The 107,862-nt window shown below is 45.0% G+C and carries 88 protein-coding genes, 1 tRNA gene and 1 pseudogene; 34 read left to right on the plus strand and 56 right to left on the minus strand.

The genetic code is table 11. The annotated features are described in order from the left end of the window. From L5M28_RS12700 to L5M28_RS12715, 4 genes are all read right to left on the minus strand, one after another. The coding region (locus L5M28_RS12700) for a transposase (protein WP_263203492.1) at positions 1-238 on the minus strand (238 nt) is incomplete at its 3' end. Positions 239-296: 58 nt separating this feature from the next. Next, the gene (locus L5M28_RS12705; RefSeq protein WP_263203494.1) at positions 297-866 is read right to left on the minus strand and encodes a DMT family transporter; all 570 of its coding nucleotides are present in this window, start codon (positions 864-866) and stop codon (positions 297-299) included. A gap of 672 nt (positions 867-1,538) precedes the next feature. Next, the gene (locus tag L5M28_RS12710) at positions 1,539-2,039 is read right to left on the minus strand and encodes a peptidylprolyl isomerase (RefSeq protein WP_263138382.1); all 501 of its coding nucleotides are present in this window, start codon (positions 2,037-2,039) and stop codon (positions 1,539-1,541) included. Between the two features lie 61 nt (positions 2,040-2,100). Next, the gene (locus tag L5M28_RS12715; RefSeq protein WP_263166337.1) at positions 2,101-3,504 is read right to left on the minus strand and encodes a DEAD/DEAH box helicase; all 1,404 of its coding nucleotides are present in this window, start codon (positions 3,502-3,504) and stop codon (positions 2,101-2,103) included. 310 nt (positions 3,505-3,814) lie between these two features. Here L5M28_RS12715 and L5M28_RS12720 point away from each other — a divergent pair, with 310 nt between their 5' ends. Further along, on the plus strand, positions 3,815-5,587 hold the full coding sequence (locus L5M28_RS12720; protein ID WP_263195733.1) for a DUF885 domain-containing protein: 1,773 nt from the start codon (positions 3,815-3,817) through the stop codon (positions 5,585-5,587). A 250-nt stretch (positions 5,588-5,837) separates the two neighbouring features. On the opposite strand, the gene L5M28_RS12725 is transcribed toward L5M28_RS12720, so the two are convergent. Then, complete coding sequence (locus L5M28_RS12725) at positions 5,838-6,158, minus strand: hypothetical protein (protein WP_028760093.1); 321 nt, start codon at positions 6,156-6,158, stop codon at positions 5,838-5,840. A gap of 220 nt (positions 6,159-6,378) precedes the next feature. On the opposite strand from L5M28_RS12725, the gene L5M28_RS12730 reads away from it, so the two are divergent. The 3 genes from L5M28_RS12730 to L5M28_RS12740 are packed head-to-tail and all read left to right on the plus strand — an operon-like array spanning position 6,379 to position 9,383. Continuing rightward, positions 6,379-6,873, plus strand: coding sequence for a putative 4-hydroxy-4-methyl-2-oxoglutarate aldolase (locus tag L5M28_RS12730; protein WP_028760092.1), 495 nt, complete (start codon positions 6,379-6,381; stop codon positions 6,871-6,873). A 57-nt stretch (positions 6,874-6,930) separates the two neighbouring features. Then, positions 6,931-8,763 carry an AsmA family protein gene (locus L5M28_RS12735; RefSeq protein ID WP_263203495.1) on the plus strand — a complete coding sequence of 611 codons (1,833 nt, stop codon included), beginning with the start codon at positions 6,931-6,933 and terminating at the stop codon, positions 8,761-8,763. Next, a complete protein-coding gene (locus L5M28_RS12740; protein WP_263195735.1) occupies positions 8,763-9,383 on the plus strand; it encodes a BsuPI-related putative proteinase inhibitor in 621 nt (206 codons plus the stop codon). The genes L5M28_RS12735 and L5M28_RS12740 overlap by 1 nt, the downstream gene beginning before the upstream one ends. Positions 9,384-9,523: 140 nt before the next feature. Here the strand turns inward: L5M28_RS12740 and L5M28_RS12745 are convergent, their stop codons facing one another. Beyond that, complete coding sequence (locus L5M28_RS12745; RefSeq protein WP_263195736.1) at positions 9,524-11,080, minus strand: LysM peptidoglycan-binding domain-containing protein; 1,557 nt, start codon at positions 11,078-11,080, stop codon at positions 9,524-9,526. 232 nt (positions 11,081-11,312) lie between these two features. Next, positions 11,313-12,104, minus strand: a complete 792-nt coding sequence (gene gloB / locus L5M28_RS12750; RefSeq protein WP_263195737.1) for a hydroxyacylglutathione hydrolase — start codon at positions 12,102-12,104, stop codon at positions 11,313-11,315. Between the two features lie 154 nt (positions 12,105-12,258). Between gloB and L5M28_RS12755 the strand changes: the two genes are divergently transcribed. Beyond that, a complete protein-coding gene (locus L5M28_RS12755; RefSeq protein WP_263195738.1) occupies positions 12,259-12,996 on the plus strand; it encodes a class I SAM-dependent methyltransferase in 738 nt (245 codons plus the stop codon). Positions 12,997-13,029: 33 nt separating this feature from the next. Further along, positions 13,030-13,938, plus strand: a complete 909-nt coding sequence (locus L5M28_RS12760) for a LysR substrate-binding domain-containing protein (protein WP_198573303.1) — start codon at positions 13,030-13,032, stop codon at positions 13,936-13,938. Positions 13,939-14,128: 190 nt separating this feature from the next. On the opposite strand, the gene rnhA is transcribed toward L5M28_RS12760, so the two are convergent. Continuing rightward, complete coding sequence (gene rnhA / locus L5M28_RS12765; protein WP_006081489.1) at positions 14,129-14,599, minus strand: ribonuclease HI; 471 nt, start codon at positions 14,597-14,599, stop codon at positions 14,129-14,131. Positions 14,600-14,669: 70 nt separating this feature from the next. On the opposite strand from rnhA, the gene dnaQ reads away from it, so the two are divergent. The 3 genes from dnaQ to L5M28_RS12780 all read left to right on the plus strand — a co-directional run bounded on the left by dnaQ (position 14,670) and on the right by L5M28_RS12780 (position 17,250). Then, the gene (dnaQ, locus tag L5M28_RS12770) at positions 14,670-15,398 is read left to right on the plus strand and encodes a DNA polymerase III subunit epsilon (protein WP_263203496.1); all 729 of its coding nucleotides are present in this window, start codon (positions 14,670-14,672) and stop codon (positions 15,396-15,398) included. 10 nt (positions 15,399-15,408) lie between these two features. Further along, positions 15,409-16,782: a TIGR03503 family protein gene (locus tag L5M28_RS12775; RefSeq protein ID WP_263203497.1), complete on the plus strand. Its 1,374-nt coding sequence runs from the start codon at positions 15,409-15,411 to the stop codon at positions 16,780-16,782. A 391-nt stretch (positions 16,783-17,173) separates the two neighbouring features. Then, a tRNA-Asp gene (locus L5M28_RS12780) sits at positions 17,174-17,250 on the plus strand. A gap of 144 nt (positions 17,251-17,394) precedes the next feature. On the opposite strand, the gene L5M28_RS12785 is transcribed toward L5M28_RS12780, so the two are convergent. The 7 genes and pseudogenes from L5M28_RS12785 to L5M28_RS12815 all read right to left on the minus strand — a co-directional run bounded on the left by L5M28_RS12785 (position 17,395) and on the right by L5M28_RS12815 (position 21,790). Beyond that, on the minus strand, positions 17,395-18,261 hold the full coding sequence (locus tag L5M28_RS12785; protein WP_263195768.1) for an OmpA family protein: 867 nt from the start codon (positions 18,259-18,261) through the stop codon (positions 17,395-17,397). Next, complete coding sequence (locus L5M28_RS12790) at positions 18,261-18,683, minus strand: DUF4398 domain-containing protein (protein WP_028760080.1); 423 nt, start codon at positions 18,681-18,683, stop codon at positions 18,261-18,263. Before L5M28_RS12790 ends, L5M28_RS12785 begins: the two co-directional genes overlap by 1 nt. A gap of 346 nt (positions 18,684-19,029) precedes the next feature. Further along, positions 19,030-19,206 (minus strand): hypothetical protein, encoded by a 177-nt coding sequence (locus tag L5M28_RS12795; protein WP_263203498.1) that lies wholly within the window; start codon positions 19,204-19,206, stop codon positions 19,030-19,032. Positions 19,207-19,564: 358 nt separating this feature from the next. Beyond that, a pseudogene (locus tag L5M28_RS12800) lies at positions 19,565-20,321 on the minus strand (Crp/Fnr family transcriptional regulator). A gap of 122 nt (positions 20,322-20,443) precedes the next feature. Next, positions 20,444-21,142 carry a Crp/Fnr family transcriptional regulator gene (locus L5M28_RS12805; protein WP_263195769.1) on the minus strand — a complete coding sequence of 233 codons (699 nt, stop codon included), beginning with the start codon at positions 21,140-21,142 and terminating at the stop codon, positions 20,444-20,446. Positions 21,143-21,247: 105 nt separating this feature from the next. Further along, the gene (locus L5M28_RS12810; protein WP_263195770.1) at positions 21,248-21,589 is read right to left on the minus strand and encodes a BON domain-containing protein; all 342 of its coding nucleotides are present in this window, start codon (positions 21,587-21,589) and stop codon (positions 21,248-21,250) included. A 39-nt stretch (positions 21,590-21,628) separates the two neighbouring features. Next, entirely contained in the window at positions 21,629-21,790 is a 162-nt protein-coding gene (locus L5M28_RS12815; protein ID WP_081729035.1) for a DUF3309 family protein, read from the minus strand. 284 nt (positions 21,791-22,074) lie between these two features. Between L5M28_RS12815 and L5M28_RS12820 the strand changes: the two genes are divergently transcribed. Both L5M28_RS12820 and L5M28_RS12825 read left to right on the plus strand, forming a co-directional pair. Further along, a complete protein-coding gene (locus tag L5M28_RS12820) occupies positions 22,075-22,494 on the plus strand; it encodes a PRC-barrel domain-containing protein (RefSeq protein ID WP_028760076.1) in 420 nt (139 codons plus the stop codon). A 504-nt stretch (positions 22,495-22,998) separates the two neighbouring features. Next, positions 22,999-24,906 carry a cation:proton antiporter gene (locus L5M28_RS12825; protein WP_263203500.1) on the plus strand — a complete coding sequence of 636 codons (1,908 nt, stop codon included), beginning with the start codon at positions 22,999-23,001 and terminating at the stop codon, positions 24,904-24,906. A 207-nt stretch (positions 24,907-25,113) separates the two neighbouring features. On the opposite strand, the gene L5M28_RS12830 is transcribed toward L5M28_RS12825, so the two are convergent. Further along, entirely contained in the window at positions 25,114-26,472 is a 1,359-nt protein-coding gene (locus tag L5M28_RS12830; RefSeq protein ID WP_263195772.1) for a PLP-dependent aminotransferase family protein, read from the minus strand. Between the two features lie 92 nt (positions 26,473-26,564). Between L5M28_RS12830 and L5M28_RS12835 the strand changes: the two genes are divergently transcribed. Together L5M28_RS12835 and L5M28_RS12840 are read left to right on the plus strand one after the other, a co-directional pair. Next, a complete protein-coding gene (locus L5M28_RS12835; RefSeq protein ID WP_219233654.1) occupies positions 26,565-27,191 on the plus strand; it encodes a LysE family translocator in 627 nt (208 codons plus the stop codon). Positions 27,192-27,374: 183 nt separating this feature from the next. Beyond that, the gene (locus tag L5M28_RS12840) at positions 27,375-29,132 is read left to right on the plus strand and encodes a SulP family inorganic anion transporter (protein WP_105252613.1); all 1,758 of its coding nucleotides are present in this window, start codon (positions 27,375-27,377) and stop codon (positions 29,130-29,132) included. A 132-nt stretch (positions 29,133-29,264) separates the two neighbouring features. Here L5M28_RS12840 and L5M28_RS12845 read toward each other — a convergent pair whose 3' ends face one another. Then, positions 29,265-29,462: a hypothetical protein gene (locus L5M28_RS12845; RefSeq protein ID WP_028760072.1), complete on the minus strand. Its 198-nt coding sequence runs from the start codon at positions 29,460-29,462 to the stop codon at positions 29,265-29,267. Positions 29,463-29,659: 197 nt separating this feature from the next. Then, entirely contained in the window at positions 29,660-30,316 is a 657-nt protein-coding gene (locus tag L5M28_RS12850) for a glutathione S-transferase (protein ID WP_263178398.1), read from the minus strand. Positions 30,317-30,460: 144 nt separating this feature from the next. Between L5M28_RS12850 and L5M28_RS12855 the strand changes: the two genes are divergently transcribed. The 3 genes from L5M28_RS12855 to L5M28_RS12865 all read left to right on the plus strand — a co-directional run bounded on the left by L5M28_RS12855 (position 30,461) and on the right by L5M28_RS12865 (position 32,509). Then, the gene (locus L5M28_RS12855) at positions 30,461-30,634 is read left to right on the plus strand and encodes a hypothetical protein (protein WP_198573292.1); all 174 of its coding nucleotides are present in this window, start codon (positions 30,461-30,463) and stop codon (positions 30,632-30,634) included. Between the two features lie 47 nt (positions 30,635-30,681). Further along, a complete protein-coding gene (locus L5M28_RS12860; RefSeq protein ID WP_263185438.1) occupies positions 30,682-31,686 on the plus strand; it encodes a rhodanese-related sulfurtransferase in 1,005 nt (334 codons plus the stop codon). Positions 31,687-32,041: 355 nt separating this feature from the next. Further along, positions 32,042-32,509: a hypothetical protein gene (locus tag L5M28_RS12865; RefSeq protein WP_263203503.1), complete on the plus strand. Its 468-nt coding sequence runs from the start codon at positions 32,042-32,044 to the stop codon at positions 32,507-32,509. A gap of 165 nt (positions 32,510-32,674) precedes the next feature. Here the strand turns inward: L5M28_RS12865 and L5M28_RS12870 are convergent, their stop codons facing one another. From L5M28_RS12870 to L5M28_RS12920, 11 genes are all read right to left on the minus strand, one after another. Continuing rightward, the gene (locus L5M28_RS12870; protein WP_198573290.1) at positions 32,675-32,932 is read right to left on the minus strand and encodes a DUF2897 family protein; all 258 of its coding nucleotides are present in this window, start codon (positions 32,930-32,932) and stop codon (positions 32,675-32,677) included. Positions 32,933-32,977: 45 nt separating this feature from the next. Beyond that, complete coding sequence (gene kdsB / locus L5M28_RS12875) at positions 32,978-33,715, minus strand: 8-amino-3,8-dideoxy-manno-octulosonate cytidylyltransferase KdsB (protein ID WP_028760067.1); 738 nt, start codon at positions 33,713-33,715, stop codon at positions 32,978-32,980. Positions 33,716-33,812: 97 nt separating this feature from the next. After that, entirely contained in the window at positions 33,813-34,883 is a 1,071-nt protein-coding gene (kdnB, locus tag L5M28_RS12880; RefSeq protein WP_028760066.1) for a 3-deoxy-alpha-D-manno-octulosonate 8-oxidase KdnB, read from the minus strand. A 20-nt stretch (positions 34,884-34,903) separates the two neighbouring features. Next, positions 34,904-36,091: an 8-amino-3,8-dideoxy-alpha-D-manno-octulosonate transaminase KdnA gene (kdnA, locus tag L5M28_RS12885; RefSeq protein ID WP_028760065.1), complete on the minus strand. Its 1,188-nt coding sequence runs from the start codon at positions 36,089-36,091 to the stop codon at positions 34,904-34,906. A gap of 193 nt (positions 36,092-36,284) precedes the next feature. Beyond that, entirely contained in the window at positions 36,285-36,902 is a 618-nt protein-coding gene (gene can / locus L5M28_RS12890; RefSeq protein WP_263203505.1) for a carbonate dehydratase, read from the minus strand. Positions 36,903-37,200: 298 nt separating this feature from the next. Beyond that, positions 37,201-37,638 carry a phosphate ABC transporter substrate-binding protein gene (locus L5M28_RS12895; protein ID WP_028760063.1) on the minus strand — a complete coding sequence of 146 codons (438 nt, stop codon included), beginning with the start codon at positions 37,636-37,638 and terminating at the stop codon, positions 37,201-37,203. 10 nt (positions 37,639-37,648) lie between these two features. Then, entirely contained in the window at positions 37,649-38,827 is a 1,179-nt protein-coding gene (locus L5M28_RS12900; protein WP_263203506.1) for a porin, read from the minus strand. Between the two features lie 325 nt (positions 38,828-39,152). Then, positions 39,153-39,983, minus strand: coding sequence for an alpha/beta fold hydrolase (locus tag L5M28_RS12905; RefSeq protein WP_263167276.1), 831 nt, complete (start codon positions 39,981-39,983; stop codon positions 39,153-39,155). A 111-nt stretch (positions 39,984-40,094) separates the two neighbouring features. Continuing rightward, the gene (locus tag L5M28_RS12910; protein ID WP_263167278.1) at positions 40,095-40,808 is read right to left on the minus strand and encodes a M15 family metallopeptidase; all 714 of its coding nucleotides are present in this window, start codon (positions 40,806-40,808) and stop codon (positions 40,095-40,097) included. Next, a complete protein-coding gene (dapE, locus tag L5M28_RS12915; protein ID WP_263167408.1) occupies positions 40,802-41,941 on the minus strand; it encodes a succinyl-diaminopimelate desuccinylase in 1,140 nt (379 codons plus the stop codon). Before dapE ends, L5M28_RS12910 begins: the two co-directional genes overlap by 7 nt. Further along, the gene (locus L5M28_RS12920) at positions 41,941-42,285 is read right to left on the minus strand and encodes an ArsC family reductase (RefSeq protein WP_263203508.1); all 345 of its coding nucleotides are present in this window, start codon (positions 42,283-42,285) and stop codon (positions 41,941-41,943) included. Before L5M28_RS12920 ends, dapE begins: the two co-directional genes overlap by 1 nt. 269 nt (positions 42,286-42,554) lie before the next feature. On the opposite strand from L5M28_RS12920, the gene L5M28_RS12925 reads away from it, so the two are divergent. Further along, positions 42,555-43,925, plus strand: a complete 1,371-nt coding sequence (locus L5M28_RS12925) for an MFS transporter (protein WP_263203509.1) — start codon at positions 42,555-42,557, stop codon at positions 43,923-43,925. A gap of 221 nt (positions 43,926-44,146) precedes the next feature. Here the strand turns inward: L5M28_RS12925 and crr are convergent, their stop codons facing one another. From crr to L5M28_RS12950, 5 genes are all read right to left on the minus strand, one after another. Further along, positions 44,147-44,656, minus strand: coding sequence for a PTS glucose transporter subunit IIA (gene crr, locus L5M28_RS12930; RefSeq protein WP_006081821.1), 510 nt, complete (start codon positions 44,654-44,656; stop codon positions 44,147-44,149). Positions 44,657-44,727: 71 nt separating this feature from the next. Continuing rightward, a complete protein-coding gene (ptsP, locus tag L5M28_RS12935) occupies positions 44,728-46,431 on the minus strand; it encodes a phosphoenolpyruvate--protein phosphotransferase (protein WP_198573285.1) in 1,704 nt (567 codons plus the stop codon). A gap of 177 nt (positions 46,432-46,608) precedes the next feature. Next, positions 46,609-46,866 (minus strand): HPr family phosphocarrier protein, encoded by a 258-nt coding sequence (locus tag L5M28_RS12940; protein ID WP_006081819.1) that lies wholly within the window; start codon positions 46,864-46,866, stop codon positions 46,609-46,611. A gap of 28 nt (positions 46,867-46,894) precedes the next feature. Next, positions 46,895-47,290, minus strand: a complete 396-nt coding sequence (locus L5M28_RS12945; protein WP_198573284.1) for an ACT domain-containing protein — start codon at positions 47,288-47,290, stop codon at positions 46,895-46,897. A 208-nt stretch (positions 47,291-47,498) separates the two neighbouring features. Continuing rightward, positions 47,499-49,136 (minus strand): methyl-accepting chemotaxis protein, encoded by a 1,638-nt coding sequence (locus L5M28_RS12950; RefSeq protein WP_263201088.1) that lies wholly within the window; start codon positions 49,134-49,136, stop codon positions 47,499-47,501. 357 nt (positions 49,137-49,493) lie between these two features. On the opposite strand from L5M28_RS12950, the gene L5M28_RS12955 reads away from it, so the two are divergent. Together L5M28_RS12955 and L5M28_RS12960 are read left to right on the plus strand one after the other, a co-directional pair. After that, positions 49,494-50,222 (plus strand): DUF3334 family protein, encoded by a 729-nt coding sequence (locus L5M28_RS12955; RefSeq protein ID WP_028760052.1) that lies wholly within the window; start codon positions 49,494-49,496, stop codon positions 50,220-50,222. Positions 50,223-50,326: 104 nt separating this feature from the next. Beyond that, on the plus strand, positions 50,327-51,373 hold the full coding sequence (locus tag L5M28_RS12960) for a LacI family DNA-binding transcriptional regulator (protein ID WP_263203511.1): 1,047 nt from the start codon (positions 50,327-50,329) through the stop codon (positions 51,371-51,373). Between the two features lie 117 nt (positions 51,374-51,490). On the opposite strand, the gene L5M28_RS12965 is transcribed toward L5M28_RS12960, so the two are convergent. Next, positions 51,491-52,117 carry a PolC-type DNA polymerase III gene (locus L5M28_RS12965; RefSeq protein ID WP_263203512.1) on the minus strand — a complete coding sequence of 209 codons (627 nt, stop codon included), beginning with the start codon at positions 52,115-52,117 and terminating at the stop codon, positions 51,491-51,493. Positions 52,118-52,336: 219 nt separating this feature from the next. Between L5M28_RS12965 and L5M28_RS12970 the strand changes: the two genes are divergently transcribed. After that, a complete protein-coding gene (locus tag L5M28_RS12970) occupies positions 52,337-53,494 on the plus strand; it encodes a cupin domain-containing protein (RefSeq protein WP_263195780.1) in 1,158 nt (385 codons plus the stop codon). Between the two features lie 272 nt (positions 53,495-53,766). Here the strand turns inward: L5M28_RS12970 and fadE are convergent, their stop codons facing one another. Further along, the gene (fadE, locus tag L5M28_RS12975) at positions 53,767-56,214 is read right to left on the minus strand and encodes an acyl-CoA dehydrogenase FadE (protein WP_263203513.1); all 2,448 of its coding nucleotides are present in this window, start codon (positions 56,212-56,214) and stop codon (positions 53,767-53,769) included. A gap of 244 nt (positions 56,215-56,458) precedes the next feature. Here fadE and L5M28_RS12980 point away from each other — a divergent pair, with 244 nt between their 5' ends. Then, positions 56,459-57,238, plus strand: a complete 780-nt coding sequence (locus tag L5M28_RS12980; protein WP_263195782.1) for a class II glutamine amidotransferase — start codon at positions 56,459-56,461, stop codon at positions 57,236-57,238. Between the two features lie 308 nt (positions 57,239-57,546). On the opposite strand, the gene L5M28_RS12985 is transcribed toward L5M28_RS12980, so the two are convergent. Together L5M28_RS12985 and L5M28_RS12990 are read right to left on the minus strand one after the other, a co-directional pair. Beyond that, positions 57,547-58,338, minus strand: a complete 792-nt coding sequence (locus L5M28_RS12985) for a DUF3108 domain-containing protein (RefSeq protein ID WP_198573280.1) — start codon at positions 58,336-58,338, stop codon at positions 57,547-57,549. A 216-nt stretch (positions 58,339-58,554) separates the two neighbouring features. Then, positions 58,555-58,983, minus strand: coding sequence for an MGMT family protein (locus tag L5M28_RS12990; protein ID WP_263195783.1), 429 nt, complete (start codon positions 58,981-58,983; stop codon positions 58,555-58,557). Between the two features lie 279 nt (positions 58,984-59,262). On the opposite strand from L5M28_RS12990, the gene def reads away from it, so the two are divergent. From def to L5M28_RS13005, 3 genes are all read left to right on the plus strand, one after another. Continuing rightward, a complete protein-coding gene (gene def / locus L5M28_RS12995) occupies positions 59,263-59,754 on the plus strand; it encodes a peptide deformylase (protein WP_263195784.1) in 492 nt (163 codons plus the stop codon). A gap of 264 nt (positions 59,755-60,018) precedes the next feature. After that, positions 60,019-60,864: a rhombotarget lipoprotein gene (rhlP, locus tag L5M28_RS13000; RefSeq protein WP_263195785.1), complete on the plus strand. Its 846-nt coding sequence runs from the start codon at positions 60,019-60,021 to the stop codon at positions 60,862-60,864. A gap of 229 nt (positions 60,865-61,093) precedes the next feature. After that, positions 61,094-61,720 (plus strand): LysE family translocator, encoded by a 627-nt coding sequence (locus tag L5M28_RS13005; protein ID WP_263195786.1) that lies wholly within the window; start codon positions 61,094-61,096, stop codon positions 61,718-61,720. A 139-nt stretch (positions 61,721-61,859) separates the two neighbouring features. On the opposite strand, the gene L5M28_RS13010 is transcribed toward L5M28_RS13005, so the two are convergent. The 5 genes from L5M28_RS13010 to L5M28_RS13030 form a co-directional block, all read right to left on the minus strand. Continuing rightward, positions 61,860-62,069 (minus strand): hypothetical protein, encoded by a 210-nt coding sequence (locus L5M28_RS13010; protein WP_263195787.1) that lies wholly within the window; start codon positions 62,067-62,069, stop codon positions 61,860-61,862. 185 nt (positions 62,070-62,254) lie between these two features. Next, the gene (locus L5M28_RS13015; protein ID WP_263195788.1) at positions 62,255-62,638 is read right to left on the minus strand and encodes a VOC family protein; all 384 of its coding nucleotides are present in this window, start codon (positions 62,636-62,638) and stop codon (positions 62,255-62,257) included. Between the two features lie 143 nt (positions 62,639-62,781). After that, positions 62,782-64,953, minus strand: a complete 2,172-nt coding sequence (locus L5M28_RS13020) for an alpha-amylase family protein (RefSeq protein WP_263203515.1) — start codon at positions 64,951-64,953, stop codon at positions 62,782-62,784. Beyond that, entirely contained in the window at positions 64,950-67,199 is a 2,250-nt protein-coding gene (locus tag L5M28_RS13025; protein ID WP_263203516.1) for a glycoside hydrolase family 13 protein, read from the minus strand. The genes L5M28_RS13020 and L5M28_RS13025 overlap by 4 nt, the downstream gene beginning before the upstream one ends. Positions 67,200-67,319: 120 nt before the next feature. After that, a complete protein-coding gene (locus L5M28_RS13030; RefSeq protein ID WP_263203518.1) occupies positions 67,320-70,142 on the minus strand; it encodes a TonB-dependent receptor in 2,823 nt (940 codons plus the stop codon). Between the two features lie 497 nt (positions 70,143-70,639). On the opposite strand from L5M28_RS13030, the gene L5M28_RS13035 reads away from it, so the two are divergent. The 4 genes from L5M28_RS13035 (at position 70,640) to L5M28_RS13050 (ending at position 77,430) form a co-directional block, all read left to right on the plus strand. Further along, the gene (locus L5M28_RS13035) at positions 70,640-72,262 is read left to right on the plus strand and encodes an alpha-glucosidase family protein (protein ID WP_263203519.1); all 1,623 of its coding nucleotides are present in this window, start codon (positions 70,640-70,642) and stop codon (positions 72,260-72,262) included. 141 nt (positions 72,263-72,403) lie between these two features. Next, positions 72,404-73,675, plus strand: a complete 1,272-nt coding sequence (locus L5M28_RS13040) for a sugar MFS transporter (RefSeq protein WP_105252429.1) — start codon at positions 72,404-72,406, stop codon at positions 73,673-73,675. A gap of 142 nt (positions 73,676-73,817) precedes the next feature. Next, on the plus strand, positions 73,818-75,032 hold the full coding sequence (locus tag L5M28_RS13045) for an RsmB/NOP family class I SAM-dependent RNA methyltransferase (RefSeq protein WP_263203520.1): 1,215 nt from the start codon (positions 73,818-73,820) through the stop codon (positions 75,030-75,032). 148 nt (positions 75,033-75,180) lie between these two features. Further along, on the plus strand, positions 75,181-77,430 hold the full coding sequence (locus L5M28_RS13050) for an EAL domain-containing protein (RefSeq protein ID WP_263203521.1): 2,250 nt from the start codon (positions 75,181-75,183) through the stop codon (positions 77,428-77,430). Between the two features lie 204 nt (positions 77,431-77,634). On the opposite strand, the gene L5M28_RS13055 is transcribed toward L5M28_RS13050, so the two are convergent. Further along, positions 77,635-78,648, minus strand: coding sequence for a D-alanine--D-alanine ligase (locus tag L5M28_RS13055; RefSeq protein WP_168825124.1), 1,014 nt, complete (start codon positions 78,646-78,648; stop codon positions 77,635-77,637). A 321-nt stretch (positions 78,649-78,969) separates the two neighbouring features. On the opposite strand from L5M28_RS13055, the gene L5M28_RS13060 reads away from it, so the two are divergent. Next, positions 78,970-79,440, plus strand: a complete 471-nt coding sequence (locus L5M28_RS13060) for a GNAT family N-acetyltransferase (RefSeq protein WP_263195794.1) — start codon at positions 78,970-78,972, stop codon at positions 79,438-79,440. Positions 79,441-79,604: 164 nt separating this feature from the next. Here the strand turns inward: L5M28_RS13060 and L5M28_RS13065 are convergent, their stop codons facing one another. From L5M28_RS13065 to rmuC, 10 genes are all read right to left on the minus strand, one after another. After that, positions 79,605-80,000 (minus strand): hypothetical protein, encoded by a 396-nt coding sequence (locus L5M28_RS13065; RefSeq protein ID WP_263195795.1) that lies wholly within the window; start codon positions 79,998-80,000, stop codon positions 79,605-79,607. Positions 80,001-80,095: 95 nt separating this feature from the next. Further along, positions 80,096-82,294, minus strand: coding sequence for an exodeoxyribonuclease V subunit alpha (gene recD, locus L5M28_RS13070; protein WP_263203523.1), 2,199 nt, complete (start codon positions 82,292-82,294; stop codon positions 80,096-80,098). Then, positions 82,291-86,097: an exodeoxyribonuclease V subunit beta gene (recB, locus tag L5M28_RS13075; RefSeq protein ID WP_263195797.1), complete on the minus strand. Its 3,807-nt coding sequence runs from the start codon at positions 86,095-86,097 to the stop codon at positions 82,291-82,293. The genes recD and recB overlap by 4 nt, the downstream gene beginning before the upstream one ends. Further along, positions 86,094-89,912 (minus strand): exodeoxyribonuclease V subunit gamma, encoded by a 3,819-nt coding sequence (gene recC / locus L5M28_RS13080; protein ID WP_263203524.1) that lies wholly within the window; start codon positions 89,910-89,912, stop codon positions 86,094-86,096. Before recC ends, recB begins: the two co-directional genes overlap by 4 nt. A 155-nt stretch (positions 89,913-90,067) precedes the next feature. Further along, positions 90,068-92,239: a DUF3488 and DUF4129 domain-containing transglutaminase family protein gene (locus L5M28_RS13085; protein ID WP_263203526.1), complete on the minus strand. Its 2,172-nt coding sequence runs from the start codon at positions 92,237-92,239 to the stop codon at positions 90,068-90,070. Beyond that, the gene (locus tag L5M28_RS13090; RefSeq protein ID WP_263203528.1) at positions 92,236-93,342 is read right to left on the minus strand and encodes a DUF58 domain-containing protein; all 1,107 of its coding nucleotides are present in this window, start codon (positions 93,340-93,342) and stop codon (positions 92,236-92,238) included. The genes L5M28_RS13085 and L5M28_RS13090 overlap by 4 nt, the downstream gene beginning before the upstream one ends. Before the next feature lie 71 nt (positions 93,343-93,413). Further along, the gene (locus tag L5M28_RS13095; RefSeq protein ID WP_263203529.1) at positions 93,414-94,325 is read right to left on the minus strand and encodes an AAA family ATPase; all 912 of its coding nucleotides are present in this window, start codon (positions 94,323-94,325) and stop codon (positions 93,414-93,416) included. Positions 94,326-94,510: 185 nt separating this feature from the next. Beyond that, positions 94,511-95,215, minus strand: coding sequence for an EAL domain-containing protein (locus tag L5M28_RS13100; RefSeq protein ID WP_113939636.1), 705 nt, complete (start codon positions 95,213-95,215; stop codon positions 94,511-94,513). A 239-nt stretch (positions 95,216-95,454) separates the two neighbouring features. Further along, positions 95,455-97,380, minus strand: a complete 1,926-nt coding sequence (locus L5M28_RS13105; protein WP_028760024.1) for a transglycosylase SLT domain-containing protein — start codon at positions 97,378-97,380, stop codon at positions 95,455-95,457. Positions 97,381-97,461: 81 nt separating this feature from the next. Continuing rightward, a complete protein-coding gene (rmuC, locus tag L5M28_RS13110) occupies positions 97,462-99,036 on the minus strand; it encodes a DNA recombination protein RmuC (RefSeq protein ID WP_263203531.1) in 1,575 nt (524 codons plus the stop codon). Between the two features lie 253 nt (positions 99,037-99,289). On the opposite strand from rmuC, the gene msrP reads away from it, so the two are divergent. Both msrP and msrQ read left to right on the plus strand, forming a co-directional pair. Further along, the gene (gene msrP, locus L5M28_RS13115; protein ID WP_263203532.1) at positions 99,290-100,324 is read left to right on the plus strand and encodes a protein-methionine-sulfoxide reductase catalytic subunit MsrP; all 1,035 of its coding nucleotides are present in this window, start codon (positions 99,290-99,292) and stop codon (positions 100,322-100,324) included. 46 nt (positions 100,325-100,370) lie between these two features. Beyond that, positions 100,371-101,033, plus strand: a complete 663-nt coding sequence (gene msrQ, locus L5M28_RS13120) for a protein-methionine-sulfoxide reductase heme-binding subunit MsrQ (protein ID WP_105252441.1) — start codon at positions 100,371-100,373, stop codon at positions 101,031-101,033. A gap of 159 nt (positions 101,034-101,192) precedes the next feature. On the opposite strand, the gene gloA is transcribed toward msrQ, so the two are convergent. Next, positions 101,193-101,603: a lactoylglutathione lyase gene (gene gloA / locus L5M28_RS13125; protein ID WP_006087315.1), complete on the minus strand. Its 411-nt coding sequence runs from the start codon at positions 101,601-101,603 to the stop codon at positions 101,193-101,195. 462 nt (positions 101,604-102,065) lie between these two features. Between gloA and L5M28_RS13130 the strand changes: the two genes are divergently transcribed. From L5M28_RS13130 to L5M28_RS13140, 3 genes are all read left to right on the plus strand, one after another. Next, positions 102,066-102,323, plus strand: a complete 258-nt coding sequence (locus tag L5M28_RS13130) for a hypothetical protein (protein WP_263203534.1) — start codon at positions 102,066-102,068, stop codon at positions 102,321-102,323. 671 nt (positions 102,324-102,994) lie between these two features. Continuing rightward, the gene (locus L5M28_RS13135) at positions 102,995-106,942 is read left to right on the plus strand and encodes an NACHT domain-containing protein (RefSeq protein WP_263203536.1); all 3,948 of its coding nucleotides are present in this window, start codon (positions 102,995-102,997) and stop codon (positions 106,940-106,942) included. A 580-nt stretch (positions 106,943-107,522) separates the two neighbouring features. Next, the gene (locus L5M28_RS13140; protein ID WP_411569177.1) at positions 107,523-107,633 is read left to right on the plus strand and encodes a hypothetical protein; all 111 of its coding nucleotides are present in this window, start codon (positions 107,523-107,525) and stop codon (positions 107,631-107,633) included. A 3-nt stretch (positions 107,634-107,636) separates the two neighbouring features. Here the strand turns inward: L5M28_RS13140 and L5M28_RS13145 are convergent. Then, the coding region (locus L5M28_RS13145) for an integrase core domain-containing protein (RefSeq protein WP_263203538.1) at positions 107,637-107,862 on the minus strand (226 nt) is incomplete at its 5' end.

Raw genomic sequence — 107,862 nt, forward strand, 5'->3', positions numbered from 1 at the left:
TCTTCAGCTCACGGATCTTCAGCTCACGGATTTCAATTTGTTCAGGGGTAATCGGAGATGCTTTTGGTGTGCCACCCTGGCGTTCTAGTTTTAACTGTCTCACCCATTTATCCATAGTGGATTTACCTACGTTCATCGCCTTTGCAGCTTCGATGATGCTATGGTTTTTATCGAGGACTAATTGGGCAGCTTCAAGTTTGAATTCAGCAATAAATGTTTTTCTGGTTGTCGATCTCATGTGTTCACCTAAAGTCATCTACGAGGYAATAATATCACCTCTATTTAGGTGGCCAAAATTAGTGTGCCACTACAAACACAAAAAAACCATACACTCCAAGCTGCATATTAGATAACACGGGAGAAGCTGCGCGTGTTGCTAAATCGCGTCCTGCAAAACCTAAGGTAGCGATAACGGCGAATAAAGATGTGGCCTCAAAACCATCAAGTCCTGGACGAATGATCATCAGCACGCCCATAAAACCAATCAATACTGCAAGCCATCTCTTATGACCCACTTGTTCACCGAACAACAATGCCGCGCCAAGCATGGCGATTAAAGGTGTGGCTTGCAAAATAGCGGATGCACTTGAGAGTGGTGTTAACGTGATGGCTAAAGCAAAACAGAATCTGCCGACGATTTCACATAGTGCACGTACTAATATGGGGGTAGACAAGACTGCAGGATGAAGCATAGTTTCACCCTTTCGCCAGGTTAACAGTATAAAAATCAACATTCCACCTAGGCCAAATAACGCTAAAATGAGGCCGATAGAGGTGGTTTCTGCTGCGGATTTGATCAGCATGTCTTCAATAGAAAATGCTGCCATCGCAGCAACCATAAACAGACTACCTTTTCTATTATTCAAAATAAATTCCCTAAATGCTTAGACGTTATCTCTAGTCAAAAAGTTTTGTCATGAGAGTTCTGGTTTCATCAATAAAGGCACAGAAGTTACGATATAGTTTATTAGAATCCAATAGAAACATCATTTTCTGATTGCTATAGCAAGCTTTCTCTGCTTATCTGAATAGGGTTCGTTGCTTAAGTTAGTAATGATTCTGGCTTAAAAATAAATTGAGATAATAAGCATTAGCAAGAAACGATAATAGATACAGAAATGGTTTTTTTATCTATATCAGATGGCAAGTTAAGCCTCTTTTTACCATGAGGATTATGGTTGGTGTATCATTTTAATATTATCAACTTGTGCGGCTAGTCTAAGATATTGATGTCAGGAATGTGCTGCTGTTTTTCAGCTTTTATGATGAATAACATTGTTTGAAAGAGGTCTATATTGTGAGGTTAATTTTATATGTAGTAGTCTTAAGTCAATAATCGGAACGATTAAATAATCCATCAGTTTATTTTACACTAAGTGATTTTGTATTGGGGATTTAGTGTTTTTAGGTTTATATAAAATGAATTTGCGTTGAATAGTACGGGAAAGTTAACTAAATAACTTTGGGGAAATGATTAATCGCTCAACTAAAACTGAGCGATTAATCATATTAACGAAAAAATATTATTGTTTTAAAAATTAACTTTGGATATTAATCGTTACTTTCTCGATGACGATAGGTTCACGGGGCACGTCTTCGTGGCCAGCGACCGTGGAGGTTTTGACTTTCTCAATTTGCTGGATAATGTCCATTCCCGCCGTAACCTTACCAAATACCGCGTAGCCCCAACCGTTATTGGTGGTGGCAGTATGGTCTAAAAAGTCATTATTGGCTGTGTTGATGAAGAATTGCGCGGTGGCCGAGTGAGGCGCATCGGTGCGAGCCATAGCGATTGTGCCTATGGTGTTACTTAGGCCTTTGTTGGCTTCGTTAACGATAGGCTCGTGGGTTGGTTTTTCCTTCATTTTTGCGGTAAACCCGCCGCCTTGGATCATAAAGCCTTTGATCACTCGGTGAAAAATCGTGTGTTCAAAGAAGCCTTCTTCACAATAGCGGACAAAGTTTTTTGAACTGACAGGCGCATGTTCAAAATCGAGTTCTATAGTGATGTCGCCTAGATTGGTGCTAAATGTAATCATGCTAATATCTTCTATCTTAATGAGTTTTTATATCTAATAAGTCACGACTTGTACTGAGTTATTACTTAGTTTTAGGGCCGCTATTCCACGGATTAAAGGGCGCGCTGCGACCTGTTGTCTCGTTACCATTGTCAGTCTGAATAGATTGCGGCCGTGTTACATTGGCTTTAACCTCTGGCTTTGATTTCGCGCTGCGATGCTTTTTCGCATGGGCGGTTTCAAAGGAGCCTTCTTTCGCGGGGCGCGAGGATCTGGCCTCAGGTGCCCGGGCTTTAAAGGTTTTTGGCGTAGTATTTTTGGGCACAAAATCGAGAATAGACACAGGCACTTCTTTGTTCGGCACAAAGCCTTCAATTTCTTTACGCACTATGAGGTGACCTAGACGCCGCTCGATAGCACATAGATTCCTAAAATCATCTTTAGAAACAAAGGAGATGGCTTCGCCGCAGGCGCCTGCACGACCGGTTCGGCCAATACGGTGAATATAATCATCGGCTTCATCAGGCAAATCATAATTGACCACACGGGTGAGGGCGTCGATATCGATACCGCGGGAAGCAACGCCAGTCGCGACTAAAAAGCGTAGTTTGCCAGATTTGAAATCCACTAATAATTGCTCGCGTACCGCTTGGCTGCGACCGCTGTGAATGGCTTCGGCGGCAATGCCACGTTTTTCGAGTTGGCTAACCAGTTTGGCGGCGCCTTGTTTCGTCTGGATAAAGATCAGTGCCTGTTCCCACGCTTGTTCAGTGATGAGTTTGCTTAACAGGGCCGACTTTTTATCTTTATCGACAGTGATCAACCATTGGTCGATTTGCGGTGCATTTGCGCTGTCGCGGGCAATTTCAATTTCGACAGGGTTTTCAACCGCTGTTTTCGCTAAAAAGCGCACTTGCTTAGATAAGGTTGCCGAAAACAACAGATTTTGGCGTTCTGTTGGCAGACGTTCGATGATCTTATTGATGTCTTCGATAAATCCCATATCGAGCATTCTATCGGCTTCATCTAGGACTAATACCGAGATTTCATCGAAATGAATCGCTCTTTGGGTGTACATATCGAGCAATCTACCGGGTGTTGCCACCAGAATATCGACGCCTTCAATAAGACGCTGTTTCTGCGGTGTGGCATCCACGCCACCATACATGGCCATAGACGTCAGCGGCAGGTATTTTGCGTACTTGGCAATATTGTCTTCTACCTGAACGGCCAATTCGCGGGTTGGCGTTAAGATTAATGCACGAACGCGTTTAGCACGGATTTTCGGCATGTCGGCGAACATTTGCAGTATTGGCAACACAAAACTGGCGGTTTTACCTGTACCTGTTTGCGCGCCAGCAAGCAGGTTTTTGCCTTTCAAGATCACCGGAATGGCTTTTTCTTGGATCGGAGTAGGTTGTGAATAGCCGAGCTCAGTGATGGCTCTTAAAATCGGATCGCTTAATCCAAGTTTGGAAAATGGCATTGAATGTCTCAGGTAAAGGGTCAGGTCAATAATGTATAAGCAAACTGTTACGCTAAAGCATGAACAGTGAAGCAGGGCGATATTATAGCAGGAGGTGAAACAGAATAGGCGATTATCATTATTTGTGTGTGTTTGGTAAAGAGGGGCTTATACGTCGAATAGGCGAATGATAGGCGGTAAAATATTGAGAACTTACAATTTTGTAACCGGGCATGTATTCATGGCTAACATAGCTGCAATTATTGGGGCAATATGATTAACTGAGGTAATTTTTGTATGCCTGATAAATCTTAACAAAGGACCCATAATAATGAAAAAAAACGCTATTTCCCTTGCGATAGTGCTATCGCTGGCCAGCCTTGCTGGTTGTCAATCCCATACGAGTCAAACTGCGCCCGTAGTCGCACCTGAAGTTAAAGCCCACTCATTTGAGCAATTTTCAGCATCCTTTATTGATTCATTGTGGGAATTATCACCGACTTGGGCCTTATACAGTGGCAAGCATGTTAACGATGGTTACCTTGAAATCCCCGATGCAGCAGGTCGAGCAAAGACCTTAGCGTTTGTGAAAGCGCAGCAAGCGCAATTGACTCAGTTCGAGCAAAAGTCGCTAACGCCGAATGAGCTGATTGATTACCATCTGATCGACAATTTACTCGGTAGCATGGCATGGGAAATTGACAGTTTTAAATCCTGGCAGTGGGATCCTTCAAGCTACAACGTATCGGGCGGTTTTGCCCAAATCATCAATGAAAATTTCGCTCCATTAGATGACAGATTACGTTCGGTATTAGCGCGTTTAGAAAATGTGCCAGCTTATTATGCTGCCGCGCAGGCGAACATTAGCAAACCAACATTGGAGCACACTGAGTTAGCAGTGCTGCAGAATCAAGGTGCATTTTCGGTTTTTTCCGATGACTTATTAAAACAGGTCGCGGACTCTGGTTTGACTGATGCGGAAAAAGCGTTATTTAAAACGCGTTTCGATACGGCAACTGCCGCGATTAACGGCCATATCGCTTGGTTAGACAAATTAGTGGTTCAACTTAAAAAAGATGGGGCACGTAGTTTTAGAATTGGCGAGGCGTTATATGAGCAAAAATTTGCCTTTGATATCCAAGCGGGGATGACGGCGAAACAGCTATATCAAAAAGCCGTAGCCGATAAAGATCGTGTTCAAGGAGAAATGGCTAAAATTACCGATAAGTTATGGCCTAAATATTTTACTACGCCAAAGCCTTCTGACAGTAAGCTCGCCATTCGCCAATTAATCGATAAATTATCGACTCAGCATGTTCAGCGCGATGAATTCGTGAATGAAGTGCGTAAGCAAATTCCAGAGCTGATTGAATTTGTAAATAAGAAAAAACTAGTCACATTGGATCCTAAAAAGCCACTCGTTGTCCGTGAAACGCCCGAATATATGCGTGGTTATGCCGGTGCATCAATTAGTGCGCCTGGACCCTATGAGAAGTCAGGCAATACTTATTATAACGTGACGCCACTCGATGGCATGAGTGATGAGTCTGCCGAGAGTTACTTACGTGAATATAATCACTGGATCCTGCAAATCCTCAATATTCATGAAGCCATCCCAGGGCACTACACTCAACTCGTTTACTCTAATCAATCTCCGAGTTTAGTGAAAAGTTTATTTGGTAATGGTGCTATGGTCGAAGGTTGGGCGGTTTATACCGAGCGTATGATGTTAGAAGAAGGCTATGGCAATTTTGAGCCTGAAATGTGGTTGATGTACTACAAGTGGAATTTACGTGTTATCTCTAACACTATTTTAGATTACAGTATTCATGTGAAAGGCATGACCGAAGACCAAGCTATTGCCCTGATGATGAATGAAGCCTTCCAACAGCAAGCTGAAGCTGAAGGCAAGTGGCGCCGTGCGACACTTAGTCAAGTGCAACTGACGAGTTACTATTCAGGTTATAGAGAAATCTATGATTTCCGTGAAGAATACAAAAAATCGCAAGGTAAAGATTTTGACCTTAAAACTTTCCACGAAACATTCTTGAGTTATGGTAGTGCACCAGTGAAATATATTCGCCAATTAATGCAGAGCAAATAAGTTCGCATATTGATATAAATCAGCAGAGCTTAGGCTCTGCTTTTTTATGCCAAATCGCTAGACAGGTATAGTGTGAGCTTAACATAAGTTGGCATTGTTACTTATGAAATGAAATCGTTAACACTGTGCGAATAATGAAAGCCGAAAATTCTGCCATATAACCGAAAAAGTATATATTTCGTTATATGGCATATGCAGATGTTAATTAAACAATTTAACTGCGTGGTGATAGAGCACAATGGCGATAAACTTACTTCTTAGATTTAGATGATGCCATCAGCGCTAATACTTCATCGTAAGAAATGTTAAATTCTCTCGACAAGTTAATGATTTTTGTTTTGTAGGTTTGAATATTCTCTTGCTGAGCTAATTGATGTTTCTTTTCTTCAACTAACTCATTAACGGTTTCTTGTAATATCAATAGTCGACGTAAACTATAGTCGAGAGATTTAATATATTTACCCATTTGTTGCTTGTTACGTGCTTGCTCAAGATCCGTTGAGACTTTCTTATCATATCCATACTCATCAAGAGCTGCGATTGCGCTCTGTAAATCAAGATCAGTTGTCATTTGGTTTTCGCTTTATAACAAAGAGGTGTGGGAACAAATTTATGAAACTTTAAAGAGTGTCATAGGACGTTAACTATCGCAGATTATAATGCTTATGCCAATATACACCAAGCCTTTGCACGTTAAAATGAAATAAAAAATTCCGCTGATTTTTGCTTTGACCTTGTCGGGGTCTACAATTATGAGTAGTCTAAAGTTATAGACTATCATGGAGATTCAAATGCTTGATCTACTACCAGATTTATTCGACCACTATCCGTCTAAATTACAGTTACTTCCCCTTGCATTTAAACCCTTTGGTGGTAAACGGCTCTTCTGGGGCGAGATAGTCACAGTAAAGTGCTTTGAGGATAATTCAAAGGTAAAAGAGATACTTGCACAGGATGGGCATGGAAAAGTGCTCGTTGTCGATGGCGGCGGTTCTCTGCGCCGCGCACTATTAGGTGACCTCATAGCGCAGAGCGCCTTAGATAATGGTTGGCAAGGGATAGTGATTAATGGTTGTGTTCGCGATGTGGCGAGATTAAATACTTTCAGCTTAGGTGTCTTTGCCTTAGGGGCTATGCCGATAAAAACCGAAAAGTTAGGTCAAGGCCAAATTAATGTGGCTGTCGATATGGGGGGCGTGACGGTTAAGCCTGGTATGATGCTCTATGCTGATGAAAATGGTATTGCAGTAAGTGATGAAATGTTGAACTTTGCATTTTTAAATTAACATTTCTAAATGCATTAGTTGCTATAAATTCAAGTTGTTTTTGATAAGGATATTTATATGAAATTCATTAAGTGGCTCTTAGCCTTAATGGTGACGCTCATTCTTTTAGTTACCGTTTATCTCACCGTCTTTTTCGACCCTAATGATTTTAAACCTGAAATAGTCGATGCCGTAAAAAAACAAACGGGTCGTGAATTAGTCATTTCTGACGATTTATTTTGGACATTTTTCCCTGTTATAGGTATTAATTTAGGAGGGGTGTCTTTATCTAACCCTGAAGGCTTTACGCCTAAGGCTATGTTAGAAGTCAAAAAAGCCGTTGCTGAAGTGGCGCTAATGCCGTTGTTTAGTCAGAAAATTGAAATTGCAGAATTGAGTCTCGATGGCGCAACGATCAATTTAGTCACCCGTAAAAATGGCACTAGCAGTTTCGATGGGTTGAGTGGCGATAATAGCCCAAAAACTGCGTCTCCAGCTGCCGCCGAATCCTCATCGAATGCCAAACTTAACGACATTAATATTGGTGGCATTTCTATCACCAATACCCAAATTAATATGATTGACGAAGCTAATAAGCAGACTCAAGTCTTTACCTTAAGTAGCTTCACCCTAGGTGAGTTCTCCTTAGATAAATTTGCGCCTATCGCCTTTGAATTCAGTGCAACTATGCCGGATATGACGATAAGTAGCGAAGCTAAAGGTGAACTAAAACTCAGTCGAGACTTTAAACAACTCGTTATCAATGGGCTGAAAATTGATACTGTGGTGGAAGGTGAGAGTATTCCGAACAAGAAACTCGAAACATCTGTCAGCTTAGCAACTCAAATCGCCCTTGATAAACAGCAATTGTCCGTCGATATTGCGCAGCTTACCGCGGCGAGCATTACCGCTGCGGGTAAAGTAGGTGTTAATTATGGTACGAAAATTCCACAAATTAATGCTGATTTTCAAGTTGGCGATATTGATTTAGATACACTGTTACCTAAAACAGAGGCCACCGCCACCGCCACCGCTGAACAAGCGCTAGCAGCAAACACTCAGGCAGTTGAGCCTGATCTCTCAGCCCTTAAGCAGCTTGATGTAAAACTCAAGTTGACTGTTAAGTCTATTAAGGTCGCGAATCTGTCGACTCAAAATTGGTTAATGGATGTGGGCATTAAAAATGGCGTGTTAGATCTGACGAAATTGAATGCGGATTTATATCAAGGTCAGTTGCTGGTGAGCGCTCAGGTTGATGCTCGTCAAGCAGTGGCGAGTTATCAATTTGATAAAAAAGTGACGGGCGTACAAATTCGTCCTTTGCTGAAAGATGCGGCGGATGTGGATTTATTGGCCGGTACAGCCAACTTTGATGTGAAGGGGAAAGGTAAGAGTTTGATCCCTGAGCAGTTAAAGAAAAACCTGTTAGCGAATGGTCATTTTGATATTAATGACGGTGCTCTGTACGGGGTAAATATTCCACAGATGATCCGCAGCGCCCAAGCTAAGTTAAAGGGCGACTTATCGCCAGAAACGAAGGCGGAGCGCAAAACTGACTTCTCGAGTCTGACGGGCAGTTTCTCGTTGGATAATGGCGTTGCCACGAATCCAGATCTTGCCTTGTCTTCGCCTTTACTGCGTTTGGATGGTAAAGGCACTGCGAATTTATTGACTGAAGCCTTGGACTACAGACTAACCGCTAGCCTAGTGAATTCATTGAAGGGTCAGGGCGGTAGCGACAAAGATGCGCTGGCTGGAGTTGATATTCCGTTGGCCATTACAGGCACTTTCCAAAAACCTGAATATGCTTTGGATACTAAAGCCTTACTGAATAATCAGCTAAAGGAAGAAACCGACAAAGCTAAGGAAAAATTAAAAGACTCCTTATTGAAAAAACTAGGCGGTTTCTAATGGTTGCTTCAACGCGTTACGCATTACTTGTTTGCGCGAGTGCTTTTGTCGGCTGGCAACTTGTTGGGTGCTCGGCGCCCGAAGCCGCTGATACGAGTCAGTCAACCAAGGGTGAGACTACAACAGCTGCGGCCGTTCAGCCTGAGATTATTCGCGCTGCCGATCTGGCGCTCGATGTTTCTGGGCTTAAAAGCACTCCGACATTAAAGGCTGAACCTGTGATGGCAGAAAAGGCACAAGGCCTGCTTCGCGGTGAATTAACTTTAGAACCTTTTATCGATTTTAAGCAGCCGGTTAAGGCGACATTGACTGTGACAAATCCACAAACCTATGCAGTCGGCCTACGTTATAACTCTGGGATGACGGCGGATTTGTGGTTGGTAACGCAAGAGGGCAAACGTCTGTGGGCTTGGTCGGATGATATGATGTTTACCCAAGCATTACGTGATAGCCAATTGGCGGCAGGGAAAGTGATCACGACTTCATTTAGTATTCCGCCCAAAGCATTTGCAGGAATACCTGCAAATGGTGCTCGCTTAGAAGCGCATTTTGCTGCTAAAGCGTTAGAGTATGATGCCGTTGTTATGGCGCCCGTTGTCTTATTACTGACGATGGAATAACGTCGCCTCTCATAATAGAGAAAGCCCGTAATAGAAAAAGGCAGCAATCCGATAGGGTTGCTGCCTTTTTGTTATCTATGGCTCAATTTTGCTTAGGATTTATAGCACTAATCCGTTCGAACTATGTGCTAGTTTAGTCCTTACGCACTCAACTTAGTTTCATCAACCACTAATTTGATCACTTGGCCTGGTTGTAAATACTGTGATTGCGCTAGGCTATTCCACTCGAGTAGCTCGGCAACAGTTACGTTAAATTTATTGGCGATACGGGCAAGTGAATCACCGGATTTTACCTTGTAACTAACAGTACGAACAGTACGAATTTGCGCGGTTTGCTCAAGCTCCTTTGGTGCTAAGATCACTAACTTCTGACCGTTTTGTAGCTTGATATTCTTAGCCAATTTGTTCCAAGTGCTGAGTTGTTTCACCGTCACTTTATGGGCTTGGGCTATTTCTGAGAGTGTGTCTCCTGAATTAACCTGATAAGCAATTTTTGTTGATTCAACTGCAGCATGTGATTTTTTCGGCAATTGCTGCTTAGTTGACAGGGCATAAAGCTGCTTGTCTTGCGCATCGACAGGAATAATCAAATGCTTGCCTGCGACGATCGTGTTGCTTTTCATGCCGTTTGCGGCGCGAATAGCGGCAACGGTCGTATGGTGCTGCGTAGCAATTTTGCCAATGCTATCGCCAGATTTGATCGTGTAACGTAACCAGCTGATCCTATCTTCGGTTTCTGTTTCAGCAAGCGCTTTTTTAAATTCTTCCGATTTATCAATTGGTAGCACTAAGGTGTGCGGACCAAGTGGCGATGTAGCCCAGCGGTTATAACCTGGGTTGAGTTTTTGTAACTCAAGCGTGGTCATATTGGCAAAACCTGCCGCCATGGCTAAATCAATTTGGCTATCAATATCAACCACTTCAATAGTCGGATTGTTGTCAATTGGCGCTAAAGAAATACCATATTCATCAGCGTGTTTAATGACTTCTGCCAGTGCGAGCAGTTGCGGCACATAGCGCTCCGTCTCTCTGGGCAAATCCAATGACCAAAAATCCGTTTTTAAGCCTTTTTTCTCGTTACGTTTGATTGCATTGAGCACCCGTGATTCACCCGAGTTATAGGCAGCAATAGCATAAAGCCAATTGTTATTGGTTTTATCGTAGAGGTATTCCAGCATATCGAGCGCCGCAGTCGTTGATGCGGGGACATCACGGCGACCGTCATACCACCAGTTCATTTCTAAACCGAAATGACTGGCCATAGGTGTGGTAAATTGCCACAGACCCGATGCCGCGCCAGTCGATGATGCGGATGGATCAAAGGCGCTTTCAATTATGGGTAACAAAGCTATCTCAATAGGAAGATGACGCTTTTCAAGTTCTTCTACAATCATGTACATATAAGGTGCAGCACGTTCCGAGATGATCGCCAGATGCTGTGGATTTTTGATGTACCAATCACGGTATTGATTCACCAATTTTTGATCTGGAACTGGTAACTGCATGCCCTGACGAATTCGCTCCCACACATCGGTAATTTGCGCCGATGGAGCCTCGGTTGCGAGGTAATATTCTGGGACTGTATTTTCGGTTGTGACGGCTTCAACTTCTGTTTGGTTAACGCCATGGTTGTCTAATGTTTGACAGCCTGTGAGTAGGGCAAATCCCCCTACAACAACATAAAGTGATACTCTCATTGAAAACGGTAGTCCTCTGTTAGTGCATCGCTTTTCTTTATAGTAACAGTATGTTTTATATGAAGATAAAGACGACGCAGCGCGCAAAGTTTTCACGCAAAACGAGCCATTCTATGGGATCTTTTCGATCTTGTCCCTTAATTATCGTACATAATGTAAGGCCATTTTTGACTTACATCATCAAAAATGAGAAAAACTGTTTGAATTTCAATCTATAATATTGCTTTTGTGATCAAAAATTATCTTTCCACTGTCTGAGTAAGGTAAAACCGCTGAGTTCGTCTAAATTTGCGTGATTTAGACCGCTAAAATGCTGTTTTATGTTATCGACAATTTCAGTGTCGCTTGGGCGTAAAAAGGGATTGATGGCGCGTTCTAAGGCGATGGTGGAGGGAATAGTCGCTTTGTCTTGGCGACGTAACTGCATCGCGCGTTCGTTATAGTCTTGGAGCTCGCGATTGTTGGGATTGACCGCGAGGGCAAATTTGAGGTTTGAAAGTGTGTACTCATGGGCACAATAAACCCGAGTGTCGGCGGGAAGCTGGGCAAGTTGCTGTAGTGAGTTGAGCATTTGCGCTGGCGTGCCTTCAAATAAGCGTCCGCAGCCGCCGCTAAACAGGGTGTCACCGCAAAATAAGGCATCTTCAACAACGTAGGCTATATGTCCTGCTGTGTGGCCTGGTACATCTAAGACTTGCAGCTCAGCGCTGAGATACTCCAGTGTGAATTTGGGCTTGGCTTTTGCGTGCAGTGGATGTGTGATGCCTTCGATCTTCTCATTATCTGGGCCATAAACCGTGAGTCTATTATGACTATAGGCTTGAAGCGCTGCTACGCCACCCGTATGGTCATTGTGGTGGTGGGTCAGTAAAATACCCGCTAGCGTGAGTTGATTGGCTTGCAGGTAGTCAATGACCACAATTGCATCGCCGGGATCGACAACATAAACCTGAGTATGGGGCTCTTGTTGTAACACCCAGATATAATTGTCATTAAAGGCTTTGATCGCTGTTATAGTGAGCATAGAACTGCCTATGTCTGTATTTCAATTTGAAGATAAAGGTATTATCCATGAGTGAACGGCCCTTGGCGATCTTTGCCGCTTTTGCCCTGTGGCAGAATGTTGGTCATCTTTGACCCCATTGGATACTTGTCTACCCAACTAACGGAGGAACTCTGTGTCGCATTTTAGTACTGAGCTCAAGCCCGAACAATGGAGTGACCTACCCAATGGTGAGGCACTACAGCAAGCCGTAGCTAAACAGCTTGAAGATTGGTGGCCAAGAGTCTTTGGTTATCATTTATTAAAGTTAGGGCCTTTGAGTGCCGAATTGTCGAGCATGGCATCGTCAGTCGCCCATCATTTTTCACTCTCGCCATCTAAAGGGGCCTCTATTGAAGGCGATTTTTGCCATCTACCCCTGCAGAATGCGGCGATAGATGCGGTGGTAATGAGTCTATTGCTCGAATTTGAACCCGATCCTTACCGTATTCTTCGCGAAACCGATAGGGTACTCATCGCCGGAGGCTATCTTTTTATCGTCGGTTTTAATCCCTTGAGTCCAGTATTTTTGGGTAAGTTATGGCCTAAATATCAGGATTGTCTTCCTTGGAATGGCCGTTTTTTTATGCCTTCGAGGGTGCGAGATTGGTTAGGTTTATTAGGTTATCAAGTGGTGGGGGATGAGCGTTTGGTCTACCACCCATTAATGGGCGAGTTTACCCAAGGTAGATTTTTTCAACAGAGTTTAGCGTCATGGCTTCCTAGCGCGGGCAGTTTGTATTTGATTGTGGCACGTAAACTCGAGTCGCCACTCACACCTATTCGCGATAAACGTAAGGTGCGGCAGACAAATTGGACCACGGCGCCGACAGCGGGTCGTTCGGAGCATTTATCAGAGCATTCGGAAAACTGACAAGCCATTTCCATTTTAAGTACAGGTTTTTATATGCGGATCACCTTAAGACAACTGGCAGTATTTGAGGCTGTGGCACGTAGCGGCCAAGTCGCAAAGGCGGCTGAACAAGTGAATTTATCACCACCGGCGACATCTATGGCCTTGGCTGAATTAGAAAAGCAGCTAAATGCCCGCCTATTTGAACGTATTGGCAATCGATTACAGCTTAACTCCCAGGGTAATTTACTGCTGCCATTGGCAACGGATCTATTACACCGTGTTGAACAAATTGAGCAGGCATTTACTTATCATGGTGGTGATCTGGTTGGGCGTTTAAGCATCAGTGCCAGTTCGACAATCGGTAATTATCTGATGGCGAAAGCCGCAGTGGCATTTTGTCAGCAACATACTCAAACCCATGTGGATGTGGCGATTACTAATACTCAAGATGTGATCCTAGCGGTTGCTCAGTTCCGCTCTGAAATGGGCTTTATTGAAGGCCATTGCACTGACAATCGTTTGAGTGTCGAGGCATGGCATAAGGATAGGCTGCTGGTGTTTTGTCATCCGGCGCATCCTCTGGCGGGGAAAGTGGTTAAACCTGCAGCTGTTAAAGGTCTGTCTTGGGTGCTACGTGAGGAAGGATCGGGCACTCGCGAATATTTTGTAAATGCCGCCAATGAGTTGGATATGCAGCCGGAGGCTAAATTCTGCTTTACTACGCCGGATGCGATTAAATTGGCTGTGAAACAAGGTGCTGGGCTTGGGGTGTTATCTGAGCTGGCGCTGGAGAAAGAAATCAGTCGTAAAGAGTTGGCGTTAGTCACGATTGAGGGACTCGTACTCGAGCGGCAGTTTTATCGCATCACCCATAAGAGCCGTCAGGCGACATCCCTAGGTCAAGCTTTTGTGCTGTTTTGTGAGAATTTTTTCAATATTGCAGGTGTGGAACTGAAATAAACCGTTTGATAGCAATGGCCCTCGTAAACAGTGAGCTTAAGCGATTTATTTAAAAGGTTAATTTTGACGGTAAGCTTAAACTGTGAGATGAATCGCGAATTAAATCATCACGCCCAAGTACTTAACTTAGGCGTGATTGCATCGAACTTACTTTTTCGCACTTAGCGAGTTTACACTGAGTGGCACTGGGTTAAGGCTGATAACCTAAATCGGGTTGGGTTGGTTTAGATTCTGCCGCGGTGCGAGCTAACACATCGCAACGTTCGTTTTCGGCGTGGCCTGCATGACCTTTAACCCATTGCCAGTCGATAGTGTGCATCTGTGAGGCTTTATCTAATCGTTTCCATAGGTCAACGTTTTTGACTGGGGTACGGTTTGATGTCATCCAACCTTTTTTCTTCCAGCCATGTATCCATGTCATTATGCCTTGGCGCATATATTGGCTGTCGCTGGTGAGCACGACTTGGCAAGGCTCTTTCAAGCTTTCTAACGCTATGATTGGGGCTAACAATTCCATGCGATTATTGGTCGTGAGCGCAAAACCGTCGGACATCTCCTTTGTATGGCCTTTATAATTCATTACAATGCCATAGCCGCCAGGACCGGGATTGCCTAAGCAAGAGCCGTCGGTGAAGATGTGGATCAGTTTTAGTTCAGTCATCAAATTGTTACCATAGCCGGGAATTTCGGCCGAGTATAACTAAAAATTGTCATAAGAAGCGCATAAAAACATGAATATTATCTCTAATGCTAGCCGTCAGGTTATTTTAGATACCGAAACCACAGGTATGAACCAGGGCAGCGGCGCCATCTATTTAGGTCATCGGATCATCGAGATTGGTTGTGTGGAAGTGGTAAACCGTCGTTTGACGGGGCGTTATTACCATCAATATATCAATCCTGGTCAAGCAATTGATCCCGAAGCTATCGCTGTTCACGGTATTACCGATGAGCGCGTTTCCAAAGAGCCGCGTTTTCATCAAGTTGCTCAAGACTTTATCAACTTTATCGACGGCGCTGAAATCGTCGCCCATAACGCGAACTTCGACGTGAGCTTTATGGATCATGAGTTTTCACTGTTGCAGCCGCGTGGACCAAAAACCGCTGATATTTGTCAGATCCTCGATACCTTAGAAATTGCTAAGTTCCTGCATCCCGGCCAGAAAAACAATCTCGACGCTCTCTGTAAGCGTTACGGTGTGGATACGTCTCGCCGCGAGTACCACGGCGCTTTACTCGATGCCGAGATCCTCGCCGATGTTTATTTGATCATGACAGGCGGCCAGACAAAGTTTAATTTGTCTAACGAAGAAGCGGGGCAGGAAGCGGGGGGGATCCAACGTTTTGATCCGCAATCACTTAATCTTAAAGTGATCGGCGCATCGGCCGATGAATTGACTATGCATGAACAACGCCTTGATTTAGTCGCAAAATCAGGTAAATGCCTCTGGAGAGGATAGAAGAATTACTATGCCTATGTCGCGCCATAAACCCATTTTAGCTTTTTGCCTGCTTGCCACTACGCTGTTATTTAGTGTGGCGAGTGTATTGGCCGCTGACCTAGATCCCGCTAAAAAAGTCGTCAAGCCGCCCAAGGCTACGCCGATTGTAGGATTGGAGACGGCTTCCGAGCTTAAAAATCGTTTTCGTATTGATCATATGGTCGATAACATGACCTTATTAGTGGAGCGTGAATATGGCTCTGCGCCTGTGGTCATAGTATTACCCGATGGCAGTAAATGGTACGCCAATCGTCATCCAGCAACCGTTAAGTGGGTTGATGGTATAACGGGCGATATTATTTACATTGAGTCACCACAGCCCGGACCTTGGCAGTTGGTGGGCAAGGTTGTCTCAGGTTCAACCCTTAAGAAGCTCTCTAAACTCGAAATAGAAGTCCAGCCTTTACCACAGCCAATCTTCCAAGGTGAACAAGTTAAAATTGTCGCGCAGCTAATGGGTGACGAGCAGCGTGTGCGTATGCCTGGGTTAGATTATTTAGTCGAATGGACTGCACATTTTGTGAGTAAACATAAGGCGGGCGATGAAAACTTTGCCGCGGGTGACATTATTGTTGGTTCCTATAAAGACAATGGTGAAGATTACGATGAAAAACCCGACGATGGTGTATTTACCAGCAATATCAATATAAAGCAGCCTTGGGGTGATTATGAGTTTGTCGTGCAGGCACGTAATAATGTGTTTGAACGGCAGGTTTCATTCCCGTTTAAATTGTCACCTCGGCCAATTAATCTAGAAGTTATTACCCCTAACGATCCGCTAACAGGGCAATGGAAAGTCATGTTACACGTGGATAAGACAGTGTTGCAGCTGGCTGAGACGCATTTTTCCTTTGAGTTAGTCGGTCCTGCTGGCTTGCAACTGCCTTTGGTTGTTAATGGTCTCACTGAGCCTGACTCTGAATTAGATTTACCTACAGTGACAGAGTTTGGTAGTTATCGAATTAAAGGTTTTGTGGCGACGACGACTGTCACTGGTCGTGAAATCGTGCTGGATTTACCTGAGCTTTTCTTTAACTTAATTGAACCACCAGAACCACCACCAAGTGCCGAAGAGTTAGCTGCTGTTGCTGCACAAAAAGCGGCAGAGGAAGAAGAGCTTGCGAAGAAAGACGCGATGTTCTGGATCATTACAGTCAACGCTATCTTATTAGTCTTAGGCGTGGTGGGATTAATTGTGTGGCGTAAGCGTCAAAGTTTGGCGCAGGCCTTAGCTGCCGCGGAGTTACGTTTATTAAATGAAGCATCTGCAAATTCACCCGCAGCGCCTTCATTAGATGAAATCGATCTCACTATGCCAGATGAGGCAGATAAAGACCGTTAGCCAAGCGTTGCTTAATGTGTTTGATTTATGACTTTGAACTGGAACGTTGCAGCGATATTTGGGATATAAATCAAGGTCTGCAATTGATTTGGCTTTTTTTTAATCAAATGATAAATCGAAGTAAAAAAACGGTTGACGCCTGCAGGGCTCAACCGTATTATTCTTCGCATCTTACGCAGAGCCTTGATAAGTGTGTTGAATTATCGTTCTGTTTTAACACCAGCGGCCTGTCACGCTGGAGTTAGTGGGTTAGATACCCGTTAGATAGTTAGATATGGAAAGATTTGGAGCGGTAGTTCAGTTGGTTAGACTATCGTTTTAACATCAGCGGCCTGTCACGCTGGGGTTAGTGGGTTAGATACCCGTTAAATATTTGGATATAGAAGAATTTGGAGCGGTAGTTCAGTTGGTTAGAATACCGGCCTGTCACGCCGGGGGTCGCGGGTTCGAGTCCCGTCCGCTCCGCCAAATTGCAAAAGCCCCATCGAAAGATGGGGCTTTTTGCTTTTTGCTGATCTCCTTAATTTCTGCGCTGTTCATCTTATTAACGATGAGACTCGATTCAAATGTCAGCAAGGATCACGCTGAAATCTTAATATGATTAAGTGATAGCTACTGTGGAGCCTGTGCGGTGTCGGTGAGGATGACTTCAACCCGACGGTTTTGCTGGCGGCCACTGGCGGACTCATTATTGGCAACAGGTGAGCTTTCACCTTTACCTAGGCTACTGAGCCGATTGGATTGGATCCCTTTTCCCTGTAAAAAATGGCTAACACTATCAGCTCTTTGCTGCGATAAACCCAGATTGTATTGCTCACTGCCTACGCTATCTGTATACCCTTCAATCATGGCACCACGTGCGGGATACTTGTTCAGAAAGTTGGCTAGGTTGGTTAAATGTTGACTGGTCGATGACTTAAGATCCGCTTTGGCAGTGTCAAATAAGACATCACCTAAGGTTACGACCCAACCACGTTCTGACTGACGGGCATTCAGCAATGTGAGCTGGGCTTGCAGTTCGGTCGTTTCCTGACGCGCATCTGCAGCATCAGCACGGGCTAGGCGCGCATCTTGATGGGCTTGATTGGCCTCAGTGGTGCGAGCATCTAATCTGGCGTCATCGCGTTTTTTGGCGAGGACTTTGTGTTGATCCTCGGCAAAGCGGCTCTGCGCTTGAGCTAAGGCAATATTGACTTTTTTATCGGCAACAAACACTAGGTGCTGTGATTGTTGCTCATCTTTTACCGGTTGTTCAGCAGCGCGAACGGCTTCTTCAGCTTGTTTAATGGCAGCAGGGGCTAAAATTGCCAGTTCATTATTCGCTTGCAGTTTATTAAGTTCTGTACGGATATCACCGATGCCTTCAGCTATTTTGGGCGTACTGCTACAAGCTGCTACTGTGGTTAGGATTAGGCTATATGCCAGTAGATGGCGGCTAAAACGTAAAGGCAGACCCGATGAAACGATAGGTTTTTTCATTACTGAATTCCTCCTGAACGGCGCAACATTTCTTGCTGCAGAATGCTGATATTGTTTTTCATTTCATTATTGACGCTATTGGCTTGTGCCAGCTCAGCGCGAGCTTGTGCCAGTTCGGCCTCAAGGCTCGCCTCTATGGCGTAACGATCGGCGCTGACAGTGTCCATATTGAGTAATGCGCTGCTTGCAGATTGAAGTTTAAGTCTGGCCTGTGCCAGTTCATTTGAGGCATATTGGCCGACTCTTGCTTGCTCAGCGCGGGCAATGGTGTGTTCAGCCCGTTCCATTTCTGCGGTCTTAGTCAATGGCGTTGAACTGCAGCCCACGAGCGCTGTCGCAATACAGCCTGCCAATAAGAAGTGCTTGGCTCGCTGCAGGCCGATTGAATATTGCTGTGGTTGTTGATTTTTATTGATGTTCATTTGAAATTCCTTTCTCGGAAACAGTGTCCAGAGTGTGGTCTTTAGGTTTGTTATTCCACCATGCACAGTTAAATATGCTGGTGAATAGCCTCATTTTTGAGCCAGTTGGTATGAGTGAGTAATTTGACGCCACGGAAATTCATGATCTACTCCTCTGAGTTAAAGAGGGCCGACACAGTAAGGATTGCATCGGCTTGAGCTAAACGCAGTGTGTTACTGCAAGGTTTAGTTTTTGCACTTAATCAATGAAACTTTTCCCTGTTTGTTCGTCACGTCCTAGTCTAACGAGTGATGATTTGGCTCTTTTTCAGTCCAGTTACCTTCCTTGTCGTTTGATTTAAGTTCTTCAACCTCGCTTATTTTGTGTGCTTTTACTGGTATCCACGTCTTGTTTAGCTTTATCCGCAACTGTGGTTTTGAGCATCTGACGGTTGCGGGCTACGACGGGAGGATTGGCTTTGTTGGTGTCGGAATTCTGTGCATCGTTATCGACGGATTTATGTTGTTCTGTGAATTTTTTCATATAAACCTCAAGTAACCCGGTGTAGTGCAAGAGTGCATGAACCGTACATTCAGCATGACCTGCTAAATATTGAACGTCTGTGCGTTAGCGCGCATGGGATTAGTGATGGCAATATTGGCCGCTCGGCACGTTTTTTGTTTGCTGGGTGGGTCGATACAATCAATAGTAATGCATTGATTATAAAGGTAATATTTCGGATATTAGGCAGCATCAGTTTGCGCCATGTTGGGTTGATGACTGCCTGTTTTGTTTATGCTCTGCAGTACCAGTGTGGGTTTAGTACTGAAGTGGCATATGGGATAACGATAGAATGGCTGTTGTACGAGTGGTCTAGCCATCCGTTATGTGCACAGTACGTTTATGTTTGCTGCGCTTGTTGAGGTGGCATCAGCCGTTCTGATTCCTGTCTAACGACCGTGTAACATTCACAACAGGTTTGTTCTAGTAACGCGCGATCGACCACTTCAATATTCCCACGACTGTAATTGATAATTCCCATGCGCTGCAGTTTGCCTGCCGCATCGGTGACACCTTCACGGCGTACGCCGAGCATATTAGCAATCAATTCCTGCGTCATTAACACGCGATCATCGGGCAGCCTATCTATCGAAAGCAGTAACCAACGACACAGTTGCTGTTCAATACTATGGTGGCGATTGCAAACCGCGGTCTGGGCCATTTGGGTCAGTAGCACCTGACTGTAACGCAGTAACAGGTGGAGCAGGGCGCCATGACGGTTAAATTCGTCTTTAAGCCGCTGACCAAGCAACGCCAGCACTTTGCACCACAGCGCGACTCGTGGTGCTTTCTCCTCCCATAAACAGTGCAACGCCGACCATACCATCATTGCCAACGACGGCAATTTCAGCGGATGCCCCATTTTCCATCACATATAGTAGCGAAATAATCGAGTCCAGCGGGAAATACACATAACGCTGCTTTGAGCCTGCTTCACAGACTACTTGTCCGAGTTCTAATGGAACCAGTTCCAGATGCGGGAAAATACGTTGTTTGACTTCTTCTGGCAATTCACATAACAACCGATTGGATTCTGGCGGGAAGTGAGTTTCCGGTGGCGGGCGCTCTGATACAGATTTCAGTTTTAGTGTGTCCATTATGATAGCGTGTCCTTGTTTGGTGATGTCGCTAACTCAGGTTACAGCGAGAAACACCTATGCTATGTACGGTAGCGAACATAATGGCAGGTTTTTTGAATTGTTGAGTGGAAAATATGCACTTAAGTGCGCATTGAGTGATAGCAGCTACAACAACGGGCAAGTAGAGCTTGCCGATCAAGAATATGTAATCGCCCACGATTATATGAAATGCTGCCGCGGATCTGTAAATTGCCTGCGGCCTCGGTAATACTGCTTCGCCTAACACCTAGCATGTCGGCTAAAAATTGATGGGTTAGATATAACTCATCAGTCTGAATTCGGTCGTGACTCATTAGCAACCAACGTGCTAGCCGAGACTCAATGGAGTGAAAATGGGCACAGACTGCATTTTGTGATAATTGGCATAACAAAGTGTATAGATAAGTCTCTACTATTTGCTTCAGATTGGTATTTTGAGCGAGTAAGCTTTCAAAGGATTCAATGGGGAGCCGCCAAGCTTGACCAGAACCTTGGATGATCGCCTCGGAAGGCTCTTGCCGAGTGCCCAGCAAAGTCGTCGCTCCAAGCATACCTTCGTAACCAATCAAACCCATTTCCAATGCCGGATGTTTGGGGAGTTTAGCAATCAAAGAAATAAAAGCCGTTAAGGGAAAATAGACATATTGATATGACTCGCCAGGCTTGCACAGTAAGTCGGCAAAGTTAAGTTGGACTAACTCAGCTTGCGATAATAAATCCGCTTGTTCCACCACTGGCAGATGACGGATTAATCGGTTCTGAATTTGTGGGGCTAATGTGTCTTGGTGTTGAGTGGGCATAGCGGTTCAACCTGTGGTGGCATTGACTTGGCACCAGAAAATCTGCTGCAAAAAGAAGGGCCGCAGCCCCTGAACGGGGGCTACGGAATGATGGAGATTAAACGACTAGTTGTTTAGTTGCTGTGAAGGTGCAGCTGATTTCAGTTGCATATCGTTTTTGACTGAAATGACGCCGGGGACTTTGCTTGTTAGTTTTACCGCAGTATTGATATCTTCACGCGATTTCACAAACCCGCTGAGCTGGACCACGCCTTTAAAGGTTTCAACATTAATCTCGGCCACACTTAAGTTTTTATCACCTAAAATGGCAGCTTTCACTTTGGTGGTGACCACACTGTCGTCTAAATACTCGCCAGTACCTTCTTTGTTGTATGCAGAACTGCAACTGGCCACGGCGACTAAACCTAGAGCCAGCAGGAAGATACTTAACATTTTAATTGTTCTCATCAGGTTATCCTTTTTGATAAAGAGTAAAAATGGGGCGCATTAGCTAACGCGTCCCGTTAACAGCAATATAATCAGCACCAGTAGCACTATGCCTATAAGGCCACCTGGACGATAACCCCAGTTTCGGCTATGGGGCCAAGTGGGGAGCATGCCGAGAAATAACAAAATTAAAATAATCAATAAAATAGTCGCAATTGACATGGCTAATCTTCCTGATACCGGGGCAATTTTGCACTGGGTAACATGAGTCTGTGCCGTAGCAAATGGGATGTCGGTACGCTGGCGCACTTACAGGGATCTGACGAGTCGATGTGTTTATATTCGCATTACCTGATAAGCGGTATGCCGAACAGAGCGAGTGATTGTAGAGATGCATACTCTACTTATGTCCAATGACGGACATGTTCAATTCGAAACCAACGTTTGGTATTTCACTTATTCCGTTGTCCAGTTTCATGGGCTGCGCTAATAAAGAGGTCAACAAAATGAATTATCATGATCGCGATGTTTACGGCATTTACAACAATCCACAGTTCGCTTCTCCATCATTGGCACAAGGACCCGGCCCATATCTGATGGGCGCTGAAACACTGATCGGCAATAATGTTGTTAATAATTCTGGTGAAACCTTAGGGGATATCAAAGAAATTATGCTTGAAGTGGAAACGGGCCACGTCGGGTATGCGGTACTGTCGTTCAGTACTTATTTTGGTTTTGGAGAAAAGCTGTTTGCAGTACCTTGGAAGATGCTGACACTTAATCATGAGCAAAAATGTTTTGTCATGGACATATCATTAGAGCGACTCAAAACGGCGCCGGGGTTTGATAAAGGCCATTGGCCCAATATGAAAGATGTTGAATGGGAAAACGAACTGCACGATTACTACGGTAGCCGTAGGGATTAATGGTGTTAAGCAGGGGATTTATCCCCTGCGTTATTATTTGGATTCAGTAAATATGTATAAGTGTGGTTGTGTCTATCAAGTGAGTACCACACGCATTTTAGTTATTAGGGATTTGCTCATCGCCATGGTTGACACCTAATAACGATAAAAGTTTGAGCTAGCGTATTATCGAAAGTCACTAGCGTGTATCGCTGATCAATGTCTTCGCTTCATCAAATGATTAAAGCCTTGTCGAAAGATAAGGCTTTTTTGTTTTTCTATTTTAAGTTTAAATCCCTATTTAAGGTAAATCTGATGTTTTCGGATTTGTACTACAGCTTATTTTACTTGATGTCGCTAGATTGCTCCGTTTTCTTGATTTTTCTCCATAGGTGATGAGGGAAGAGTCATATTTAACAGTGGATATATCGAATAGATAATTTCAGCTTACTGTTCATGCTGTTGTCATCTGCGTCATTAAAGCTAAGCTCATTAGTATTTAGCTCAGTTATCTAAAGGATTTATATGGTTGAACACATTACTGGCATGCTAGCGCTAATTGGAGTGCTATCGTTATTTTGTCAATGGCTTGGCTGGAAACTGCGGTTACCAGCGATTTTACCCTTGTTGCTATGTGGGCTCACTTTAGGCCCTGGGCTTGGTCTCCTCAATCCTGATGCGATTTTTGGTGATTTGCTTTTTCCGATTATTTCCCTCGGGGTCGCCGTGATTTTATTTGAAGGTGCTTTGACTCTTAACTTCAAAGAAATCAAAGATCATGGTCGTATGGTGACGCATCTTGTGACTATCGGTACCGTGATCACTTGGGCCTGTATCAGTACGGCCACCTTTTATTTACTGGATTTTAGTTGGGAAATTGCATTGCTCTTTGGGGCGCTAGTGGTGGTGACTGGGCCTACGGTTATCGTGCCAATGCTCAGAAGTGTGCGTCCTAAATCCCAGCTGGCGAGTATTTTGCGTTGGGAAGGCATAGTGATTGATCCAATAGGCGCGCTGCTCGCAGTGTTAGTCTTTGAATACATAACCGTTGCCAGCGATCAAACGACGCATGTGCTCTATGCCTTAGGCTCTATGTTGTCCCTCGGATTAGGACTTGGCGCAGTAGCGGGTTATCTAACGGGACAAATCTTAAGACACAACCTATTGCCACACTATCTGCGTAATACCGCTGTTTTGACCTTAATGCTGGGTATCTTTGTCGGCTCGAACCTATTACAAGAAGAATCGGGTTTATTGACTGTGACGGTTATGGGCATTTGGCTTGCGAATATGCGTGGTGTGGATATTGCTGAAATCCTTGAATTTAAAGAAACATTAACCGTACTGTTAATTTCTGCACTGTTTATTTTACTGGCGGCGCGATTAGATTCTAATGCCATGCTCGGCTTAGGCTGGGGTGGACTGGGTGTTTTAGCTGTGACCATGTTATTGGCACGACCGCTGAGTATTTGGGCTTCTGGTATAGGCACATCTCTGTCGAAAGCGGATAAGTGGTTTTTATGCTGGATTGCCCCTCGAGGTATTGTGGCCGCGGCGGTATCTTCTTTATTTGCAATCAAGTTAGAAGCCAACAATGTGCAGGGCGCAGATGCAATTGTGCCCTTAGTGTTCTTAATTATTATCGGCACTGTGGTGGTCCAAAGTTTAACGGCGGGACGTTGGGCACGATTTCTTGGGGTTAAAGCCGATTCTGCCCAAGGTTTATTGATCTTTGGTGCCTCTAAATTTTCCAGAGAGTTAGCTAAAATTTTAAAAGCCAAAGATGTCAAAGTGCTACTGGCTGATAATAACTGGGATAACATTCGCCTTGCGCGTATGGATAATATTCCAGTGTATTTTGGTAATCCTGTTTCGGAACATGCTGAAACTTATATGGATTTAACTGGAATTGGCCGCGTGTTGATTATTTCACCTTACCGACAGTTAAACCCGTTAGTGAGCTTTCATTTCCAAGACTTTTTTGGTGCTAAAAAAGTTTTTGGTCTTAATAATACCGAAGTTGGCAGTGCGCGCCACCAGCTCTCTGAAAGTTATAAGCAACGTTTATGTTTGTTTGGTGATGCAGTGTCTTATGCCAAGATAGCCAGCCTAATGGCGAAAGGCGCTCAACTTAAAGTAACGAATTTAACCGAAAACTTCAGCTTTGAACATTTTCGTAAACGTTACGGTGAGACGGCAATACCACTGGTTTACCTGACGAAAGAAGGTAAGGTCGTCGTTGTTTCGGGTAATGATACCGTATTTCCTAATGGCATTGAGCTTATCAGTCTATTGCCAATTGAAGCCTTAGAAGAAGCCAAAGTGCAGCAAGCGATTGCAGAGCGGGAAGCCCAAGAAAAAGCAGCAGAATCTGCTTTAGCAAAGGTAAAAGCGGAAGAGCATGAAAGCGAAGGTGATGACGCTGTTGGATAAGTTAAAGTTACCAAAAGATTTATTATCGAAATATTTTTTGACTAGCTGAAGAATATTTCTCAAATAGCACATTCAAGGCATCATAGCTGCGTAAGTTTTATGGCAAATCTTACTGCAGCTATAGATTACAGCCCAAAAAAGAGTATTAAAATGACTTTGCTAGAAAGCCATGTTTATGCAGAAAGGTCGCTGTTATACAAGCAGTCATTACACTACTGAATAAGCATTTTGCACTAAGGAACGTATGGTCGACTCTATGCATTCAACCGCGATATTGAATTGAGTGTCGTTTTCGGCGCCACCAAGGCTCAAGCGGATAAAATTGTCATGGCAATTAAAGTCATCACCATTACGGACTAATATGCCTTTTGCGGCCAGTGCGGTAACGAGATGATGGGCTTTGATATCTTCTGGCAGTTGTATCCAACCGTTTAACCCTCGCCAAGTTTGGGTTAATCCCAGCCGTTCGCCCATGGCGATACAGTGACGTTGGCGTTGACGTACGAGCGTATCTCGTTCTGCAGTGATATGACCTTTCTTTATCAACTGACAGGCTATTTCAATATTCAGCGGCGACACCATCCAGCATTGGCTATGAATAGCGAGTCGCACTTGGGCGATAAGGGGGTCAGGAACCAGAATAAAACCTTGCCTTAAGCCGCCAGAAAACAATTTTGACAGGCTGGAAATATAAATCACCCTTGGGATCGCCAGCTGTTTTGCTAATTGCCACAGGGGCGAATGCCATTCTTCAGGTAAACAATAATTCACGTCATCTTCAATGATATAGAATTGATATTGCTCTGATAATTCAAGGATTTTCTGCCGCTGTGATTCACTGTACTGAATGCAAGTGGGGTTTTGATTATTCAGTGTGAGATAGACTAATTTAGGGTTGTGGATCTGTAATAGGGCTTCAAAGCGCGGCAGATCTAATCCTTCGTGGATAAGGGGCACTCCAACGCTAGTGACACCAAGCTGTTTAGCACAAATTCTCACGCCTGGATAACTGTATTGCTCGTGTAACAGTACATCGCCAGTTGATAAAAATGCGCTCAAACAGGCAAAAATGGCTTGCTGGCCGCCATGGGTAAAGACCAGTTGCTCGGGCGTTTGCGGTATGCCGCGTTGGTTTAACCATTGGTGGAACACTTGTTGGTGTTGATCTAATGGACTGGCGCGATAACCGAGTAACTGACTCAACTTAGTGGGGTCTTTCGCTAATTGGCTGAGGCAATCGCTTAGGGTGCTGATTTGATCTGTGAGTGGCTGCTGACAGGTCGCCATATTCAATTGTACGTTACCCATTTCAGGTACAGGGGAGGCGTTGACATAGGTGCCATCTCCCACTCGTGCTTCGACGTAACCCCTTTGTTCCGCCAATGCATAGGCGCGGGTCACAGTGCCAATAGTGATGCCTAATGCATCGGCTAAACGGCGCTGCGGTGGCAGTTTACTACCTTGGGTTAACACCTTCTGCAAAATGCCTTGTTCTATGGCACTGACTAAGCGCTGATATTTCGGGCCTGAAAAAGTCGTTAGGTCTGGTGTCCAGATTGTACCCATGACAATAAATCCATTGATCTCTAATATTCTCCGTATATTATTTATTGCATCTTTTTATGTCAACAAATGTATGCATACAATTTAAGGCGAATATGAATACTGCACTGCTTTATGATCCACAATTATGGACTTTAATGGCCTCGACCGCGCTGTTTTGCGCGACGATGACAATGACTCCTGGACCGAACAATATTCTCTTAGCTAGCTCTGGAGCGCATTTTGGTGTGCTGCGTACCGTGCCACATATTGCAGGGATCCGCTTGGGTTCGACCTCTTTACATCTTGCGGTATTATTCGGCCTCGGTACCTTGTTTGAAGCATTACCGGTATTGCACCAAGTATTGAAATATTTCGCTTTAGCATATTTGCTGTATCTCGCGTACAAATTAGTGACGTCGCCAGTGCAGAGCACGCATTTGGATGATGGACGAAAACCTATGACGCTCATTGAAGCTGCATTATTTCAATGGATTAACCCTAAATCTTGGATGTCGACGATTACCCTGTGTAGCGCTTTTACATTAAGTGGCGATGGCTTTTGGTTGAGTGCGTTTCTTGGCGTATTAATGTTCAACATAGTGGGATTTCCTGCATCATTTACTTGGGTATTTGTCGGTGCCGCGATCAGTAGGAAACTCAATACCGATAGACGTAAGCGCCATTTTAATTGGTTTATGGGCAGCTTGCTCTTAGTGTCATTACCTATGATATTACGCTAGCTTGGCTTGAATTAAGTGCTAACCCTATAAATATTCTGAGGAAGACACTCGCGTAATGATTGGCTTTATGCCATAACCAACATACTATTGATGGCTTTTTAGGTAATGGCCTTTTAGCTGAACATTTTCAGTCTCAGTTATACTTGTTGCTTATCTTGATAGTGTGTATATGGAGGTTGCCGAGTGAAGTTCCCTAGTTTGATTTCGTTTATGCCGGGATTGGCGCAATTATTACAATATGAAAAGCAATGGCTTAGGGATGATGTGCGCGCAGGCTTATCCGTTGCCGCTGTGGCATTACCCGTAGCGATTGCTTATGCCCAACTCACAGGAGTGAATGCTGCCGTGGGTTTGTATTCCTGCGTATTGCCAATGTTGGTATACGCACTATTTGGCACCTCAAAACAATTAATCGTGGGTCCAGATGCGGCGACTTGTGCTGTTATCGCCGCGGTTGTCACGCCCCTAGCTGCAGGGGATAGCATGAAGCACTGGCAGTTAGTGATGACCATGACGGCCATGACAGGCTTTTGGTGCTTGATTGCGAGTCGTTTTAGGCTGGGGGTGCTCGCCGATTTTCTATCAAAGCCGATTTTGATGGGGTTGCTTAATGGCGTTGCAATTACCATTATCGTGGGACAGTTTTCAAAAATCTTCGGTTTTACCTTCGATGAGCGTTATCTAATCGAACGCCTCAGCGGTGCGCCTTCCTACTTATCCAAAACCCATTGGCCGACATTGACTATGGGGATTGTGACGCTAGCGACTTATGCCTTAGTGAAACGGTTTCGTCCCCAATGGCCAGCTTCTATGTGCGCCATGGCGATGGCGGCTTTCCTTGTTTGGGTGTTTAACCTGACGAGCTTTGATATTAGCGTCGTCGGAGAAGTGACCTCAGGATTACCTTCATTTCAAGCGCCTGTATTTGATTTAGGTATCGCCCGTGAGCTTGTGGTACCAGCGCTTAACTTAGCCATGGTGAGCTTTGTGAGCATGATGTTGACGGCTCGAAGTTTTGCGGCAAAAAACGGTTACGATATAGATGCCGATAAAGAGTTCAGGGCGTTAGGTATAGCCAATATAGCGTCAGCTATATCTCAAGGTTTTGCGGTGAGCGGCGCGGATTCCCGTACTGCGGTTAATGATGCCAATGGTGGTAAGAGCCAGTTAGTGTCTATCATTGCAGCGGTATTGATTGGTGTTGTGGCGCTATTTTTCACTGCGCCTTTGAAGTTCATCCCCAGTGCCGCCTTAGGTGTGGTGCTGGTGATTGCCTCAATCTCGCTTATCGATTTAAAGTCACTGTGGAATCTACGAGTGCGGGATAGGTCTGCTTTTTTACTTGCCTGTATCACCTTGTTCTCCGTGTTGTTTATTGGGGTTATCCCTGGGATAACCTTGGCTGTATTACTGGGTTTATTCCAGTTCCTTGCTACTGTGATGCGGCCTACGGATCAAGTGCTTGGTTTAGATCATAAGGGCGTTATCCGCAGTGTCGATGAATCGGGTAAAGCTAAATCGGTTCCAGGAGTATTTATATATCGCTTTAATTCACCGTTAACTTACTTTAATGCGACGTATTTTAAGCGCCGTTTACTGGAAAAGTTTATTCGGGAATCTGAGCCGGTCGATTGCATCATTATTGATGCAGTGCCTTGTTTTACCCATTTGGATTTAAGTGTGATGGCCATGTTGGCTGATTTACATCAACTGCTTAAAAAACGTGGCGTTCGTTTAGTGCTTGCGGGACGTAAACGGCAGATGCTGAGTTGGTTTGAGCAAGCGGGCATGCAGACAGGGGAAGGTGGTATTTTGATCCGGCCAGATTTGTATCTCGCCCTTAAAATGAATCAAAGCTATAAACAAGCCTTGGCTGAAGGGCAAGCGCCTGTGATCCAAAAAGTTCCTGATGACTCGGTATTGTTGCACAGTCATTTGTAGTTAACTGTAATGCCTTGTTTGATTAAACTGGGTCATAAAATAGCGCAGCTTAAGGTTGCGCTATTTTTTGTCTTAATTTGATAAGTAAATCAATGGTATGACTAGCTTTTTGAAGGTATTCAGTTTTACCGTTTAGTCTTTGAGAATTCTATCTAGGGGAATAAAACCGTGAAAACCATAATAACCCATAGGGCCGAGTATCAGACTCAGTAGGCACCATAAGCACTTTTTGTTGGTGCTGAGATCCACTTTACTTTTGAAGGCCCGAAGGGCAAATAGACAATGCAATAGCACCAGGCCCCCAAGCATAATAACGATATTAATATCCATATTTTCCAACTGTCTTATCCTTGTGTTCTATCATTCACGTCCTTGAGTCTTTAGGCGTGGTTACTTTTCTTGAGAATATTGTCTAGCTACGATTAGCTACGATTAGCTAAATTAGGTACCTAGTGGCAAATACCTTACTCGAATATTTTACCGATGGCTATAACATAAAATAAAAATAATCTTTAAATCTTATTGGCTTACACGTCTCCTAACAAGCAAATTGGAGAATGGCTAGCGTCCCAGATCACATATTTTTCCATCGCACGAATAAATATTTCACTCGAAATAAGTCGATTTAGCCAAGCGGCGACTCGCGGAAAATCATCACTCAGTGCACGTTTAAGATCCACTGCGGCAAACTGGCGTACAAAAGGTACGATTGCGTAGTCGGCAAGGCGAGGTGTATCGGCGACTAAAAAGGGGTGTTGCCCTAAGCATGTTTCAAGTTGCAGGAGGAAATGACTCGCCTGCTGATAATAATAAGCTTGCGTTTGCTCAGGGTAACGGTCGGCATATTTATAGCGGTCAAGCCATGGTTTAAATTGTTGATCATTTTGCGTGATAAGCTGTGCCATTTTATCTTCAATAGCAGGATTTTGCTGACACAATAGATCTAAGGGGTCTGCTTGCGTGAGTGCCCAGCGCATGATCTCAAGACTTTCGGCAATCACCTCGCCGTTTGCTAGCACTAATACCGGCACAGTACCCTTAGGTGAGGCAGCTAGCATTTGTGGTGGTTTGGCTTTAAGGGTGATTTCACGGACTTCAACATTGCATTGGGCTAACAAGAGTCCCAAACGTGCTCGCATTGCATAGGGGCAACGGCGAAAAGTGTATAAGACGGCTAGAGTCATTCGGATTTCCTCTACTGTGCGGCGCCATGCGTGGAAGTTGATGCGACTAAAGCTGACGTCAGCATGTTTATGTATGCTTATTGACGACGCGAGTATGCCAATGCGAATGTTGCGTGCCAATCATGCAATATTCAAAGGGCGCAGATGGTAACGCTTTCATACTGGGATTTCTGCTTAATTTGCCATCATAGAATGATTTTTCTCACCACTGTGCGTAAAGAATTAAAGACCCTGTATTTTATCTGTGTTTATCTTGCTGTGACTCAGGTAGAATTCCGCGCTATTTTTGGGATCTGCAGCAAGGCTGCAGATGATTGATTTGTTTATGCACTGGAAATTAAGTTCCAGCCAGCAAAGAGGGTGTTATGGCTAAAGTTGTCGTATGTGCGTTATATAAATTCGTGTCGTTACCGCATTTTGAATCTATCCGAGCGCCATTACTCGCTATGATGGAACAGGCCGAGATCAAAGGCACTCTGCTCCTCGCAAGTGAAGGGATCAATGGCACAGTTGCTGGCACTCAAGAAGCAATTGAAGCGTTATTAGTGTGGCTTAATAGCCAAAATGGCCTAGACAATATCGTTCACAAGCTGTCATTTGACGATGAAATGCCGTTCTACCGCACTAAAGTCAAGCTGAAAAACGAAATCGTGACTATGGGCGTCGAAGGTATTGACCCACTTAAAGTGGTTGGCACCTATGTGAAGCCTCAAGATTGGAATGCGCTGATTTCTGATCCGGACGTGATTTTAGTCGACACCCGTAACGACTATGAAGTGCAAATCGGCACCTTTAAGAATGCCATTAATCCTGTGACTGAAACCTTCAGAGAATTCCCTGAATATGTGAAGCAGAATCTTGATCCTGCTAAACATAAGAAGGTCGCCATGTTCTGTACTGGCGGTATTCGCTGTGAGAAATCAACTGCTTATTTAAAAGAGCAAGGCTTTGACGAGGTCTATCATCTCGAAGGTGGTATTCTTAAATATCTCGAAGAAGTGAAAGCGGAAGAAAGCCTGTGGGAAGGCGAGTGTTTCGTATTCGATAACCGCGTTGCGGTAAATCATGACTTGAAGAAAGGCCAATACGATCAATGTAATGCTTGCCGTATGCCAATCACCGAAGCTGAAAAACAGAGTCCTGCCTATGTGCAAGGCGTCAGTTGCCCACATTGTATCGATAAAATTTCTGACGAGCAGCGTAAACGTTTCGTTGAGCGTGAACGTCAAGTGAATCTGGCAAAAGCCCGTAACGAAGCGCATATCGGTAGCGATGTAAATCAAGTGATTGAAGCGCGCCGTGAGAAAAAAGAAGCGCAGCGTCGACTCGCCGCCGAGAAAAATAACGTGAAAAAATCGCAAGCGCTTTAACTTTATATGCCATTAGATGGGTCGTGAGTGAGTTAGTCATGAGTTCGTACTGAACTCGTTTCTCACTCAGGCCGCTTTCACATGGCTCTCACAGTGAATATGACTTGCACTCTGGCTCGACTCGTTCGGGCCATTTTTTTATATAGATTTTAGTTTTAGCGTGAATGTGCTTTTAGGCCATTATTTAACTCATTATTTAACTTATTATTTATCATAGCGCTATGCCGAAAACCTTAAATTTATGATAACTTTCAGTCGCTAGTATTAAAAACGTTAGTATTAACAACGCTAGCATTTCAAAAAAGTCGAGTGCTATATACGAAGGGAGCGATTCAGTGCAAGGTAGGCAAAGCGCATGAGCATTTGGAAAGAGCTATACGATATTTTCGATAAGGAACGCAGTCGCTGGCAGCAATCGAGCGCCAGTAAGCAGGCGATTGCCTTTGAGTTAAAAGCCAATTTGGGTTTTCTGGCCGATGCGTTAAGCAGCGGTTTGTCGCAAAGTGCGATCGCCAGCGGTTTAGAATGCAGTATTTTTGAGGCAAAACTGAAAGAGGGCGCAGCACTCACTGCGTTAAATCGCCGTAAAGTGACACTGAAATTTATTGGTGAATTTGCCGAGTTTAATAAATATGTCGGTAAAGAGAACGACGCTTTAGTCGAGAATGCTTACGCTAGAATCAAATCGCTGCAGAAGTTAGTCGCGGCTGAGCCCAATAAAAATCATGATCTTAAGATTAAATCCCTGTTTCGCTTTTTAGTCTTTTTAGTGGCGCACCTTGAGGAGCTGCCATTGAGTCGCACATCAGCGAAAAAAGCCTAAGGCTGATGAGTGGCATTGGCTAGCTTGTTATTTGAGAGACAAAAAAGGCGCCTGTGGCGCCTTTTCTATGTTTGCGAACGTCATTGCTCAGTGTTTATAGCGCAGTCTTTAAAAGGCGTGTTCAAGAGCCATCTTTAGACTCACTTTTAAAAGCCGCCATTGAGCTTAGCCTCTAGGTGGTTCAGTTTTGCTTTGATCTGCTTTTTTGGGTTCTGAGTCCGCAGAACTTGGCTTGCTTGAAGCCGCATCGGCATCATTCTCTGCTGCCGAAGGCTTGGCAGTATCTGACTTTATCTGCTTATCTTTACCATGTTGACCGAACTGCGGCAGTTTGAACTTAGCACTGTACTTCAACGCAGCAAGATTGCTGGCGATGACACCGACGATCAAAATAATAATGATCCAGACTTCTAAGGTCGACATACTCAGCTCCTGTTTCGAATTGACTCGCGCACACCTAACGGGCGATTAATCAACCGCTAAACGTTGCTCACATTTACGAATGTCTTCTGGCGTATCAACTTCAATAGAATCAAAGGCGCTAATGGCGATTTTGATTTTATGGCCGTACTCTAATGCACGTAATTGCTCGAGTTTTTCCAGATCTTCTAGACGACCTAATGGTAGGGCGGCGAAGGCCTGTACGAATTTGCGTGTATAAGCATACACACCTAAGTGCTTATAAACGGGGTAATCTTGAGTATCGCGGCCAAAAGGAATACGCGAACGAGAGAAATACAAGGCGTAGTTGTTGTTATCGAACACCATCTTCACATGCATAGGATCGTCAAGCTCGGCTTTATTGACGATTTCAAAGCCTAAGGTGGCCATTTCAAACTCACCAGGGTGACGCTCGAAGAGGCTGATGACTTGCTCGATAGAGGTTGGGTCAATTAGAGGTTGATCGCCCTGTAGGTTGATCACTAAGTCGTCATCTTTCAGTCCCAGTTGGTTTATTGCATCATTGATACGATCTGTACCCGAGGCAGCATCTGGGCTGGTCATGACTACTTTGCCGCCAAAACTTTCAACGGCCGCTTTAATGCGATCATCATCGGTAGCGACGTAAATATTGGTGAGGCCTTTGGCTAACGACGCGCGTTCATACACGTGTTGGATCATTGGCTTGCCGTTAATCGGGGCTAAGGGTTTGCCCGGGAAGCGGCTTGAACCGTAACGAGCCGGGATTAACAGAGTCACATTCATCAAATTATCCTACTTTTATCAAAGATATACAGTGTAGATATACAATGCATATAGACAAAAGGGCTCACAATTGAGCCCTTTTAACATGTGTTAGAGCTTAGATGCGACGGAACAGTGCAGTCAACATTTCATCTGTGACTTTCTCTTCCCAACCCGCGCCGTAAACGTTAGCCCATAATGGACCCATGCTCTTAGTCACGGCAACCATTTTCGCTATGGTTTCGTCTGGCAGATCTTTACAGATGTTCTTCGGCAGCGTGATGTTATGTTTCTTCATCATCAGACGGAACTCTTCAACGCCTTCTGGATAGAATTCTTCTAACACATCAAAGGCGATACAGTTGCCGATACCGTGGTGGTAACCTAGGATGTAAGACAGACCGTAAGATACCGCATGACAGGCACCCACTTGGCTATAAGCTATGCTCATGCCGCCCATGAAAGACGCCATCATTAGCTTGTCGTCTTTTTCTACGTGGTCGTCTAAGTACACTTGGCGACATAAATCCATGGCTTTTTCAGCGTAGGATTTAGAGAACTCGTTTAAGAAGGTACCTTGTAAAGATTCAACACAGTGGATATAGCAATCCATACCTGTATAGAACCATTGGTCCGTTTCTACGCCTTCGATTAACTCAGAATCCATGATGATTTGATCGAATACTGTGTAATCTGAGTTCAGGCCTAGCTTACGTACTGGACCACATAATACGGCGGTGCGTGACGCTTCTGCACCAGTACCAGAAATCGTTGGGATACCAATGTGGTGTACCGCTGGGTTCTTGATTAAGTCCCAACCTTGATACATAGCAGAGCCACCTGGGTTTGTCAGCATCAGCGATACTGCTTTAGCTACGTCCATGGTTGAACCGCCACCTAAACCGACGACGCTCACTGGCAGTTTGCTATTGAAAGCTTGAACTTGTTCAGTCAGGGCATCGATTTGAATTGTGCTTGGCTCTTCATCAACGTTAACCCAAATTATCATGTCTTGTGCTTTAGCTGGAATGCGGCCCTCAAGGGCTTTGCCTTGATGCACGTCATCGACTAAAAACACCACGAAGTCGTCGGCGGTTTTACGTTCAGCAGCTAACACTTCATCCAACTGGACGAATGAGCCACGGCCGAAGATCATTTTTTCAACTACTTTAAAATTCTTAAAACTCATTGCAACAAACTCCCGTAGAATTATTGGGCAAATGCTTTCTTGATGTTTTCGATACGCTCGGCGATCTGAGCATCGGTCCAAGACAACTTGATGAGCATAGAAATCGTGCGGCTCATAATGGCATCGGATTTAGGCACAGAAACTTGAGTATAGTCAGGTCTGTCGGCGATTAATGTGATTGGCAACGCAGCAGATGCCTTAAGCTCCTGAATGTGTTTCCAGTTTTTCAAATAATGCCAGTTGTTTACATACCAGTAGAAGCAGCCATCAACGCCGTTTTCAGCCAGTTTTTTGCTGATTTCTTGCGTGCGCGCTTCGGTTGGCAACATAAAGGTTAAGAAGCCAGCCGAGTCGCCTTCTGGATCGGGGATCTGGCGGAAGGTGACTTCTGGAATCGCGGCCATTGCATCTTTAATGGTCTTTTTGTTTTTACGTTGAATATCGATAATGGTATCGAGTTTACGTAACTGCGCTAACCCTAAGGCTGCATTCATTTCCGAAATACGGAAGTTCAAGCCAATAATAGGGTGTGACTCTGCGCCGCGGTCTTTACCAATATGGTCATGGCCGTGATCTGAGAACATGTGCGCATTGTTGTAGATTTCTGTGTTGTTAGTGATCACAGCGCCACCTTCACCACAGGTGATGGTTTTGACTGAATCGAATGAGTAACAACCCACATCACCGATAGTACCTAACGCTTGGCCCTTGTAGCTGCCACCAATGGCTTGGCAAGCATCTTCTAAAATCAGTAAGTTATGTTTTTTACAGACAGCTTTGATCTCGTCCATCTTCGCCATAGAACCGCACATGTGCACTAAGTTAATCGCTTTAGTGCGTGGGGTAATCGCGGCTTCGATACCTTCTGGAGATAAACACAATGTCTCATCGATTTCGGCAAAAATCGGAATAGCGCCTGCCATAAAAATCGCTTCAACTGAGGCTACAAAGGTAAAAGGTGGCACGATAACTTCATCGCCAGCACCAATGCCTGCAGCCATCATGGCCGTTTGCAGCGCAGCAGTACCGCTTGATAAAAGGTGAGCATGCTTCACGTTCATCTTCTCGCACAGTAGTTGCTCCATATCGCGCGTCTTCCAGCGATCATTACGCATATGGTCGAAGTTGTAACGGAAGGTAAAACCGTTTTCCATAACGTCAGCGACTTCCTGCTTCTCTTCAGGACCAAATAATTCAAAACCGGGCATGGAAGGTATCTCCTTAGAATTTGTGGCGCATAGGTCGCCTGCAATTAACTGGCGGATTATAACTGGCGTAATAGACCCTTGCGATGTTTTATTGCTGAAAATTGTCATGGAAAAAGAAAAACCTGCACAGCGGCAGGTTTTATCTGAGCATTGATGATACTCAGCGGGGTGTTGAAAGCCGACATTCAGGCTGTTAGCGTGGATTAGCTAAACCGTATTCGCGATCGACCGTAACATCTAAATCTGTCAGTAAACCGTTATCAATGCCGTAAATCCAGCCGTGTACCGCCACTTCTTGACCGCGATCCCAAGCTTCTTGCACTATGGTTGAACTGGTCACATTAGCAACCTGCTCAATCACGTTTAGTTCGCACAGGCGATCAAAACGTTTGGTTTCGTCCATCTGTTGTAATTCTTCCTGATAAATACGATAGATATCACGTAAATGCCCGAGCCAGTTATCGATGAGTCCTAAGCGTTGCTGACCCATGGCCGCGCGCACACCACCACAGCCGTAGTGACCCACCACCATAATATGCTTCACCTTGAGCACATCGACGGCGTATTGCAGTACAGATAAGCAGTTAAGATCGGTATGGATCACCATGTTGGCGATATTACGGTGAACAAAGACTTCACCGGGCATAAGATCAATGATTTGGTTTGAGGGTACGCGACTATCTGAGCAGCCAATCCACAGGTATTCAGGATGTTGCTGTTTCGCTAATTGTTCAAAAAAATCAGGATTTTCTTGGCGTATACGTCCGGCCCAGCGGCGGTTATTGTCGAATAAAGGTTTGAGTAGTTTCATTTTAACCTATTGTTTTATTGACATATAAAATGTCTTCTCATGCTCTAATTCATGCAAGCAGCACATTTTTAGCAAGAGTATACCAGCAAATTTGGCTCTGCTGGTCTATCCAATTAAGGTTTGAATCAGGATATTGAAAAATCGAGATTATTTTTTCTTAATAGTACTGCAAATGGATAAGCCCTCTCTGAGGGTTCAAGCACCATTTGATAGTGTGCTTGTTGTTTATATCGCGCTAATGCTGAGTGGAAACCTTGTCCGCCAAAGATTAAGGCGGACAAGGATGATGCAGTATGGGTTAGAACTTACTGATCACTTTCACACTATCGTTGACTTCGCTGACGTCAACAAATCCGATCATATTGGGATTGGCGGCAATCAATGCGAGCATTTCAGCGCTGGAGTCGACGACTTTGGGCGGTTGACCTTGGCCTGAAAAGACCAGTTTTGACCAATAGGCTTTTAACTGACTCTCGGTTTTATTAAGGATCTGTTTAACAAAGGCATCACGTGCGGGCGTGCCTTCAGGTTGATCGAGTGCGACGACAGTGCCACCACTGGGGAAAGACTTGAGTTTGCCTAAATAGATCCGTGAAATATCCGCAGCGCTAATTTCTGACGTATTAGAAGGGTGCACCACGACGGCAATTTCGGCTTGAACACAGGCACTGCCAAGTAGAAGCGCACTGGCGACTAAGGTTTTTATCATCAACCGAGAACTTATTAATAGTTTCATGCTTAACTCCTTAAAAAACTAAGTCTATTGCCATACTCAGCAACTGTTCATCGGAGGACGGTTTGTCGTTACTGTAGTTGGTGTACTCTAGTTTCAGTGCGGCAGAAGGATGGAAATCCCAGCGGGTGCCTATGATGTAGTAGGCGCTGTCTTCCTGCTGTGCTTCAAGCGCCGCTCGTGTTCCAAAAACAAGCGGTGCGAGTGCAGCTTGGTTTGCCGGTGGCAGACCATTGTAAACAGGTAACATAGCGTCATAGGCATCGTATTGGGGCTCACCTTTATCAATACCATAGGTTAAGTGGAAGGTGAAATCGTGATAGCGGATCCCGCCGGAAACAAAGGCTGAATCTTGAATATTAAAGCTACTGGGATCGACATCAATTCGTGTGTATTCGGCCAAAATAAACCATTTTTCAGCATCATATTTAACGTTAGCGCCAATGAGTAGCGCGCTGTCATTAATCGGTAAAAGATCATCAACCACTTGCTGAGTAAAGAGTCCGGTTTGAGAAATTGCATTGCCTAAGCCAAGCAATGCGGGTAATTCGTAGGAGAAATCGGTGACTATGCCAATATTTAAACCGTACTCAAACCCTGAGGTTACAAAGTTAAAGTTCATTATGTGGCCCTCGGCGGAGAAGGGCGCAGGAGGCGTTGATGAACCGGTAGGCGAGTAGTCAGAAACTGAAGTGGTAATGTATTTATAGGTCAAACCTACTTCGGTATCGCCCCATAAATCGGCATAAACTAAGCCTACACCTTCACCTGAATTAAATGGCAGTGAATAAACTCCGCGGGGCGGAGTGATCCAATGATAGGCATAGCCTACATCAATATAATCGGAGTATTTATAGAGATTAAAACGTTGGCGACCTGCCATAAGCATAAGTTTGTCGCTGATGTCATAGGAGATATAAGCCCATTCGAATTCAGCGCTATAATCGTTACTGCCTCTGGATAGCACTTGTGCAGTAGCTCTTAAGCCACTACCAAGATCGGCGGTAAATTGTAAGGCAACTTTGGAATCATTATTAAAATCGAGTTCTTTATCGTAACCATAATAGCTTTTATCGTCACTTAGACTTGAGCCCGCGACAATAGAGGCAAATCCATTTATTTGAACATCGGCATAAAGAGACGGTATATAAAGTGTGCTGAATACGCAGAGGGCAACTGTACTTTTTCTCATGGCAGAATACCTTGTTGAGGGAATACAGTATAAAGGTAGTTGATAATTAGTAGATTTCACCTTTGTGCAACATTTTTTAAGCCGCTTGGAACAAAAACAAGGTCTTTACTTGTTAATAGAGGTTTCACAGGTGAGTTTAATGAAACGAGGCGTGCTCAATAACAGACTTTAATAAAGTAAAGCCTAATGTATTTATCCATAAAATAGGAATTAAGTATGGGTGAGCAATATTGATATAAGCACATCTTAGTAACATGTGCTAAGTAGAAATACTCATCTTCAAGATGCGAGTTTTCGCACCTTGAAGCGTAGATTTAGCGATTGATTAATAATGTTTAGCCAGAAAATCGGCTAAATGTTGGTTAATAAATTCAGCGTGTTCGAGAGTTGATATGTGTCCTGCCGCAGGAATATGCACAAGTTGGCTGCCGTCAATGGCATCACTCATCAGGTAACTTTCCAATACGCTGCGGGCCTTATCTTCCACGCCAGCCATGATGAGGCAGGGTAGCGTCAATTGCTCGGCGTATTCCATGGTATCGCGACGACCAAAAATCATTCGTCCAAGTTTAACTATCGTGGGGATTTGCTCCGCTGTGATACTGGCAAGTGACTGTTCAAAGTCCGTAACCAGTTCGGGCGTGTTATTCTCGGCATCATTGGCGAAGAATAAAGGTGAAATTGCACTGATCAGCGGCGCAGGGATCGCCTTAGCGGCGGTAATTATATCCAGCATGCCATCATATTTCGCACGGGTGACTTCGGGTTCGAAGCCGATAAAACTGTTGAGCATAACGAGGGTTTTAACTCTTGTTGGTGCTTTCAGTACCAATTCTGCGCCCCACATAGCACCGACAGATTGTCCGACAACACTAAAGTGAGTTATCTCAAGAGCATCCATTAGCTCAAGCATTTGATCGGCAATATCGAGTAGCGTTTTGCAGTTATTGGGCAGTAAATCTGACTGACCATGGCCCCAAAGTTCAGGCACTATGCAGCGATACTGGGCGCTTAAGGTGGCAATTTGAGGCGCCCACATAGCGCTATCCCATAAATAACTGTGCCCAAACAACAATACAGGGCCTGAGCCGACATCAAGGTAACTTAATTTTCGATCGGCAATAACAAGCTGCTGACGGTGTGAAGAAAAATCCATAAAACCTACTTTATCAAATATATCATTGTGTTAAACCGCATTTTGGCGCCCATTTGACGATATAGCGCTATGCTTAACCAGTGTTGACTGATCTTTGCGAGTATTTCGTGATTAGGGCTGAGCGATACGCAGCACGTATTCATCTATTAGATTGTCTAATCGGGCGAGTACTGCATCTTTTAGCAACATATCACTGTTTTCTAACAGGATTGCCAGTTCGGCACGATCGAATTGTGGCAACAATAACTGTGCTACAGGGAAATAGCTGATGTGCCAAGGCTCAGGACTTACCGCACTTTGTCCCAGCTGAAACGGGAAGTAAAAGCCAAAATCATGGGCATTTTCTACCAGCCAAGCATGTAATTTAGCGCAGGGACCGCCCTGAACATATTCAGCTTCAACAAGGCGCAGGGCTTTAACATCAATTTGAGCCGCATCGAACACATCGAGATCGGTACCCCAATGGTGGCGTGAAGCGCCAGGCAACGCCGACCAGAGCAAAATCAAGTCAACTATGGCATCGTCACTTAAGCCCTGAATATTGACTGGTAACTCATTGGCATCCAATACCGCGCGTTTACCGCTAGCCTTGGCATTCCAAATTGCCAGTTGCCGTTCAAAGGGACGATGAGCCGAGCAAATCGCGAGTTTTATGCCCGCATCTTCAGCTTTTTCCGCCATAGACTTAAAGGCGATAGCTGTGTTCTCCTCTAACCCAAAGCTATGATAACCAAGGTGATACGGGCTTAAATAATCCACCAATTCAGGGGAGCTTAAGCCGTAAAGCTTTGCGGTTTCGGGACGGATCTTCAGATGTGCTAACACAGTAATTGTTCCAAAATGACTTCATAACACAGGGCTAACTGCTCAAGGTCGTCCACTTTAACGCATTCATTCACTTTATGAATGGTGGCGTTGATAGGGCCAAGCTCTAACACTTTGGCGCCCGTTGGCGCGATAAAGCGACCGTCTGATGTTCCGCCTGTGGTTTGTGGATCTGTCTCATAGCCTGTGACTTGGCGGATCGCGATACGGGTTGCATCTAATAACGGGCCATCACCGGTTAAAAATGGTAGGCCATTGAAAATCCAGCTGATATCGTAATCTAGCTCATAGGCTTTCAATAGAGTTTCAACTCGCTCAATCAAGATTTCGGCGGTCACTTCGGTGGAGTAACGGAAGTTAAACATCACTTCCAGTGCACCAGGGATCACATTCGATGCGCCCGTGCCGCCATTAATATTGGCGATTTGGAAGCTGGTGGGGGGGAAAAACTCATTGCCATTATCCCAGTGCATCTGACTTAGCTCGGCTAAGAAAGGTGCGGCTTTGTGGATTGGATTATCGGCAAGGTGTGGATAGGCCACGTGGCCTTGAATGCCTTTCACGGTTAAGTTGCCAGTTAAGCTGCCGCGGCGACCATTTTTGACCACATCGCCCAGCTTTAGGGTTGATGAGGGTTCGCCGACTAATGCCCAGGTGATCTTCTCGTTGCGCGCTTCTAAGGTATCAATGACTCGCGTCGTGCCGTTGATGAATGGACCTTCTTCATCGCTGGTGATCAAAAAGGCGATAGAGCCACGATGATTGGGGTGTTTAGCCACAAAGCGTTCGGTGGCAATCACCATAGCAGCGAGTGAGCCTTTCATGTCCGCTGCGCCGCGGCCATATAAGTAGCCATCAATGATGGTGGGCACAAAAGGTGGCGTGTGCCAACGGCTCACATCACCCGTTGGCACAACGTCTGTGTGACCCGCAAAACAAAAAACGGGACCTTCACTGCCACGGCGAGCCCACATATTGGTGGTGTCTTCAAATACCATAGGTTCGATATTAAAGCCGATGGCGCTGAGTCTTTCAGCCATTAAGGTTTGGCAGCCTTCATCAAGCGGTGTCACCGAAGGGCGGGCGATCAGCGCTTTTGTCAGTTCTGTAACGGGATAATTGTCGGCAAGCATCATACTGAGAATACTCTTTTATAGGCGGCTTCATCAAAACCAATCAGCACTTGTTCACCGACGACTAAGACGGGGCGTTTGATCAGTGTCGGTTGCGTCAGCATAAGTTGAATGGCTTTGGTTTGATCGATATTGGTTTTATCTGCGTCACTGAGCGCACGAAAGCTCGTGCTGCGCTTATTGAATACGGTTTCCCAGCCTGAGGTGTTACACCAGAATTCGAGGTCTTCTTGACGTAGGCCGTCATCTCTAAAATCATGGAAATGAACTGGAAGTTGATGATTTTCAATCCATTTACGTGCTTTACGCACTGTATCGCAATTCTTAATACCGTAGAGGGTCAAAATGATGCTCCAGTGTGGATGGACGCTTGGCTTGCAAGCATTGATTTTGCTGGCATTGTGGCATTGTGCGTCGCATGTCACAAGTGGGATGTGTGGCTGATATCTGGTGATTAATAAAACGTTAATTTTCTAGAGATAATAATCGCTGGTGACTTGCTTTGGTTTAACTTTTTAACACTTGTTTAACTTAAGTGCCTTGTATATATTGTTTTTTCATTAAAATCAGTTTGATTTAAGCATTGAGGTCAATGCGCTTTTAAAGGATTAAGATGCACAGCGATGTTTCATTGCAGCGATTTAAGCAATTTCCGCGCTTGATGTGGATATTTTTGTTTGGGTCTTTTATCACCCGTGGCAGTTATTACATGGTGTGGCCATTCTTAGCCGTTATTTTATATGAGAAATTTGCGCTAAGTGCCACAGAGGTCGGCATGGTCTTGTCCAGCGCCGCGATTATTTCGGTATTTACGAGCTTTGTTGGTAGCTCATTGTCCGACAGAATCGGTCGTCATAAGCTGATGTACCTGACGGGCATCCTCTATATCATCTCGTTTTCGTTATTGGCTGAAGCAAATTCTGTCGAGGGGTATGTGGTCGTGATGACCCTGTGCTCTATGGCCACTTCACTGTGGCGACCGCTGACATCCGCCGCTATTGGCGACATTATTGCCGATCCTAAGACACGCGAATTGGCGATGCAGTCGCTGTATTTTATCGTCAACGTTGGCTGCGCCGTTGGCCCTATGTTGGGGGTATGGCTTGGTCTTACGGGCAAGCAATCCAGTTTCTACCTTACTGCAGTGGCCTTTGCCGTATTGTTGGCCTTGTTATATTGGGGATTTAACCATCAAACCCGTCAGGAACCTGCTATGGCGGCTGGCGCCTTATCGAGTGACAATTTAAGTGGCGATACGAGTGGCAGTGAAAGTGACTTTGTAAATGACATGACAAGTGATGGTGTTAATCGTGGTGTGAATAGCTTATCGACTGATGTAGAGGCAAGCACGAAAAAAGCGGCAGTCGTGAGCCGTAAGCAAATTATCGCCATTCTATTGCAAGATAAATTGCTGCAATGTTTAATTTTTGCCAATATTTTGTGTATGTTCATTTATGCCCAAATGGACAGTTCGTTGATCCAATATCTTACTCGCGCTGGTGCGCCTGATTTGCTGACGTTAATTTCTGGCATGATTTTCACCAATGCTATGGTGATTATCTCCACCCAATTTTTGCTATTGAAACTCATGGCCCGTTTTCCGCTCGTCAAACGGATTCAAATCGGATTGCTATTACTGATCGGCTCACAAATCTGGCTGGCATTTAATCCGCTGGATCTATTTTGGGGCTGGATAGGTGCGATTGTGGTGATGAGCGTCGCCGAGACTATTTTGTTCCCCACTATGAATGTGCATATCGACCGCTTAGCCCCTGATCATCTTCGCGGCGCCTACTTTGGGGCTGCTTCATTCTATGACTTAGGATTTGCGCTCGCGCCCCTTGGAGGTGGCATCATATTGGATCATTTTGGCGGTCAGTGGCTGTTTTTGACAGGCGCTTTACTCTCGGTATTGGTGATTTATCTGTACAGTATTTTTGATAAATTGCCGCGCCCCGATTTTGCCATGTTTAAAGCAGATTAATGTACTAGATCCATGTAGCCGTTATTCGCAGGGAACGTGATGCTTAGCGTGAGAATGGTCGAAATAGATTCTCTCAAGCCTGTGTATCGGTGCAGTTTGGCGAATTCAAATACCGTGTATAGGCTTGGTTTTCAAAAACTTAAAAGGCTGGCTCATGATGGTGAGTCAGCCTTTTATTATTCAGAAAACAATCGATAAACGATTGATTCGAAATGGTTAAATTAGAGCTGTACCGTAAAGATCACGTCTTTGCCTGCGGTGACACTGCCTTGGGCTTTGTCGAGGTATTTGACATCTTCCATGTTTGCCAAAACGACAGGAGTGAGTAGGCTGTCGACTTGATCTTTAAGGTAATCAATATCGAATGACAGGATCGGATCGCCGACTTTCACTTCTTGACCTTCCTGGGCCAAACGTTTAAACCCTTTGCCTCTCAGCTCGACTGTACCTACACCAAAGTGAACAAATAGCTCTAAACCTTGGGGAGACTCAATACTGAACGCATGATTTGTCTCAAAAATTTTACCTATAGTGCCGTCGATAGGCGCCAGAATTAATTCGCCTTTGGGGGCGATAGCGATGCCATCACCGACAATCTTTTCAGCAAAAACCACGTCGGGGACTTTTTCAATGGCGACGATATCCCCGGAAACGGGGGCATATACCATGATACCGCCAGCTAATTGAGTCTGGCCCGATACCAAGCGCCTTATTCGGCTTAAAAATCCCATAATCTAGAGCCTCTTTTGCTTGTTTTTGTCATTGTTTTTGTTCTGTAATGCAGCATAACGAATAAATGTCTCTATTTATAGCTTGTTATACACTGCTGTAAGCTTGCAATTCTATCTTGTTGTAATGCTGTGTGCGCTAATGCCGAAAATTGTGTGATGCTGCCTTGGCAAATGGCCGCTTTCACTTCTAAGAGTGAGCTTAAGTTAACACTGAGTTCGTCCAACCCCATGCCGATTAACAGTGGCGCAATTTGTGGTGAACTGGCGAGTTCACCGCACAGAGAAACTTTAACATTAGCGGCCTTAGCTTGGGTTATTGTCATGTTAATTAAGGCTAAAATGGCAGGCGAAAGGGACGGATAGTCACGGGTAAGCTGCGGGTTTGTCCTATCGGCTGCCATTGCATATTGGGTCAAATCGTTGGTGCCAATGCTGACAAAATCGAGTCTTGGCAGCATAGCGTTGAGGTTGAATACCGCAGCAGGGGTTTCGACAACGATACCGTAGCTAAGTTCGCCATAGCCTTTCTCTTCTTCTTCCAAGGCATCTTGGCACTGGGCAATAAGTGCAAACACTTCGTCCAATTCTTCGACTTGATTGACCATAGGGAACATCAAACGGATCGGGCCATGGTTGGCGGCACGCAAAATTGCCCTCAATTGGGTTTTAAATAATTCTGGGTGCGCCAAGGTGTAGCGAATGCCGCGAAGACCCAAGGCAGGATTATCTTCAATTTCTTGGCATAAACAGGGGAGTTCTTTGTCTGCACCTATATCTAAGGTGCGGATGGTAAAGGTTTTACCGCCTAGAGCGTGCAATGCATCACAATATAAGCTGTATTGGGCTTTTTCATCGGGCAGGGTGGCGACGTTCATCAACATAAATTCGGTGCGAAACAAACCTATTCCATCGGCGCCGACATCGCTGACATGGGTGATGTCGTTGAGATTACCCACGTTTGCCATGAGTCCCACAGTATGACCGTCTTGGGTTTGCGCTGGGACATCCTTGTAAGTTTGAAGTGCTGCGCGTCTTGCTTGTTCATGGTGAAAGGTGACTGTGAGTCTTGCCTGTTGGTCTGGATTGGGATTGACACAAAGTTCACCCGCGAGCGCATCGAGCACTAAGGGCGTACCGTTGGGAATAGAGTCTGCGTCGAACTGACAACTTAAGATGGCTGGAATGCCGGCTGCTCTGGCTAAAATGGCCGTATGGCTCGTTAAACCGCCCGTTTTCAGTACAATACCGCAGAGGTTTTCCCGCGGCAGTAAGGCAAATTCGGCGGGGGTCAAATCCTGCGCTAATAAGATAGTGGGTCTATCGAGTTTTTCGAGCCCTTGAGCTAAATGGCCGTTTATCGCCGCGACGACTCTTTGGCCTAAACAGCGCACATCTTGGGCTCTATTGGCTAAATAGGGATCATCTAAGGATTGTAACTCATTGGCCTGATGGGCAAAAATACGTTCAACCGCCACACTTGCCGACAATTGTAAGGTGCGAATAGCATCGTTCACTTGCTCGATTAATTCATCGTCTTCTAATAACAATAAGTCGGCTTCGATCAACTGATAATTTTCGGAGTCGCTGTCGAGTGCAGCTTGGCTGTGGGTCAGTTGTGCCTGTAGTTCTTGCAAGGCTTTGGCAAATTTACCCTGTTGTTGAGGGATTTTAGACAGGGGAATAGGGCGATAATCGAGGTGGTGTTCGGTGTGGTGCAGGTGAAGAGCCTGTCCAAAGGCAATTCCCGATGACACTATAATCCCCGTTATTGACATATCCCTTCCTAAATTAACCACTGAACTGAGTGTCCGTTAGCGATAGCGAGTCTAGTTGAGTGACGCTAAGCTTGTAAAGCGTTTGTATGTAAAGCATTAGCATGTCAAGACGGTCGAGACGAGTTTTTTGCGTGTCGGCTAAACCTGCAGATAAATGCACTTTAGCGTAGAAAAGGCCTAGCTTAGGGTTATGAGCAGCTCAGAGACTTTCTCAACCGCGGCCTGTGCCTGTTCACCTTCGGCAAACACTCTTACCGTGACGCCAGAATATAAGCCTAAGGTTTGTAGCTTAAACAGACTCTTAGCACTGGCTTGCTTACCATTACACTCGACCATGACATCGCAGTCAAAGGTTTTGGCTTCTTTAACCAGTAAAGCTGCAGGGCGGGTGTGAATCCCATGTTTGGCGGTAATGGTGACAGATTTTTCGTACATAGTAGATGAACTCATATTTAAAGGGGTATTACATTTCGTCTTTCGATTCTATGATGTGATAGCCCTGTTTTTTCAAGGCGGCGATGGCACTTTTGAGGCGATTATTTTTTACTAAAATGTAATCGGTATCAAAGGTCGAAATCGCAAAAATACTAATTTGTTCGTCCGCTAAGGTGCCAGACACTTTAGATAAAATGCCTGTCATCGAAAATCCCAGTGGCCCGAGTACTTCAAAGCAACACCAGCCCGGTTCTTGCTCTAGGCTGTCGAGTTCCATTTCACTGGAAACGACTAAAGATAAACCTTCTTGGGTCTTACCAATGAAATACATGTCCTGTGCAAAAACCTCACTGGGCAATACGGCATTCGGGCTAAAACTATGAATTGTGTACTGTTCAGGGTGAACGGCTAAGGTCATTCGCATGGCAGTGTCTCGGTTGGATTTTTAAGGCTAAAGCATACCGCATATCAAACGTTAGCGTGACAGAGAATTTGTGGTTAATGGGATTTTTTCGTTGAAATTCATTGTTGGTGAGATAGCGGTTCACAAGCGTTACCAGCAGGTTTACCCAAAGAAAAGGGCGCCCTATGGCGCCCCAGTCGACAAGTTATGCCGTTCTCATACACTTTCGTTAGATTTTAAACTGGCCTAAGGTGCGGGACATGTCTTGGCTAATGTCTTGCAGTGACTGAGCTGCATGGCTATTACTTTCGTTAGCTTTTACTGAGACTTCGGTTAATTCCGAAATATTACAAATATTTCGATTAATTTCTTCGGTCACCAGTGATTGCTCTTCGGTGGCGCTGGCTAATTGTGTGTTCATGTCACTGATATGGGCAATCAATTGCAGAATCGCCGCCATGGCTTTACCCGCTTCGTGGGCTTGGGCCTGTAGCTCATCGGATTGCAGTTGAGTTTGATTGTTGCTCTTCATCACTGAGCCAACACCGGATTGGATCTCGCTAATGATTTTTTGGATCTCATTGGTCGAGTCTTGGGTGCGAGTAGCAAGGGCGCGGACTTCATCGGCAACTACGGCAAAACCACGGCCGTGGGTCCCTGCTCGAGCAGCTTCAATGGCGGCATTGAGGGCGAGCAAGTTGGTCTGCTCGGCAATGCTGCGGATCACATCGAGAATGCTACCGATTTGCTGTGAGGCGACGCCCAGCTTTTGGGTGATGACTTCAGAGGCTTTTAATTCTGCCACCAGTTTTTCTGTGTTGCTGACTGTGTTGTCGATCACGACTTGGCTTTGCTGCGCTTGTTCTTTTACGCTGTTCGCCGCATCGGCCGCTTGCTGGGTATTGCTCGCCATTTCATGGGTGGTCGACAGCATTTGATTGACGGCTGTGGCGACGCTGCCTGTTTCTCTGTGGATATGTTCAGCACTCTGATTGGACTCTTCAACTGCAATCAAAAGTTGTTTTGCATCTTTATCTAATGCTTGGCCTAAAGGTTGTAAATGGCCGACCATGTCGCCAATTTTTTGGGCGAACATGTTGAAGGCGCGGGCGAGATGGGCAATCTCATCTTTACCTTGAGCATTAATGCGCTGACTTAAGTCGCCTTCGCCTTGGGCAATATCTTCAAGGGCATCAATAGCATCATTTAATGGTGAGGTGATGGAATGGTTAAGCACAAGGAAGAAGGCAAAAATCGGCACTGAAATCAAAAACATGATAATTAGATAGTCGATAATGACTGACTTTAAGCTCGCTTTGACATCGCTAAGATAAGCGCCTGTTATGACTGTCCAACCCCATTGTGGGTAGTAACGGGCTTCAGCAAGCTTGTCTTCTATCGCACGGGTCATAGGATCGGCGATAGGGTATTCGAGGGTCGTTTTCGATTTAGCACGCGCTAATGGCAGCATAGTGGCTAAGGGATTTGTGCCATTAGGTAACTTGAAGGTTAATGCTGAGGTGCCAATAAGATTTGCGCTATCCCCGTGAGCGAGGATTTGATTATTATCATCAATAACAATGAAGTAGCCGGAACCGGAATAGCGAGTTTGATTGATTAAATCCGCGGCGATTTGTTTAGCTTCTGCTTCGCTAAATTTACCTTTGAGCGCATCCTGACGGTGCACATCTATCACGCTTAAAATGCTGGCGAGCTGACCGTCTATCTGCAACCATTTCTGCTCAATTAAATTACTGTACTGTTCTTTAATTGAAAAACTGGCAAAACACACTGTTCCTATCGCGGCCATAAGGAGCATCATCATTAAGCGTTGCAAAATGGTAAATCGGCGCAAAAATGTGATCATTTGGATTCCTTAAGGGCTTATTATTGTGCATTAATATACCTGCGAATCAATCTCAATTGAATCGTCTGTGACATAAATTAAGCAAAAGCCGTTATAAAATATGAGTTTCTTTGATCTAAAGCAGGGAATAGTGATAGGGAACTTTAATCTGTTGCATTATGGGGCATGTTCTTATTAAGTTAGGCCGTTTTATAAGTCGTTTCATGTTGAAGGTTTTATCTGATCTATTAAATATCAATAAGTTAGCATTATGTTAATTTTGCCATCTTGCTATATTAGGCTAATCAATTGTTTTAATTTTGATTTTTTACGCTTTTACGCGCAAGATTAATTCATTATTCAGTTTGAGAATCGATTATGACCACAAATACTATCGTAACGTCGGATGATATTTTACTGAAGTTATGCCACTCAGTCGCCCACGTCCTTTCTAGCACCAGTGCCAGCAATGTTACCCATGCGGGTATGGTACAAAGTATTGCGCGTACTCGTCTTAAACCTGATCTCGGTTGTTTCTCGATTTTCGACGGTGGTTTTTCAGGACTGGTTGTGATCAACTTTTCAGCCTCTGCAGCGATTGAAATCTACCGTCGCTACATGCTGAACATGGGCATGCCTGAGTCTGAGCTCGCGTTTTCACATACTTCAGATGAAGTGAGTAATGTGATGGGCGAACTGATGAACCAAATTCTAGGGGATTTTATTAATAAAATTTCTAAAGAATTGCAAACATCCATCAGCCAAAGCCAACCAAAAATGTTGACGATTAATAAAGAGTTAACTATATCAATCGACGCTAACTTAGACGATGCAGTTGCCCGTAGAGTGTCGTTTAGGACAGAGAATAACCATATTTTCTACCTCGAGTTTGCCATGGACAAAACCGAATTCATTCGCTTAGATGAATTTGTCTACGATGAAGAATTCGATCCCGATAGTCTGTTAGAGCAGCACAGTTCGATTGGGGGAAATAACGACTCAAATTCGAATGTTTCGCCTTGGGTTAAGATGGCCGATAAACCCGCCATTGCGACTCGTGCCATTGATAATGAAGCCGATGATTTGCTCGATCAGCTCGGCATTTAACCAGAGTCTCTAATGTAAGACGGATGTTAACGCATTCGTCTATACAAGTGGGTGGAACTGTTTTAGTATCGACGCAAAATAATAACTAAGGTTAAATCCTCTTTATGGCATCGAAAGCGACCTCGATTGATATTGCTTATCGTGCTGGCGTATCCCAGTCAACGGTTTCCCGTGCCCTTAGAAACAGCCCGTTAGTCAATTTAGAAACTCGCCAACGTATTCAAACTATTGCCAAAGAGCTGAATTATAAGGTCGATAAAAATGCCAGTAATCTTCGCACCCAAAATAGCCATACCTTAGCGCTGTTATTGTGTGAAGACCCTACTAACGATGACTCGTTAATCAATCCTTTTTTCCTGTCTATGCTTGGCTCCATTACTCGAGCAACAGCGCAGCAGGGTTATGATTTACTCGTTTCTTTTCAGCAATTATCCAACGATTGGCACGCCGATTATGAAGACAGTAATAAAGCCGATGGCATTATTCTGCTCGGTTACGGCGACTACATGGACTACGAGCAAAAGTTGGAGCGATTGCTCGCGCAGAATACTCACTTTGTGATCTGGGGCGCTGAGCATAACAATAAGTCAGTACTTTCCATTGGTTGTGATAATCATCAAGGCGGCTTGATTGCCACAGAGCACTTGATTTCCCTTGGTCGTAAAGCTTTTGCCTTTTTAGGCGATGCCTCAAGCCACAGCCCTGAGTTTAGGGACAGATATTTAGGCCATGTGAAGGCGCTGCAAATGGCGAATATTGCTGTCGATCGCACTAAGCAAGTGTCGGCAATTAGCACTGAAAGTGCTGGCTACGATGCGGCTATGGCATTGATGGCCAAAGGCGCACAGTTTGATGCTATTTTTGCTGCTAGCGATCTGATTGCCATTGGTGCTATTCGTGCGCTGAAAGAGAAGGGCATTTCAGTCCCACAACAAGTTGCAGTGGTGGGATATGATGATATTCCGGTGGCGAGTTTTGCCAATCCGCCATTAACGACCATTAAGCAGAATACCCAATTAGCTGGTGAAATTTTAGTCGACAGTGTACTCAAACTTATCCGCGGACAAGAGGTGAGTGCGCAGCTTATTCCGACGACCTTAGTGGTTCGCAGTTCCTGCGGCATTGATAGTGCGCCGCTTAAGCCGTTATAGATGGGCCGTTATTGCTAGGAGCTTGCTGTTTTTTGCTGGCAAGTCGTTGAGCACTTAATTTGCTTATTGAAACATCGCCGATAATCCTTGGATTTATCGGCTTTTTGCTTTTTGGGATCACTTAACCGCATATTGACGTAAAAACTTCGGCACATCTGCTTTGGTTTTCTTGGCGATTTTTTGCAGTAACTCGAAGGTGGGAGCATTGAGACCGAACTCTTGCTGAAGGTCTGCCAGCATTGCCAGCCACAAATGGCCAGTCATTTCGGCATCGGCTAAGGCGCGGTGAAAGGTGCCATCGCTTGGTAACTGTTTATAGCGCACTAAAGTACCTAACTGATGATTCGGTGCCGCTGGATATAAACGTCTTGCCACTAGCAAAGAGCAACCAAATTGCCCTCGATAGCGATGGCGAATTTGAGCAAATTCCACGTCTAAAAAGCGCTGATCAAATGCCGCATTGTGGGCGACTAAGTTATGATCGGCGATAAAGTCGGCAAAACGCGCCATCACTTCATTGCAGGGCGCTGCATCCCTGAGCATTTGATTGCTGATCCCTGTGTAGTCCTCAATAAAACGACTTATTCTAAATCCTGGGTTCATCAACTCTGAAAATCTTTGGGTGATCACGCCGTTTTCAATCAGCACAGCTCCGATTTCAATCGCGCGGTCCCCTTGATTGGGCGATAGCCCCGTGGTTTCAAAGTCGAGCACGACCAAAGTGTTAGCTGCAGATGTAGGCATAGATCTTATGTGGACTCTATAAATGATGTGTCAGCATTGCCTTCTTTGACAGCGCAATGCTTTTAGATAAGCCGATTGTAATTCAATACGTTAGTAAATTCACTATCACATTGACGCTGATAAAAGACTTAATGCTTTGTTGATCCGGTCGAGCTTTCTTGGTTTCGCTTCCTGTTAGCATTTACCTCTATGAATAACAGTTTGGTTTGTGAGCGACCCATGCAACTCGATATTAATGGCTTAACGCCCGCGCAATTTTTAGCAGAATATTGGCAGAAAAAACCTTTGGTTATCCGCCAAGGATTCAAACATTTTCAAGATTTAATCTCGCCCGAAGAGTTAGCTGGCTTAGCCATGGATGAACTGGTGGAATCTCGGCGAGTGTACCAACAGGCAGGGCAATGGCAGGCTGAATTTGGCCCTTTTGATTCCTACGATCATCTCGGTGAACGGGATTGGACTTTGATCGTGCAAGCCTTGAACAACTGGGTGCCCGATGCAGAAGCCCTGATCCAATGTTTTGATTTTATTCCGCGCTGGCGTTTAGATGATGTGATGGTGAGTTTTGCGACGCCTGGCGGTGGCGTGGGGCCGCATATCGATCTGTATGATGTGTTTATTTGCCAAGGTTCGGGACGTCGCCGCTGGCGCGTAGGCGATCTGGGGCCGCACAAAGAGTTTGCCGCCCATCCCGCTTTGCTGCACACAGAAGCCTTTGAACCGATTATCGATACTGAGTTATTGCCCGGTGACATTCTTTATATTCCCCCAGGATTCCCCCATGACGGCATAACCTTAGAACAGTCTTTAAGTTTTTCAGTAGGTTATCGCACAGCTTCCGCCAAAGATATGGTAAGTGCTTTGGCCGATCATCTGTCTGAGCAAGATTTAGGCGCACAGCAGATTGAAGATCCAGATCGCGAGCTGACAACGCGCAGTGGTTGTGTAGATAATCGCGATTTAGCGCGGTTACGCACGCAACTGACTAATATGTTAACCGATGAACTGGTGAGCGAGTTTTCGGGCCGCTATTTAACTCAATCTAAATGCGCCCTCGATTTACCCGATGAGCCGTTGGACATCACGCAAGACGAAGTGCTCGCATGGCTCGATGAGCAGCCGCTTATTCGCCTCGGCGGACTGCGTTGTTTGTATTTTGATATCAATGTGGGACAAGGCGTTGTGTATATTAATGGTGATAAGTATCTGCTTTCAGCCGAATTGGCCGAGGTGATCCCACTACTATGTGATAGCAATCAGTTAGATAAAACCGCCTTAGCCCCCTGGTTAGCCGATGCCGATTTGCTTAAGCTGCTTACTGAGTGGGTGAACCTCGGTTACTGGTACTTTGAAGACCTGAGTGATGAAGAGTGTTAGGGCTGAATTAGCTCTAAAGCTCTACAGGTTTAAAAACTGAACAGTTTTTAAAGTGGCATGTCAGCGACTTACTGACATGGTATTCTTTTATCAATGGACTGATAGTAATGTCATTTGCATAGTACTGTTCAGTCATACTGAGCAATGAAAGCATTGGTCAAAGTCGAGGTCGTAACTCAACCAAATTCACTTAGTTGTGGCACGCCCTGCCATCGGAATAAAAAAGGAGGCTAATTAGCCTCCTTTTTGTGGTTTAAATCTTACTGAGTGGATTACGCAGCACGTTCCTGTGAAGTGGTTGAAACCACTTCTGGACGAAGTTCTGCTGGGTCAAAGTCATCAACGTTGATTGATTTCATACGACCAATTTCCGCTCTTTCCAGTAATTGCACTTCTGCATCGCTTAACACACCTAAGGCTTTACCTTCTGCGGCAACTTTATCTAACCACATAAATGGTAGACGTTTACCGCTCGCTTTACAGACTTTGTCATGCAGCGGTTCAGACGCGATGATGTCAAGTAGTGTTTGTTCTTGGATACCCACAGCATTGTGCTCAGAGTTAGTCCAGAACTGACCTTTACCTAAACGGTCACGGCTTTCACACGGTGTTTGCATGATCTTAGCAACTTTATGATCTAACACATCGCTTGGGCGTTTCAGTGGACGACCGAATGGGAACATCACCACACGTAACGCACCGCCAAGGCCCATAGGGAAGTTATCCAGTAAATCGTCTAAAGAAGCTTGCAGCTTGTACAGCGCATCTTCAACTGCCCATTGTACTAATGGCAAGTCGTCGGTTTGACGGCCTTCATCTTCATAGCGTTTCAGTGTGGCTGATGCCAGATACAGTTGGCTCAGTAAGTCACCTAAACGGGCAGAGATACGTTCTTTACGTTTAAGGTTGCCGCCCAAGGTTGCCATGGCTAAGTCAGAAAGCAGGGCAAGGTTGGCACTGAAACGGTTCATCTGTTGATAATAACGTTTGGTTTTATCTGAATAAGGCGCGTTAGAGAAACGGCTTGATGTCAGACCTAACCAGAAGCTACGGATGAAGTTACTGGTCGCGAAACCAATGTGACCAAAGATAGCCGCATCAAAGTTAGCTAAACCTTGACCCGATTCAGTATCAAACGCTGACTCCATTTCTGCGAGTACATACGGATGGCAACGAATCGCGCCTTGGCCGTAGATGATCATAGAACGGGTGAGAATGTTTGCACCTTCAACAGTAATTGCGATAGGCGCAGCTTGGTAGCCACGGCCTAAATAGTTATTGGGGCCAAGACACACGCCTTTACCGCCGTGAATATCCATGGCATCGATAACGCATTTCTGCATTCTGTCGGTCAGGTGATATTTCACAATCGCAGAGATAACCGACGGTTTTTCACCTAAGTCGATACCTGTGGTGGTCAACGTGGTTACAGCATCCATCAGATAAGCGTTACCGCCGATGCGTGCCATTGGCTCTTCGATACCTTCAAGCTTACCGATAGGCAATTTGAACTGACGACGAATGCGAGCATAAGCCCCTGTTGCTAGTGCCGCGGTTTTCACGCCGCCCGCTGAGTTTGATGGCAGGGTGATACCACGACCCACAGATAAACATTCCACCAGCATGCGCCAACCTTGACCCGCCATTTTCGGGCCGCCAATGATGAAGCTTAATGGCACGAATACTTCGTTGCCGCGAGTCGGACCGTTTTGGAACATGCAGTTGAGCGGGAAGTGACGACGACCCGTTTCTACTCCTTCCACATCGGTAGGGATCAAAGCACAGGTGATGCCGAGTTCTTCTTTATCGCCAAGTAGATGCTCTGGATCGCGCAGTTTAAAGGCTAAGCCTAATACTGTCGCGACAGGGGCTAAAGTGATGTAACGTTTGTTCCAGGTCAGTTTCATACCCAGAACTTCTTCACCTTCCCATTGGCCTTTACACACAATACCAAAGTCAGGAATCGAGCCTGCATCGCTACCTGCTTCTGGGCTGGTCAGTGCAAAACAGGGGACTTCTAAGCCTTTGGCTAAACGCGGTAAATAATGGTTTTGTTGCTCTGGCGTGCCGTAATGTTGCAGCAGCTCTCCAGGGCCTAAAGAGTTAGGTACGCCAACAGTTGAAGCCAATTCACTGCTTAACCCCGCCAGTTTTTGTAACACACGAGATTGAGCATAAGCTGAATATTCTAAACCGCCGTATTTTTTCTTAATGATCATGGCGAAGAAACCGTGATCTTTCAGATATTGCCATACGTCAGCAGGCAGATCGGCAAGTTGATGTGACACTTGGTGTTGATTCACCATGCGGCACACTTCTTCAACAGGGCCATCGAGGAAGGCCTGTTCGTCTGCACTTAAACGCGCAACGGGGTAGTTATGGAGTTTTTTCCAGTTCGGGTTACCCGCAAACAGATCCGCTTCCCACCAAGTGGTGCCGGCTTCAATCGCTTCTTTCTCTGTTGAAGACATTTCCGGCATGATGCCGCGATATACCTTCATCAGTGGACGACTGATCACATTTTGTCTAAATGCACTGATATTAAACGGCAGCGCGATCACGAGGAAAACGATCCAAGAGATAGGGCCGACAACATCGAGTGTCCATCCTGCTGTCATCACAACAGCGGCTGTAATAGTGGCAGTGAGCAAAGATACCCGAAGGTAAGCTAGGGCTCCTAGCACTAAGATCATGGCGATGATCCAAAGTAGGGTAGTCACTGTAATTCTCCTTAAATATGACCGAGTGCCAACCACAGGTCATAGAGTGTTTTATTGATTGCGATCACAATTATAGTTTGTGGTCAGACCTGTGTCGCATAAAAGTTAAACCTAAGAGAATTTTAATACAAGTATTTTTCAAACAATTGTTTAAATTATTTGTCAGCTTTGATCATTCCACAAATGTCATCAACTAGTTACAATGCCAATAAGTAGTTTTTTTGATTGATGATAGGCGAGAAATATGTGCGAGTTACTGGCGATGAGCGCCAATGTGCCGACCGATATTGTGTTTAGTTTTACGGGATTAGCACAACGTGGTGGTGTAACCGGTCCCCACGTGGACGGCTGGGGTATTACTTTTTACGAGGGGAAAGGCAGCCGTACTTTTAAAGATGCTTGCCCGAGTAGCGAATCGCATATTGCAAAATTGATCAAATCCTACCCGATTAAAAGTGAAGTGGTGATAAGCCACATTCGTCAGGCGAATCGCGGTTGTGTGTCTTTAGAGAATACTCATCCTTTTACCCGCGAATTATGGGGACGTTATTGGACCTATGCCCATAATGGTCAATTGACGGACTATCTGCCCAAGTTTCATGTCTCGCGCTATCAACCCGTAGGCGATACCGATAGCGAACTTGCTTTCTGTTGGATTTTGGAACAAGTCGCCCAGAAGTTTGGCGGTACTAAACCTGAAGATATGTTGGCAGTTTTCCATTACGTCGCAACGTTGGCCGAGCAAATCCGTGCCTTAGGTGTGTTCAACATGATATTGAGCGATGGCGAGCATTTAATGAGCTATTGCAGTAATAACTTATGTTACATCACTCGCCGCGCGCCGTTTGGTAAAGCGAAACTTATCGATACCGATGTGGTGATTGATTTTAATAAGGAAACTACCGCCCATGATGTGGTGACTGTGATTGCGACTCGCCCGTTGACCGAAAATGAACAGTGGCGCGTTATGCAGCCGGGTAACTGGAAGCTGTTTAGATTGGGTGAGCTGTTAATCGATCTCTGATGTTATGCCGTTGAGCTAAATAATGAGGGCGAGCGGATTTACGGTTGATTTTGTTTTGTTCAGGTCACTTTATTAAAAAGTTCGAGTCAGTATCTAACATACCTTCTAGCAATCAGTGATGAACCATTAGCGATGAACATTAACCGAAACCGAACTTAGAGGTAGGCCCTAAGTTCAGTTAGATATAGTTCAGTTAGGTATACGGTTGGGTTTTATTCGATATGAGTTTGGCTTTAGTTCAGTATTGTTAAGCTAAGGCTTTGTATCATTGGGTTAAGTTTATACATCTTAACTCAACGCCTTACCGATTAACCTTCAGTCGTGCCGAGTAGTTTAGGCACTAGCGGTTTCTCTGCAATGTCTGCAGGTATGGTTTCTTGGTTCGGCACTTCATCGAAGTGATATTTAAGTAACTTAATATCGAGTTGCTTACTGCCTTTTTCAAAGTGAGTTAACCTCACGGGCAAATACGCTAAGTCAGGCGCCATCCAGAAGAAGGTTTGACGTTTTTTATTGTCACGCACGACTTCAATTTTGACTGTGTCGTAACTGCCGCTGTCGATGTTCATTCGTTCTTTACCGATCACATGAAACTTGTATTCATCGACTTCGTTGTCCTTGACCATCTTATAGTCGAGCACTTCTTTGCCTGCCATCATATCTAGCCTAAATTGCAACTGCACCATAAGAGGATCAAAGATTTTATCATCATAGGGAAACTTGCCTTTTTCATCTTTGTAACGTGTATGAATAAAGCCTTGAGCTTTGGCGAATGCGGTTTGCTCCGTGTAATTAGGCCCGACACCTTGGCGTTGTTGTAAGTAACGCAAAGGACTGAGCTGCGTATCATTTTGAGTAAATTCACTCAAGATGTGGCGCACATCGGTTAACAATAACAGGCTGAGATCGCTATCAAAACGATACTTAAACACGCCATCTTCGGCATTGGGTAGCGTGTATTTGGCTTTCCCTAATTCAATGTCTCCATAGTTGACTTGGTATTCGGCCGTCTGCGGTGTTAGCGGCGTTGGCGCTGCCATGGCAAACATACTTTGAGTGAGGACGGTAAAACTCACTAATAATGTGGGAATGGTACGCAAAGAATGCTCCTTGGGTCGCAGGTTTTCACCTTGTATCACAACAGAATGGTCGGTAGTGGTTGATAAAAAAGTGTCGAGTAGCATGCTTACTTACACAGTTTCTGGGTCAATCAGTTGAGCATAAATCAATTATCGGATCGACTGTAAGCAGGTTATAGCCGAGGACGACGTTTCTGTAAATAGAGATGTAAATAGTTTATAGATCAATATATTAAACTAAAATGGCATTGCCATGACTAAAGTCACCAGATCCGGGCGCCACTCGTATTCAGACAAACTAATTTTGCCGCAGTTCACTGTTATCCCTTCAATTCTTAATAATTCCATCTGTTCTTGAAAGAAGGTTGAATTTTTCTCGAAGGATATTTTGCCTTGACTATTGAGTACCCTATGCCAAGGGAGTGACAAATATTCGGGAGCTGCTTTCAGCGCTTTTGACACATAACGCGCTCGTCCCGGTAATCCTGCATAATCGGCAATTTTGCCATAGCTGCTGATTTTACCCTGCGGGATCATGGCGACGATATGCCAGATTTTCGCCATAGGAGACAAGTCCACTGCTTGGGGCTGTTTTCTCGCTACACTCTGTTTATCTTGTTCAAGATATTGATACAGTGGTGATTTTTCTTTAGGAAACGATGCCATTGAATTGTTAACCTTCAGCTTAATGGTATTCACTCACAAAGAATCACGCTCAAAAACTTTTGCTTGATGAGTTCACGCTAGTGTAACGGTAAAGCATGGCTTAGCGGAAGATGAGAGGGTATTTGACGTTTAAAGGATTAAGCACTTCTCGATATTTTTATCGGCTAGCTCGATTACTAACAAAATATTTAAACTGTTTTTAGCTTAAATATTGTGTAAATGGTCAAATAGTCCATAATAGCGCCAATTTTTTTGACTCGATGAGAGAAGATAACTGGCATGGCTGTACTCGATATTCTAACTATTCCCGATGAGCGCCTTAAACGTAAAGCGCAACCTGTAAAAGATATTGAAGCTGTTCAGGGATTTATCGATGATTTAATCGAAACCATGTATCACACGGACGATGGTATAGGTTTAGCGGCAACGCAAGTCGGCAGTATAGATGCCATTATCGTGATCGATTTATCTGACGGTCGCGACCAGCCTTTAGTGCTGATTAACCCTGAGATTGTTGAAAAGTCAGGTGAATTCGTCGGTGAAGAAGGTTGTCTGTCTATCCCAGGTTATCGCGCTAAAGTGTCACGTTTTGAAAAGGTTAAAGTGACAGCCTTAGACAGAACTGGCAAGGCTATCGAAATCGAGACCGATGAGTTTTTAGCCATAGTGTTGCAGCACGAAATCGACCATTTGCATGGCAAAGTATTTATCGAACATTTATCCATGCTAAAACAACAAATCGCCCTTAAAAAAGTGCGTAAATACGCTTAAGCCTATTGCATAAAAGCGTGCACAAAAAAGTGTATGAGCGCGCTGATTTGCGTGTTGCACCTCCTGACTAGCCGCATTTTACGATGCGGCTTTTTTGTATCTAAAATTGGTATGTAAAACCTGAGTTTGAATGTCTTCGACTTGATATGTGAACATAACAACTTGTTTTAACTGTAATGAGTGGATAAGGTAGCCAGCAATATCCGCTAGCAATAAATTCAGTAGCATCATTAGCGGCAGTGTATGGATACGGTAGGGAAACAGATGAAACTTAAGATCATAACCAGCGGCATAATCTCACTCGCAATGCTTTCACTCAGTGGCTGCAGCGCATTTTTTAACGGTAATACCACAGATAAAAAGGCGGTATCGAGTAGTTTAGTCGAATACTTATACCCAGATGAGACGAGCCGCCAAGCCCAGCAGCCATCCTTACCTGTACTGCGTTTGCCAATTACCGTCGGCATTGCTTTTTTACCTTCATCCCATTGGCAAGCCGATGCCATAGACAGTCGCGCCCAAGTCGCTTTGCTCAACAAGGTGAAACAATCCTTTATTAAATACGATTATATCGATCGTATTGAAATCATTCCGAGCACCTATCTTAAAAATGGCAAAGGTTTTAATACCTTGCAGCAAGTTGCCCGCCTGCATGACGTCGATGTGATGGCGCTGGTATCTTACGATCAATTGATGCAAAGCCACGAGAACAAATCCGCCATCCTTTATTGGACTATCGTGGGCATGTATTTAATCCCTGGCAATGAGAATGCAATCCAAACCTTTGTTGATACCGCAGTGTTCGATATGCGCAGCCAGAAGATGTTATTTAGGGCGCCGGGCATAAATCAGTTAACTGAAAGTTCAACCGCTGTTGGCGTGACGACAACCCTAAGGGAGAAATCCTATGAGGGTTTTGATCTTGCGGTGAACGATATGATCGTCAATTTAGACGATGAGCTCGCCGGCTTTAAAACACGGGTTAAAGAAGAGCAGGTTGCCACCATAGAACATAAACAAGGTTACAGCGGCGGTGGCAGTTTATCGCTATTGATACTTTCACTACTGGGGATTTTTGCGCTGCGCCGTTTAACGATTTGCCGTGAATAAGAAAATTAAGCGCCAATTAAGATCGTTAAGGATGAGCAAATTGAAGTTTGCTTTGAATCAAGACGTGGGCAAAAAGTATATAAAGTTGAGCACAGGTTCTGGTTATCAACTTACTTGTAGTTAACGTTTTGATTTTATTTTTAAAGTGGTTTGCAGAGGCTGTGGTGTTGCGTCGGACACCACTTACGCGGCCGTGATACATTACGCGTTTAACAAGGAGAAAAATTAAATGGATTTAAATTCACTATTACTGTTTGCAGTTGCTTGCCTTGCTATCAATCTTATCCCTGGACCCGATGTTATCTACATTGTATCTAACACAATGAAAGGGAAAATGATCAGTGGTCTTAAAGCTGCGACGGGTCTAGGTGTAGGTTATTTTGTTCACACGCTTGCTGCTAGCTTGGGATTATCTGCCATCATTCTCAGCTCAGCGTTGGCTTTTAGTATTGTGAAGTGGTTGGGCGCCGCGTATCTAGTGTATTTAGGCATTCAAGCGTTAATATCAATGTGGCGTGGCAACAATAAAATTGTGGTCGATGACAATAGCAAACCAAACGGCAACGTAGTTTTCCAAGGCATTGTCGTTAGTGTACTTAACCCTAAAGTCGCTTTATTTTTCCTCTCTTTTTTGCCGCAGTTTATTGACCCGTTAGCGGGTTCAACGTCAATTCAGCTGTTAACCCTTGGTCTTATTTTCAGTTTGTTAGCGACCTTGTGTAACGTCCTTTATGCGTCGGCAGGAAGCTGGGTATTTAGTCGCCCCAATTCCCTGCGTTATTCGAGAGCCTTAGAGGGGATATCAGGTGTGTTGCTTATTGGCTTGGCCAGTAAAGTCATGACCAGTGATAGATAGTGGAATAAGGTCATTTTGTTGAGTAAGACATAAGTCCTCTTTGCTATGATAGATATGAGCTTTTCAATCTAGCTATGACAGAGATCGCTTTTGATTACGAACAATGATTTTTTATTATGAGTGATGGCACTGACTCCCGTTATAACTTCACAAAATACGGTAGCGCGATGAGTGCTATGCCGATGCAGACGAGTAAGATTAGGTTGCTGACAAAATAAGGGTAGATCATCAGGGTTATCCCAACGACAAGAGGGATGGAGGACGCTTGGCGTTTGCCATAGATGAAAAAGCCAAGACCAAAGAGGCTAAAGACTAAACTCCATAGTAATAATGCTGGATTATCAAACATCTTGAGTTCCTAAATGGTTAGCCTAGGTAGGCTTTGACCTTATCACAGCGTCAAACTGGTCAATCGATTACTTAAACTATTGGTTAAACGGCTGCGTCGTTTTATTGAGTCTAATGCTGACTATCCCGTAGCGTAATTAAGCTTTATTCATCTTATTGCTGCGATGTTGCCTTATTTCACTCGTGCTATAGCTCATATAACTCTAAGGGTAAGCCGTCGGGATCGCTAAAGAAGGTGAATTTTCTGCCTGTGTATTCGTCAATGCGGACGGGTTCAACGGTAATGTTATGGGTATGAAGATGTTCGATGGCGGTTTCAATCGATGCTACGCGAAAGGCGAGATGCCTAAGTCCACAGGCTTCGGGATAGCTTGGTCGTTTGGGCGGATTATCGAATGAAAACAACTCAATTTGACTCTTATCGGCCAGTTGCAAATCAAGTTTATAGGACTTACGTGCCTCACGGAAATGCTCTGCAAGCACGGTAAGGCCAAGAATGGTTACATAAAAGTATTTGGCCTTTTGATAGTCGCTGCAAATAATCGCTGCATGGTGAATGCCGAGTAACATCGCTTTCCTTTGTGATTTTTAAAGGGTGATCAAATAAGATAGAAAGGTTTGAGAGTATAACTGTTAAAAAAAGATAGCGTCACAGTTTAGCATGACGCTATCGGTCGATTTCACTTTTTAGCTCACCTAGGCTTTTTGCTCGTTTAATCTTCTAGCTCGAATATGGCTGAAGACAGCGGTGCAAGTTGCATCTGAACTTGTCCTTCCCCTTGTTTGACAACCAACTGCGCTTTATTGTCTTCCAGCAAATCCTTAAGTGGATAGGTCCCATCCGTTAACTGCCATTGGTCGATAAGTGGCTTTGGCAGCTTAAGGGATAATGGCTTTGCTTGGGTTTGATTAAAGTTATTCACAATAATCAGTTTTTGGCCCGTTTTATTGGCTGTATTTTCCTCAAAGCGCACAAAGGCAAAAGTGCTGTCATCATAACCCGTTGCATTGCTATGAGTATCCATTGTGGCGGTTTGTGTGCTGCGGTTGGCGGCATCAAGCGAGTAATATTTTCCTAAGAGCGCAGGTACATTTTTACCTGTGCTTAGGTTCAGTAATTTTTGATAATAAGCCCGCAAAGTGACTTCCTTTACGGTTGATTGTCCACCATCAAACTTGCCATTGTTCATCCAGCGCTGATGGGCTGGGACGCCAACATAGTCAAAAATACTGGTGCGTGATGCATGACCAAATCCTGGGTTGTCGGTGGCGGCTTCTCCCACTTCTTGGCCAAAATACACTAACGTCGGTGAAGTGCCTATCGTTGCCGACACTACCATAGCGGGTAGGGCATAGTGTGGATTCTCGGCTTGGGTTGCCGTGGGCTTATTTGTGTGTAGCGATGCTAAAAATGCTGCATTACCAATACGTTGCTCGTCGTGGTTTTCTAAAAAGTGCAGCATGTGAGATTCAATATCCTGCACTTTTTCCTGATCTGCCGCGATATTAGCTGTGCTGGTTTTACCCGCCATCACGGCTTTGAGCGTGTCGTAAAGGTCAACCTTATCGTACAGATAATCCATCTTGCCAAGCTGGATATAATCTCGGTACAAGTTAGGGTTATAGACCTCGGCCAAGATAAAGGCATCGGGATTTGTGTGTTTTATCTGGCTGTTGAGATAGCTCCAAAACTCCACTGGTACCATTTCTGCCATATCATAGCGAAAGCCATCGACCCCTTTCGCTAGCCAGTACTGCGCAATCTGATTGAATTTAATCCAAGAGCTTGGGAGCTCGGCTAAGTGTTGTTGCCAAAAAGCGTAATGCTGCGCCTGCGTTAAAGTGGCGAAATTGGCTGGCAGGCGGGGGAAGTCATACGTGCCATCGGGGCGTACGCCGTAATTGATTTTGACGGTTTCGTACCAATCATTGGCATCGGGTTTGGCTAAGCGTGAGCCATTGCCGGTCCATTTTGCGGGAAATTCGTTGAATTTGCCGTCACTTAAGGGGTGAGCTTCTCCGCCCAGCGGTTTAAGTCCTGCGGGTAAGCTTGGCACTTCAAAGGCATGCGCTTTTCCCTTTGCCCCCTCCGAGCCCTTATTAACATCAACTTTATCAACGACGTAATAGAAGTTGTTATTTTTGGCATACTCCAGACTGGTATCATCATCTTCGCCAAAATCGCGCACGCCTTGGGGTTTACTCACGGATTGATAATGGCGCGCCACATGGTTTGGCACGATATCGATAATCACCTTTAAGCCGTGGTGATGGGTACGGGCAATGAGCGCTTTGAACTCGGCTAAACGGTTGGCGGGATTGACCGCCAGATCTGGGTTGACGTTGTAGTAATCTTTGACTGCGTAGGGTGAGCCCGCGCGTCCTTTGACCACATCGGGATCATCAGTACTCACGCCAATCGCGCTGTAATCACCAATCAATGCATGGTGAGGAACGCCCGTGTACCACACATGGGTAACGCCTAGGTCCTTGATGCTATTGAGTGCAACATTGTCGATATCATTAAACTTACCGACGCCATTGTCGGCAATCGTGCCCCAAGGTTTGTTGGTTGGATTTTTATTGCCATAAAGGCGAGTAAAGATTTGATACACAACAGGTTTAAGCGTCATAACCTCACTATCAGACTTTGGTAGTAACTTATTATCAAGCGTCAGCGCCGATGCATTCACATCAGCCGATAAGCTAAAAAGCGAGGCAGTTAATAAAGAGGCACTGAATAGAGCGTTTAAACATAAGCTGAGTGATGACTGTCGGCGCTGCTGGGTTTTTGCTGCTTTGGTTATAAGTAAAGCCACTATGGGAAATTTAGCCTCTTCGGGGCACTGAATCACTCGGGAATAGATAGGCGATAAAAAGCTCAAGACTGAATTCCTTTTAGGGTTGAGTTTTTGATTGGGTGAGTTGTTTGAGCCTGAGTTAAATCGCTAGCTGAGTAACTCATATGATTAGAGGTTTGACGGCTAGGTAAGCCAGTATTTAGCTGCGGTCTGGCTTTAAGCTCAAGGATAGTGACCCCTGCATGGGGCAATGTTATCGCTTGATTGAGTGAAACGGTTTTGCCACTGATGATGTCAGTAGCGTCGCCGCTATCGTCAAGAACACTGGCAAAGCGGTTTATATCTAGCGTGACTATCTTGTCATTTTTATTGTAAATCACCATGACTTTGCCGGCCGAGGGCTGAGTGCAGGCATTGTGTTGGGTTAGAGAATTGTTTTGTATTAGTGACTTAAGCGCTTCGGCTTTCTGTTCAGCTGATAATGGGTCATTCAATAAGCAACGAAATTGTACATAGATGCCATCCTGCGGCACAAAGTGCAGTAAATCACCCGATTGCAGCGCAGGGGATTGTTTACGGTAATTCAGTAGGGTACGGATAAATTGCTGTGCTTGTCGTTGAGGTTCACTCAGTCCTTTGCCGGTAAAGGCATTCGTGGCACTGTTGGCAAAGCCGCCGGGGAAATCACTGCGCACAACACCATCGTGACGACCTTCGGTTGGGCTGGTCATCAAGACTTCAGTGCCGTAGAACAGCTGTGGAATGCGTTTGGCGGTCAGCACATAGGTGAGGGCCATCTTGTATAAGTCTATATTTTCTTTCACTAAACTGAAAATCCGATTGGTGTCGTGATTGCCTTCAAATAACACTAGCTGACTGGGTGAGGCATACACAACATCGTTGGCTAACATCTCGTAAAGTGTGATAAAGCCTGTGTCCCACGCCTCTGGCTCATTAAGGCTGGCAATCAATTTTTCATATAGCGGGAAGTCCATCAAACTGGGTAAATCTGAGGTATAGCCATCGGCATTGATTTTGCCCTTTTGCCAATAGGACACTGTGATGGGGTTTGCGGTCCATTCTTCGCCAACAATATTAAAATTTGGGTACTCAGCCATTACGGCCTTAGACCATTTAGCGAGAAACCCTTTGTCGGCGTAGGAGTAAGTATCTTCACGTATCCCCGAAAGTCCTGCGTACTCGACCCACCAAATACTGTTTTGGATAAGATAGGTTGCCAGTTTTGGATTGCTTTGATTTAGATCTGGCATAGTGTCGGTAAACCAGCCGTCGACAAAATCAATATGATCTTGCGCTGCCGCGTAGGGATCTTGCACTGTCGTGCGCCTATGGCTGGTGAAACGGGGGCTGGTAACGCTGGATTTAATAGCACTGGATTTAGTATCGGTAGACTGCATCAAGTCAGGCTTGGATTTGCGATTATGTAGCTGCGTTTTTGTGGCATCGTTCAGCCAGTCTTGGCTAGGTAAATCATTGAGCCACCAATGGTTAGAGCCGATATGATTCACCACAATATCTTTAATCACTCCAAGCCCAAGCTTGTTAGCCTTAGCGACTAAGGCTTTATAATCTTCGTTGCTGCCAAAGCGGGGATCGACGCGGTATAAATTGGTAATTGAGTAACCGTGGTATGAATACTGGGCTTGATTATTCTCAAGCAGTGGATTGATCCATAACTGAGTCACGCCAAGTTTTGCCAGATATGCTAAGTGCTGGCTGATCCCTGCTATATCGCCGCCATGGCGAGCATCGTGATAATAGGGGGTGCTGGGATTGCTAGGAGAGTTAGCCGCGACAGGCTCTAGCATATCGGCCTGATTGTCATTACTCGTGTCGCCATTGGCGAATCGGTCCGGCGTGATAAGGTAAATCACATCCTTATTGCTAAACCCTTGGCGCTCACGGCTGTCCTTAACACGCCCTTGCAACTTATAGGGCAGGCGATAAAGAGGCGTGTCGGCTTTTGAAGCGGGATCCGTGTTGGAAATCACCAGATCAAAGGTTTGCGGCGCTGCTTGGCTCAGATCTAAATTGATAAACAGATAGTGAGGGTTATCAGTGTGTTCAAGGCTTTTAAGTGTGATGCCTTTTCCTTGTATATCAAGCTTAATCTGCTGCGGAAAGCTTGGAAGTTCGCGGCTATACAGCATCAGCTGTAACTCAGGATTCTGCATTCCCGCCCACCAAAAAGCGGGTTCAAGCTTAACGTTCGTCGATATATTCGGCTCTAGAGTGTTCGCATGGACAGGATTAAATGAACAGTAAACTACTGATAAATAAAACGCTATTAGCCAGTTTTGACGGATCATAATGTAAGCCTTTTAAAGATAGAGAAGTAAAATGCGCTGGCATGATGAATGTTAGAAATGCTGAAATCTGCATAAGCAAAAGCCTGCTTCTTAATTGAAGCAGGCTTTATTCTGGGTAGCTTATAAAGAGTAACTTAACCCTAGGAAGTACTGTCTACCGAAGTATTGAATTGTTCCTGTTTGATGTTCTTCACCAAAATAGGTTTTGTTCGGCTCATCGGTTAAGTTATTAATTTGGAATAAGAACTTAAGTCCATTTTCCAATGCGTATGAAGCTTGATAATCCACAATCGTTTCGGCATCGAAGAAAGCAAGTTGTGATTCAACTGCCACTTGTTCTGAAACATAGCTACTACGATATCTCATGCTAACGCGAGTATCGAAACCATCCAGAGTATAGAACAAGGTGGTGTTGAGTACGCTTTCTGATAAACCTGGTAATGGAATGGATAAGTTTGAACCACTTAAATCTGTGGTAAATTCCACTTCACTGTCTGAATACGAGTAGCTGCCAGTGAAGCCAAGACCGCTGAGTGGCGAGGGTAGGAAATCAAATATTTGGGTATAACCTAACTCAACACCACGAATGTAGCCGCCATTGTCGTTGTTGATCGCAGTTTGATATTGACCTTCATCTTTCACTACTGGGAATTCAACACCATTATCGATAATAGTATCGGGGACGATAAATCCATTACCTTCAAAATCAAATGGTTGGATTGTAAAGTTGTTGATAAAGGATTTAATATCTTTGTAGAACAAGGCTACGACAACCGCACCTTCAGAATCTTCAAAATAGTGCTCGTAAGATAAGTCGTATTGATCTGCATAGAACGGATCGAGTAGAGGACTGGTGTTACCCCAAGCATTGTACTTTTTGTATCCTGGTGTAGCAGAATCGTCATACCAAGATCCCATGCCTGACTTTAGCTTGTCGATTGGAGGACGTGACATCACTGATGCTGCAGCAAAGCGCAGTTGATCATTTTCAGTGAGGTGGAAAGTTAAGTTGAGTGACGGTAAATAATCGGTATAGGTTTTACCTATCTCGTTACGGATATAATCGGTACTGATCACGCCAAGTTCATCAGTAATCGCTTCACCTAGACCATAGCCAACTTGTTGTAGACCTTTACTGCTTTGATCTGTTTGAACAACACGCACGCCCACGTTACCCGTGACTTTCATATCGCCTAAGTCAAACTCGAGATTACCTTGGACATAGCCAGCTAATACATCTTCATTGACCGAACCGCTTTGGATCATGGTCCAGTTATTAGACCAATTTGCTGTCGGGGTGAAAGGGGATTGTCCTGTTGCCGCTAACTGCGCGTTAACCAGCTCAATGGCTTTGTTGAAATCAACGGAAAGGAAGTTAGGGTAACCAGATAATTCACCGCCAAAGTTGACGACATTTGTCATGTCAGTGTTCATTTGAAGCACCGGCTGGTTAGTTGGGTTTTTACCAAATTCAAAACCATAACCGGCTTGTGAACGTTGCGCATTAAACTCACGTTCTGAGTAGCGCAGACCAAAATCAACTGAAGTTAAGAAACCAGAATCTAATGCATAGTTAAAGTCTAACTTGTAGGCGACAAGATCATTTTGTTGATCGTATGGCCACATACCCACTTCTTTTAAACCCAAGGTCGCGGTATTGGTATAGTCGTTTGAAAAACTGACATCGGCAGGGCTTAAACCATGTAGTTGATAATTAATTGATTCGGCTGAGCGTACTTCATTACCTATATCATCATATAAAACGGCACGAGTGCCGCCGTTGACGAACTCACCATCGGCTTTTGAATAGCTCACATCACCTGCGACAGTTAATGCGCCGCCATTATTCCACTCAATATTGACTGAGCCTGATGTCAGTTCTGAATATTTTGAGTCGTTATCATTGATAACAAAAACGGCAAAGTTATCAGTACCATCAGTTGATACCGTTCCGCCTGTCATAGAACCATTTTCAACAACCGCATCACTAATAGTACCGTTTTTTAATGACTTAACGCGAAAGCCTCGGGCAAAGTTTTCGGAAGTGAATTTTGAATGGAATAAATCACTTTTTACACTGAGATTGTCTGTTGGTTGCCAATGGATAGCAGCCATATAACCATCACGTGTATCATCACCGCCTTTTTGCTGTAACTCAAAACCTTCACTGATTGATTCGGCAGCACCGTCGCCATTGACATCTTTTTTATCGTCGTTGAAACGTAAACCAATGAATTGACTGGCAACATAAGGTTGGTACAAATGGGCATAGCCTAGCGCCACACCGAGTGTATCTTCAAGGAATTTGCCTTGATAGGCAAAGCTAAGACGGTTGCCATATTGATCGGCATCGGAAATCTCATCCGCTCTGTCATTAAAACTGCCGCGAGCATTGATATTAAATGATTGGTCTTTGTCGCTTTTTAAGGGATCTGCGGTTTTTAATTCTACCGTACCGGCGACGCCTCCTTCAATCAGCGAGGCTTTTGGTGTTTTATAGACGGCGGCTTGACTAATTAATTCGGATGGATATTGGTCAAACTCAATCGCGCGTTTACCGCCCGTTGTCACTTGTTCGTGTCCATTAAGTGTTGCAAAGACGAAATCACCATCAAGACCTCGAATATTGAGGCCGCTTGCTTGTCCACCTGTGCGCACTGCGGTCACGCCTGGTAAGCGAGTCAGTGCATCAGCGATTGACTGATCGGGAAGGGCGCCAAGATCATCTGCTGAAATCGATTCAGAGACGGTATCTCCAAAGCGTTTATCATTTAGTGATTTGATGACACTGGTTCTAAAGCCTTTAACTTCAATAACCTCAATAGCAGCTTCTTTTGCTTTTGCTTCCTTATCTGTGGTCACTTCATCTGCCGCATAGGAGTGCATACTGGCACCTGCGGCGATGAGCGCTAAGGTTAGCAAACTGGGTTTAAATCGCATCATATCTCTCTTCCCCTTGGAGTCGCTTTATCGCTTTGTAGAGCGTTTTATCGTTATCACCGCGTTATGTTTGCGGCCTTTTTTTTTGGTATCTGGGCGCTTAATTGACTGCATAAGTGCTGCGTTTATGACCAAATTGTTATGCAACGGTGAAGATACTACTCCCGAGTTTCTTAGCTGAACAACAGAGTGCATACGTATTCAATACCTAGCAGAGTTAAGAATAGACTGTGATAGAGGGTGAACTCAGGGAATAAAATGATTTTATTTTGTAATCAAGTGACTGTTAATAAAAAGTAAATTTCATTGTGATGCCATGTGACTATTGGCTGCATTTTCTGCATACGTATGCAGGTGTATTGAACCTTATTTCCCTCTTCACGTATGCTCGGTAACACAAAAGAAGCCGCGATGACTTTACTCTGCAGTAACAAAACGATAACTGTTTGCTTGAGTGTGTTAGGGAAAGTTCGCTGTAGAATAATGATAAAGGGGCAACAATGAGTGAGTTAACGTGGTGGCGTGGTGCAGTGATTTACCAAATTTATCCGCGTAGCCTTTTAGATACCAATGGCGATGGCGTCGGGGATTTACGCGGCATTATCATAAAGCTGGATTACATTGCGAGTCTTAATGTCGACGCCATCTGGATTTCACCTTTCTTTAAATCTCCTATGGCAGATTTTGGCTACGACATCAGTGATTACCGTGAAGTTGACCCTCTTTTTGGCACTATGCATGATTTCGATGAATTGATTGAAAAAGCCCACGGTTTAGGTATTAAGGTCATTATTGATCAAGTATTAAGTCATACCTCGGACCAACATGCGTGGTTTATCGAGAGCCGCGAAAACCGTACGAATCCCAAGGCGGATTGGTATGTGTGGGCCGATCCTAAGGAAGACGGTACAGCGCCTAACAACTGGCTCGCGATTTTTGGCGGTTGTGCTTGGGAGTGGGAACCGCGCAGACAGCAATACTATTTACATAACTTCCTGCGTAGTCAGCCCGATATTAATTTCCATCATCCCGAAGTGCGCCAAGCTGTGCTGGATAACGTTGAATTTTGGCTTAAAAAGGGGGTAGATGGCTTCCGCTTAGATGCCATTACCTTTTGTTATCACGATGAACTGCTCAGGGATAATCCGGCAAAACCTAAGGATAAACGTCAGGGCCGTGGTTTCAGTGAAGATAACCCTTACGCATATCAATACCATTACTACAATAATGACCGTCCGCAAACCATCGCTTTTATTGAAGATTTACGAAAGCTCATCAATCGCTATCCCGGAGCGGTGACCTTAGGCGAAGTCTCTGCCGAAGATTCTTTGGCTGTAATGGCTGCCTACACTAAGGGCGAAGATCGCCTGCATATGGCCTACAGTTTTGAGCTGCTGACTGATGATTACAGCGCAAGTTATATTCGCCAAACCGTAGAGGCTTTGGAAGCGAGCATAGGTGATGGCTGGCCATGTTGGGCTATCGGCAATCATGATGTGCAGCGTGTAGCGAGTCGTTGGGGGCAAGGTAAGCAGAATTCAGACATGGTCAAAATGCTTAATGCCATGCTAAGTTCGCTGCGCGGCAGTATATGTAGTTATCAAGGTGAAGAACTCGGTCTAACCGAGGCGCCAATTGAATACCATGAGCTGCAAGATCCCTTTGGCAAAACATTTTGGCCTATGTTTAAGGGGCGTGATGGTTGCCGTACGCCAATGCCGTGGCAGCAAGGCGCTGACTTTAGTGGTTTTAGTGATGTTTCTCCTTGGCTGCCAATTGCACCTGCGCACCAAGCGTTAGCTGTGGATGTACAAGAATCTGATGCTGATTCTATGCTCAATGGTTATCGACGTTTTCTGGCTTGGCGTAAGTTACACCCAGTGTTAGTTGAAGGTGATATTAAATTTGTTGATACAAAGGAGCCCATTTTGGCCTTTGTTCGCACCTTAGGCGATATAAAAGTGCTCGTGGGATTCAATTTAGGTGATACCGAGGTCGAGTTTGATTTCTCTGCATTTGAAATCAGTGAGTCGTTGACGGGACACGGCCTTAAAACCGCACAAATAGAACACAATCAGCTGAAGTTTTCGGCATTTACCAGCTTTTATGCAATGTTAAAGTGAAAATGATTCATTTTTATTCGGTTGAAGTGTTATAGATACGGGATCCCAAGCCCACAGTTCGATATAAACCCGCCCACGGGCACCATGGGGAATGTAACCTTAATTAGTTCCTGATAATAAAAACATACAGAGAGAATAACTATGGCGTCATCAATTAATACCGGTAGCTACACGAGCAGCACTGGCGAAAATGGGTCGGGCAGTTATCGTTTTGCCTTGATCTCATTGACTTCACTGTTTTTTATGTGGGGTTTTATCACTTGCTTGAACGATATTCTGATCCCGCATCTTAAAGCGGTGTTTTCACTGAATTATACTCAAGCCATGTTGATCCAGTTTTGTTTCTTCGGTGCTTATTTTCTAGTCTCAATCCCTGCGGGTAACTTAGTGAAAAAGCTGGGTTATCAAAAGGGAATTGTTTCTGGTCTCGTGATTGCAAGTATTGGTTGTGCGCTGTTTTATCCTGCGGCGGCCCTCGCTACTTACAACTTGTTCCTCGGTGCATTATTTGTTTTGGCATCAGGCATCACAATCCTGCAAGTGGCAGCCAATCCTTATGTCAATGCCTTAGGCAGTCGCGAAACTGCGTCGAGTCGTTTGAATTTAACGCAAGCGTTCAACGCCTTAGGCACAACGGTCGCGCCGTTTTTTGGTGCTATGTTAATTCTTTCTGTTGCCAGTTCAGTATCTGGCGATTTAGCCCAAGCGAGTGCTGAAGCAGAAGTAGTTAAACTGCCATACCTGTTACTTTCTGGCGCCTTGGCAATTTTAGCGCTGATTTTTGCGAAGTTAGATTTACCTGTGATCCGTGAGCATGATGAAAGTGTTCAAGGTGAAGTTCAGACCCATCTAGGTAAAACCAGTGCCTTACAAAGCAAGCACTTAGTGCTCGGCGCTGTGGGTATTTTCGTGTATGTCGGCGCAGAAGTGTCTATCGGTAGCTTTTTAGTTAGCTTCTTAGGTGAAAGCCATATAGCGGGTATGCCAGAAGCCGAAGCCGCCCATTACATCGCCTATTATTGGGGTGGTGCTATGGTGGGACGTTTCATTGGCTCTGTGGTGATGCAAAAAGTACCAGCAGGCTCAGTGCTTGCATTTAATGCTTTTATGGCGGCGCTACTTGTGGTTGCAGCGATGACAACCAGTGGCAGCATTGCCATGTGGGCAATCCTTGGGGTGGGGTTATTTAACTCGATTATGTTCCCAACGATCTTCAGCTTAGCGCTTCGTGATTTAGGTCCACACACTTCACAGGGCAGTGGCATTCTGTGTTTGGCGATTGTGGGCGGCGCGATTTTACCTTTATTCCAGGGCATGTTAGCGGATAACCTTGGCGTTCAGCTCGCCTTTATTCTGCCCGTGATTTGTTATGGGTTTATCCTGTTCTACGGGGCTAAAGGCTCAAAAATGTAATGGATTAAACTGACTGTGGCAAAAAGCGATCTTAGGATCGCTTTTTTTATGGCTTTAACCTTAACTCGGCGCCAGCGTGCTTGCGTATTAGGGCCTGACCTCCTATGATCCTCCGGTTTTATCATTCATGGTGACCTTTTAAATGTTGAATTCTCCGCTTTCTGCCAGCTCGAACGAATTAGTGATCAGTATCTTAACTATGGTGCTGAGCCAAGGAAAACCCTTAGATCGGGCCTATTCTCAGCATTTTTCTGGGTTGCAATTAGTACCCGCCGAGCAGGCGCGTATCGCATTGACGACGGGGGATATCCTACGTCGTTTAAATCTATATTGTTATCTGGCGGAAATCAGCCCAGATGAGATGGAGCGTTTTGGCTCTAAATTGCTTAATGCTTGGCATTTATTCCACGGGCTTGAACTGCCTAAAATGCAATATTCGCTGCAAGTTGATGAGGTGCGTTTAGCTGAGCGTATCGAGCAAGCGAAAACTAAGCCTGTACTGTGGGACGGTTGCCCTGAGTGGCTCGATGTTATGGGCCGTGAGCAACTAGGTGAGTCTTGGGAAAAAGAGCGCGCCGCGTTAAGTACAGCGCCGAAACGTTTTTTACGCGCTAACGGCCTTAAGGTGACTCGTGATGAACTGGCCGCTAAGCTTGCTGCCGAGTTTGTGAGCACGCTCTGTGTTGATGGGGTTGATTCCGCCCTTGAAGTGACCTCCGATTCTGCCTTGTTCCGTACCCAAAGCTTTAAAGATGGCTTATTCGAGCAGCAGGATGCGGGCTCTCAGCGCGTAGCTGCGGCGCTTGATGCCAAGCCGGGGATGAAAGTTATTGATGCTTGCGCGGGTGCTGGCGGCAAAACTTTACATATAGCTGCACAAATGCAGGGTAAAGGACGCTTGTTGGCCATGGATGTGGAGCAATGGAAACTCGACAAACTTAAGGAGCGTGCCCGTCGTAATGGGGCACACAATGTCGAAACCCGTGTTATCGCCAGCAGTAAAACTATAAAACGCTTAAAGCTCAGTGCCGATAGGGTATTGCTTGATGTGCCTTGCTCTGGTTTGGGTGTATTAAAGCGTAATCCCGATGCAAAATGGCGTGATACCGTAGAGCGTTTACCCGTGTTAATGGAACTGCAAAAACACATTTTGAACAGTTACAGCCGCATGGTCAAAGTCGGTGGCATAGTCGTCTATGCGACTTGTTCTATCTTCCCTTGCGAGAACCGCGGTCAAGTGGATGCGTTTTTAGCCGAGAACCCCAACTTTCGCCTGATTGAGGATGAAAGTATCAGCCCAGCCGATAGCGGCTTTGATGGCTTTTACCTTGCCAAACTTGAACGTATTCAAGAATAAAGCCTTGCAGTTAAGACTAAAGTAAGCCCTTTATTACATTGGTAAAGGGTTTACTTCATTAACATTAGTGCCTAGAATTTCCGATAAGTTATAAATATTTAACATTGTTAATCAGTATTTATATTGCAACTTTGCTCTTAAGGAAATTATGGCGTACGGCGTTAACCTTCCAGATCTGCTCGATCATGCAGACGTTAAACTCGCCCACAATGTCAGCATAGCTTGTTATAACAGTATTCTTTCTATGCTGCTCAATGGCGCACCGCTACATGAAATCTTGCACGCCTTAGTCTTAAAAATCGAAGCTCAAAAAGTAGGAACTAGAGGGTCTGTGTTACTGCTCAGTGTTGACGGTAAACGTTTGTTATTAGGTGCGGCCCCCAATTTACCCGACAGTTACAATCAAGCCATTAATGGTGTCGAAATTGGCCCCAATGTGGGTTCTTGTGGCACGGCTGCCTATTATGCGCAGCGTGTCATCGTTGAAGATATCGCTCAACATTCTTACTGGGTTAATTATAAAGAACTGCCATTACGTGCAGGTCTTAAATCTTGTTGGTCAGAACCTATCAAAGATACTCATGGCAAAGTGCTAGGCACATTTGCCATGTATTATGATACGATAAAATCCCCAATAGAGCAGGATTTAGAGCTCATTTCAGAGGCGGCAAGACTGGCGAGTTTAGCCATTGAACGCAGTCGTGCAATGGGATTTCAGCATTTAGCTGTGAAAATTTTTGACCGGTTACCCCTTGCTCTGGTTATTTCCAATTCTGACGATGCAGTTCTCTATGCTAATCCCGCTTTCAGACATATAGTTATTCCTCAAGATACTGATATAGCTAACTTTCACCCTAAGATTTTTTTAGCATCATCCCAATCTAATGAATTAGTGGGGTTATTTGAGCATTTAGCTCAGGACAGAATGTGGCAGGGTGAGTTGGTGGGTCTTAGGGGAAATGGCGAGGAGTTTTATCTTGACCTTATCGTCACAACCTTCCGAGAGTCCAATGGTCAGCAACCCTGTTTTGCATGGCTATTTTCAGACATTAGTGAACGTAAGAAAGCGGCGCAGCTGATTAAGTATCAGGCCAATAATGACTCTCTTACGGGACTTGCTAACCGCAATGCGTTATTCAAGCAGATCCAAGCATTAATTACTTCCGACAGTTTGACTCCCGGCTTTAGTTTTATGTTGATGGATTTAGATAACTTTAAGCAAGTCAACGACACCCATGGCCATGACAAAGGTGATGCACTGTTAGTGCAAGTAGTTAAACAGATCAGCGAGTGTGTCGATGACACTATGGTGTTTGCACGCTTAGGAGGGGATGAGTTTGCCTTGCTATTACCTGGGGTTGTTAACCAGAAAGAATTGGCACAAATTGCAGATACAATTAACAAAAATGTGGCAAAACATTATGTGCTAGCCGATGGAAAAGGCGTTTATAGCTCGGTAAGTATAGGGATTGCACGTTTTCCTGAAGATGCCCTCGATCTTGAACAGTTGTTAAATTGTGCCGATCAGGCCATGTATATTTCTAAGGCAAATGGTCGCAATCGATATCATTTTTTTACTGAACAAATGCAGCTAAATGCCGAGCGTGTTGCTAGCCTTCATAATCAACTTAAGCAGGCATTAGATCAGCATACCTTCGAGCTTTATTACCAACCCATAGTCAATGCGACCACAGGCTTGATTGTCCGTGCTGAAGTGCTGCTGCGCTGGCAGCATGAGGGAACGTTTATTCCACCCGATGAATTTATTCCCATCGCTGAGAACAGTGGTTTAATCGTTGATATTGGTCGAGATGTTCGCCTTGGTGCTATGCAGACTATTTTAGAGATGCAGGAACGAAATTGGCCCATTAATTTATCGGTGAATGTCTCGACTTTTGAGTTTTGGTCCCATGAACTACAAGATGCCTTTGTGGAATCCTTTGCTGCGATTATCGAGCAACTTGAGGTAACAGATTTCCCTTATGATAGATTAACCCTTGAGATCACTGAATCTTTGCTGATGAAGCAGCATACGTATCTTATTGATGTGCTTAATGGTTTGCGGGTTAAGGGGATAAAAATTTCTTTGGATGACTTTGGCACTGGCTATTCGTCCTTATCCTATTTGGCTAATTTCCCGATCGATCAAATTAAAATCGATAAGAGCTTTATCGACAGATTAGATGAAGGCAAACGTCACGAAGCGTTGGTGGAGGCCATAGTGCGTTTAAGCCATGCGTTAGATTTAACTGTGACGGCAGAAGGGGTAGAAACTGAGTCCCAGCTTAAATTTGTAATGGCGAATCATATTCAAGAAATTCAAGGCTATTTATTTTATAAGCCTATGCCCAAAGCTGCATTCTTTGCGCTGTTGGCAAAGCAAGCTGAGCTGCATTAGGTTCTTGGTATTGGAGCTTTGATGTTTGACCTAAATATGAGGGCGGCTTAACCTGCGACAGCCTGATTGATATATTGGGTTTAGATGTAAGTTAATAATCCAATATTTAGGAATATAGTGTTGAAAGATAACAAATAAAAAGAGCGCCTCGGCGCTCTTTTTATGACTGAAAACGGATGCAGTACTGAGTCAGCTTGATGAATGTTAAGATTTAGCGGTTATCTGGCTGTTAATCACTAGACTCAAGTATTCAGTAAAATCGTGACCGTGATTTTGCAGCATTTTGGGGAACATAGAAATCGGCGTAGAACCTGGGAAGGTATTGATTTCATTTAGTAAAATTTCATTATCCGCGGTTAAGAAAAAGTCGATGCGCGACAGGTGACGCAATTTCATACCTTTAAATGCTTTGATTGCATAGGCGCGGATTTGTTCACTGATCTCAGCTGACACATGCTGTGCCACCACATCGGTGCGTGCTTTACTGTTTTTGGCGTATTTCTCATCGAAGGTGTAGAAGGTGTTGGTATCACAGATGATTTCACCTGGTACTGTCGCCACCACTTCACCGTTGTATTCGTATACTGCGACTTCTAACTCACGGGCTTTAATGGTTTTTTCAACGATAACATAGGGCGCATAGCCGAAAGCATCTTTAAGCACGCCAGCGACTTTATCGCTGTCATCGACTTTATAACAACCAACAGAGGAACCCTGGGAGGCCGCTTTGACGAAGATGGATCCCCATAATGCTAATGCGGCTTGGGTTTGCTCTATTGCTGCATCATCGAATTGGTTTAGAAAAATATACGGGGTATTCGGAATACCTAAGGCAGAGAACCACATTTTAGCGGTGATCTTATTAAAGCAGTTACTGCTAGCCTCGGATTCACAGCCAAAATAGGGCAGTTGGATCAAATTAAAATAGGATTGAATGTCACCTGTTTCGCCGGGATAGCCATGGATGCAGGGAATGACGTAATCGACCGGCCATGGGGCTTTGCTCTCATCGCGGAAGCGAATTTCGCGGCTATTGGTCAGTTCACAATCATCACCCGCAGCGGTGCGGTATTGACCAAATTTATCCAGTTCGACACGCAATACACAAAACTGTTCGGATTTTGCCAGTGAGGTTTCAAAATAATTGGCCGACATGAGTGAAATATCGTGTTCGGCACTTCCGCCGCCGCACAGCAAAAGCAGGTTGATCTTAGACATTGTGAGTGATTCCTCAAAGTGAGCAAAATCGGATGACATCGGCCTGTGGCAATACGAATATCATCCTATAGTACAGCCGCTGTCATCTTAGTTTTCTTGACCCTATGAGTGCAAGGTTTTGCTGACTGACGGCTATTAAGTGGTGAATTTTAACGCATTACATCGCATTGCAAATATGGGCTTGTTCCTTTGTCGGGTTTATTTTGATTTTTGTGGCGTGAGATGGCAATGTCGTTGGACTATTACTTCGTCACCGTCATCTAAACTGTGCAACCCAGTACGAGTGACATTGACTTTAGGCAGATTACAGCATGGTATCTCATGGTGAATAAAAACATTCGGTTAGCCCGCTTAAAGGATACAGATAGTGTGCAGGTATTACTTGAGCAACTCGGTTATTCTTTGCCCCATGCCGCTTTAGCCCAGACGTTAAGCCAATATCAGCATGACTCTTTGCGCCGCAGTGATGAATTACTGGTGTATGAGCAACATAATGCGCAGGGTGACCTGCAAGTTGTCGCTGTGATGGCCTTAATGTTCTTTGATTATTTCCCCGCCTTGAGTCGTATCTGTCGTATAACCGCAATTGTGGTGGATGCCGACATGCGGGGTCAGGGCGTTGGCTCTCAGTTGATTGCCTTTGCGAAAGAAAGGGGAAAGCAAGAGAATTGCCAGTTACTCGAACTCACTACATCGATGCAGCGCATTGCCACACAGCAATACTATGAAAGTATAGGGTTTACCAAAACATCCTTTCGCTACAGCTTAGTTTTGAGTGAACCAAACGGCTAATTCTTGGCTCGAGCGAGCATAATCAGATCCGTTGTCCTTGTGCCTTCGGGTACCGGAAAAACGTTGCGGGTGACATTGATAATTTCAAATTGATTTTAGCAATTGATATTGCTTGGCCCACCACCGATATTCAGTCATCCGAATTTGTACATTAATACAAAAGATCAGAGTAAATAGTTCAGATCAAAACAGATGTTTAGCCCTAAGTTATAGGCATGATTTTTATGTAAATTCACCATTAACTCGACATCCATCAGTTGCGCTAAGGTCACTGGTCTCGCTTCCCAGCGCGGTGCGTGGCCAGCATCATTACAGTGTGCTAGGTATAAACGTCGCGTACTTTGATGTATGCCAAAATACGTCATATTACAACGCTGGCTAATCGTTAAATAGGGCTCAAAGTCGAGTGCATATACCTGCATGTCTTGAAATACTGACCACTGGATATAGCGGGTTTTTTCATAATAACGTTTAGGTAAAGCGGCATCTGGTGCTATGGCGTCAAACAAGGAAATAACGGCTTGTAGATCCTTAAGTGTAATAATGTCCTTTTTAATCAATGTTTAAATCCTTAGTTTCATGGTTAGAGTAAATCTAAAAGTCATATCTTAAAATGTAGTTCCTAAAGTGTTCCCCATTGACCACAAAGCTTCATTCACCCCCAAAGGCGGTCGGCAAGACCCGATGCGCGTTGGGTTGCTTGGCTACTGGCCCGCTCGAATACGTGCTGGGTGCCTAAGCAGGTAAAGTGGACTTTAGCGCGGGTGATGGCGGTGTAGACCAACTCTTTGGTCAGCAGTTGCCACTGGGCTAGGCTGGGGCTCGGCGGCAATACTAAGGCCACACGGCTAAATTCGCTGCCTTGGCTCTTGTGTACTGTCATGGCGTAACAGGTTTCATGGCTTGGCAAACGGGCTGGCAAGACTTTTAACAGGCTGCCATCGGCCTTGATAAAGTGCGCCATTAAACGTTCGGGTTTATCTTCATCCTGCAAAATCAATCCGATATCACCGTTAAACAGGCCTAAGTTATAGTCATTGCTTTGGATGATAATGGGCCGACCCAGATAAAACTCCTGTAGCGGTTTAATCAGCTTGGCATTGGCCAGTGCTTGAGTCACAAATTGATTAATACCTTCAACCCCATAATCGCCCGAGCGCATAGCACATAGAATACGGTACTGGTTAAAGCGTTCAATGATGTCAGCTGTGCTTGGACGCTTGCTTAAATCACTATTACTCGTATCGCTATTCAAGGCGCTGAGATAAGTGCCATATTGCTGGCAGGCTTGCTCTAGAAGTGAATTGAGTCCCATATTATTAGCAGGCTCGCTCACTTTGGCTTGGGTTTGGCTTACGACCATACTGTGTTCTAACCAGCTCAATTCTGCAGGTCCCTGTTGCCATACCTGCAAAATACCTTGAAGATCTGCGCGATTGACGGCACTGGCGAGCAGTCCAATCCCTGCATCGCCTTTAAATCTGTGGCTGTGCATTAGCATACATAAGCTATCGCCAAGTTTAGGGGCGTCGCTGATATAGGGCGTTAACTCAAAACCCGTTAAAGCACTCAGACGCTCGGCTTGTTCCTTGGAATAGCGCATTTGCCACAGAGCAGGGCTGCTTGAAGCTATGTTGTTCTGAGCAAGGTTATTGGGATCTACTGGTATTTTAAGGCCCGCACAAATATCGGCGAGCACAGCGCCAGCCTCAACTGAGGCGAGTTGGTCTTGATCGCCGAGTAAAATCAAACTGGCGTGCTCGGGCAGTGCGCTGAGCAATTTATACATCATGGGCAAATCGACCATAGAGGCTTCGTCGACGATTAATAAGTCGAGCCTAAGCGGATTACCTTGATGGTGGCGAAAGTGCGGCGAATTGGGGATCACCCCAAGCAGCCTGTGTAAGGTTGATGCCTCCTCTGGAATACGTCCCAGAGCCGTTAAAAAGTCTTGGCTATTTCTATTGCGAGCTTCATCAATAACATTAGCATGGGCGCTGAGTTCCTTCGCCAGACGCGCTTTTGAGGCTTTGATTGATTCGCTTAAGCGAGCCGCCGCTTTTCCCGTTGGCGCGACTAAACGGATTTCCTGCTGTGATTCCATTTGTAGCAATAACAAAAGCTTAGTCACAGTAGTGGTTTTGCCCGTACCTGGGCCGCCAGTGATCACCGACAGTTTTTTACCCAGCGCTGTGGCCGTGGCGACCTTTTGCCAATCAATGGGTGCTGTGTCTTCACTGTTAGTGAGTACATTGGTAGTGAGTGAATGGGGATCGCTCACAGTGGTAGGGAACAGTTGATCTAGCAGTGACCTCAACTTAGCGATTTGCGGTTGCTTTTGGTGGTTTGCTTCTTCAGATAATTGCCTAGATACGCTTCCGGACAAGCGGATTAATGAGGCGGCGACTGAGGTTTCAAATTGATGATAACGTTGTAAATAGAGTATGCCATTATCAAAAATAAGCGGTTTGTTACTGCCCGCTTGGCCGACGGCATCAAAGGTTTGTAAGGTCTCAGTGAGCGCTTCGAGGCTTAAGGTGATTTTACAATGGCTATTTTGTTCGGCCATGGGATTAAGTGGCACAATATGGGCGAGCACTAGACAACTGTGCTGTGAAGATAATTGCTGGCTTAATAGCGCACACAGCAAAATAAATAAGGGATGTTGGCTGTCGCCTGGATGTAAGAGACTCATTTCGAGTGCGAAATGCCGATCGAGTGGCGTGAGCAGTCGTTCTTGCTCCCACTGTTTCAACAGCTCTGGTAGCGGCGCGGTAAGCTGGATTGCGCCATGATCTATCCATTTCGCGGCTGTGAGTGAATGTGCATTTAGCCCTTGGGTTGAGCGCATCATGCCGTGACTCCTGTATCGATTGCACCAGCTAATCTGCTGTGAAATAAATTGTCATTAAAAAGTGAATCCAGCGCGAGAATAAGTGCCTTCGGCGGCTTGTCGTAGTAAATACCGTAGCCGGGATACTGAGCCGACATACCCCGTAAGAACAAGTAATAACAACCGCCGATATGGCTTTCGTAGTCATAACTTGGCAGGCGTAAACTCAAATATCTGTGCAGCGCCAATGAGTAGAGGATGTACTGCAAATCGTACCTGTGATCAGTTATGGCATTTTGCAGCGCGCTTTGATGATAGGCATTGATGTTGTCGCCTAAATGATTCGACTTATAGTCGGCGATATAATATTGACCTTGGTATTCAAAGGTTAAATCGATAAAGCCTTTGAGCATGCCCTTGAGATCATCAAACTTAAGTGTCGACTCATAGCCAAATTGCTGCAGTAGCGCATTGAGTTCAGTATCTTTAAGTTCGCTTAAGGGTAAATAAAACTCCATTTCGACTAAGGTATTCTGTGGCGATAACTTGGCTAAGCACAGATCTGGATGAGCAGGTTTGACGGCGCTTACGGCGCTTACGGCTCTTACATGGCTAGTGACCTGCGACGCTAAGGCATGCGGTATCGCGCAAAGCGGTGCATGCAGCACATCCAAATACCAAGTATGTAATATTGTTTGCCATTCGGGCGCGATACCGTATTGCAGCATGGCTTTAGGCAATTGCAGCGGTAAGTCGATTTCTGCCTGCGTAAAATCAATCTCTTCTAGCACTAAATGCATAAAGCTACCGGCATTGGCGCCGCGTTCAAAGTTAAAGCGATTGAGCATGTCATCCTGCAGATCATGACTTGCCTCATCAGGAATAGAGAGTGTTTGCGCAGCCGTATATTCAAGCGTACCTAATATTTCATCGTCGGCACCCGGAGCGGCTTTACCATGGCTGGTATTTTTAACTAGGCCTGAATAACTGCCGACTCGCCACGGCGTGCTGTATTGGCGGGTTAAGGTTTTCGCGCTAAGTATTTGCGCTATGTCTTGGCTTGAGGGCAATGGGCGCTCGTCTATGTCATCGGGCACCTTATCAATACTTATGGCTTCCACATCTTGAGCGAGCTGCTGCGCAGCATTGCAGATACGGGCAAAGTCACATTCTGAGTCGCCTATGCCGAGCAGATAGCCGATAGCGGTTTCATGCAGCTGACTTTTAAGGCCATTTTTAAGCTGACGACTGTGGTTGGCGATATACAAGTAACACAAATACACAGGGCGAGTGAGCGCCACATACAAAAGGCGCAAGTCTTCGGCTAAGGTTTCTTGCTTGGCGCGCTCCCAACCTTCATCCGTGCCTTCGATATCCCATACTAGCTCTTGCTCACCTGCATCGTTAGTTCTGTGGTACAGCATAGGCGTCGGGCGGCGGCGATTGTCACGGGCTAGGCTGACAAAGGGCACAAAACACACGGGATACTCAAGGCCCTTACTCTTATGGATAGTCACAATTTGCACCAGATTCTGCTCGCTTTCAAGACGCAGCTGCTGTTCATCTGTGCCTGTGTTATCAATCAGTTGCTGTTCATACCAATTGAGCAGGGCGCTAATACCATCAAGTTCGGTGGCCTTTTGCTGTAATAGCTCGGCAAGGTGGCGAAAATCCGTCAGGCGGCGCTCACCGTTTGTGGCATCTTGCTCTTGAGCATCTACCTCAGCACTGGCGGTGTGCAGTAAACGGTCAATCAGCTTAGTGCTATTGGCAAGGCTTAATAGCGCGGGCATGATGCCGCGTTTTTGCCACACTTGGTGCAAGTTAAAAAACTGCTCTAATAACAGCTGTCTGTGCTCTTCATCTTGGTTAAAGGCATGAATTTGCTCGGCGCTGTAGCCTAATAATGCCGTGGCTAGGGCGCTGCGCAGTGCCCGCTCATCCTTAGGATTCGCCAGAGATCGTAAAATTAACGCCATTTCCCGCGCTTCAAGGGTATCGAATACACTGTCGCGACTTAAAAACACTGCGCCTATGTGGCGTTTACTCAATGCGGTTTTCATCACCGCCGCCTCGTTGCGATCCCGCACTAAGATAGCGATGTCTTTAGCGATTAAAGGCCCTTTCGGGCTGTGGCATTCGCCATTGGCCGCATCTGTCAGTAAACGGGTGATCTCCGCTGCTGCATCTTCGGCGAGCAAGTGTCTTGCGGTGGTTTTGTTGAGGCCGTTTTCTGCGCTTTCGCTTAAGAGTCTTAATCTTAAGGCGGCAGGATTGGCGGTTTTTTCAGTGAGGGTTTTCCCCTTGGCACTGCTGGGCGTTTTCACGCTATCAAAGGGGATCGACTGACTGATAAACGGATCGTGATGCTGGCTAAACAGATGGTTAACCCCAGCGACCATGTTTGCGCTTGAGCGGTAGTTGGTATCCAGATGATAGTGGGCCTGCGTATGATGACGGGCCTCAATATAGGTATGGATATCGGCGCCGCGAAAGGCATAAATGGCCTGTTTAGGATCGCCAATCATCAACAGAATGAGCTTATTTTCAGTAGCGTCTACACCTTGCTTTTCAAACGAGTAGCGGCCTTGGTAGATGCCAGAGAAGATCGCAAATTGCAGCGGATCGGTATCTTGGAATTCATCAATAAGCGCGACGGGGAAACGTGTTGCCACGGCTTTGGGCAAGGTTTCATTATTGGCATGTAGCGCGCTTGCTAATGTCGTGAGTAAATCATCTGGGGTCAGCACGTTTTTTTGCTGCTTTTGCTGGGAAAATCGCTCGCTTATGCCAAGTTTCGCACTATGTAAAAACGCTGGTTTAATGGCGGCAATCAATGTAGCGAGCTGCTCCATATGATCCATCAGCGGCGCTTCGCTCACGCTTGGGATCACGCCGCCCTTGTTGAGTTTTAACTCAGACAGCGATAAGGCTTCTAATTCTTTCAGTGGCGGCAACCCATGCCCGAAGGCGAGCCAGTTATCTAGTGCATCGAACATGGCGGCGAGCTTGGGGTACTTATCCGTTGCTTTGCCAAAGCGGGTACCATTCAGCGGCAAACTGTGTAGCAATGCCAATAAGCCATCGCGTCCCCTTGGCCAAGCTAATTTAAAGCGCTCTAAACTTTGGCGTAGTGACAGGGCTAAGGCATCAAACTTAAGCGCGGGTTTCAAAAGCTTTGCTTGACTGGCGCCAAGGAGCGGTCGCAACTGTTTGACTAAACCATCGGGCTCGCCAAATTCCTTGGCAATGATTTGCGCTAAGTAATCGGGCAGCGGATAACAGGCCTCACGCCAAAAATCCCGCACCGCATGGTGCAAAAATTCGCTGTCGTCCAAGGTAAAGTCCGATTCGAACAGCAAGGAAGACTCAAAGGCGAGATCCGATAAAATTCGCTGACAGAAACCGTGAATGGTAAAAATCGCCGCTTCGTCGAGTGATTTAAGGGCGAGATCGAACCGCCGCAGGGCAATGGCGCGATCACTCTCTGGGGTGTTGTCATACAATGCCTGCACAAAGGGGTCGGCAATCGTTAGTCCTAAGAAGCACTTAAAGGCGACTTGAATACGCCGGCGAATACGATCCCTTAGCTCTTCGGTGGCCGCATTGGTAAAAGTTACTACGAGAATTTGTTCGCAGGTGAGCGGTGCAGGAATGCCATCACCAAGTAATAAGCGTAAGTAAAGACCTGAAATCGTGTAGGTTTTACCTGTGCCTGCGCTGGCCTCAATAAGACGACTACCGCCAAAGGGCAGAGTGAGAGGATCAAGCGCTTGTGGTGCTGAATGTAACGCTGCTGCGTTTAACTGCATCTGTTCACTCATGCTTGCTCTCCATGTGCGCTATTGCGGTTCAAATGTGGTGCGAGAGCTTGTGTGTCAGTCGCGTGTTCATTAGCAGGGCCTTGGCTCATGCCATCGTTTAGCGCAAATTCCTCAAGCTGAGCCAGCGTGTCTTTGAGATATAAACTCACCATAGGGCGATAGATACGCTCGGCTAATGCACTAAAGCTATCCTCAGAGAAATCCCGCGGGAAACTGAATAATCGCTGGTAATGGGGTTCGTTCCCTTCACCCAATTGACTCTGCTCATCTAACCATTCGGGTAATGCTTGCTGCAAACGCTCATCGTGCTCACCCTCGCAGCTGACGTAGGCCAGTGACGTGCGCGGCATAAAACACAGTGGGTGTTGTTGGCCTTGGTAAAACAACACTAACAAATCGGCCAGTAACGCATGGGCGCGCTCAGCAGTGATTGGCGCCAAGGCGTGGAAGTGCCCCATGTCGAGTAGATAGCTTGCATGTGTGTGGCCCATTGCCATTAAACACAGGTGGCGAAGGTACAACCTCAGCACATCGCGACCGTGGGCGCTACCAGGACGGTAATTCACTAATCCCTTAGGGCTGATGTCATCAATACGGCCTTGCAGTACCACTTGCTGGGATTTACCCGCCGTGATGGGCAAGTCAAACAGGAGTTTAATATCCGCATGACTACTGGCTTGTTCTCCCTTGAGGAACAAGGTTCTGCCAATCAAAGGCTTAATATCGTGCTGATATTGGCGTAGCAGCAAATCATCGAAGGGCTGCATGGGCAAAGTGCCACTGGCTTTGAGGCGTTTAATCAGCTCGATATCGGGCTCAGTTAGGCCTTGGCCTATGGCATCGTCGAGTAACTGGGCCTGTAACATATAACGCTCTAGGGCATTCAAGCTAAAGGGCTCGTCATTATCATCGGCCTGAATATTAAGGCTGAGATCGACTTTTAACGTACGGTTGAAGAAGTACTGCGCCGGATTTCGAAAGAAACGGATCAGGGCTGACACATCCACTTGCTTGCTTTGCTTACTTTGCTGCTGTTCGTGCTCAGAAGCTGGCTGTGCCTCTGTATCTGGCACTGAGTCTTGTTCATCCGCTTCGAGCATGATGCGAGTTTGCACGCCGATAAAGCGGCCCGCATGTGTGCCCGCAGCGTCCGCATTGGGCGGACACCATTGCAGGCTGTAACTTTGGCCTATGCCCGAGTTATTTTGGGTTCTGCCTGATCCATCTATGTTTGAGCCATCTTTGTCATCATTTTTTACTGTGGCTTGATACAACTTAGGATCGAAGGGTTGCAGTGGCTGGTGGCTGACAATTGCGTTATAGAGGGCTTTTTCGGCATCCTCTGGGTCTATGGGGCTTGAAGCGTTTTGCGATTGAGCCAATAGCGTTTCAGGCAAATAGCACAGCTGACAATATTCAATCAGCTCAGAGACGAGCATAGAGGCGATACGTTCAGAGTTATCCCGTTCGCTGCGGCCAATATAGCTGATATACAGTTGTTCCCGCGCCGACAATAAGGCTTCTAAAAACAAATATCTGTCATCGAGGCGGCGGGAGCGATCGCCTTTACGGGCACCGAAATGCGCCATTAAATCAAAGCCGACGGGATGTTGAACCCTAGGATAAACCCCATCGTTCATGCCGAGTAAACACACGACCTTAAAAGGAATCGAGCGCATCGGCATCAAGGTGCAAAAGTTCACGCTCCCCGCAAGATAACGCTGGCCGACCCGAGATTCGGTTAAGCGTTGATTAAACCATTGCTGCAGCACTTCGATACTGAGGCTCAGTCCGCTTATGCTCTGTTTGGCTAGCGTCTCGAACATACTTGTATCTAACGAGTTTGTATCCAATGGCTTGCCCGCCGATAGTAACTCTTGCTCTAGGACGGCAATGGCATCGCGGATTTCCTGCAATTGTTCGCGCTCGTCTTCATCAGTGTCGTAGAAGGCATCCAGTAGCTCAGTTAATTCAGCCAAACGCAGGGCGCCCACTTGCGGTAAGGCGAGTATTTGCGCCGTTTCATCGAGTACTTCAATAAAATTGAGTAACTTACCTAACGCCTGCGCCGATTGGCCTTCGATGCCAGTCACGATCAGATGGTCTTGGTACAGCGGCGCATCGTCACTCAAGGCGTAGCCTAAAATCAGCCTTTTAATACCAAAGGCCCAGGAGTTTTGCTTAAACGCTGGCACGCCTTGTTTAAGGCGGCTTTGTTCATCGCGGCCCCAACGCACGCCCGCTTCATCTAACCAGCGTCGGATCAGTTGCAATTCATCGTCATCGAGCTGGAAACGGCGCAAAATGGCGGGTACTTCGAGTATGCTCAAAATGTCGGTCAGACCAAAACGACTTTGATTAATCCCAAGTAAATTCAAAAAGCTATTGATGAGCGGTGATTCCTGCGCTGCGCCGCGGTCGGCAATGGCGTAGGGAATGTAATGCAGACCTTGCTTCGCCGAGAAGACGGCATCGATATAGGGCGCGTAGGCGGCGACATCGGGCATCATCACCACTATGTCTTTGGGTGTCAGGTCGGCATGGTTGCTGAGTAACTCAAGCAAGTGATCGTGCAGGGTTTCGACTTCCCGCAGTGGACTGTGACAACTCTTGACTCGAATGGATTCATCGTCGCGCTTAAGCAGGCGTCTGTTCTCGACATTCTGATACAGCTCGGCATCAGGCCCTAGTACTCTGTCTAAGGTTTGCATCTCTAAAATATCGTATTGCACCCCGTGGAGCATGCTGGCATGACTGTGTGGCGAGTTGGGATCGTCACAGGGCTCACAATACACATCGTCGCCAAAGTCGCAGTGTTCGGCGGGGAGCTCAAGCAGCATATCGAGTAATTCACGGCCCATCTTGCCGTTATTGGCAAGCAGCGGGTTACCCACTTCGAGTTTATCTTCCCACAGTTCGGCTAATTGGCGTTTACCCGCATATTGCACCGCCATGCGGGCCCGATTACGGGGATCAACAATGTCACCCCAATAGTGCTGACACGGGCTTAAGCCCAGTACGATCACATCGATACGACCTGCCAGATGGTAAAGTACTTCAAGGGTTTGCGGCGCCATCGAGGAAATGCCAAACACAAATAAGCGTTGTGGCAATTTGGCGAGTGACGTGTCGGGATGATTCAGCGCGGCAATTAAGTCACTGTGCAGGTTGGCCCTGTGGTAATGGCTTTGATTAAGCTCATCACGATTAAAGGCAATCAGTGCGCGCCATAAAATGGGTTGCCAGCGTTGGTCTTCATTCAGCGGCTTGGTGAGTGATTCGGGCTGCTCGTTTTGCTCCCACGCTAAAATCCAATCGGGGCGATACACTAAGTATTGGTCGAAGATATCGGCGATACGGCCACAGAGTTGGTACAGCTTAATGTCGTCAGCCGTCATATCACTGGTGTTGAGATGTTCACTCGTGTCGGCGGTATTTGTGGTGGACCTGTTGTCTAGCGTATTACCTAGATAGTGTCTCAACGGCCCAAAGGCGTCATTTTGCAACATGCGCGGTAAGAGTTGCATCAGCTTCCACGTCATTGCCGCCTTAGTGAAGGCGTTGTCTTTGGGCACATCGGGCAATAAGTCATGGCACAACTGCCAAGTAAAGCTCGATGGCAGCGGGAATTCCAATGCGGCGGCAATCCCATTTTGTTTGGCGATTTCGAGGCGCAGCCAAGTCGACATGCCGGGACTCTGCACCAAAATATGCTCGTTACTCAGTAGACGTGCAAAAGCAAGGGGTTGGGTCAGGTAAGCGGCTAAATGGGCGCAGAGCACTTCCATCTGATTGGACTGGATTAACTTTAGCATGTGCAACTCGGCATGGTGACAGTAAAACAATTCTATGTGTTTGATTTATAAGATTCAACACTATTGCTGCTTCTGTGGAATTAACTCGCAATTTTAGGTGTTTACTGAGCCTTGAACCGATGAAACTTGGCCGGCTAATGCTCAGTTTACAAATGCTAGGCTAGCGTGAACTTCTTTTTCACCTTAGCCCTGAGTAATAACCAATTCAGTTGCTTCGCCGCCGCTTTAAATTTTGTTAAATGCGCTTGGTAGTCATCATTCGGCAAATCTTGATACTTCAGCGCCACATAACTTTGGGTCAAGGTGTGCATTAGCGCACAAAGCTGTGGTGCTCTGTGTTGGTATTGCCCGATAATCTGCTGCGCAAATTGGTTTGGCCCATCACTGTCATTACGCTTAATACCATGGCGGGCGAGGCGATTGCAGACCTGTTGATAGCGAGCGCTGATAGGATCGCCCTGAGTGCTAAAATGTAATAGCCCCGCACTGTAGGCGATATAGAGCACGATAAGGCTGATACATAGCCCCATAAATACCGCGATTTTAGTGTTTGTCACATCACCTAAAATGCCGCTGAGCACTTGATTTTGTCTATCTTGATTGAAACCCAGAACCCACACGCTCCAGTAATAATCTATGCTGGCAAAACGTTGCCTTAACTCATTGAGCCAAGGCATGGATTTAAAGCGTAAGCTACTAAAAGGGCTTTCCTGCAGGTAACTCAGCGCGGGATCAAACTGGGCGTCGAATCCTTGTTCGATTCGATCGGGCGCCACCATAGCAGTCGGGTCGAAACGCACCCAACCTTCACCTTCGAGCCAAACCTCAGCCCATGCGTGGGCCATATATTGATACACGCTGTAGTAACCCGCTTGCGGATTCAACTCACCGCCCTGATAACCCGTAACCATACGTGCGGGTAAGCCTGTGGCCCGCGCCATAACAATGAAGGCTGCGGCATAGTGCACACAAAATCCGGCTTTGTTTTCAAATAGAAAATCATCCACTTGTTGCGGTCCAAGGGGAGGTGGCGTGAGTGTGTAGAAAAAAGGCTCGGTATTAAAGTGGCGCATCATGGCCCACAGTCGTGGCTTAGGCTCGGGATATTGAGTCTTGAATTGCTCGGCCAGTGCCCAAGTTCGTGGATTACTGTTACTCGGCAGTTCGAGGTTAATCTGCCTTTGCCGCGCCGATAGCCTGAGATCCATCTTAGCCTTAGGCCAAGACTCTACTTGATAACTCATTCGCTGATCGATATTGCGCAGCGCCAACAGCCGATAGTCGGGCATATTGACCACGTTATCATCTTGGCTATAGGCCACATCGAGACCAAATAACCACGGCTGGTGGCTCGGCTCAGCAATCACTTGATAACGAATACTATGCTTATCTTGCTTACTTAATGCGATCTCTTGATCTTCACTGCTTATCGGAGCAGGACTATTGCTCATGGGATCACTCATGGGATCAGGATTATTGACCATCAATGCTGGGCTGGGCCGTGAGGGCGGAAACAGCAGCGCATCTTTTTGCAACTGTTTAATCCCCGCTTCTTGGCGCCAAGTGACACCATCATAGTTCTCCATCACGAGGGCACGCCAATATAACTCGGCATTAATGGGCGTTGCATTGGTAAAACTCGCCCTAAAGGCAAGTTCAGTCGAACGGGTAAGCTTACCTATATCACCAATCGCCAGACTATCGGACAAGCCCGTTTGGGCTTCTTTCATGTTGGGCACTAACCAGAGCGGTGCAAGACGCGGTAACACTAAAAATAACAGCAGCGCGAGGGGAAGGCTCTGGAGTAAAAATTTGCCACCGATCCAAGCCGTGTGTTTTAAGGATTGCTTATCTTGATACAAAGTCACGAGCACGCAGGTATTGATCAACGTCACCACGAGCAAGTGCGCGGTATTAAGCAGGGATTGATGGTCGATAAAGGTCAGCGCGATAATAAAATAGCCCGCGAGGACGACAACGCGTACATCCCTTTGATTACGCATTTCAATGTATTTTAAGGCATAACCTAACAGCAGCAGATTCACTAGCGCATTGAGTAAGCCTATTTCCTTTGAGACGAGTGCCAGTGTGGTTGCGGCGCCGATCGCAAGACTGGTCACCAAAAAACGCGGTGGTTTTGCCACTTTGCCGACATAAATCCCCACACGCCACAGCAAACAGATAGCGCAAATGCCCAAAGTCCAAGGCGTGGTTTTATCAAATAGTGGGCTTAATACCGCAATATTGGTGATCAATAACCAAAAAAGTGTCTGGCGGCTAATATTGTCGCCGATTTGAGGTGTCGTGCTATTGGCCGCTAACTTCATACTTGCTTCCTCGAAGTAGGGATATGATGCTGCTTGCGGGGAGCTTGATTCGTTTTTTGTGGCTGATTAGCGGCTGATGACTGATATGGGGGCTTCGCCGTTGAAGGCGCTAATTGTGGATATAAGGCAATGGCTTTTTGACAGGCGATCCTATGGTGATTGCCTATCGCGGGCGCGATCAGAACATCGTCTCCCATTGGGTTTTGCAGATGTAAGCCAAAATACTGCTCAAGTTGCGTGAGTTTATTGACTTGCCAGCTTAGCTGACTCAATTGGATTTCGAGGCGTTTGGTATCGGGTCTGAGCCTTAACCAGACGGGATCACCTTGGGGCTGCTGGAATTCTTTAGTCAGCATGCCGCGACCCTGTGCCCATTGTTTCCATGCCACTTGCTTGAGGGATTCGCCGAGCACATGGGGTTTAAGGCCTTTAAACTCATCAATCCCCGATACATGTTTACCCGCGAGTAACAGGGGATCTTGCTCCGACTGGGTATGATCAGCCTCAAGCTGCAGCGGCGCTTCAATCGGCTGGGCAAAGACTAAGTGACTAATGGCCAAATCCACATGGGACCATGCGCGGCAAAGCCCTAAGGGATAGAAGGATTCAATTTTGAGCCGACCCGGTGACACTTGGCCCCGCTGATGATATTCGAAGGGTACGAGCGCTTGCTGTTCATCTGTGCCGACGTTCTGCACCGTATAAGTGCGATTATGCGGATAGTTAAGTTGTATGTTATGGCCACTATGGTGAGTGTTGATAAGGACAGGAAAAGTTAAGGTTTCGCCCGCATAGACTTCGGGCGGCGTCGTGGCCCGTACATGTAAGCCGGCCAGATTTTTGTAACTGTAGAGAATGCAGGTATTAAAGAGGCTTAGGAGTAAGATGCTGAGGCCAATGACTAAGTTGTTTTGATAGTTAGTACCGAATAAGTATAAGAGTAAAACCAGACCAAGCCAAACTAACCCAAAACCGCTCGGCAGAATAAAAATGCTGCGATGGCTTAAGGTTATTTCGGAACTCGGTGGCAAGCGTCTTGCTAACCAACGTTGCCAAATCGGGACTAACGTCGGAATGAAAGTCGGGAGTATCAGTCGTTTCACTTCTGAGTTATTTCCTTAGTTTAATGGGTTAACTGCATACTTTAGCGATATCTCCTCATTACAGTATCTTGCTACATAATAGGGTTAACGCTGGCGAGAATTCGCTCGGATAAGGCTTCACCCTGTAATTGGCTACTGGTTCTGAGTCTATGCTCCGCTACACAACAAAATACCGCTTGCACATCTTCTGGGACTAAATAATGTCGACCTTCTAAAAAGGCCCATGCCTTAGCCGCTTGTAATAGCGCTTTGGTGGCACGCGGTGATAACCCCACGCTGTCACTTTGGCTACGGGAAAAACTCACTAAGGCCAGAATATAATTGAGTAAGGCATCGGAAGCGCTGACTTTGTCGCACTGCTCTTGCAGTTGCATTAAGGCCATCGGTGTCAGGCATTGGGGCAATTGATCTAAGGTTAAGTGGTTATGATTGCTCTTAAGCATAGCGAGTTCAGCATCGTGGCTTGGATAACCAATAGACAGACGCATCATAAATCTGTCGAGCTGCGATTCTGGTAGCGAAAATGTACCGGATTGATCGGTGGGATTTTGAGTCGCGATCACAAAGAAAGGATTGGGCAATCTGTGGGTGATGCCATCGACGGAAATTTGTTGTTCGGCCATCGCTTCGAGTAAAGCGCTTTGTGTCTTAGGGCTGGCGCGATTAATTTCATCGGCCAAAATCATCTGCTTAAAAATTGGTCCAGGATGAAAGATAAATTGTGCTTGATGTTTATCAAAAATCGATACGCCGAGAATGTCGGCAGGCAGCATGTCACTGGTGAATTGGATCCGCTGATAGCTCAAACCTAAGCTTTGGGCTATACCATGGGAAATACTGGTTTTACCCATACCGGGTAAGTCTTCAATCAACAGGTGCCCACGGGCGAGAATACAGGCTAAAGCGAGACGAATTTGCCTAGGCTTGCCCAGCAATACTTGTTCGAGTTGTTGTAGTAATTCGCTGATCCCAGATAGTGCCACGGGCGACTCCTAATACATTTGGAAGTGTGCTTAAGGTGCATTTGCAAGCTGATGTGCGTTATCACTATGGCGGATCATCGCCCGTATATCCAGTGGCATTTCTAGTGCTAAATCAATTACTCGACAGCATTAGGTTTGGTCTTGAGTGGGCTGGTGGCGCGAATGTAAACCGTTTTAGCCTGATCTTACGTAAGGCACAGTGCTTGGCTGCTGGTGGGGCGAATAAACCAGGATTTAAACAAAAAGCCTTGGACAAAGTCGACACCGATATCCCGCGCAAAGGCTAAGTGAGCTTCAGTTTCTATGCCTTCTAAAATGCACTGTTTGTGGGTCTTTTTGGCAAAGTTGACCAATGCAATTAATAATTGTGCTCCCTCGGGGTGTGTTATGTGCGTTAACCAATGGCGGTCGAACTTAAGATAATCCACGTTCATCATCAGATCGACACTGAGCATGGAGTGGGGCGCACCAATATCATCCAGCGCCACATGTATCTTAGCTTGTTTAAATTGAGTGAATAATTGACTGGCCAGCTGGGCATCGTTAATGCAGGTGTTTTCGATGATCTCGACCGTGACTCGTTCATAGTGGGACAGCAAACGAATGAGCTTGGCGGTATGTGGTCCATCGACGGCGTGGGGATCAACATTGATAAAAATTCGCTGCTGACTCGGCGCATGGATGAGTTGAAATGCCTTGGCTTGATATTCAACTGCAGCGAGTATTTCTGTGGATTCATGCAATTGCTCGAACACAATATTAGGTGCAACCGCATCACCATTAGGCAAGTAAAAGCGTGCTAAGGCTTCATAGCCGTCGATGGCTAAAGTATGAGGATTGACAAAGGGTTGGTATTCGCAGCTAAGGGTTAACGAACTAAGGTTAATCATGGGTGTAATGGGATTCTTAATGCTTTAATGCTAATTATTCGCATTTAATGCCCTTCAGTGCAAACAAGTTTTCGATAAAACGGCGTGATTGCTGAATAATTATTCGCTTTGCTAATTATTTGAATTTAGAGAATATCATTTAGAATTTTTGGTGGTTAAAGCATGAGCGTTACCCTAGGGTATGCTGAAAAGTAGGAACTCGATGCTGCTAAGTATCGAGTTCCTTTTCATGTCGCGAGTTAGTAAGCAAACTTAAGCTCAGCTTCGCTGAATAATGGCTGTGCTTTTTGCTTTTGCGCCTCATAAATCAATCGATAGCTGAGGACGGCTTGAACATATTCACGGGTTTCAGTAAAGGGAATCGCCTCGATAAAGCCCATGGCATCGAGTTTGCCATCAGAGTTTGATAACCAGCGACGCACGCGAGAGGGACCTGCGTTATAGGCCGCCGTGGCGAGGATGCGGTTTTGGTTAAACTCTTTCAACAGCTGGGCATAGTAAGCGCTACCAAGATTGAGGTTAAGCTCTGCGCTGTAGAGATCCTTTGGATCGCTATATCTGGCCCCGTGTTTTTTGGCGGTAGCTTTGGCCGTGGCAGGCATAATTTGCATTAGACCACGGGCACCTACGCCCGAGGTCGCATAAAGATAGAATGCACTTTCGCGGCGGCTAATCGCACGGATCTCATCGATGTTAACCCTATGCTTTTTGCTGGCGTGCTCAAAACCGGCTTGGTGCGCCATAGGGAAGCGTAGAGGAATATCATCCCACAGCTTACCTTGAATACTGGCTTCAACCCCAAAATCGTACCAGCCCTGTTCATGGGCATAGCGTCCATAGCGTGCTCGCATCGTATTGTCACTGCGTTTTAGTAGCGACATCCATTCATAGCGAGCATCGAAATAACGGTCGAGCGCCATTAACTCTTGCACTCTGACAAAGCCGAGATCATCGGTTAACTTTTGGCTATTGGCATCAACAACAGGCTCAGGGCTTTGATTGAGTGATACCGGTTTATTTAAGAACTGCGCAGCAGCAAAACCGTAAAAATTACGTTCATTACTGATTGTCGCGAGCGCTTTTATGGCGCTTTCAGGCGCTTCTTTGGCATTGGTGCGATAAAGCCAGTATTGCCAACGTTCCTTTGCCAAGGTTTCTGGTTGGAGTAGGTTCAAGTAACGGGCAATACTGCGCATGTCGTGATCGCGGATAGCCCATCTTAAACGGCGCTCAAATAGGTCGTCATTTTTCAGCTCAGTGAGCACATTGTCGACATAGTTTTTATAGTTATCATCTTGTTCAATTAAAATGCGGCGAACAAGGTATTTATCTAGCTGCTGCGCTTGTTCTGGGGTAAAACGATGGGCTTTTTGATACCGTTCATACAAATTAATGGCTTGGTCGAGATCCTTACGGGCAAGGCGTTTTAATCCTGCGGCAACTATGTCACCGACAATGGGATTTTTATCTTTAAACTTTTCGGTATGGCGCAGGCTATTGGGATCTTTATAGACGGCGACTAAACGCTTAGCTTCGTTACTATGGGTGGTGATTTTTTGGGATAAAAAACTCAGTAAACTCGTTTCGCCAGCCTCGAAACTCAGCATCATTCGCGCCCATACGACATCTTGTGTGCGTTTGCCCGCTTTGGTCCATGTGTTGAAAAGAGGATCACATTCCTTTGGTCGCGAACCCCCAAATACCCAAAGTGATTGTGCGGCCGCATAAGCCGTTTTTAGATCGCCCTTGGCGAGTTTCGCCTCATAGTAATAACACTGCAGGCGGATGTCGGTAGGCGCTTCTGGGGTGATTGCAAGATAATCATTCCAGCGTTTTTGGCTACCAGCATTGTTTAAATATTTAGACCGTAACCTATTGTACATGGGTGTGGTTTCATATTTTTCAATTAAGGCTTTAGCTGCATAACCCTGTAAGGCATTAAGAGCACCTATGTCGATATCATGATCTAAATAAATCGCGAGCGGATAATTACCTAGTTTTGCCCGTAGGGGTTTATAGGTTGCATAATCTTGCTTCTTCAGGGCTTTTTCGGCCTCAAGAAAGGTTTTCTGCGTTGACGTTAACGCAAGTGCAGCAGGGGCATTCAATGCGCCTGCGAGCAATATTGCACTGGATATAACCACATTTATAACTGCTTTGCACATGGAGCGTTTGCCTCCGGGCATCAAGGTATCAATCGACATGTCCGTATCGATTTGAGGTAATTAATGGGTGTTCAATTCTTGTTATCTATCATTGCACTCGACAGGCTCGAGTTCTGTGTCCTTAGGATCGCGGGTATGCGATAGATTAAGTTCAGCGTCGTCATCCTGAGTGTCGTTATCGTCTTGGGCTTCATTGAGCGCTTTTTCTAGCAGCATTTTATCCAGTTGTTTGCTGGTATCGACCCCGAGCTGCTGCATTAAATGGGCTTGACGCACTAGGTTGCCTTTGCCCGATGACAGCTTGTTCATTGCACTGTGATAGGTTTTCTCCGCATTATCTAAGGCGCGGCCGAGTTTTTCCATGTCTTCAATATAACCACATAACTTGTCGTAAATTCGACCCGCTTGTTTTGCAATGGTTTGTGCGTGTTGATTTTGATATTCGTAGCGCCAAATATTGTTAATTGTGCGCAGGGCTACCAACAAATTCGTTGGACTAACCAACATGATATTCTGCTCAAGGGCAAAATTGACTAGGCTAGGATCATGCTCCAATGCCAGTAAGAATGCCGGTTCGATAGGAATAAACATCAATACATAATCGAGACTCTTAAGGCCATGCAGATGTTGATAATCCTTTTGACTTAAGCCTTTAATGTGACTGCGAATTGAAATGACATGCTCGTTAATGGCCTGTTGGCGCAGTGCCGGATCTTCACTGTTGAAGTAGCGCTCATAACTGACCAACGACATCTTAGCATCGATGACCACGTCTTTATTTTCCGGCAGATGCACAATCACATCCGGCTTAAAGCGCTTACCATTGTCGTCTTTGAGATCTTGCTGGGTATGGTACTCATGGCCTTCGCGTAGGCCGCTTTCCTGCAGGACGCGATCGAGGATCACTTCACCCCAGTTACCTTGCTGCTTGTTATCACCCTTGAGCGCTTTGGTCAGGTTGATTGCATCTTGGCTCATCTTCAGATTGAGATCTCGCAGGTGCTCAAGTTGATGTTTAAGGGCGCTGCGCTCGGACTGTTCGTGGGTGTAGGATTCACGAATTTGCTGTCTGAATCCTTCAAGCTGTTGTTTCAATGGCCCAAGCACGCCTTCGAGTTGGCTGGCATTTTGGTGCTTAAAGTTTTCGCTACGTTCTTCAAAAATACGGTTTGCGAGGTTTTCAAATTGGGTTTGTAAACGCACTTCGGCCGATTCTAAGCTGGCAATTTTATCCTGCAGCGATTCTTGCTGGGCATCGGCCTTGGCTTGAATGGTTTGCTGCATGGCATTGGATTTCGACAGGGCTAATTGGATCTCTAACTGACGGCGCTGGCTATCATTTAATTGCTGCTCTAAGGTGGGAACGCGTTCGGCTAAGGCCTCGGCTTTGCCCAGTTGTTCAATTTTGAGCTCAAGGCGTTGCTGGTATTGACGTAATTGCGCTTCTTTGTCATCGACCAAAATTTGCTGTTGTGCTAAGGATAATTCTGCATCTTCATTTACTTGACGCATTTCTTGCTCAAGTTGGTCTTTGTGTAGTTGCCAGCGTTGGCGGGTGAGTCTTTGATTGAGCAGAGCACCGATCAACAGGCCTAAGAAGGCAATGGCGAGAAGGCCGATGATTTCGGCGACAGAAAAAGATTGAGAAAATGGCATGATCAATAGCACTCCTTTAGCTTTGGCGCTTAGGTTCGCATGCCCCCCAACAGGCTTCAAGCCCTTTAATCAACTATATCTGCGCTTAATGCTTGAATGAGCAAGTCTTATACGTTTAAGGTGAATTTATTCACGGGTGGAAAGTTTTTCTGGCTTTTACCTGTCTATATAAGAGTGAGCGATACAGAAGAGCGCCAGAGAAGGTTTTTATCGCGACTCGGTAGCTTTAATCATTGGATGGTAGAGGTGTCAATTGGCTAAACATTCCCGTTTTACCCCAGGTATTCTTAAAAAAGCGCAGTGGCACATGCAAGACAACCAAGTGACGCCCGAAGCGGTATTTCGCTCGCGTCGGCAAATTGTAAAAGCCATGGGACTCGGTGCTATCGGTGCCAGCGTGCCCGGTTATGTGCAGGCTGGATTATTCGATCTATTTGGCGATCAACCTAAGTCCTCATTTATCACTACGCCACTGACGTTTCAATCCAATAAGCAGTACGGTGACGCCGATGTGTTAACCCCATTTGATAAAGTGACGCAGCATAATAATTTCTACGAATTTGGTACGGACAAGCAAGATCCCTTCAATAATGCCCAAGGCCTTAAAGTCGATCCTTGGCAACTGCGTATCGAAGGTGAAGTTGAACGGCCCATGACTTTAGATTTTAATGATCTGACTAAAATGTTCCCGCTTGAGGAGCGTAACTATCGCCTGCGCTGTGTTGAAGCTTGGTCTATGGTGATCCCTTGGGTGGGGTTCCCGCTGGCGGCATTATTGAAAAAAGTTGGCGTCACCAGTAAGGGCAAGTATGTCGCCTTCGAAACCGCTTTTGATCCCGAGCAAATGCCGGGGCAGAAGAGCCGATTAATGGGGGGAGGTATTCATTATCCCTATGTTGAAGGCCTCACGATAGCCGAAGCTATGAACGATTTAACCTTAATGTCGGTGGGTTTGTACGGTAAAACCTTGCCACCGCAGAACGGCGCGCCCATTCGCTTAGTGGTGCCGTGGAAATACGGCTTTAAGAGCATTAAATCAATCGTGCGAATTCGCGTTATGGATAAACAACCGCCGACCAGCTGGAATCAGCTTGCCTCACACGAGTATGGATTTTATGCCAACGTTAATCCGGCGGTGGATCATCCACGCTGGTCGCAAGCCACAGAGCGTCGTATCGGCGAGGGGGGATTGTTTTCAGCAACCCGCATCGATACCCAGCCGTTCAACGGTTACGGCGAGTTTGTGGCTTCACTGTATGACGGCATGGATCTGAGGAAATACTATTGATGATTGGTTTGTTGTTTGGGGATTCGCTATTAAGCGGGGACAAGCTATGTTGAGATTAACCGCTAAGCACTTGTTTTGGCTAAAGGCGTTATTTCATTTGTTGGGTTTAGTGCCCATCGTCTACCTTGTGCTCACAGTGGTGCTTGGCCGTGCGGGTGGCGATCCCGTGCAGCACATTATTCACTACACAGGCATAGGCGCATTAAATGCGCTAGCGGCGACCTTACTGATCTCCCCGATTGCAAAGTTGACCAAGCAAGGGCTGTTGATGCAGACCCGCCGTTTAGTGGGGTTATATGTGTTTGCCTATGCCACTTTGCATATCTTGGCCTTTTTTAGTTTAGATCTGTTGTTTGCTTGGGAATTATTGTTTAGCGAGGTGGTAAAACGGCCGTATATTTTAGTCGGTGCAGTGGCTTATCTTATCGTCACCGCCTTGGCGATAACTTCGTTTAAAGCCTTGATGCGCAAGATGGGACGTCGTTGGCAAACCTTGCATAATGGGGTGTATTTAGTCGCGATATTAGCGCCAATCCATTTTTACTGGTCGGTAAAATCGGAAATCATCGAGCCAAGTCTCTATATCGTAGGTTTTAGTGTGTTGCTGCTGTGGCGCACGCCTTGGTTTAAACGTCATTTCAGCCGTAAAGTGGCGAACAAAACCGAGCGTAAGCTGACACAAGATAAAGCTTCGATAAAGTCGGTTTAGACGTATGGCGCGAGCAGTAAATCACTGGCTTGATTTATGTTTCTTTGTGCCTAACGTGAGATCTAAAGTATAAAAACAAAAATGCCGAATGAAGATCCGGCATTTTTCGCTGAATATATAGTCTTGCTCAGCTACTTTTTCGGGGTCAGTAGGCAGGACTTAACCTAAACCTTGGGTCGCTGATTTCATTTGAATGAACTCAATTTTATAACCGTCTGGATCTTCAACAAACGCAATCTCAGTGGTACCACCTGCGACAGGACCTGGAGCACGAGTCACTTTGCCACCGGCTGCGGCAATAGCAGCGCAACGGGCGTAGATATCTTCATCGCCAATCGCTAAGTGGCCAAAGCCTGTGCCTAAATCATATTTGTCAGTGCCCCAGTTATAGGTCAGTTCAACCACGGCTTGGCCTGTGGATTCTTCACCGTAACCTACGAAAGCTAAAGAATATTTGTATTCTGGATTTTCAGAGGTGCGAAGTAGTTTCATGCCGAGCACTTCAGTATAAAAAGCAATACTGCGTTCTAAGTTACCGACGCGGATCATAGTGTGTAATAGTTGCGACATAGGTCCTCTCTCTAAATAGATTACGGTGGGGAGTATATCAAAAATGTCTCTGCGCATGACCACAAATCTCATCCATGGTGTTTTTATCACACTTGATCAATTCGATTGGTTAGGATAGGAAACGCTGGCTGTCGACGGGCGAATTTGCGGATTGTGATAAGAAAATTGCCGATAAATTGGCTGTTGCTCACAAAACACAGAGACAAACATGGGATTTTACCGCGAGGTTGACGATAATACAGCCATACCAACTAGGAGAGTGAATGATGAACACCGAAGTTAAAATGGCCTTAGGCACTACAGTTGTAATTGCTTTATTTTTCAGCGCGTTCTTTGTTTCAATGTTTTAACGACTAATATTAGTTTGAGTTAACCCAGCTCCAAGTTAAGCAAAAAAGCCGCTATTGCGGCTTTTTGTTTGTCTGTGATTTAATGCACGTAAAACTTAACAAGGATTGGAAAATGTTGTTTAGCGAAACTGAAATAGCATTAATTGCATCGGCTAAGCGAAAAGTACAGATGGCGCAGAAAGTGCGATTAGCTGTGATTGCATTAGTCGTGCTGGGTACTGGGCTGACGATATCTGGCTTGTGGGTCAATGAATTCGCCATTTATATGGCCTTTGGAATAGTGGTGTTTGCAGTGGCCTTGCCGCAATTTGGGCAAGAGCCAAAATATGAAGAGCTAGTCAGTTTGCTCGAGAAGAAAAGCCAAGGCTAACTGGCTTGGGCTTACTCTTCAGGATAGATTTTTTCTTTAAAGTAGCATTATATTTACTAAAAATGCATTCTCTTTGGTGGGTGAGTGAGTGAGGTGGCTTATATAAGGGGTTAAATTCCATCTCAGTCACAATCATCCTTTACGAAAAATGTAAGTTTTGTAAACAAAGCGCTGTAACGAGCAAAATGTTTAAAAACTTAAGCCCGTTATTCTTTACAAAAAGAGTAGCAAATTAGAACGAGCACTCTATAAGATTTCTTCCCTGAAGGCTTAGCAAGGCGATGGCTTCACTGCGTGAAAACCATCACCCTGCTGAAAGGATGTGAATCGACACCGATTCCGTAGACTGATTTGAACTTCAATTTATGGCTGAACTCTCGCTTGGCGATGGATAGGCTGAAGTTATTTCGACGATGCCCCAAAATGATTTTCGCTGTTCAAAAGATAAACAAGGGGAGTTAAGGCCTGACTATAGAAAAGCTAATGCAAAAGGGCCACGTTCAACCTAAAAGTTATGTCTGTTCTATCTTTTTTCTTGTCCGTCAGCAGACGTGAATGACTTATTAGCATACCGCCAAGATAAATAATATATTGCGTTTTTAAGAAGCCATATGTGCTAACTGTCTAAAATGTGGTAAGTTTTCTGTACTAACAACTTTGACTTTACTTGTATGTCTAACTCTTATATTGAACTTAACCGGCTGTTTAATGAAATACCAACATCTTTAAGTGATGAGAAAGATCTTTCGGATTTTTATTCTCTTGGAACAAAAAATGGAGATTCTTGGGATGACTTATTAAATAAAGACCGAATAATTATTTTGGCTGAGGCTGGTTCAGGTAAAACTGTTGAAATAAGAGAGCAAGCTAAGAAACTCTCAGCAGAGAAAAAGTGTTCATTTTTCATAAAAATTGAAGACATAAAGGATAACTTTGAAGGTGCTTTTGAGTTTGGAGATATATCTCTTTTTGATACTTGGTTGTCAGGTCAAGAATATGGTTACTTTTTTTTAGACTCAGTTGATGAGGCAAAAATTGCAAATGAAAAAGACTTCCAAAAAGCACTTCGCTGCTTTAGCAAAAAGATAAACAAAGGAATAAGTAGAGCAAAAATATTCATAACATCCAGAGGTTCAGCTTGGCGGCCAAAAACTGATTTTGAATTTGTTGAAAACTTGTTATCACTTAAAAATCATGATGATAAGTCTAACTCCTCTTTTAAGGTATATTCTTTTTCCGACTTAAGTTATGAACAAATTCGTATCTTTTCTCTAGAGAAAGGTATTGAAAATATTGATATCTTTATGGAGGAGGTAAAAGGCAAAGAAGCTGAGTTTTTTACTAGAAAACCATTAGATTTGCTATCGGTAGTTGAGTTTTGGAAAAAAAATCAAAGAATTGGTTCTCGCTCCGAGTTATTGCAAAACCTGCTAACTATTAAGCTAGAGTTAATAGAGGTCGGTCGTGATAAGTGTGATTTATCTTTATCAAAAGTCCTTAAAGGTGTACAAGAGATTGCGGCGGCATTAACTTTTGGTAAAAAGTCTAAAATTTCTGTTCCTGACGCAAAGGTTTATCATGATGTTCTCAATATTCATCAAGTCCTTCCTGATTGGACTAATGATGAAATCACTACATTGCTTAATCGAGCTGTATTTGAGCCTTCTGCATATGGCACTGTCAGCTTTGCAAATAGACTCTTAAGGGAGTATTTAACTGCTCAATGGGTGTCAATAAAGTATGCGAGTAAAGGTAGCGACAATAAGCTTCGTTCTTTATTTTATAGTACTACTTACGGTATAGAAGTTCCTATACAGACATTAAAGCCCATATTGTCGTGGTATGCTCTTATGAACGATAGCTTTGCTGAAGTAGTGGCAAATATATCGCCGGAAGTATTTATAGAAGAGGGGGACCCTTCTAAGTTACCAATAGAACAGCGTCAAACTTTACTTGAAAAGTTCTGTGAGATGATTGGCGCAACAGATGATTCATTTATTTCATTTGACGCTAATGCTATTGCTAGGTTCAGTCACCCTGATATGGGGAGCATATTTCATAGTCTATTGGAACGATACTCAAGCAATAAACAATTAAGGCAAATATTGTTGCAAATGGCTTTATGTGTTGAAGCCAAAGAGTGTGAGGATGTAGCATGTGAAATATCAAAAGCAGTTGAAATGGATGTGTTATCTAAAACTTTAGCTGTAAGGCTATTAAAGAAAGTGGCGAGGCCAGATGTGATTAAGGCTAATGCAAGTGAATTACTTGCCGCTTTTTTAGATACTAATAATGAATCTCTAGCTTGTTTGATACTTGATGAATACGGGAATCAATTAGAAACAAAGGAATTGTTAGGAATATTACCTTGTATCGTCAAGCCCAATAAATACAGCTATCGAGCTATACAGTCATCAGTTGAAAACTATATCGAACGATTAAACTTTGACTCTATTTTAACTGTAATAGACTCATTGTTTGGCATGATTGATACTAAGCCATATGCCGAGCACTATATGTGTTTAGTATCTGAGCGATATGAATGGTTATTTGGCTGTGTAGAGGTAGCTTTACTTAGGGTCATTAAATTAAAAGAAATATCACATTTATCAACTAACGTACTTGAACTCATATCAAGAGCTCAGGTCTACCATAAGTGCGGCAGCTATAGTCAACACGAGGAAAAGATTCCCGAAGCTGTTAAAAACTGGAAGGAACTTAACTATCAACTTTTTTGGCACGATGTAGCTAAAAAAAGGAGCAGGGTAGAAGAGGAGAATAAACAATCCCCAAACCCTAAGTCCGTTGATATGTGGTTTCAAGTTCGTGTTTATCAGGAGTTTTGGGGGTTTAACTACGATGACTTTCAGCAGGCAATAAAATGGGTTATGTCTAAGTCGATTAGAGATGACAAGTGTATCGCCTTTTCGTTGGCGTGGGCGTTAGCAAAAGAAAATGGTCTAGCTTCAGAAGATCTTGAAAAACTTAATAGTGCATCCTATGAGTTTGATGGTGGTGTTGCTCTTTTAAAGGGGTTCTTAAACCCTGTAAAAGAAGAGTGGCATAAAGAACACGAAGCTCAACAGGAAAAATTTTCAAAGCAGCGTGAAGAAAAAGAAGAGTTAAGAAAGAATAACTTTATTGAAAGTGTTTTCTCAATAAAAGCTAAGCCTGAAATTATCTTAGATATAAGGCATGCTGTGACGGGGCAGATAAATGGTTTTCAACGTTATTTATTTAACTGTATAAGGAACAAATCTAAAGATAACAATCACTGGTGTTGCTTAAATTGGGAGTTGTTGACTCCTGATTTTGGAGGCGAGGTTGCTTTAGCGTATAAAAACGCTTCAATTTCTTATTGGCGCTCTTATAATGCACCGTTATTAAAGTCAGAGGGAAATGATTTAAGCTCTGCTACTTATGGTTTTATCTTCGCGTTAAGTGGTGTCGGTATTGAAAATGAGACTATTGATAATTGGGAGGCGTCTTTATCTGAAATAGAAGTAAAGCAAGCTGTGAAGTTAGCTCTTTGTGAAATGAACGCGTTACCAAGCTGGTTTGAGAAGTTATTTATAGCTCACCCTTTGTTAGTTTCATCAATATTAATGCAAGAAACTCAGTGGTTGCTAACTAATAGTGGAGAGCCTGATTCAGGTCGTTACGTTTTAGGGCAAATGCTAGTAAATGGTCATTACTTGTTTGAAACATTATCTCGGCCTTTGTTTGACCTTATATCTGATTTAAACAACCAAAGTTATCAAGTTAACAAAAATGTTTTACGCATATTGACTGCATCAAAATATATATCCAATGAACAGCTTGCTAGCTTGTCTGAGTACAAAATTAATAATAATTTCGACAACCTTAAAGGCATGTGGTGGGCTATATTAGTTAGTTCGGATGCAGTAAAAGGTGTACCACTATTAAGTGCGGAGCTAAAAAAACAAACTAATGAAGATGCTACTAACTTAGCTATATCCGTACTTTCTGAGCTATCTAATAAGCGTAGTTATGACGAGTTGAGTGGCAGGAAGTCACATCATACAGTTACTTCAACTATGGAGTTATATAAATTGATGCATCTATACATACGGGAAGAAGATGATATAGATAGGACAAACGGGGAGTGTTATTCACCGACATCAAGAGACGATGCTCAAGATGCTAGAAATGACCTATTTAATTCATTGAAAGAAATCCCAGGTGAAGAAACTTATAAAGCTTTGATGGATATTGCTAAGATGTGGAATGATGTCCCTTACAGAAGGTCATGGATAGAGCATTTAGCTTTACAGCGAGTGATAGAGGATGCAGATAAAGAAGCTATGACAGAAACCGCTTTTAATAAGTATTCTCAGGAATTAAACCTTGGTGTAGAATCAACCGTACTTTTGACTAAAATCGAGAATAATGTGAGTAATAACTTCAACGGACCAGTATCTAATTCTGTTATAGGCGACAACAATAAGGATATAAAAATTACTCAAGACAGCAATAAAACTGAAAATATCCCTGATCCGATTAAAGCTAGTAAATGGCACGAAAGTTTTTTAGGGAAAATCATCGTAGGAGTAATTATTGTATCTATTGGAGTCGCTATAAAGGGCTTTGTTTCCTAAAAGCACAAATAACTACAGAGTGCTTCCTGAGCGCCAGTATGTCGCTTAAAACCTTTGTTTCATAGTCAGTCGTTTATCTGTAATCAGAATGTTATTTTGATTCAAACCCGAAAAACATTGGATTTCACTATTAGGAAACAAAGCTGCTAAAATGCAGTACATTTTTCCGTTTAACCTTACTTATCATAAGGTGTTGAAATGAAGCGGGCTTCGGGGGGGAGGTTTTGTACTTTGCATGATAAAGGTACTTTTTCTAATCCAAGACAGGTTAACTAGAATCAATACTCTAAGTGATTTTGTCCCAAAACGAGTTACTTACTATTCAGTCATGCTATCGCATTTTCTCTGCTGATTAAGAGTGAAACAATAAAGACTGATAGATATGTGACTATTTATGCATATTCTCTGCATAAGATGAGTTTGAGACAAGTTTGTCACGATAATGCGCAAAATACGTCGATTAAGCGCTATAACTCGCGAAAATTGCACTTTACTTCTATTAATTTGAATCTCTTTGTGTATTCATTACAAATTGAAAATCAGCTATATTGTTGCGATACAAACTTATTAGGAAAATACAATGTCTGAATTTTTAGAGATCTTAACTCATGCTCGTCGTTTAAAAGCTTCTGTTAAAGAGTTATCTGTTGCTGAACTAAAAGATGTGTACGAAAAGTTAGGCAAGATGTAGTGGTCAAGTAAAATTGGCCACGGTTTTAGAGTCATTCCAATATAAACGTTCTGACTCATTTGGCGTTAACCCACCATTATATTGATGGGGCCTAGTCTCGCTGTAATATCCAGTGATGTAATTTGTGATCTCTTTATCTGCTTCTGTAAAATTCCCATAACCACTTGCGGGTATCCACTCAGATTTCAAACTTCTAAAGAAACGCTCCATTGGTGCGTTATCCCAACAA

Source organism: Shewanella sp. SW32 (genome assembly GCF_025653365.1).
GTDB classification, from domain to species: Bacteria; Pseudomonadota; Gammaproteobacteria; order Enterobacterales; family Shewanellaceae; genus Shewanella; species Shewanella oncorhynchi.

What these genes read in the sequence shown, in the direction of transcription:
- L5M28_RS13055 (WP_168825124.1), bottom strand. Translation starts at nt 78,648, where the DNA reads ATGTCTAAGATCAACCTGCTTTTGCTGTGCGGCGGCGGAAGTGCCGAA.
- rmuC (WP_263203531.1), bottom strand. Translation starts at nt 99,036, where the DNA reads ATGCCATTTTCTCAATCTTTTTCTGTCGCCGAAATCATCGGCCTTCTC.
- L5M28_RS13015 (WP_263195788.1), bottom strand. Translation starts at nt 62,638, where the DNA reads ATGTTACTCGGCATTCACCATGCAGCGATTATTTGCAGCGACTATCAA.
- L5M28_RS13135 (WP_263203536.1), top strand. Translation starts at nt 102,995, where the DNA reads ATGTCTAACTCTTATATTGAACTTAACCGGCTGTTTAATGAAATACCA.
- recC (WP_263203524.1), bottom strand. Translation starts at nt 89,912, where the DNA reads ATGCTAAAGTTAATCCAGTCCAATCAGATGGAAGTGCTCTGCGCCCAT.
- gloB (WP_263195737.1), bottom strand. Translation starts at nt 12,104, where the DNA reads ATGCTCACTATAACAGCGATCAAAGCCTTTAATGACAATTATATCTGG.
- L5M28_RS12825 (WP_263203500.1), top strand. Translation starts at nt 22,999, where the DNA reads ATGGTTGAACACATTACTGGCATGCTAGCGCTAATTGGAGTGCTATCG.
- rhlP (WP_263195785.1), top strand. Translation starts at nt 60,019, where the DNA reads ATGAAACTTAAGATCATAACCAGCGGCATAATCTCACTCGCAATGCTT.
- L5M28_RS12710 (WP_263138382.1), bottom strand. Translation starts at nt 2,039, where the DNA reads ATGATTACATTTAGCACCAATCTAGGCGACATCACTATAGAACTCGAT.
- L5M28_RS12775 (WP_263203497.1), top strand. Translation starts at nt 15,409, where the DNA reads ATGCCTATGTCGCGCCATAAACCCATTTTAGCTTTTTGCCTGCTTGCC.
- L5M28_RS13030 (WP_263203518.1), bottom strand. Translation starts at nt 70,142, where the DNA reads ATGATGCGATTTAAACCCAGTTTGCTAACCTTAGCGCTCATCGCCGCA.
- L5M28_RS12845 (WP_028760072.1), bottom strand. Translation starts at nt 29,462, where the DNA reads ATGGATATTAATATCGTTATTATGCTTGGGGGCCTGGTGCTATTGCAT.
- L5M28_RS13035 (WP_263203519.1), top strand. Translation starts at nt 70,640, where the DNA reads ATGAGTGAGTTAACGTGGTGGCGTGGTGCAGTGATTTACCAAATTTAT.
- L5M28_RS12760 (WP_198573303.1), top strand. Translation starts at nt 13,030, where the DNA reads ATGCGGATCACCTTAAGACAACTGGCAGTATTTGAGGCTGTGGCACGT.
- L5M28_RS13045 (WP_263203520.1), top strand. Translation starts at nt 73,818, where the DNA reads ATGTTGAATTCTCCGCTTTCTGCCAGCTCGAACGAATTAGTGATCAGT.
- gloA (WP_006087315.1), bottom strand. Translation starts at nt 101,603, where the DNA reads ATGTCGCAACTATTACACACTATGATCCGCGTCGGTAACTTAGAACGC.
- L5M28_RS12815 (WP_081729035.1), bottom strand. Translation starts at nt 21,790, where the DNA reads ATGTCAATTGCGACTATTTTATTGATTATTTTAATTTTGTTATTTCTC.
- dnaQ (WP_263203496.1), top strand. Translation starts at nt 14,670, where the DNA reads ATGAATATTATCTCTAATGCTAGCCGTCAGGTTATTTTAGATACCGAA.
- L5M28_RS12715 (WP_263166337.1), bottom strand. Translation starts at nt 3,504, where the DNA reads ATGCCATTTTCCAAACTTGGATTAAGCGATCCGATTTTAAGAGCCATC.
- ptsP (WP_198573285.1), bottom strand. Translation starts at nt 46,431, where the DNA reads ATGTCAATAACGGGGATTATAGTGTCATCGGGAATTGCCTTTGGACAG.
- L5M28_RS13010 (WP_263195787.1), bottom strand. Translation starts at nt 62,069, where the DNA reads ATGTTTGATAATCCAGCATTATTACTATGGAGTTTAGTCTTTAGCCTC.
- recD (WP_263203523.1), bottom strand. Translation starts at nt 82,294, where the DNA reads ATGATGCGCTCAACCCAAGGGCTAAATGCACATTCACTCACAGCCGCG.
- L5M28_RS12725 (WP_028760093.1), bottom strand. Translation starts at nt 6,158, where the DNA reads ATGACAACTGATCTTGATTTACAGAGCGCAATCGCAGCTCTTGATGAG.
- L5M28_RS12925 (WP_263203509.1), top strand. Translation starts at nt 42,555, where the DNA reads ATGCACAGCGATGTTTCATTGCAGCGATTTAAGCAATTTCCGCGCTTG.
- L5M28_RS12745 (WP_263195736.1), bottom strand. Translation starts at nt 11,080, where the DNA reads ATGAGAGTATCACTTTATGTTGTTGTAGGGGGATTTGCCCTACTCACA.
- L5M28_RS12730 (WP_028760092.1), top strand. Translation starts at nt 6,379, where the DNA reads ATGCTTGATCTACTACCAGATTTATTCGACCACTATCCGTCTAAATTA.
- L5M28_RS12720 (WP_263195733.1), top strand. Translation starts at nt 3,815, where the DNA reads ATGAAAAAAAACGCTATTTCCCTTGCGATAGTGCTATCGCTGGCCAGC.
- L5M28_RS12960 (WP_263203511.1), top strand. Translation starts at nt 50,327, where the DNA reads ATGGCATCGAAAGCGACCTCGATTGATATTGCTTATCGTGCTGGCGTA.
- L5M28_RS12790 (WP_028760080.1), bottom strand. Translation starts at nt 18,683, where the DNA reads ATGAACATCAATAAAAATCAACAACCACAGCAATATTCAATCGGCCTG.
- L5M28_RS12810 (WP_263195770.1), bottom strand. Translation starts at nt 21,589, where the DNA reads ATGAGAACAATTAAAATGTTAAGTATCTTCCTGCTGGCTCTAGGTTTA.
- L5M28_RS12870 (WP_198573290.1), bottom strand. Translation starts at nt 32,932, where the DNA reads ATGTCGACCTTAGAAGTCTGGATCATTATTATTTTGATCGTCGGTGTC.
- kdnB (WP_028760066.1), bottom strand. Translation starts at nt 34,883, where the DNA reads ATGAGTTTTAAGAATTTTAAAGTAGTTGAAAAAATGATCTTCGGCCGT.
- rnhA (WP_006081489.1), bottom strand. Translation starts at nt 14,599, where the DNA reads ATGACTGAACTAAAACTGATCCACATCTTCACCGACGGCTCTTGCTTA.
- L5M28_RS12990 (WP_263195783.1), bottom strand. Translation starts at nt 58,983, where the DNA reads ATGGCATCGTTTCCTAAAGAAAAATCACCACTGTATCAATATCTTGAA.
- recB (WP_263195797.1), bottom strand. Translation starts at nt 86,097, where the DNA reads ATGAGTGAACAGATGCAGTTAAACGCAGCAGCGTTACATTCAGCACCA.
- crr (WP_006081821.1), bottom strand. Translation starts at nt 44,656, where the DNA reads ATGGGATTTTTAAGCCGAATAAGGCGCTTGGTATCGGGCCAGACTCAA.
- L5M28_RS13005 (WP_263195786.1), top strand. Translation starts at nt 61,094, where the DNA reads ATGGATTTAAATTCACTATTACTGTTTGCAGTTGCTTGCCTTGCTATC.
- L5M28_RS13060 (WP_263195794.1), top strand. Translation starts at nt 78,970, where the DNA reads ATGGTGAATAAAAACATTCGGTTAGCCCGCTTAAAGGATACAGATAGT.
- kdsB (WP_028760067.1), bottom strand. Translation starts at nt 33,715, where the DNA reads ATGAATGTGACTCTGTTAATCCCGGCTCGTTACGGTTCAAGCCGCTTC.
- L5M28_RS12945 (WP_198573284.1), bottom strand. Translation starts at nt 47,290, where the DNA reads ATGCGAATGACCTTAGCCGTTCACCCTGAACAGTACACAATTCATAGT.
- L5M28_RS12900 (WP_263203506.1), bottom strand. Translation starts at nt 38,827, where the DNA reads ATGAGAAAAAGTACAGTTGCCCTCTGCGTATTCAGCACACTTTATATA.
- L5M28_RS12820 (WP_028760076.1), top strand. Translation starts at nt 22,075, where the DNA reads ATGAATTATCATGATCGCGATGTTTACGGCATTTACAACAATCCACAG.
- L5M28_RS12895 (WP_028760063.1), bottom strand. Translation starts at nt 37,638, where the DNA reads ATGAAACTATTAATAAGTTCTCGGTTGATGATAAAAACCTTAGTCGCC.
- L5M28_RS12905 (WP_263167276.1), bottom strand. Translation starts at nt 39,983, where the DNA reads ATGGATTTTTCTTCACACCGTCAGCAGCTTGTTATTGCCGATCGAAAA.
- L5M28_RS12805 (WP_263195769.1), bottom strand. Translation starts at nt 21,142, where the DNA reads ATGCCCACTCAACACCAAGACACATTAGCCCCACAAATTCAGAACCGA.
- L5M28_RS12795 (WP_263203498.1), bottom strand. Translation starts at nt 19,206, where the DNA reads ATGAAAAAATTCACAGAACAACATAAATCCGTCGATAACGATGCACAG.
- L5M28_RS12950 (WP_263201088.1), bottom strand. Translation starts at nt 49,136, where the DNA reads ATGATCACATTTTTGCGCCGATTTACCATTTTGCAACGCTTAATGATG.
- L5M28_RS13100 (WP_113939636.1), bottom strand. Translation starts at nt 95,215, where the DNA reads ATGATTAACCTTAGTTCGTTAACCCTTAGCTGCGAATACCAACCCTTT.
- L5M28_RS12955 (WP_028760052.1), top strand. Translation starts at nt 49,494, where the DNA reads ATGACCACAAATACTATCGTAACGTCGGATGATATTTTACTGAAGTTA.
- msrQ (WP_105252441.1), top strand. Translation starts at nt 100,371, where the DNA reads ATGTTGAGATTAACCGCTAAGCACTTGTTTTGGCTAAAGGCGTTATTT.
- L5M28_RS13130 (WP_263203534.1), top strand. Translation starts at nt 102,066, where the DNA reads ATGTTGTTTAGCGAAACTGAAATAGCATTAATTGCATCGGCTAAGCGA.
- L5M28_RS13050 (WP_263203521.1), top strand. Translation starts at nt 75,181, where the DNA reads ATGGCGTACGGCGTTAACCTTCCAGATCTGCTCGATCATGCAGACGTT.
- L5M28_RS12980 (WP_263195782.1), top strand. Translation starts at nt 56,459, where the DNA reads ATGTGCGAGTTACTGGCGATGAGCGCCAATGTGCCGACCGATATTGTG.
- kdnA (WP_028760065.1), bottom strand. Translation starts at nt 36,091, where the DNA reads ATGCCCGGTTTTGAATTATTTGGTCCTGAAGAGAAGCAGGAAGTCGCT.
- L5M28_RS12740 (WP_263195735.1), top strand. Translation starts at nt 8,763, where the DNA reads ATGGTTGCTTCAACGCGTTACGCATTACTTGTTTGCGCGAGTGCTTTT.
- L5M28_RS13025 (WP_263203516.1), bottom strand. Translation starts at nt 67,199, where the DNA reads ATGATCCGTCAAAACTGGCTAATAGCGTTTTATTTATCAGTAGTTTAC.
- L5M28_RS12970 (WP_263195780.1), top strand. Translation starts at nt 52,337, where the DNA reads ATGCAACTCGATATTAATGGCTTAACGCCCGCGCAATTTTTAGCAGAA.
- L5M28_RS13105 (WP_028760024.1), bottom strand. Translation starts at nt 97,380, where the DNA reads ATGTGCAAAGCAGTTATAAATGTGGTTATATCCAGTGCAATATTGCTC.
- def (WP_263195784.1), top strand. Translation starts at nt 59,263, where the DNA reads ATGGCTGTACTCGATATTCTAACTATTCCCGATGAGCGCCTTAAACGT.
- L5M28_RS12830 (WP_263195772.1), bottom strand. Translation starts at nt 26,472, where the DNA reads ATGGGTACAATCTGGACACCAGACCTAACGACTTTTTCAGGCCCGAAA.
- L5M28_RS13040 (WP_105252429.1), top strand. Translation starts at nt 72,404, where the DNA reads ATGGCGTCATCAATTAATACCGGTAGCTACACGAGCAGCACTGGCGAA.
- L5M28_RS12855 (WP_198573292.1), top strand. Translation starts at nt 30,461, where the DNA reads ATGGTAACGCTTTCATACTGGGATTTCTGCTTAATTTGCCATCATAGA.
- L5M28_RS12940 (WP_006081819.1), bottom strand. Translation starts at nt 46,866, where the DNA reads ATGTACGAAAAATCTGTCACCATTACCGCCAAACATGGGATTCACACC.
- L5M28_RS13140 (WP_411569177.1), top strand. Translation starts at nt 107,523, where the DNA reads ATGTCTGAATTTTTAGAGATCTTAACTCATGCTCGTCGTTTAAAAGCT.
- L5M28_RS12865 (WP_263203503.1), top strand. Translation starts at nt 32,042, where the DNA reads ATGAGCATTTGGAAAGAGCTATACGATATTTTCGATAAGGAACGCAGT.
- L5M28_RS12965 (WP_263203512.1), bottom strand. Translation starts at nt 52,117, where the DNA reads ATGCCTACATCTGCAGCTAACACTTTGGTCGTGCTCGACTTTGAAACC.
- L5M28_RS12785 (WP_263195768.1), bottom strand. Translation starts at nt 18,261, where the DNA reads ATGAAAAAACCTATCGTTTCATCGGGTCTGCCTTTACGTTTTAGCCGC.
- L5M28_RS12835 (WP_219233654.1), top strand. Translation starts at nt 26,565, where the DNA reads ATGAATACTGCACTGCTTTATGATCCACAATTATGGACTTTAATGGCC.
- dapE (WP_263167408.1), bottom strand. Translation starts at nt 41,941, where the DNA reads ATGCTTGCCGACAATTATCCCGTTACAGAACTGACAAAAGCGCTGATC.
- L5M28_RS12735 (WP_263203495.1), top strand. Translation starts at nt 6,931, where the DNA reads ATGAAATTCATTAAGTGGCTCTTAGCCTTAATGGTGACGCTCATTCTT.
- L5M28_RS12860 (WP_263185438.1), top strand. Translation starts at nt 30,682, where the DNA reads ATGGCTAAAGTTGTCGTATGTGCGTTATATAAATTCGTGTCGTTACCG.
- L5M28_RS13085 (WP_263203526.1), bottom strand. Translation starts at nt 92,239, where the DNA reads ATGAAGTTAGCGGCCAATAGCACGACACCTCAAATCGGCGACAATATT.
- L5M28_RS12850 (WP_263178398.1), bottom strand. Translation starts at nt 30,316, where the DNA reads ATGACTCTAGCCGTCTTATACACTTTTCGCCGTTGCCCCTATGCAATG.
- can (WP_263203505.1), bottom strand. Translation starts at nt 36,902, where the DNA reads ATGAAACTACTCAAACCTTTATTCGACAATAACCGCCGCTGGGCCGGA.